The 112677-nt window shown below is 57.2% G+C and carries 118 protein-coding genes, 2 tRNA genes and 1 riboswitch (1 of these 121 only partly in view); of the genes, 54 read left to right on the forward strand and 66 right to left on the reverse strand.

The window, feature by feature from the left end; all coding sequences use genetic code 11:
* The 3 genes from dnaA (at position 1) to A6F69_RS00015 (ending at position 2867) form a co-directional block, all read left to right on the forward strand.
* Positions 1-1464 (forward strand): chromosomal replication initiator protein DnaA, encoded by a 1464-nt coding sequence (gene dnaA / locus A6F69_RS00005; RefSeq protein WP_067596376.1) that lies wholly within the window; start codon positions 1-3, stop codon positions 1462-1464.
* Positions 1465-1561: 97 nt separating this feature from the next.
* Entirely contained in the window at positions 1562-2365 is an 804-nt protein-coding gene (locus tag A6F69_RS00010; protein ID WP_067596377.1) for a HesA/MoeB/ThiF family protein, read from the forward strand.
* A gap of 49 nt (positions 2366-2414) precedes the next feature.
* A complete protein-coding gene (locus tag A6F69_RS00015) occupies positions 2415-2867 on the forward strand; it encodes a potassium channel family protein (protein WP_067596378.1) in 453 nt (150 codons plus the stop codon).
* A 5-nt stretch (positions 2868-2872) separates the two neighbouring features.
* Here A6F69_RS00015 and A6F69_RS00020 read toward each other — a convergent pair whose 3' ends face one another.
* Together A6F69_RS00020 and A6F69_RS00025 are read right to left on the reverse strand one after the other, a co-directional pair.
* Positions 2873-4684 carry a hypothetical protein gene (locus tag A6F69_RS00020; protein WP_144573562.1) on the reverse strand — a complete coding sequence of 604 codons (1812 nt, stop codon included), beginning with the start codon at positions 4682-4684 and terminating at the stop codon, positions 2873-2875.
* A 307-nt stretch (positions 4685-4991) separates the two neighbouring features.
* Positions 4992-7514: a TonB-dependent receptor gene (locus A6F69_RS00025; RefSeq protein WP_067596380.1), complete on the reverse strand. Its 2523-nt coding sequence runs from the start codon at positions 7512-7514 to the stop codon at positions 4992-4994.
* Between the two features lie 262 nt (positions 7515-7776).
* Here A6F69_RS00025 and A6F69_RS00030 point away from each other — a divergent pair, with 262 nt between their 5' ends.
* The 6 genes from A6F69_RS00030 (at position 7777) to A6F69_RS00055 (ending at position 15295) form a co-directional block, all read left to right on the forward strand.
* Positions 7777-8424 carry a GntR family transcriptional regulator gene (locus A6F69_RS00030; RefSeq protein ID WP_067596381.1) on the forward strand — a complete coding sequence of 216 codons (648 nt, stop codon included), beginning with the start codon at positions 7777-7779 and terminating at the stop codon, positions 8422-8424.
* 118 nt (positions 8425-8542) lie between these two features.
* Complete coding sequence (locus tag A6F69_RS00035; RefSeq protein ID WP_067596382.1) at positions 8543-9451, forward strand: hydroxymethylglutaryl-CoA lyase; 909 nt, start codon at positions 8543-8545, stop codon at positions 9449-9451.
* 21 nt (positions 9452-9472) lie between these two features.
* A complete protein-coding gene (locus A6F69_RS00040) occupies positions 9473-11530 on the forward strand; it encodes a hydantoinase/oxoprolinase family protein (protein WP_067596383.1) in 2058 nt (685 codons plus the stop codon).
* A 4-nt stretch (positions 11531-11534) separates the two neighbouring features.
* A complete protein-coding gene (locus tag A6F69_RS00045; protein WP_067596384.1) occupies positions 11535-13430 on the forward strand; it encodes a hydantoinase B/oxoprolinase family protein in 1896 nt (631 codons plus the stop codon).
* Positions 13430-14611 (forward strand): CaiB/BaiF CoA transferase family protein, encoded by a 1182-nt coding sequence (locus tag A6F69_RS00050; RefSeq protein ID WP_067596385.1) that lies wholly within the window; start codon positions 13430-13432, stop codon positions 14609-14611. The genes A6F69_RS00045 and A6F69_RS00050 overlap by 1 nt, the downstream gene beginning before the upstream one ends.
* 51 nt (positions 14612-14662) lie before the next feature.
* A complete protein-coding gene (locus A6F69_RS00055) occupies positions 14663-15295 on the forward strand; it encodes an isochorismatase family protein (RefSeq protein WP_067596386.1) in 633 nt (210 codons plus the stop codon).
* A gap of 105 nt (positions 15296-15400) precedes the next feature.
* On the opposite strand, the gene A6F69_RS00060 is transcribed toward A6F69_RS00055, so the two are convergent.
* Positions 15401-15490: transfer RNA gene (locus tag A6F69_RS00060), tRNA-Ser, on the reverse strand.
* Positions 15491-15661: 171 nt separating this feature from the next.
* Here A6F69_RS00060 and hspQ point away from each other — a divergent pair.
* Complete coding sequence (hspQ, locus tag A6F69_RS00065; protein ID WP_067596387.1) at positions 15662-16042, forward strand: heat shock protein HspQ; 381 nt, start codon at positions 15662-15664, stop codon at positions 16040-16042.
* A 6-nt stretch (positions 16043-16048) separates the two neighbouring features.
* On the opposite strand, the gene A6F69_RS00070 is transcribed toward hspQ, so the two are convergent.
* Positions 16049-16942: an ABC transporter permease gene (locus tag A6F69_RS00070; RefSeq protein ID WP_083984609.1), complete on the reverse strand. Its 894-nt coding sequence runs from the start codon at positions 16940-16942 to the stop codon at positions 16049-16051.
* A gap of 116 nt (positions 16943-17058) precedes the next feature.
* Here A6F69_RS00070 and A6F69_RS00075 point away from each other — a divergent pair, with 116 nt between their 5' ends.
* The 3 genes from A6F69_RS00075 (at position 17059) to A6F69_RS00085 (ending at position 19335) form a co-directional block, all read left to right on the forward strand.
* Complete coding sequence (locus A6F69_RS00075) at positions 17059-17733, forward strand: GcrA family cell cycle regulator (RefSeq protein WP_067596388.1); 675 nt, start codon at positions 17059-17061, stop codon at positions 17731-17733.
* A gap of 67 nt (positions 17734-17800) precedes the next feature.
* Entirely contained in the window at positions 17801-18325 is a 525-nt protein-coding gene (locus A6F69_RS00080; RefSeq protein ID WP_067596389.1) for a DUF1993 domain-containing protein, read from the forward strand.
* 62 nt (positions 18326-18387) lie between these two features.
* Entirely contained in the window at positions 18388-19335 is a 948-nt protein-coding gene (locus tag A6F69_RS00085) for a DUF481 domain-containing protein (protein ID WP_067602074.1), read from the forward strand.
* A gap of 3 nt (positions 19336-19338) precedes the next feature.
* On the opposite strand, the gene A6F69_RS00090 is transcribed toward A6F69_RS00085, so the two are convergent.
* From A6F69_RS00090 to A6F69_RS00120, 7 genes are all read right to left on the reverse strand, one after another.
* On the reverse strand, positions 19339-20019 hold the full coding sequence (locus A6F69_RS00090; RefSeq protein WP_067596390.1) for a spermine/spermidine synthase domain-containing protein: 681 nt from the start codon (positions 20017-20019) through the stop codon (positions 19339-19341).
* Entirely contained in the window at positions 20019-21077 is a 1059-nt protein-coding gene (locus tag A6F69_RS00095; protein WP_067596391.1) for a methyltransferase domain-containing protein, read from the reverse strand. The genes A6F69_RS00090 and A6F69_RS00095 overlap by 1 nt, the downstream gene beginning before the upstream one ends.
* Before the next feature lie 158 nt (positions 21078-21235).
* Positions 21236-23518, reverse strand: coding sequence for a polyribonucleotide nucleotidyltransferase (gene pnp, locus A6F69_RS00100; protein WP_067596392.1), 2283 nt, complete (start codon positions 23516-23518; stop codon positions 21236-21238).
* A gap of 234 nt (positions 23519-23752) precedes the next feature.
* Positions 23753-24022, reverse strand: coding sequence for a 30S ribosomal protein S15 (rpsO, locus tag A6F69_RS00105; protein ID WP_067596393.1), 270 nt, complete (start codon positions 24020-24022; stop codon positions 23753-23755).
* A gap of 12 nt (positions 24023-24034) precedes the next feature.
* Positions 24035-25036 carry a tRNA pseudouridine(55) synthase TruB gene (truB, locus tag A6F69_RS00110; RefSeq protein ID WP_083984610.1) on the reverse strand — a complete coding sequence of 334 codons (1002 nt, stop codon included), beginning with the start codon at positions 25034-25036 and terminating at the stop codon, positions 24035-24037.
* Positions 25029-25748, reverse strand: a complete 720-nt coding sequence (locus A6F69_RS00115; protein ID WP_067596394.1) for a site-2 protease family protein — start codon at positions 25746-25748, stop codon at positions 25029-25031. Before A6F69_RS00115 ends, truB begins: the two co-directional genes overlap by 8 nt.
* Before the next feature lie 24 nt (positions 25749-25772).
* Positions 25773-26351 carry a thymidine kinase gene (locus tag A6F69_RS00120; protein WP_067602080.1) on the reverse strand — a complete coding sequence of 193 codons (579 nt, stop codon included), beginning with the start codon at positions 26349-26351 and terminating at the stop codon, positions 25773-25775.
* A gap of 183 nt (positions 26352-26534) precedes the next feature.
* Here A6F69_RS00120 and A6F69_RS00125 point away from each other — a divergent pair, with 183 nt between their 5' ends.
* Positions 26535-28163 (forward strand): AbgT family transporter, encoded by a 1629-nt coding sequence (locus A6F69_RS00125; RefSeq protein WP_067596395.1) that lies wholly within the window; start codon positions 26535-26537, stop codon positions 28161-28163.
* Between the two features lie 53 nt (positions 28164-28216).
* On the forward strand, positions 28217-28792 hold the full coding sequence (locus A6F69_RS00130) for a YceI family protein (protein WP_067596396.1): 576 nt from the start codon (positions 28217-28219) through the stop codon (positions 28790-28792).
* Between the two features lie 3 nt (positions 28793-28795).
* Here A6F69_RS00130 and A6F69_RS00135 read toward each other — a convergent pair whose 3' ends face one another.
* From A6F69_RS00135 to pspF, 10 genes are all read right to left on the reverse strand, one after another.
* On the reverse strand, positions 28796-29713 hold the full coding sequence (locus A6F69_RS00135) for a bifunctional helix-turn-helix transcriptional regulator/GNAT family N-acetyltransferase (RefSeq protein WP_067596397.1): 918 nt from the start codon (positions 29711-29713) through the stop codon (positions 28796-28798).
* Positions 29714-29765: 52 nt separating this feature from the next.
* Positions 29766-30164 carry a 30S ribosome-binding factor RbfA gene (gene rbfA / locus A6F69_RS00140; protein ID WP_067596398.1) on the reverse strand — a complete coding sequence of 133 codons (399 nt, stop codon included), beginning with the start codon at positions 30162-30164 and terminating at the stop codon, positions 29766-29768.
* Positions 30164-30604, reverse strand: a complete 441-nt coding sequence (locus tag A6F69_RS00145; RefSeq protein WP_067596399.1) for a PaaI family thioesterase — start codon at positions 30602-30604, stop codon at positions 30164-30166. The genes rbfA and A6F69_RS00145 overlap by 1 nt, the downstream gene beginning before the upstream one ends.
* A gap of 71 nt (positions 30605-30675) precedes the next feature.
* A complete protein-coding gene (infB, locus tag A6F69_RS00150) occupies positions 30676-33189 on the reverse strand; it encodes a translation initiation factor IF-2 (protein ID WP_067596400.1) in 2514 nt (837 codons plus the stop codon).
* A 16-nt stretch (positions 33190-33205) separates the two neighbouring features.
* Entirely contained in the window at positions 33206-33970 is a 765-nt protein-coding gene (locus A6F69_RS00155) for a DUF448 domain-containing protein (RefSeq protein WP_067596401.1), read from the reverse strand.
* On the reverse strand, positions 33951-35609 hold the full coding sequence (gene nusA, locus A6F69_RS00160; protein ID WP_067596402.1) for a transcription termination factor NusA: 1659 nt from the start codon (positions 35607-35609) through the stop codon (positions 33951-33953). The genes A6F69_RS00155 and nusA overlap by 20 nt, the downstream gene beginning before the upstream one ends.
* The gene (gene rimP / locus A6F69_RS00165) at positions 35609-36169 is read right to left on the reverse strand and encodes a ribosome maturation protein RimP (RefSeq protein ID WP_067596403.1); all 561 of its coding nucleotides are present in this window, start codon (positions 36167-36169) and stop codon (positions 35609-35611) included. The genes nusA and rimP overlap by 1 nt, the downstream gene beginning before the upstream one ends.
* Before the next feature lie 190 nt (positions 36170-36359).
* Positions 36360-37244, reverse strand: coding sequence for a hypothetical protein (locus A6F69_RS00170; protein WP_067596404.1), 885 nt, complete (start codon positions 37242-37244; stop codon positions 36360-36362).
* A gap of 198 nt (positions 37245-37442) precedes the next feature.
* Complete coding sequence (locus A6F69_RS13155) at positions 37443-38306, reverse strand: hypothetical protein (protein ID WP_067596405.1); 864 nt, start codon at positions 38304-38306, stop codon at positions 37443-37445.
* Positions 38307-38417: 111 nt separating this feature from the next.
* Positions 38418-39482, reverse strand: coding sequence for a phage shock protein operon transcriptional activator (pspF, locus tag A6F69_RS00180; RefSeq protein WP_067596406.1), 1065 nt, complete (start codon positions 39480-39482; stop codon positions 38418-38420).
* A 151-nt stretch (positions 39483-39633) separates the two neighbouring features.
* On the opposite strand from pspF, the gene A6F69_RS13105 reads away from it, so the two are divergent.
* From A6F69_RS13105 to A6F69_RS00235, 12 genes are all read left to right on the forward strand, one after another.
* Complete coding sequence (locus tag A6F69_RS13105; protein WP_169816526.1) at positions 39634-39792, forward strand: hypothetical protein; 159 nt, start codon at positions 39634-39636, stop codon at positions 39790-39792.
* Positions 39793-39944: 152 nt separating this feature from the next.
* Positions 39945-40724, forward strand: a complete 780-nt coding sequence (gene pspA / locus A6F69_RS00185) for a phage shock protein PspA (protein ID WP_067602083.1) — start codon at positions 39945-39947, stop codon at positions 40722-40724.
* Between the two features lie 3 nt (positions 40725-40727).
* Positions 40728-41027 carry an envelope stress response membrane protein PspB gene (pspB, locus tag A6F69_RS00190; RefSeq protein ID WP_067596407.1) on the forward strand — a complete coding sequence of 100 codons (300 nt, stop codon included), beginning with the start codon at positions 40728-40730 and terminating at the stop codon, positions 41025-41027.
* Positions 41024-41401: an envelope stress response membrane protein PspC gene (pspC, locus tag A6F69_RS00195; protein WP_067596408.1), complete on the forward strand. Its 378-nt coding sequence runs from the start codon at positions 41024-41026 to the stop codon at positions 41399-41401. Before pspB ends, pspC begins: the two co-directional genes overlap by 4 nt.
* 84 nt (positions 41402-41485) lie before the next feature.
* On the forward strand, positions 41486-41746 hold the full coding sequence (locus A6F69_RS00200) for a hypothetical protein (protein WP_067596409.1): 261 nt from the start codon (positions 41486-41488) through the stop codon (positions 41744-41746).
* Positions 41746-42066 (forward strand): hypothetical protein, encoded by a 321-nt coding sequence (locus tag A6F69_RS00205; RefSeq protein ID WP_067596410.1) that lies wholly within the window; start codon positions 41746-41748, stop codon positions 42064-42066. The genes A6F69_RS00200 and A6F69_RS00205 overlap by 1 nt, the downstream gene beginning before the upstream one ends.
* The gene (locus tag A6F69_RS00210) at positions 42066-42392 is read left to right on the forward strand and encodes a hypothetical protein (protein WP_067596411.1); all 327 of its coding nucleotides are present in this window, start codon (positions 42066-42068) and stop codon (positions 42390-42392) included. The genes A6F69_RS00205 and A6F69_RS00210 overlap by 1 nt, the downstream gene beginning before the upstream one ends.
* A complete protein-coding gene (locus tag A6F69_RS00215; RefSeq protein WP_067596412.1) occupies positions 42389-42649 on the forward strand; it encodes a hypothetical protein in 261 nt (86 codons plus the stop codon). The genes A6F69_RS00210 and A6F69_RS00215 overlap by 4 nt, the downstream gene beginning before the upstream one ends.
* 30 nt (positions 42650-42679) lie before the next feature.
* A complete protein-coding gene (locus A6F69_RS00220) occupies positions 42680-42913 on the forward strand; it encodes a hypothetical protein (protein ID WP_067596413.1) in 234 nt (77 codons plus the stop codon).
* Between the two features lie 25 nt (positions 42914-42938).
* Positions 42939-43346 (forward strand): SufE family protein, encoded by a 408-nt coding sequence (locus tag A6F69_RS00225; protein ID WP_067596414.1) that lies wholly within the window; start codon positions 42939-42941, stop codon positions 43344-43346.
* Between the two features lie 14 nt (positions 43347-43360).
* On the forward strand, positions 43361-43708 hold the full coding sequence (locus A6F69_RS00230) for a YbaN family protein (RefSeq protein ID WP_067596415.1): 348 nt from the start codon (positions 43361-43363) through the stop codon (positions 43706-43708).
* Positions 43701-44603, forward strand: coding sequence for an NAD(P)H-binding protein (locus tag A6F69_RS00235; RefSeq protein WP_067596416.1), 903 nt, complete (start codon positions 43701-43703; stop codon positions 44601-44603). Before A6F69_RS00230 ends, A6F69_RS00235 begins: the two co-directional genes overlap by 8 nt.
* Positions 44604-44605: 2 nt before the next feature.
* Here the strand turns inward: A6F69_RS00235 and A6F69_RS00240 are convergent, their stop codons facing one another.
* The 3 genes from A6F69_RS00240 to A6F69_RS00250 are packed head-to-tail and all read right to left on the reverse strand — an operon-like array spanning position 44606 to position 46268.
* Complete coding sequence (locus A6F69_RS00240) at positions 44606-45106, reverse strand: sterol desaturase family protein (RefSeq protein WP_067596417.1); 501 nt, start codon at positions 45104-45106, stop codon at positions 44606-44608.
* Positions 45103-45837, reverse strand: coding sequence for a fatty acid desaturase (locus tag A6F69_RS00245; RefSeq protein WP_067596418.1), 735 nt, complete (start codon positions 45835-45837; stop codon positions 45103-45105). The genes A6F69_RS00240 and A6F69_RS00245 overlap by 4 nt, the downstream gene beginning before the upstream one ends.
* A gap of 32 nt (positions 45838-45869) precedes the next feature.
* The gene (locus tag A6F69_RS00250) at positions 45870-46268 is read right to left on the reverse strand and encodes an acyl-CoA thioesterase (RefSeq protein WP_067596419.1); all 399 of its coding nucleotides are present in this window, start codon (positions 46266-46268) and stop codon (positions 45870-45872) included.
* Positions 46269-46384: 116 nt separating this feature from the next.
* Here A6F69_RS00250 and leuC point away from each other — a divergent pair, with 116 nt between their 5' ends.
* From leuC to A6F69_RS00300, 10 genes are all read left to right on the forward strand, one after another.
* Positions 46385-47815, forward strand: coding sequence for a 3-isopropylmalate dehydratase large subunit (gene leuC, locus A6F69_RS00255; protein ID WP_067596420.1), 1431 nt, complete (start codon positions 46385-46387; stop codon positions 47813-47815).
* Positions 47816-47887: 72 nt separating this feature from the next.
* The gene (locus A6F69_RS00260; RefSeq protein WP_245638254.1) at positions 47888-48970 is read left to right on the forward strand and encodes a zinc ribbon domain-containing protein; all 1083 of its coding nucleotides are present in this window, start codon (positions 47888-47890) and stop codon (positions 48968-48970) included.
* 55 nt (positions 48971-49025) lie between these two features.
* The gene (locus A6F69_RS00265) at positions 49026-49172 is read left to right on the forward strand and encodes an isopropylmalate isomerase (RefSeq protein WP_067596421.1); all 147 of its coding nucleotides are present in this window, start codon (positions 49026-49028) and stop codon (positions 49170-49172) included.
* 29 nt (positions 49173-49201) lie between these two features.
* Positions 49202-50038, forward strand: coding sequence for an N-acyl homoserine lactonase family protein (locus tag A6F69_RS00270; protein WP_067596422.1), 837 nt, complete (start codon positions 49202-49204; stop codon positions 50036-50038).
* Positions 50038-50634, forward strand: coding sequence for a 3-isopropylmalate dehydratase small subunit (gene leuD / locus A6F69_RS00275; protein WP_067596423.1), 597 nt, complete (start codon positions 50038-50040; stop codon positions 50632-50634). Before A6F69_RS00270 ends, leuD begins: the two co-directional genes overlap by 1 nt.
* A gap of 3 nt (positions 50635-50637) precedes the next feature.
* Positions 50638-51636, forward strand: a complete 999-nt coding sequence (locus A6F69_RS00280; RefSeq protein WP_067596424.1) for an NADPH:quinone oxidoreductase family protein — start codon at positions 50638-50640, stop codon at positions 51634-51636.
* An 87-nt stretch (positions 51637-51723) separates the two neighbouring features.
* Entirely contained in the window at positions 51724-52047 is a 324-nt protein-coding gene (locus A6F69_RS00285) for a DUF1476 domain-containing protein (RefSeq protein WP_067596425.1), read from the forward strand.
* Between the two features lie 4 nt (positions 52048-52051).
* A complete protein-coding gene (locus tag A6F69_RS00290; RefSeq protein ID WP_067596426.1) occupies positions 52052-52291 on the forward strand; it encodes a BolA/IbaG family iron-sulfur metabolism protein in 240 nt (79 codons plus the stop codon).
* Positions 52292-52323: 32 nt separating this feature from the next.
* On the forward strand, positions 52324-52656 hold the full coding sequence (grxD, locus tag A6F69_RS00295) for a Grx4 family monothiol glutaredoxin (protein ID WP_067596427.1): 333 nt from the start codon (positions 52324-52326) through the stop codon (positions 52654-52656).
* Between the two features lie 286 nt (positions 52657-52942).
* On the forward strand, positions 52943-53725 hold the full coding sequence (locus tag A6F69_RS00300) for an NUDIX hydrolase (protein ID WP_067596428.1): 783 nt from the start codon (positions 52943-52945) through the stop codon (positions 53723-53725).
* A gap of 24 nt (positions 53726-53749) precedes the next feature.
* Here the strand turns inward: A6F69_RS00300 and A6F69_RS00305 are convergent.
* A tRNA-Arg gene (locus A6F69_RS00305) sits at positions 53750-53826 on the reverse strand.
* A gap of 61 nt (positions 53827-53887) precedes the next feature.
* On the opposite strand from A6F69_RS00305, the gene A6F69_RS00310 reads away from it, so the two are divergent.
* Positions 53888-54634, forward strand: coding sequence for a queuosine precursor transporter (locus A6F69_RS00310; protein ID WP_067596429.1), 747 nt, complete (start codon positions 53888-53890; stop codon positions 54632-54634).
* A 3-nt stretch (positions 54635-54637) separates the two neighbouring features.
* On the opposite strand, the gene A6F69_RS00315 is transcribed toward A6F69_RS00310, so the two are convergent.
* The 13 genes from A6F69_RS00315 to A6F69_RS00375 all read right to left on the reverse strand — a co-directional run bounded on the left by A6F69_RS00315 (position 54638) and on the right by A6F69_RS00375 (position 69237).
* Positions 54638-56200, reverse strand: a complete 1563-nt coding sequence (locus A6F69_RS00315) for a Ppx/GppA family phosphatase (RefSeq protein WP_067596430.1) — start codon at positions 56198-56200, stop codon at positions 54638-54640.
* Positions 56197-58350 carry an RNA degradosome polyphosphate kinase gene (locus A6F69_RS00320; protein WP_067596431.1) on the reverse strand — a complete coding sequence of 718 codons (2154 nt, stop codon included), beginning with the start codon at positions 58348-58350 and terminating at the stop codon, positions 56197-56199. The genes A6F69_RS00315 and A6F69_RS00320 overlap by 4 nt, the downstream gene beginning before the upstream one ends.
* Positions 58351-58393: 43 nt before the next feature.
* Positions 58394-59395 carry a P-type DNA transfer ATPase VirB11 gene (gene virB11, locus A6F69_RS00325; RefSeq protein WP_067596432.1) on the reverse strand — a complete coding sequence of 334 codons (1002 nt, stop codon included), beginning with the start codon at positions 59393-59395 and terminating at the stop codon, positions 58394-58396.
* A gap of 3 nt (positions 59396-59398) precedes the next feature.
* On the reverse strand, positions 59399-60472 hold the full coding sequence (locus A6F69_RS00330; protein WP_067596433.1) for a TrbI/VirB10 family protein: 1074 nt from the start codon (positions 60470-60472) through the stop codon (positions 59399-59401).
* Complete coding sequence (locus A6F69_RS00335; RefSeq protein WP_067596434.1) at positions 60472-61281, reverse strand: TrbG/VirB9 family P-type conjugative transfer protein; 810 nt, start codon at positions 61279-61281, stop codon at positions 60472-60474. Before A6F69_RS00335 ends, A6F69_RS00330 begins: the two co-directional genes overlap by 1 nt.
* Positions 61278-62462, reverse strand: coding sequence for a TrbL/VirB6 family protein (locus A6F69_RS00340; RefSeq protein WP_067596435.1), 1185 nt, complete (start codon positions 62460-62462; stop codon positions 61278-61280). The genes A6F69_RS00335 and A6F69_RS00340 overlap by 4 nt, the downstream gene beginning before the upstream one ends.
* Positions 62462-64885, reverse strand: a complete 2424-nt coding sequence (locus A6F69_RS00345) for a VirB4 family type IV secretion/conjugal transfer ATPase (RefSeq protein ID WP_067596436.1) — start codon at positions 64883-64885, stop codon at positions 62462-62464. Before A6F69_RS00345 ends, A6F69_RS00340 begins: the two co-directional genes overlap by 1 nt.
* Positions 64886-64903: 18 nt before the next feature.
* Positions 64904-65188: a VirB3 family type IV secretion system protein gene (locus A6F69_RS00350; RefSeq protein WP_067596437.1), complete on the reverse strand. Its 285-nt coding sequence runs from the start codon at positions 65186-65188 to the stop codon at positions 64904-64906.
* An 8-nt stretch (positions 65189-65196) separates the two neighbouring features.
* The gene (locus A6F69_RS00355) at positions 65197-65502 is read right to left on the reverse strand and encodes a TrbC/VirB2 family type IV secretion system protein (protein ID WP_067596438.1); all 306 of its coding nucleotides are present in this window, start codon (positions 65500-65502) and stop codon (positions 65197-65199) included.
* The gene (locus A6F69_RS00360) at positions 65503-66174 is read right to left on the reverse strand and encodes a lytic transglycosylase domain-containing protein (protein ID WP_083984613.1); all 672 of its coding nucleotides are present in this window, start codon (positions 66172-66174) and stop codon (positions 65503-65505) included.
* Positions 66175-66302: 128 nt separating this feature from the next.
* Positions 66303-67334 (reverse strand): aldo/keto reductase, encoded by a 1032-nt coding sequence (locus tag A6F69_RS00365; protein ID WP_067596439.1) that lies wholly within the window; start codon positions 67332-67334, stop codon positions 66303-66305.
* A gap of 10 nt (positions 67335-67344) precedes the next feature.
* Positions 67345-68082: an SDR family NAD(P)-dependent oxidoreductase gene (locus A6F69_RS00370; protein ID WP_067596440.1), complete on the reverse strand. Its 738-nt coding sequence runs from the start codon at positions 68080-68082 to the stop codon at positions 67345-67347.
* Between the two features lie 12 nt (positions 68083-68094).
* Positions 68095-69237: an acyl-CoA dehydrogenase family protein gene (locus tag A6F69_RS00375; RefSeq protein WP_067596441.1), complete on the reverse strand. Its 1143-nt coding sequence runs from the start codon at positions 69235-69237 to the stop codon at positions 68095-68097.
* A gap of 183 nt (positions 69238-69420) precedes the next feature.
* Between A6F69_RS00375 and A6F69_RS00380 the strand changes: the two genes are divergently transcribed.
* Both A6F69_RS00380 and A6F69_RS00385 read left to right on the forward strand, forming a co-directional pair.
* Entirely contained in the window at positions 69421-69657 is a 237-nt protein-coding gene (locus A6F69_RS00380) for a hypothetical protein (protein WP_067596442.1), read from the forward strand.
* A 71-nt stretch (positions 69658-69728) separates the two neighbouring features.
* Entirely contained in the window at positions 69729-70241 is a 513-nt protein-coding gene (locus A6F69_RS00385; RefSeq protein ID WP_067602096.1) for a flavin reductase family protein, read from the forward strand.
* 103 nt (positions 70242-70344) lie between these two features.
* Here the strand turns inward: A6F69_RS00385 and A6F69_RS00390 are convergent, their stop codons facing one another.
* From A6F69_RS00390 to A6F69_RS00405, 4 genes are all read right to left on the reverse strand, one after another.
* The gene (locus tag A6F69_RS00390) at positions 70345-73236 is read right to left on the reverse strand and encodes a TonB-dependent receptor (protein ID WP_067596443.1); all 2892 of its coding nucleotides are present in this window, start codon (positions 73234-73236) and stop codon (positions 70345-70347) included.
* A gap of 113 nt (positions 73237-73349) precedes the next feature.
* Entirely contained in the window at positions 73350-74375 is a 1026-nt protein-coding gene (locus A6F69_RS00395) for an ABC transporter ATP-binding protein (protein WP_067596444.1), read from the reverse strand.
* Positions 74372-75997: an ABC transporter permease gene (locus A6F69_RS00400; RefSeq protein ID WP_083984614.1), complete on the reverse strand. Its 1626-nt coding sequence runs from the start codon at positions 75995-75997 to the stop codon at positions 74372-74374. Before A6F69_RS00400 ends, A6F69_RS00395 begins: the two co-directional genes overlap by 4 nt.
* A 12-nt stretch (positions 75998-76009) precedes the next feature.
* Complete coding sequence (locus A6F69_RS00405) at positions 76010-77032, reverse strand: extracellular solute-binding protein (RefSeq protein ID WP_067596445.1); 1023 nt, start codon at positions 77030-77032, stop codon at positions 76010-76012.
* A 168-nt stretch (positions 77033-77200) separates the two neighbouring features.
* Here A6F69_RS00405 and A6F69_RS00410 point away from each other — a divergent pair, with 168 nt between their 5' ends.
* Positions 77201-78901 carry a solute:sodium symporter family transporter gene (locus A6F69_RS00410; protein WP_067596446.1) on the forward strand — a complete coding sequence of 567 codons (1701 nt, stop codon included), beginning with the start codon at positions 77201-77203 and terminating at the stop codon, positions 78899-78901.
* On the opposite strand, the gene A6F69_RS00415 is transcribed toward A6F69_RS00410, so the two are convergent.
* From A6F69_RS00415 to A6F69_RS00440, 6 genes are all read right to left on the reverse strand, one after another.
* Entirely contained in the window at positions 78894-79802 is a 909-nt protein-coding gene (locus A6F69_RS00415) for a TauD/TfdA family dioxygenase (RefSeq protein ID WP_067596447.1), read from the reverse strand. The two genes, A6F69_RS00410 and A6F69_RS00415, sit on opposite strands and share 8 nt — an antisense overlap.
* Entirely contained in the window at positions 79795-80748 is a 954-nt protein-coding gene (locus A6F69_RS00420) for an aldo/keto reductase (protein WP_067596448.1), read from the reverse strand. Before A6F69_RS00420 ends, A6F69_RS00415 begins: the two co-directional genes overlap by 8 nt.
* Positions 80741-81832, reverse strand: coding sequence for a Gfo/Idh/MocA family protein (locus A6F69_RS00425; RefSeq protein WP_067596449.1), 1092 nt, complete (start codon positions 81830-81832; stop codon positions 80741-80743). The genes A6F69_RS00420 and A6F69_RS00425 overlap by 8 nt, the downstream gene beginning before the upstream one ends.
* Positions 81833-81900: 68 nt before the next feature.
* Positions 81901-82704: an SDR family oxidoreductase gene (locus A6F69_RS00430; RefSeq protein ID WP_067596450.1), complete on the reverse strand. Its 804-nt coding sequence runs from the start codon at positions 82702-82704 to the stop codon at positions 81901-81903.
* 13 nt (positions 82705-82717) lie between these two features.
* A complete protein-coding gene (locus A6F69_RS00435; RefSeq protein WP_067596451.1) occupies positions 82718-83857 on the reverse strand; it encodes an acyl-CoA dehydrogenase family protein in 1140 nt (379 codons plus the stop codon).
* Between the two features lie 3 nt (positions 83858-83860).
* Positions 83861-85039, reverse strand: coding sequence for an acyl-CoA dehydrogenase family protein (locus A6F69_RS00440; protein WP_067596452.1), 1179 nt, complete (start codon positions 85037-85039; stop codon positions 83861-83863).
* A gap of 212 nt (positions 85040-85251) precedes the next feature.
* Here A6F69_RS00440 and A6F69_RS00445 point away from each other — a divergent pair, with 212 nt between their 5' ends.
* From A6F69_RS00445 to A6F69_RS00460, 4 genes are all read left to right on the forward strand, one after another.
* The gene (locus tag A6F69_RS00445) at positions 85252-86676 is read left to right on the forward strand and encodes an MFS transporter (protein ID WP_169816527.1); all 1425 of its coding nucleotides are present in this window, start codon (positions 85252-85254) and stop codon (positions 86674-86676) included.
* Positions 86677-86761: 85 nt separating this feature from the next.
* Positions 86762-88096: an acyl-CoA dehydrogenase family protein gene (locus A6F69_RS00450; protein ID WP_067596453.1), complete on the forward strand. Its 1335-nt coding sequence runs from the start codon at positions 86762-86764 to the stop codon at positions 88094-88096.
* A gap of 22 nt (positions 88097-88118) precedes the next feature.
* The gene (locus A6F69_RS00455; RefSeq protein ID WP_067596454.1) at positions 88119-89207 is read left to right on the forward strand and encodes a Zn-dependent alcohol dehydrogenase; all 1089 of its coding nucleotides are present in this window, start codon (positions 88119-88121) and stop codon (positions 89205-89207) included.
* On the forward strand, positions 89207-90301 hold the full coding sequence (locus tag A6F69_RS00460) for a phosphotransferase family protein (RefSeq protein ID WP_245638255.1): 1095 nt from the start codon (positions 89207-89209) through the stop codon (positions 90299-90301). The genes A6F69_RS00455 and A6F69_RS00460 overlap by 1 nt, the downstream gene beginning before the upstream one ends.
* Positions 90302-90307: 6 nt before the next feature.
* Here the strand turns inward: A6F69_RS00460 and A6F69_RS00465 are convergent, their stop codons facing one another.
* Positions 90308-92671 (reverse strand): S8 family peptidase, encoded by a 2364-nt coding sequence (locus tag A6F69_RS00465; RefSeq protein ID WP_083984617.1) that lies wholly within the window; start codon positions 92669-92671, stop codon positions 90308-90310.
* Between the two features lie 148 nt (positions 92672-92819).
* Between A6F69_RS00465 and dapD the strand changes: the two genes are divergently transcribed.
* On the forward strand, positions 92820-93659 hold the full coding sequence (gene dapD, locus A6F69_RS00470) for a 2,3,4,5-tetrahydropyridine-2,6-dicarboxylate N-succinyltransferase (RefSeq protein ID WP_067596455.1): 840 nt from the start codon (positions 92820-92822) through the stop codon (positions 93657-93659).
* Between the two features lie 87 nt (positions 93660-93746).
* Positions 93747-93899 (forward strand): hypothetical protein, encoded by a 153-nt coding sequence (locus tag A6F69_RS13020; protein ID WP_157092813.1) that lies wholly within the window; start codon positions 93747-93749, stop codon positions 93897-93899.
* An 11-nt stretch (positions 93900-93910) separates the two neighbouring features.
* Here the strand turns inward: A6F69_RS13020 and A6F69_RS00475 are convergent, their stop codons facing one another.
* From A6F69_RS00475 to A6F69_RS00485, 3 genes are all read right to left on the reverse strand, one after another.
* On the reverse strand, positions 93911-95167 hold the full coding sequence (locus A6F69_RS00475; RefSeq protein ID WP_067596456.1) for a dipeptidase: 1257 nt from the start codon (positions 95165-95167) through the stop codon (positions 93911-93913).
* A 153-nt stretch (positions 95168-95320) separates the two neighbouring features.
* Positions 95321-95566: an SWIB/MDM2 domain-containing protein gene (locus A6F69_RS00480; protein ID WP_067596457.1), complete on the reverse strand. Its 246-nt coding sequence runs from the start codon at positions 95564-95566 to the stop codon at positions 95321-95323.
* A gap of 27 nt (positions 95567-95593) precedes the next feature.
* The gene (locus A6F69_RS00485) at positions 95594-96187 is read right to left on the reverse strand and encodes a YbhB/YbcL family Raf kinase inhibitor-like protein (protein WP_067596458.1); all 594 of its coding nucleotides are present in this window, start codon (positions 96185-96187) and stop codon (positions 95594-95596) included.
* Positions 96188-96478: 291 nt separating this feature from the next.
* Here A6F69_RS00485 and A6F69_RS00490 point away from each other — a divergent pair, with 291 nt between their 5' ends.
* Positions 96479-97912: a S41 family peptidase gene (locus A6F69_RS00490; RefSeq protein WP_067596459.1), complete on the forward strand. Its 1434-nt coding sequence runs from the start codon at positions 96479-96481 to the stop codon at positions 97910-97912.
* A gap of 3 nt (positions 97913-97915) precedes the next feature.
* Positions 97916-98248 (forward strand): Mpo1-like protein, encoded by a 333-nt coding sequence (locus tag A6F69_RS00495; RefSeq protein ID WP_067596460.1) that lies wholly within the window; start codon positions 97916-97918, stop codon positions 98246-98248.
* Here A6F69_RS00495 and A6F69_RS00500 read toward each other — a convergent pair.
* From A6F69_RS00500 to A6F69_RS00510, 3 genes are read right to left on the reverse strand one after another with little or no spacing between them, the layout of a single operon-like run.
* Entirely contained in the window at positions 98245-98652 is a 408-nt protein-coding gene (locus A6F69_RS00500; RefSeq protein WP_067596461.1) for a GFA family protein, read from the reverse strand. The two genes, A6F69_RS00495 and A6F69_RS00500, sit on opposite strands and share 4 nt — an antisense overlap.
* 11 nt (positions 98653-98663) lie before the next feature.
* Positions 98664-99053: a hypothetical protein gene (locus A6F69_RS00505; RefSeq protein WP_067596462.1), complete on the reverse strand. Its 390-nt coding sequence runs from the start codon at positions 99051-99053 to the stop codon at positions 98664-98666.
* Positions 99054-99055: 2 nt separating this feature from the next.
* The gene (locus A6F69_RS00510) at positions 99056-99502 is read right to left on the reverse strand and encodes a COG3650 family protein (protein ID WP_067596463.1); all 447 of its coding nucleotides are present in this window, start codon (positions 99500-99502) and stop codon (positions 99056-99058) included.
* A gap of 130 nt (positions 99503-99632) precedes the next feature.
* Between A6F69_RS00510 and A6F69_RS00515 the strand changes: the two genes are divergently transcribed.
* The gene (locus A6F69_RS00515; RefSeq protein WP_067596464.1) at positions 99633-100871 is read left to right on the forward strand and encodes an FAD-binding domain-containing protein; all 1239 of its coding nucleotides are present in this window, start codon (positions 99633-99635) and stop codon (positions 100869-100871) included.
* Positions 100872-100913: 42 nt separating this feature from the next.
* On the forward strand, positions 100914-101354 hold the full coding sequence (locus A6F69_RS00520; protein WP_067596465.1) for a GFA family protein: 441 nt from the start codon (positions 100914-100916) through the stop codon (positions 101352-101354).
* A 3-nt stretch (positions 101355-101357) separates the two neighbouring features.
* Here A6F69_RS00520 and A6F69_RS00525 read toward each other — a convergent pair whose 3' ends face one another.
* Positions 101358-101702 carry an HPF/RaiA family ribosome-associated protein gene (locus A6F69_RS00525; protein ID WP_067596466.1) on the reverse strand — a complete coding sequence of 115 codons (345 nt, stop codon included), beginning with the start codon at positions 101700-101702 and terminating at the stop codon, positions 101358-101360.
* A gap of 165 nt (positions 101703-101867) precedes the next feature.
* On the opposite strand from A6F69_RS00525, the gene A6F69_RS00530 reads away from it, so the two are divergent.
* Complete coding sequence (locus A6F69_RS00530; protein WP_067596467.1) at positions 101868-102269, forward strand: hypothetical protein; 402 nt, start codon at positions 101868-101870, stop codon at positions 102267-102269.
* Positions 102270-102278: 9 nt separating this feature from the next.
* On the opposite strand, the gene A6F69_RS00535 is transcribed toward A6F69_RS00530, so the two are convergent.
* The 8 genes from A6F69_RS00535 to A6F69_RS00570 form a co-directional block, all read right to left on the reverse strand.
* A complete protein-coding gene (locus A6F69_RS00535) occupies positions 102279-102491 on the reverse strand; it encodes a hypothetical protein (RefSeq protein WP_067596468.1) in 213 nt (70 codons plus the stop codon).
* Positions 102492-102581: 90 nt separating this feature from the next.
* Complete coding sequence (locus tag A6F69_RS00540; RefSeq protein WP_067596469.1) at positions 102582-102794, reverse strand: cold-shock protein; 213 nt, start codon at positions 102792-102794, stop codon at positions 102582-102584.
* Between the two features lie 233 nt (positions 102795-103027).
* Positions 103028-103411, reverse strand: coding sequence for an EthD domain-containing protein (locus A6F69_RS00545; protein WP_067596470.1), 384 nt, complete (start codon positions 103409-103411; stop codon positions 103028-103030).
* A 32-nt stretch (positions 103412-103443) separates the two neighbouring features.
* Positions 103444-104073 (reverse strand): dioxygenase family protein, encoded by a 630-nt coding sequence (locus A6F69_RS00550; RefSeq protein WP_067596471.1) that lies wholly within the window; start codon positions 104071-104073, stop codon positions 103444-103446.
* A 107-nt stretch (positions 104074-104180) separates the two neighbouring features.
* Positions 104181-104651, reverse strand: coding sequence for a RidA family protein (locus A6F69_RS00555; protein ID WP_067596472.1), 471 nt, complete (start codon positions 104649-104651; stop codon positions 104181-104183).
* Positions 104651-106558, reverse strand: a complete 1908-nt coding sequence (gene thiC, locus A6F69_RS00560) for a phosphomethylpyrimidine synthase ThiC (protein ID WP_067596473.1) — start codon at positions 106556-106558, stop codon at positions 104651-104653. Before thiC ends, A6F69_RS00555 begins: the two co-directional genes overlap by 1 nt.
* Before the next feature lie 35 nt (positions 106559-106593).
* Positions 106594-106718: riboswitch (TPP riboswitch) on the reverse strand.
* Positions 106719-106751: 33 nt separating this feature from the next.
* The gene (locus tag A6F69_RS00565) at positions 106752-107153 is read right to left on the reverse strand and encodes a hypothetical protein (protein ID WP_067596474.1); all 402 of its coding nucleotides are present in this window, start codon (positions 107151-107153) and stop codon (positions 106752-106754) included.
* 28 nt (positions 107154-107181) lie between these two features.
* Positions 107182-108738 (reverse strand): flavin-containing monooxygenase, encoded by a 1557-nt coding sequence (locus A6F69_RS00570; protein ID WP_144573558.1) that lies wholly within the window; start codon positions 108736-108738, stop codon positions 107182-107184.
* Positions 108739-108871: 133 nt separating this feature from the next.
* Here A6F69_RS00570 and A6F69_RS00575 point away from each other — a divergent pair, with 133 nt between their 5' ends.
* Positions 108872-109990: an NAD(P)H-dependent flavin oxidoreductase gene (locus tag A6F69_RS00575; protein ID WP_067596475.1), complete on the forward strand. Its 1119-nt coding sequence runs from the start codon at positions 108872-108874 to the stop codon at positions 109988-109990.
* Positions 109987-111312 carry a flavin-containing monooxygenase gene (locus tag A6F69_RS00580; protein WP_067596476.1) on the forward strand — a complete coding sequence of 442 codons (1326 nt, stop codon included), beginning with the start codon at positions 109987-109989 and terminating at the stop codon, positions 111310-111312. The genes A6F69_RS00575 and A6F69_RS00580 overlap by 4 nt, the downstream gene beginning before the upstream one ends.
* 32 nt (positions 111313-111344) lie before the next feature.
* Here the strand turns inward: A6F69_RS00580 and A6F69_RS00585 are convergent, their stop codons facing one another.
* Together A6F69_RS00585 and A6F69_RS00590 are read right to left on the reverse strand one after the other, a co-directional pair.
* A complete protein-coding gene (locus A6F69_RS00585) occupies positions 111345-112289 on the reverse strand; it encodes an MBL fold metallo-hydrolase (protein ID WP_067596477.1) in 945 nt (314 codons plus the stop codon).
* Positions 112286-112677, reverse strand: the end of a protein-coding gene (locus A6F69_RS00590; protein ID WP_067596478.1) for a metal-dependent hydrolase family protein. 886 nt of this gene lie beyond the right edge of the window; the window shows 392 of its 1278 coding nt (coding positions 887-1278); its start codon lies beyond the right edge, outside the window — the gene reads right to left on this strand; it ends in the stop codon at positions 112286-112288. Before A6F69_RS00590 ends, A6F69_RS00585 begins: the two co-directional genes overlap by 4 nt.

The raw sequence follows: 112677 nt of genomic DNA on the forward strand, positions 1-112677 counted from the left end.
ATGGCGCAAGACAGCGATACTGGACGCACGGCTAAGCGGAAGATTGACGAAGATTTGATGGAAGATGCAGAAGCAGTGAACCTGGCAGCAGACTGGGCTGATATCAGCCAAGGCCTGCGAAAAGATCTGGGTCACCAATTGCATAGTCAGTGGATCAAGCCGATCCAGCTAGGCAGTGTTTGCAAAGAGACGGGTACCCTCGATCTTTTCTTGCCTACCGAGTTCAGTGCGAACTGGGTGAATGATCGCTTTCACGACAGATTGCAGCTCGCATGGAAAATCGTGCGAAGTGAAGTGCGCAAAGTGCGTATTTCGGTTCATCCTGGACGCCGCCAACTGCCTGAGTTGATGCTTGATGGCGGTCGGCGTGCTGCAAACGATGCCGATACCAGCGCTATTGCCGTAGCCGCTGGAACAATTGGCGATGCAGGCTTTACCAGCTCCGTTGGCCTCGATCCTTCCTTGACCTTTGCAGCTTTCGTTACTGGCGAAACCAATATCCTGGGCAAGAATGCGGCAGAACGTATGGCTGCAACCGAACAGCCGCAGTTCTCTCCGCTCTATCTCAAGGCTGCAACGGGTCAGGGCAAGACACACCTCTTGCACGCCATTGGTCACGCGTACCTACAGGCTCACCCGCGCGCGCGCATTTTCTATTGCAGTGCCGAGCGCTTCATGGTCGAATTTGTGCAGGCACTGAAGGCCAATCAGATGATCGAATTCAAGGCGCGCCTGCGCAGTTTCGATCTGCTGCTGGTTGACGATATTCAGTTCATAATCGGCAAGGCATCAGCTCAGGAAGAACTGCTTTATACGATTGATGCACTGCTTGCCGAAGGCAAACGTCTGGTATTCGCTGCGGATCGGGCGCCACAAGCGCTCGACGGCGTTGAGCCGCGTTTGCTTAGCCGGCTTTCCATGGGCCTTGTGGCGGATATTCAACCCGCCGACATCGAACTGCGTCGCAAGATCCTAGAATCAAAACTGACGCGCTTTGCTCCGCTCAACGTGCCTGAAGACGTTGTCGACTTCCTTGCTCGTACGATAACACGCAATGTGCGCGAACTGGTTGGCGGCCTCAACAAGCTGATCGCCTATGCCCAGCTGACAGGGCAAGAGGTCTCTCTCAATCTGGCTGAAGAGCAGCTGACTGATATCCTGTCAGCCAATCGCCGCCGAATCACGATTGACGAAATCCAGCGTACCGTCTGCCAGTTCTACCGAATTGATCGCAGTGAGATGTCATCCAAGCGCAGGGCGCGCGCTGTAGTTCGGCCGCGTCAGGTAGCGATGTATCTCTCCAAGGTGCTGACACCCCGCTCCTATCCGGAAATCGGGCGCAAATTCGGCGGGCGAGACCATTCAACGGTTATCCACGCGGTTCGGCTGATCGAGGATTTGCGCAAGCGCGATGCAGATATGGATGGCGATGTGCGTAGCCTTTTGCGCCAGCTTGAAAGTTAATTCGCACGCAATTTCAACATGAATTGCCCCAATTGATCGACAGCCCTGTGGACAGGGCTGTCGACAGGGTATGCACAGGCTGTAAACAGCTTGTCCGATGAGTGATGCACCGCTTTCCCCACAACGTCTTGATCGCTTCGCGCGGCACATTGTGCTGCCAGAGATCGGCGGCGCAGGCCAGGTGGCACTAACCACGAAGCATGTTGTCATTGTCGGCCTGGGGGGGATCGGCTCGCCTGCTCTGCAATACCTGGCAGCGGCTGGAATCGGACGCTTCACGCTGATCGATGACGACACTGTCGATTTCAGCAATCTTCAACGCCAAACAATCTTCACAAGCCGCGATGTGGGTCATGGCAAAGCAACGAGCGCGCGTCGCTGGCTGGCGAATTTCGATGACACTCTGTCAGTTGAGATCAGCGATGCGCGGATTTCTGCCGCGAACGCGGCCAGCTTGATAGAGGATGCCAGTCTGGTGCTCGATGGGACAGATAATTTTGCCACGCGGCTCGCGGTTTCCGATGCTTGCGTCCTCACCCATGTCCCTCTTCTCAGCGCTGCTGTGGGTCGGTTTCAGGGGCAAGTCGGGGCGTTCGCAGGCCACCTTCCCGATCAACCCTGTTACCGCTGCTTTGTTGGGGATGCATTCGACGCGGAAGACTGCGACACTTGCGCCGAAGATGGCATGCTGGGGGCAATGGCTGGTTGGGCTGGCACATTCGGCGCGATGCAAGCGATACGTGTACTGCTCGACGGTGTAAGTACGTTCGGCGATCCACTTTTCGGCAAGCTGCATATACTGGACGGAATAAAGCCCGGCATGCGTTCACTTACGATTGCCAAGGATGGTTCATGCGGGGGCTGCTCAAGGCAGACTGATATGCTAGGATCTTCGAAATAGAGATAAGCAGCGACCAATCCTATCGAAAGAGCAAGGACACCGCCTCCAAATGCTGACAATCCTGATTTCGCTGGTCTTGGTCGCTGCTACGATCGCCATTCACTATGAAACCTTGCGCTACACATCGGCCCGGATCACGCACATGCCAGTTGCTCCGCGGTTGCGTATCATCATCGTACTGACGGCGGCGCTGACCTCTCATCTTATTCAGGTCACGGTCTATGCCGGTGCTTTCCTGTTCCTAGAGAATATTGGCGGGTTCGGTACAATCGACGGGCAGCAAGGACATGACTTCGAGGATGCTTTCTATTTCTCGATCACAAGCTACACGACTTTGGGGATCGGTGACCTTTATCCGACCGGGCCGCTCAGGGTGATCAGCGGTATCGAAGCACTCAATGGTTTGGTTATGGTCGGATGGACCGCCTCAATGACATATATCTATATGGAAAAGTTTTGGCATCTCCACCCATCCAAACCGGTCCGCAAGAATCGCAATTGACGCAGCTATCCGGGCAGGCTGAGCGGCCGGGTTTCATAGTGAAGCCGCCACTGATGAATCTCTGCCAACATGATGTCGCTTAACCTGCGAGAGCGATCAATCAGCCGTTCATAGGTCAATGGATCTCTTTCAATTGCGGTCCGTAGCTGAGCTAACTGACGAGCGATGACTGAAGATCGCTCACTCGTGGCCGCAAAATCCCCTTGCATGCGGATGCCGTAAAGTGCAGCGGCGAGCGCCGGGAAAAGCGCTGTCGCAAAAGTCACAAGCTCTGTAACCCCAAAAGGCCCCAAGCTGCCGGGCTTGCCGACAAATATGCTCACTGTGAGATAGGCGACGCAAGCCAGGATTGTGCCGAGAAAGAACGCATCGCCGGTACGATGCAGTGCGTGATTGGCATGGTGCATCGCCTGTGCGTTACTCGCATGATATTTGGCTTGCTCGTCGATGAGGTTGAGCATCGCACTGCGCACTTCAGCTAGGTAACTCTTGTCGAATGTTGCACCGACCAGTCCCAGCTCACGCGCCGTTGCACGCGCATACCAGCTGACCCAGCCCGGGTGCGTGGTGCCATCTTCGACCGCGCGCAGTGACAGCTGGCCCAAGGTCGATGACATCGCGAGAAGTCTCAGGCGCTCGGCAAGGTGCCGCAGATTGAGCCACTGCTGGTGCAGGTTGGACCGATTCGCGCCACGCGTGTTGATGATGATCGCCAAAATAACCAGCAACTCAGCTGAAATGAGCCATTTCTTTGCATCGGGAAAAAGAAGGCCAGACAAGGCCAGCATTACCGCAAGGCCGGCAAGAGCGAAATTGGCAACGAAGCTTGAGCGAAAACGAAGCGCAAAATAGCCTGCCTCGGCGTCCGCGCGCCCGAACCGTCGCGCAACCGGCCCAGTCAATTGCTCGCCAAATCGCCCTAGCCCGACAAAACCACTTACATGGCCGCGCAATGATCTGACACTGTCACCAGGTTTAGGAGGTAGAAACGACGTTCGACGCAGTTTCTTGGCTCCTGTTAACGCCAACAACGCAGGCCAAGCAAAATGGCGTTCGCGCCTGTCAGGATGCTGTTGGACAAAGCTATCAAGATGTCCCGCATCTTCGCCCACAGGAGGTGCACACAGCGCGTAAATCAGCCGCGGCAAAGCGGAGCGAGCATCAGTCCTTTCGACCCCGTCGAGCGAGGGGTGATCAGGAACGACATCGTGCAAACCGCTCCACAACAATTCTGGAGGCGAACGGCCGGATGCGTCAATGTGGACCACCGGCTGGTGTAGCGCGACGGCCTCTGCGATCACTTGCGTGGTCCCACCTCTTCCGCGCGATGCCTCTCCGTCCCAGACAGCAATCAATATGTCTGATTGGGATAAGACAATTCTTCCGGCAAGTTCGTAAGCTGCTTCGTCTCCACCCTTGAAATCGGCGAGGGCCATAGCTGTTCGCGCTTGATCAAGCATTGCGCTGGTTCGCGCCCACTCGGGTTCGCCGAAATCGCGTGCATAGACTTCCGCAGGAAATGGCAAACAGGCGGCCAGATCCAAACCGCATGTCAGCGCGGCTTCCGCGGCAATCACATCTGCTCCCTCCGCAAGAGAAGACACCAGCGCGACTCTGGCGGTTTCGTTCGAAAAGATGTCGCTATGTTCGCCGGCGATGTCTGTCAGCGTATCGACAGCGAGCTTGAACAAATCCTCGCATTGCTCGCGCACATGCTGATGATGCTCGGGCTTCAAACGCGGGGGACGATGTCCGGTGATTCCAAATCGCAAGGCGAGACGAGGCCGGAAACGATCGATTTCCTGATCCTTGCTCACATAGCCCCCTTCCCTGCAGCCTGCTGATCTTCCGTTGGAAACCGACAAGGCGAACTTCAAATTCGCCAGCATGTTAGACCAGCAAAGCGCAAAGCCACAAGTTGGCGGATGAAGTTACTCAACTGGCTTTTTCCCGGAATGAATTACCGGGGTGGGCTCAGAGTTGCGTCGGACTTCATGGTCTAAGTCGATTTACCCGAATCAGGAGATGACCATCGTGCAATCAGGCAACCCGGCAGAGCCAAGGACGGTATCCATTGACTATGCCGGGCTACCCGATGAGGTTTGCGACCCTAATATGCTCAGATCAGAAGTTGTAACCTACCTCGACCCCGAAGCGGCGCAGGCCTCCGGGCGAATTGAACGAGCCGCCGAACTCAATCGCCGGAATCACCTCGTTCAAATACTCACGATTGAGTAGGTTGTCCGCAAAGGCTGTAATATTCCAGTTCTCTCCTTCGATACCAATGCGCAGATCCAGCACACCAAACGCTTCGCGCTCTGTGATGGAATAATCGGCATCGCCAACAAATGCTGGAAGCTGGAGAGCGGAAATCGGCAGCAGTCCGCTGAATAGCGTCGGGCTGGTATCGTCCTGCACGGTATGGAACCAGGTCGGGCCAGTGATCCGATAGTCAGCGCGCATCACCAGATCGAGGCTGTTATTAAGCGGCGTATCGATCTGCGTACCGAGGTTGATGGTATAGTCGGCTGTGTATGGAGATTTATTCCCAACGGTCACAGGACGCGACGCATTCTCCTTGATTTCGCTTTCGGTGACATTGACTGAACCGAAAAGGTCCCATCCATCAATGATCTCAAAGTTCAGGTTGGCTTCGGCACCGTAGATTTCGACTTCGTCTATGTTCGAGACCACACGCAGCAGGCCAAAACCGCCAACGAAGAATTCGAAGAACTGCATATCATCGACAGTAGTGTGATAGCCTGCCAGATCGAAAGTAACACGACCGTCAGCTACCGCCCCTTTCACACCCAGTTCGAAGGCACTGGACGTTTCCTTGCGGTAGATGTCTTCAATCAGGACGTCGGTGCCAATAAACTGGTTAAAGGCCTGATCGACAATCGCTGCAGATCCCTGATTGTTGAAGCCACCGGATTTGAAGCCGACACCCCAGTTAGCATAGGCGTTGATGTCATCGCTCAAAGCGTAGCGCAGCGAGATTTTCGGCTGAAACTGTTTGAACTTGCGCGATTGATCAGGGATCGGACCGAATGCCTGACCAGGGTTGATCGGACCTCCGGTAATCGGGTCGGCAATCGCGGGAACCAGATTGTTTACCCGTCGGTCCTCCACGTCATAGCGGCCAGCGATGCCGATTTCGAACCGGTCACTCACTTCGTAGTCGACCGACGCGAACAGAGCGTACACATCGGTTGAGAAATCATCGTTATACAGCTGTGTAGTCGGGTTGTCCGAGCCCGGGGCATTGTAAAGGTCGCGACTTATCCCGTTGCCCAAATCTGCGCCCAGGCTGACACCTGTCTCACGGCTGATGTTCAGATAATACGCACCGATCTGCCACTGCAGCGGACCGATACCATTGGATGCCAGCCGGATTTCGGCGCTGACATCGGTCTGCTCGCGTAGCTGCAACTGTGTGCCATCGCAGGTAGTCGGGCTATACGGACCAAAGGTTGATCCCGTAGCCGGATCGAAAATGAACGGCACAGGCGTTTGCCCAATGAAGCCGGGCTGATTGACCGGGAAACCTGTCAGCTGCGCTGTCGTCGCAAAACAAAGTCCGGCTACGTCTGCGGCAGTCTGTGTTGGGGCAGGGAACGGGATGAAGCGCGCAAAGTCTGCAGAAGTGCCATCCGCGCCCAGAATCTGGTCAACATCGCTATAGAGCGCCCAGGCAGTCAACGTAACGCTATCGAACTCATGCTCGATCTTCGCGGAGACTTCGAACGACTGCTGCTCGTTGAACGAAGCAATGTTCGAATAGTAGTTGAAAGGGTGATCGTTCACGTCCTCGAAGAACGCCGGATTCACCCCTGCGAAATTGGGGAGATGGAAGGCTGCATTGAAGTTGATCGCATTTCCCGTGAGATCCGCATATCGCGCTTTGACATCAAGCTCCGTCGCCGGTGACAGTTCAGCTACAATTCGCCCATCAACCGACCAGATCTCCTGAGAATCTACCGTATTCGCGTTCTGAAATTCGTCACGATAGAAACCGTCGGTAGTATAGTAGCTACCCGAAAAAACGAGGCCCACACCTTCACCCAGAGGTGTCGAGACATAGGCGCTGGCTGAATAGGTGTTATCTTCAGCGGCGCTGGCTTTTATACCACCTGCCAAGAAGTCACCGGGCTTCAAGGTCTGGATCACAACGGCACCGGCCGCGGCATTGCGACCATAAAGCGCGCCTTGTGGGCCCTTGAGGATTTCAATCTGGCGTAGCGTGCCCTGATCCTGATTAAGCTGCGCGGTGTTGGTCTTGAGGATACCGTCCACCACCAGCGCGACAGAACTTTCCGCATCGCGGGCGCCGTTGATGCCGCGAATATTGATCTGAGTGTCGCCCGCTTCGGCCGTGCCAGTAACGATTGTCACGCCTGGGGTCAGTTGAACAAACTCGTCTGCTTTCTGGATGCCTGTCTTCTCCAACGCATCAGCAGTAAAGACTGTGATTGCGGTAGGGACTTCGGCCAGAGTTTCAGACTGGCGGCGCGCAGTGACTATGATGGCGTTGCCTTCCCCTGCGGCCTCCATGCTGTTTGGAGCGTCCTGAGCAATAGCCGGGTTTGCTGCAACCATAACCCCCAGAGCAATGCCCGATGCAAGTGTGCCTTTGAAGTTCCTCATCTTCTTTACTCCCTGTGCCGCGCAAAACAGAGCGGCTGTGGTAACAAAGGCGATGGCGGCAAAGCGCCCGCCTAAAATAACAAATCCCTCTTGACGTCACCCCCTATTGTATACAATTTGATCGCGTCAAGCGAAAACAGCCACGCTATCAATTTGGCTTGTGAAAACTGTCCAAGGGGTTGGCCGTGAAAAAAGCTAGGAAGCGCGCGATGCGCCTCTCATGTCGACCAGAATTTGATCCGCTTGATCAGCGCAGCGGCCAATGACCCGCGCATCTGACATTGCCTATGACAAGATTCGCGGTCATTTGCTGAGCGGTGAAGTGTCGCCTGGAGAGCAACTGACTGAGGAAAAACTTGCGGAGATAACAGGTGTCAGCCGAACACCGGTACGCGACGCAGTCCGACGCCTGGAAAGCGAGATGCTGCTGGTACGCAACGAGTCCAAACGCATCTTTGTTGCCGACTGGAGCCGCGATGATATCGACGAGATGTTCACTCTACGCCAAATGTTGGAGGGACATGCCGCAGAGCGCGCTGCCCAACGGATAACAACAGAGCAGATCGACCGACTTGATAAAGTCAATCGTGAGCTTCGTGAAGCGGTCGAACTGACCGAGCCCGACGTGGCGAGCTTCCTCAATGCCAACCGCATTTTTCACGAGATCATCACCGACGCTGCGCAATCACCCCGCTTGAAACAGGTGCTGGGAATGCTGGTTGAAACGCCAGTTGTCCTGCGAACTGCGCGTAATTACTCAATCGAGGATCTAAAGCAGTCTGCGCGAGATCACGACGAGCTTATCTCGGCCTTTCGCGCCGGCGATGCCGGCTGGGCGCGTGCCGTGATGGGCAGCCATCTGCGCCGCGCCTTCCACACTTTTGCTGACGCCGCCGAGGCCGCAGAATAGCAGCATCCACATTGATCGATTGCCGGAGTGATCGAGTCGACCGCAAACAGTCTATTTGCTTTTGTATACAATTTGCGTATCAGGCGGTTCCCCTCAGTCTTCTCTTGAAGCGATTCTGATGACGCAAACTGCGATTGAATTGGTTGAAGTCGGCCCACGTGACGGGCTGCAGAACGAACCGGACATCGTCTCGACGCAGGTCAAGCTCGAGATGATTGACCGCATGCTGGGCTATGGTGCGCGGCGGCTTGAGGTTGCCAGCTTCGTCCATCCGAAGCGCGTGCCGCAGATGGCGGATGCTGAAGATGTGATTGCTGGTCTGCCTGATCGCGATGAGGCAACCTATATCGGCCTGACCCTCAACAAACGCGGCGTGATGCGCGGCCTTGCGACCCGTGACGGCGGAAAGCGCGGTATCGATCAGGTCGGCTGCGTGCTGGTGGCCAGCGACACCTTCGGCCAGAAAAATCAGGGGCAAACCATCGCCGAAGGGATTGCAGAGAACCGCGATATGATCCGTTTTGCCAAGGCAGAAGGAATGCGCGCGCAGATCACCATCAGCGCGGCGTTCGGCTGTCCGTTTGAAGGCGAAGTCAAACTCGACACGGTCCTTCAGATCGTTGAAGAGATGGCCGCTGAAGGCCCTGAAGAAATCGCGCTTGCCGACACAATCGGCGTAGGCACGCCAGCACAAGTGAGCGAACTGTTCGGGCGGTTGAGTGAGCTGCTGCGCGATGACATCCCGATGCGGGCGCATTTTCACAACACCCGCGGCACTGGCATCGCCAATGCATGGGCCGCGTATCAAGCGGGCGTGCGTACTTTTGATGCGGCGCTCGGCGGGCTTGGCGGGTGCCCGTTTGCTCCCAAGGCGACCGGAAATATCGCCACTGAGGACCTAATCTACATGATGGAGCGTTCAGGCATCGACAGCGGTGTCGATCTGGATGCGGCCATCGCCACAAACCACTGGTTCGCTGAAAAGCTGGGCCGCGAATTGCCATCAATGGTCGCGCGCGCGGCCTGATCAGAAAGTCACGGAGAAGGTATGACTTATAGGCTAGGCGTCGACGTAGGCGGGACATTTACCGACCTGCTGCTGTTCGACGAGGGAAGCGGAAAATTCTGGCGACACAAGACGCCGTCGACCCCGCATGACAGTTCTGAAGGCATTTTGAACGGCGTGAAGGCGATCACTGCTGAGGCGGGTGTCTCTGCAAGCGATATCGCATACTTCCTGCACGGAACCACGGTCGCAACCAACGCCGTGCTGGAAGGCAAAGGCGCGAAAGTCGGTCTGGTCACGACAGAAGGCTACCGCGATATCATGCAAATCGCGCGCAGCTTTGTACCGGGCGGCCTCGCAGCGTGGATCGTCTGGCCCAAGCCGCAGCCACTCGCACATCTGGAGGATACCGTCGAAGTGCCCGGTCGGATGGATGCCGATGGCAACGAAGTACGCCCGCTTAACGAAGACGTGGTGCGCACGGCGCTACAGAAGCTCAAAGCCAATGGCGTCGAGGCGCTAACCGTCAGCCTGATCAATGCTTACGTCAATGGCGCGCATGAAAAGCGCATTGGCGAAATCGCGGCGGAGGAGCTGCCCGGGATTCCTGTGTCGTTGAGCCATGAAGTCCTGCCGGAAATGCAAGAGTATGAGCGCACGCTGTCGACAGTCGCCAATGCGGCGGTGCGCCCGGTGGTGAGCAAGTATGTCTCGAACCTGCGCAACAAGCTCGAGGATGAAGGGCTGGAGGGCAAGCTTTCGCTGCTGCGTTCTGACGGCGGGTTGATGAGTAGCCACAAGGCCGAAGAGCATCCAGTCAACATCCTGATGTCCGGCCCCGCTGGCGGTGTGACCGGTGCCAAATGGGTGGGCAAGAACGCGGGCCTCTCCAACATTCTCACGCTGGATGTTGGCGGAACCTCGACTGACGTGGCTTTGATTGAAGGCTTGGAAGCGCGCCGCGTGCGCACCACAGAAGTCGGCCACTTGTCTGTGCGTGCCTCTGCGCTGGATGTGAAAACCGTGGGTGCTGGCGGCGGCTCGATCGCACACGTGCCTGAACTGACGAAGGCCTTGCGCGTTGGCCCTGAAAGCGCGGGCGCGGTGCCGGGGCCGGTCGCTTATGGCAAGGGCGGCGAATTGCCGACGGTGACCGATGCCAATGTCGTGCTCGGCTATCTGCCAGAAGACTTGCTTGGCGGCAGCTTCCAGCTTGACCGCGAAGGCGCGAAGAAAGCGGTGCAGACAGTTGCCGATGCGCTGGGCGTTGGACTGATGGAGGCGGCGCGCGGCATCATCGACATTGTGAATGAAAATATGTTCGGCGCACTGCGCATGATCAGCGTTCAGCAGGGCTATGACCCGCGCGAATTTGCGCTGATGGGCTTTGGCGGCGCGGGACCGTTGCATGTGAATGCCGTTGCCAAGCTGATGGGCAGCTGGCCCGCGGTTTCACCGGTTTCGCCGGGCGTGCTTTGCGCGCTAGGCGATGCGACCACACAGATGCGCACGGAAACAGCGCGTAGTTTTTCCAAGCTCGCCAAGGATACGACGATTGCCGATCTCGAAGCGGTGCTTGATGAAATGGCGGCGCAAACACGTGGTGAATTGCTCGCTGACGGGATTGCGGATGAGCAGATCACCGTCGAGTTCGAGGTCGACATCCGTTATGCGGGGCAAGCGTTTGAAGTGCCGCTGACTATCGACAAGACCGTGCTGGAAGCCGACGGGATTGAAGGCATTCTGGCGCGTTTTGATGAAGAGCATTTGCGCCTCTTCACCTTCAACATGGAAACGCCGCACGAAATCGTAAACCTGCGCGCGGTCGCGCTGGGGCAGGCGCCTGCCCTGCCCGCCGCAGAACTGCCCAAGGGGGACGGCGATCCATCGGCTGCGAAGATCCGTGACCACACGCTGTGGATGGACGGGAAAGAGCAAGCGGCGGTTATCTATGACCGCGCGAAATTGCGCCAGGGGGACATGATCCCCGGCCCCGCCATTATCACTGAGATGGACTCGACCACGCTAGTTGAAAGCGGCTGCGAAGCGACCATCGACAAGGTGGGCAATATCCTCATCAACCCTAAAGCGGAGGGCTGATCCGATGCCAGCACAGATTATCGAAACCAATGACACTCCGTTCCAGAAGGTCGACATCGACCCGGTTACGCTCGACATCATCGAGAACGCACTGCGCAACGCCCGCATCGAAATGGACGCGACGCTGGTGCGCACCGCCATGTCGCCCGGCATCCGCGAACAAGGTGATGCTTTCCCGCTGATCGCTGACCCTGCAGGCAAGATGATCGTCGGTCAGTTCGGCAGCTTCATCGACGGCTTTCTGAAGGGCTACAACGACACACTGGAAGACGGCGACATGATCTTCCTGTCAGACCCCTATTCCTGCGAAGGGGCGATTTCGCACTCGAATGACTGGCTGGTGCTGCTGCCCGTGTTCAAGGATGGGCGATTGATCGCCTACACCGCGATGTTCGGCCACCAGTCTGACATTGGCGGGTCGGTGCCGGGTTCTATGCCAATCGGTGCCAGCTCGATCTTCGAAGAGGGCGTGCGCATTCCGCCGGTCAAGATCTGGAAGAAAGGCGAATACAATGACGACCTGATGAAGCTCGTCATGCATCAGACGCGCAAGCCCGACTGGTGCCAGGCGGACTTGAACGCGCTCATCGCCAGCTGCCGTGTTGCTGCCCGCCGCGTGGTCGAGATGGCGGAGCGCTTTGGCGACGATGTCTACTATTCCGCGACGCAGGAACTGCTCGATCGCAACTATCGCGCGATGAAAGCGCTCATATCGATGGCGGTGGCGGAAAAGCCCGCCAGCTTTGAGGATTACATCTGCGACGATGGCAAGGGATATGGCCCTTACAAGATCAAATGCACGATGTGGCGCGATGGCGAGAAGGTCATTCTCGATTTCGATGGCACTGATCCGCAATCTGCCGCCTCGATCAACTTTTACCTCAATGAGAACATGTTCAAGATGTTCTTCGGCATCTACATGATCATGGTCTTCGACCCGCAAATCCTGTTCAACGACGGGTTCTACGATCTGATCGAAGTGCGCATCCCGGAAGGATCGCTGCTGAAGCCGCAATTCCCCGCAGCGCTCTCGGGTCGCACCCACGCGCTGGGTCGCATTTTTGACATTCTGGGCGGATTGCTGGGCCAAGGTACGCCGGAATTCCTGAATGCCGCCGGTTTCAGCTCATCACCCCACCTATTCTACTCAGGCTGGGATAAGCGAGGCGGCAAGGATGCCGAGTGGTTCCAGCTGTTCCAGATCGGATTTGGCGGTATTCCTGGCAGGCCATTGGGCGATGGGCCAGACGGGCATTCGCTGTGGCCGGGCTTTACCAATGTCCCGAACGAGTTTCTGGAAAAGTATTTCCCGCTGCGGATTGAGCGATACTCAACCGAACCCGACAGCGGCGGCGCTGGCCTGCACCGCGGCGGCAACGGCATTCACATGACCTACCGCTTCCTGGCCGATGGCGAGATCGCCGTGCATGATGACCGCTGGTTCGTCCCGCCTTGGGGCGTCAATGGCGGCCATCCGGGCATGCGTGCCAAGAAAGTGCTTGAGCGCGCGGACGGCACAACCGAAATCGTGGGCAACAAGGTTGAAGATGTGCCGGTAAAGGAAGGCGATCTCTTGCACTACATCACCTGGGGCGGTGGCGGCTGGGGTGACCCGCTGGAACGCGATCCGGAGATTGTGGGTCTCGAAATCCGCCAAGGCCTCGTCACGCCTGAAGGCGCCAAGCACTATGGCGTCATCGTGGACGAGAACGGGGTTGTGGACGCGGACGCAACGGACAAGCTGCGCGCAGAGATGAAGGCTTCACGCGGTGAGCTGCCGCTGTTCGACTACGGCCCCTCAATCGATGACCTGCGCGCCAATTGCGAAGCGGAGACAGGTCTGCCGGCTCCAATTCAGCCCGTCTGGAACGAAGCCTTTGAACGTGAGGCAGCCGAGTAATGGGCGCACTTGATGATATTCGCGTTGTTGAGATGGGCCAGCTGCTCGCCGGTCCATTTTGCGGCCAGTTGCTGGGCGACATGGGCGCTGACGTGATCAAGATTGAACCGCCCGGTGCGGGCGACCCCATGCGGTTGTGGGGGCAAGGCGATGAAAAGGTCCAATGGGAAGTGATTGGCCGCAACAAGCGCTCGGTCACTTGCAATCTGCGCGTCCCAGAAGGGCAAGAGTTGGCCCGCAAACTGATCGCCAAGGCCGACGTTCTTATCGAAAATTTCAAACCTGGCACATTGGAGAAGTGGGGCCTTTCGCCGGAAGAACTGCACAAGGAAAACCCGGGGCTGATCATCGCACGCATGTCTGGCTATGGACAGGACGGGCCGTATTCTGGCCGCGCAGGCTTTGGCGGGATTGGCGAAGCGATGGGGGGCTGGCGCTATATCGTCGGCGATCCTGACAGGCCACCTGCGCGCATGGGCGTCTCTATCGGTGACACGCTATGTGCGTCGTATGGCTGCATGGGCGTTCTAGCAGCGCTGCATCACCGAGAGAAAACCGGCCAGGGCCAAGTGGTCGATACTGCACTTTACGAAGCCGTGTTGCAGGTCATGGAGGGGCTGGTGCCCGAGTATGACCGCAATGGCTTCATTCGCGAGCGTTCTGGATCCATCTTGCCCGGTATTGCGCCGTCAAATGTCTACAAGTGCAAGGACGGGCACTTCATGATCGGCGCAAACAAAGATGAGATCTTTGCGCGTCTGGCACAGGCCATGGGCCAGCCCGAGCTGGCTGACGATCCGAAATACGCAACCCATATCGCTCGCGGGAAAAACCAGACCGAGCTTGACGATCTGGTCAACGCCTGGACCGGCAGTCTGACCGTAGCGGAAGTCGAACAGGCGACAATCGACTATTCGATTCCTGCCGGGAAAGTGTATCGAGCCCCTGAAATGATCGAAGACCCGCATTTTCAGGCTCGCGAAGCGATTATCGAAGTCGAGACTGAGACCCGCGGAAAGCTGAAAATGCAGAATGCCTTTCCCAAACTGTCACAAACGCCGTCGGGTGTGCGCCGCCCCGCGCCCTCGACGCCGGGGCAGCACAATGAAGAGGTTTTGTCCGAACTGCTTGGCTATGACGCAAAGATGATCGAGGCTATGCAAGAAGCAGGTGTGATCTGACGCTGAATTTTGCGAAAAAGCGAGTGTGACGCACGAACAGTAGCGAGACTAATGATGCCTGAAAATCGCGATGCGAACTACGCCAAGGCGTACAATGGCAAAGCTGGCTTTGGCTCGTATCCGGCCTTGCTGATGGTTGATTTCGTGGAGGCCTACTTCGATCCCGACTGCGAGCTATACGCAGATGTCGATAATGCGCTCCAATCCGCCTTACGTGTACGCGAGGCGGCACATGAGGCTAACATACCCGTCGTCCTGACAAATGTCGTTTATCATGACAGCGGTATCGATGGAGGCCGCTTTTTTGAAAAGGTACGCCCGTTGAGGCACTTCCTTGAGGGCAGCCCGATGGGCGATTGGCCAAAAGGCTTAGTCCCAACTGATCGCGAACTGATCATATCGAAGCAATATCCGAGCGCCTTTTTCGGCACTTCGCTCGCCTCGACCCTCACTGCCATGGGCGTCGACAATGTGATCCTAACAGGATTGACCACCAGCGGCTGTGTTCGGGCGTCATGCGTCGATTCGATGTCACATGGCTTTATCACAACTGTTGTGCGCGATGCCTGCGGTGATCGCCATTCCGATCCACACGAAGCCAATTTGTTCGATATGCAAGCCAAATATGCCGATGTCGTCTCTGAGAAAGAGATTCTCGACTACTTATCGGCATTGCCGCGATAGAGCCGCCAAGCTCAAGAGCTAAAGAGAATTGTTTACTGGCCCATCCATCTGGGCCGCCAGAATTCGCGGCATCAAAATCAGAATGTCGGAACAATCATCGATCGATGGCGGAGAGGGAGGGATTCGAACCCTCGGTACTCGTGAGAGCACAACGGTTTTCGAGACCGCCCCGTTCGACCACTCCGGCACCTCTCCGCAGTGAAAGTGCAATGCAGCTCGCAAAAAAGCGAGCTATCAGCCAAATCGGGAGCGCGGCGGTTAGCTGAAGCCCACCGCCTTGCCAAGTACAAATTCACCGCAAAACTGGGGACGGAGTTCGTACACTCCCTTGTCTAACAAGCGTGATCACCCATATCCTGCCTCACTATGGACAGAACTGTGTTCTTTTCCAGCCAGGCTGGCCGCACAATCGAAGCCCCACGGCACGTCCGCTCCCGCTTCGGAATTGGTGATGTCGTACGTCACCGCATGTTCGATTTCCGGGGCGTGATCTTCGACATCGATCCGGTCTTCGCCAATAGCGAAGAATGGTATCAATCAATTCCTGAGGAAATTCGCCCGCATCGCGACCAGCCTTTCTATCACTTGCTGGCGGAGAATGATGACAGTTCCTATGTCGCATATGTCAGCCAACAAAACCTGTTGGCTGATGCGAGTGCAGGCCCGATCGACCACCCGCAGATTGCGCAATTGTTCGAGCAGTTTGACGGTAAGCGTTACCGTATGCGCCGCGCACTGACGCACTAGGCTCGACTAATCCTTGAGTTTCCAGCCGGACCGCAAGACCATATAAACCAAGGTTGCCAGCACAAGGTTGAGCGCCCCGAGGCCGATCGCAGCTTGAACTATAGCGCTCGACCCTTCACCGATATCGCTTTCGCCAATGAAGCCATAACGGAAGCCAGAGATAACATAGAAAAACGGGTTAGCACGGCTGACAGCCTGAAAGGCTGGCGCCAAATTATCGATCACATAGAAAGTGCCGGATAGCAGTGACAGCGGCGCCACCACGAAATTGGTGATCGCAGCATTGTGATCGAACTTTTCTGACCAGATAGAGGTCATCAACCCCATCAGTGACAACATAACTGCGCCCATCAGGCCGAACCAGATTATCGCCCACCAATGCTCGACCGAAAGACTAACGCCGGGCCATAGCAGCATCGCCAGTCCAACAGCCCCGCCAACCATCATGGCGCGGGTTACCGCCGCGCCCACAATACCAATCATCAGTTCACCATAGGAAAGTGGTGGCATCAATAGATCGACGATTGTCCCTTGGATCTTGCCAGCGAGCAGAGAAAAGGACGAGTTGGCAAAGGCATTCTGCATCATGCCCATCATGATCAGGCCAGGCGCGACAAAAGTCGCGAACGGCGCGCCCAGAACCTCCCGTCCTCCTCGACCCAGGGCGACCGAAAAGATAACCAGAAACAGCAATGTGGTGACGGCAGGCCCCCAAATAGTCTGCGTGTGCACCTTGAGAAACCGCCGAACCTCCTTAATATAGAGACTCCAAAGGCCAATGCGGTTGATCCCGGAAATCACGGGTACGCCGCGTGGCGAAAAACGGGTCCCTTCGCCCGATTGATCCATATCGAGGGGTGCCTCCGAATTCGGGCTGGCAGCAGGTGCTTGATCGGCCATGCAGGCGCGCCTAGTGCGATGTCGCGGTCGTGACAAGTCACGCGAACAAGATTCGCGCTGCTGATTGCCTCTGCCGAGGGGTGACATCGGGGCAAGGACACAGAATTGGAAGATACATGAGTTGGACTGACGAGCGTATCGCTACGCTGAAGAAAATGTGGGAAGGCGGATCAACCGCTAGCCAGATCGCGGAAGAGCTTGGCGGTGTCAGCCGCAACGCCGTGATTGGAAAAGCGCATCGGTTGGGGCTCAAGTCGCGCCCTTCTCCTGTAAAAGCTAACGACAAGAAGAAGAAGGCGCCAGCGAAGAAGCCTGCCCCCAAGCCTGCGGTAAAGAAGGCAGCTCCCAGAGCAGCGCCTAAGCCAGCCACGCAGCCAGCTGCCAAGCCGACCACTGCGCAAGCTTCGGGTGCCAGTATTCCTTCGCAACCGATCCCTAACAAGACACCTGATCTGCCGAAAATTGTCTCGGTTGGGCCGGGCGGGTTCTTGCGGCAAGGACCCGGAGACCAACAAGCTCCCATCCCGCCTGCGCCACCGCGTCGCCTGGTGCCCGCGAAACCAAGCCCGGAAATCGCTGACAAGACGAGCCTGCTTGACCTGACCGAGAAAGTTTGTCGTTGGCCAATGGGGCATCCGGGTGAGCCAGACTTCCACTTCTGTGGTGAGGCCGTGAACCCGGGCTACCCCTATTGCGTCGAGCATTGCGGACGTGCGTATCAGGCACAGCTGCCGCGCGGTGCGCGCAGACCGCCTCCACCGCTACCATTTGGCGGCCCGCGAGTTCGCTAAAGCATTCAACCACAGGCCCGGTCATCCAGATGGATCGCCGGGCCTTTCTGCCTTCAGGAGATCAACCATGGCCATCACGCTTTACGATGCATTCGTGCCCAGCTGTCAGCAGATCCTTGGCGGGCTTTCCGGTCTGATCGACAAAGGCGAAGCGCATGTAAAAGAGCACGGGTTGGATGATACCGACCTGATCGAAGCCAGATTGTCAGAGACCATGTGGACCCTTCCATGGCATGTGCGGGCATGCTGGGTGCACGGCGCCTACACTTTCGATCAACTGCCTACAGGCGAATTCACCCCGGACTTTACCGATGTGCCGGATAGCTGGGATTCCATGCGGGCGATGGTCGATGACGCGCAGGCCAAATTGGCGGCGCTCGACCCGGATACTGTCGAGGCTTTGGCAGACAAGACGATCGGCTTTGTGCTAGGCGGCAAGCGGTTGATGGAGTTCAGCGGGCAGGACTTTCTCTTGAGTTTCAATCAGCCCAATTTCTATTTCCACGCGACCACTTTTTACGACATTCTACGCCATAAGGGCGTTGCTTTGGGCAAGCGCGATTTCATGGGCGCACCTCGTCTGCGAACCTAGTCCAGCAAGAATTTTCGGAACACTCCGTGTCGCCGCCGATTGGCAGAGTGAAGGATAATTCAATGCGAAATAATCTATACGCGATACCGCTTCTTGCGGCTGTAACAAGTGCGCCCGTTCAGGCTGAGCTACCAGAGCCGGTTAAAGCCATGATCGATGCGGCGATAGAGAGCGGCGACCCAGCAACGGTGCAAGCAGTGACCTCCGTCGCGCGTCAGACCAATCCTGATGATGCCGAGGAAATCGATGCTCTCCTTGCGTCCTTCAATCAGGAACAAGCTCAACTTGCAGCCGCGCAAGCGGCGAAGAAGGAAGAGGCCATTCGCACCGCCAGCCTTCTAGAGAACTGGAGCGGCAAGGGCGAGTTCGGTGCGTTTCGGGCGACAGGCAACTCGTCCAACACAGGTGTAACCGCAGGGCTTTCGCTGAAGCGCCAGGGCATCGACTGGACCCACAAGCTGCGCGGGCGCGCCGATTACCAGCGCAACAACGGGGTAACGTCCCGCGAACAGTATTTTTTCGCTTATGAGCCCAACCTGAAGGTTTCGGAACGAATGTTCGTTTATGGACTTGCCCAATACGAGCGGGACCGTTTCCAGGGCTTCTCTGCCCGCTACGCCATCTCAGGCGGGATCGGCTACAAGTTCATCGATGAGCCAGACATTCAGCTGTCGGCAAAGGTCGGACCAGCTTACCGAGTGACCGACTTTGTGAATGGCGATAGCGAAAGTCGTATCGCTGGTCTTCTCGGGGTGGATTTCGACTGGAGCATTACAGACCGGCTGAAACTTACACATGAGACCAATGCGGTTGCGGAAACTGGCGGCTCTGCGACTGTTATTGTCGATTCAAATAACACAAGCCTCAACTTTGTTACTGGCCTCAATGCCAAGGTTAGCGACAAACTGACAACACGGTTTTCCTATGCAGTCGAGTACGACAGCAATCCCCCCGCGGGTTCGGAGAATACAGACACGCTTAGCCGGGTGACGCTGATCTACGACTTCTAGGAATCAACGTTTTCTTGCAAACCAGATCGTGTGGCGCGGGCCCTTATTGTTGGGCCGTGCCCGCACCTCGCGCACTTCCACTTCAAACCCGCCATCCATCAGGCGGCGCGTGAATTTGTGATCTGGCGCGGCTGACCAGATCGCCAGAATGCCGCCCGGATTGAGCGCGTCCTTAGCCTTCGCAATACCGGTTCGCGTGTAAAGCCGGTCGTTGGGGTCACGCACGATGCCGTCCGGGCCATTGTCCACATCAAGCAGGATCGCATCGAACTTACCGCAAGTGCCGTCATTGGCGTCATCGATCAACGCGGCCACATCGCAAAGCACAACCTCGCCGCGCGGATCCTTAAGACAATCACCGGTGAGTTCAGACAGCGGCCCTTCTGCCCATTCCAGAACTTCTGACACAATTTCGGCGACGACAACTTCGCCCTTTTCGCCCACGCCGGTCAAGGCCGCGCGAAAGGTAAAGCCCATCCCATAGCCGCCGATCAGCACCCGTGGCGCGGGTTTGTCCAGCTCCTTCAGGGTCAGCAGCGCTAGCTGCTCCTCGCTATACTGCATGCGCGTGCCCATCAGCTCGTCCCGGCCGAGCATTATGATGAAATCGCGTCCGTGACTGACTAGCGTCAGCTCGCCGCCGTCAGGTATCTGCGCTGTGGCCAGTGTCTCACGCGGAAGCATTAGGCTCTAGCTTCGAGTACCATGTTGGTTGGTGTTTCTGCGGCTCGGCGCACGTTCGAGAATCCTCCTTTATTCAAGACTTCGGCAAGCCGCTTCGGTCCAGCCTGGGCACCCAACCCATAACCCACACTCTGACTGAGAGAATTTGGCGTGCAGGCAGTGGTTGAAAATCCATAGTAAATTTGGCCTAATGGATGCAGATTTTCCGTCAAAGTATCGCCAGCCATAGGTTCTACCAGCATCAGTATGCCGTCCTCTTTCAACGCGCCACGTGCGCGCTTTGCGGCACCTACTGGATCTCCCATGTCATGTAGCGCATCGAAGATACAGGCGAAATCGAAACCTTCACCTTCAAAATTTTGTGCGGTCGCAACTTGGAATTCGACATTGGTGACGCCAGCGTCAGAGGCCTGCTTCCGCGCTGCCTCGATTGATGGCTCGTGAAAGTCGATCCCGACGAAATGCGAATTGGGATAGGCTTTGGCCATCATAACAACCGATGACCCATGCCCGCAGCCGATATCGGCCACCTTGGCACCTGCTTTCAGCTTGTCTTCCACTCCGTCAAGCGCGGGGAGCCATTCGCCCAGCAGATGCGCTTGATAGCCCGGACGGAAGAATCGGTCAGTCGCGCAGAAGCAGCAGGGAGACTGATCGCTCCATGGTCGGCCTTTGCCCGACTTGAACGTGTCGATCGCTTTCTCGTGCTCTTCATATTGCGAAACGATCGCTTGGAAGAAGCCCTGCATACACGCAGGTTGCCCCTCACGGGTGAATACCAGCGCCTGCTCCTCAGAGAGGTGATAGGTTTCATCCTCGGGATTATAAGTGACGTATCCGGCTGCGGTGACTGAACCCAGCCATTCGCGCAGGTATAGCTTGTTCATTCCGGTCTTTTGAGCCAGCTGGTCCACGGTGACCGGGCCAGCTTCGTCGATGGCTTCAAACACTCCGGCCTGATCACCCAGATAGGACATGAATACGCCCATTGCCCCGGCAACGTCGCCAACGACCTTACCTGCCAGCTCTTCCAGTTTTTCCATGTTTACTTCAGCCATTGTCAGCTCTCCCTCTGCAAATGCAGGAATAAGCGACCCAATGGTTTTCTTGGCGCGACTCGGCGCTAACGCCGAGACTAGCACGGCGCCGCAAAGCCACGAAAAAGCCCGCCGGGATTGCTCCTGGCGGGCCCTTCACTGTTCGAGGCTGAAGAAGCTTAGTCCTTCAAGAAGTCCGGCACGTGAGCGGCGCCGTCGCCGCCGTTGTCGCCACCTTTGTCGCGGCCACCGCCGCGGCGACCACCACGATCACCGCCACGGCCGCGATCACGGTTTCCGCGCGGGCCACGACGATCACCTTTGTCACCACGCGGTTCGCGCGGCGGGCGGGTGTCTTCCAGCTCTTCACCGGTCTCCTGGTCAACAACACGCATCGACAGGCGGACCTTGCCACGATTGTCGATCTCAAGAACCTTGACCTTAACTTCGTCACCTTCGGAAACGACGTCCGTCACTTTCTCGACGCGCTCGTTCTTCATTTCGCTGACGTGGACGAGACCGTCCTTGCCGCCCATGAAGTTCACGAATGCGCCGAAATCGACGATGTTGACGACCTTGCCGGTGTAAATCTTGCCGACTTCGGCTTCTTCGACGATGCCTTCGATCCACTTCTTCGCGGCTTCGATTTCATCAGCGTTCGAAGAACTGATCTTGATGACACCTTCGTCATCAATGTCGACCTTGGCGCCGGTTTCAGCAACGATCTCGCGGATCACCTTGCCGCCCGTGCCGATAACGTCACGGATCTTCGACTTGTCGATCTGCATGGTTTCGATACGCGGAGCATGCTTGGAAACGCCGGTACGCGCTGAACCAAGGGCTTTCGCCATTTCGCCAAGGATGTGCGTACGGCCGGCTTTCGCCTGCTCAAGCGCCTTGGCCATGATTTCCTGCGTGATGCCGGCAACCTTGATGTCCATCTGCATGGTGGTGATGCCTGCTTCCGAACCGGCAACCTTGAAGTCCATGTCACCCAGGTGATCTTCGTCACCCAGAATGTCTGACAGAACAGCAAAGTCATCGCCCTCAAGGATCAGGCCCATCGCGATGCCCGAGACTGGACGTTCGATTGGAACGCCAGCGTCCATCATCGACAGACAGCCACCGCACACAGTCGCCATCGAGCTTGAGCCGTTGGACTCGGTGATGTCTGACAGAACACGGATGGTGTACGGGAAGTCTTCATGGTCAGGCAGCACAGGGTGCAGCGCGCGCCATGCAAGCTTGCCGTGGCCAGTTTCGCGGCGACCAGTGAAACCAAAGCGGCCCACTTCACCAACCGAGTACGGCGGGAAGTTATAGTGCAGCATGAAGTGGTTGTAGGAGAGACCCTCCAGGCCATCGATCATCTGCTCAGCGTCTTTGGTGCCCAGCGTGGTGGTGCAGATCGCCTGCGTTTCACCGCGTGTGAACAGCGCAGAGCCGTGCGTACGTGGCAGCAAGCCAACCATGGCTTCGATCGGGCGAACCTGATCCAGCTTACGGCCGTCAATGCGCGTGCCATCCTTCAGGATCGCGCCGCGAACGATTTCCGCTTCCAGTTTCTTGACCGCTTTGCTGGCGACCAGCTGAGTCTGCGCTTCTTCCTCAGCGAAAGCTTCCTTCGCCTTGGCGCGCGCTTCATTGAGTGCGTCCGAACGGGCTGACTTGTCGGTCAGCTTGTACGCCGCTGCAATGTCATCGCCCACGATGCCGCGCAGCTTTTCCTTGATCGCCGCGGTATCGTCAGATGTATCGATCTCCCAAGGTTCCTTGGCAGCCTGTTCAGCCAGATCGATGATCGCGCCGATAACCTTGCGGCTTTCCTCGTGCGCGAACATGACTGCGCCGAGCATTTCTTCCTCGGTCAGTTCTTTCGCTTCGGATTCAACCATCATCACAGCGTCTTGTGTTGCCGCGACGACGAGGTCCAAACGACCTTCTTCATCAAGGCAGGTCTGAAGCGATGGGTTGAGTTCGTATTCGCCATTGCGGAAGCCAATGCGTGCTGCACCGATCGGGCCCATGAAGGGGACACCGCTGATGGTCAGCGCAGCAGAAGCCGCGATCATTGCAACGATATCTGGCTCAGTTTCGCCATCATAGCTCAGAACCTGAGCGATAACGTTGATTTCGTTGTAGAAGCCTTCAGGGAAAAGCGGGCGAACCGGGCGGTCAATCAACCGCGAAGTCAGCGTTTCCTTTTCCGTCGCGCGGCCTTCGCGCTTGAAGAAGCCACCCGGGATACGGCCAGCTGCAGAGAATTTTTCTTGATAGTGAACGGTCAGCGGGAAGAAATCCTGGCCTTCCTTCACTGACTTTGCGGCGGTCACGGCGCACAGCACCACGGTTTCGCCATAAGTGGCCAGAACGGCGCCGTCTGCCTGACGGGCAATCTGACCGGTTTCGAGAGTGAGGGTTTTTCCGCCCCATTCAATCGATACGGTTTTCTTGTCGAACATGTATTTTCCTTCTGAACCCGCGGGGCCTTATTGCCTGGCGGGGCCTATATTGTCTGGTTGTATCGCGGCCGCAGAAACCGGAATCTACTTTCTGCTGCGATCTTCCCAAATACCGGGTAATCCGTCCCGGTCCGGTTTGGGCGTTATCCTTGCCCCTTAAAGGCTTGCTCCACCGGATTGTGAAGGAAGCCAGATAAACGAAGCGGCCCGTTCTAGGGCCGCCTCGAGAAACTCTTACTTACGAAGACCCAGCTTCTGGATCAGGGCGTTATAGCGCTCGACGTCTTTCTTCTTGAGATAGGCGAGCAGGCTGCGACGCTTGTTGACCATCTGCAGAAGACCACGGCGTGAGTGGTTGTCCTTGTGATGATCCTTAAAGTGCTCGGTCAGGTTGCGGATACGCTGCGTCAGGATCGCGACCTGTACTTCGGGGCTGCCCGTGTCATTCTTGTCGCGGGCGTTCTCTTCGATAATCTTCGTTTTCGTTGCGGCATCAACCGACATAATATTTCTCTCTTACTCAGCGACATCGGGTAGATTAAAACCCCGCACAACCTTGGCCGTGCCTGCGATGCATTCCATTAACGCAACCGGAGTTTCACCCAGTTTCGCCAGATAGAGCCCATCGCTTTGGGGCATCCCGGAAAGGACCCGGCCCTGACGGACCGCCTGCGCACTATCCGGGTCAAGTTTCAGGGCCGGGATGTCGTCCAGCCCCGCCTCGAGCGGCAGGAGTAGGTCTGATAAGGCCGCGCCATTAGCTTGTTTCTCGAGTTTGTCCAGCGAAATCGCCTGATTCTCGAGGAATGGACCGGCCTTTACCCGCCTTAGATAGGTAACGTGCCCGACAGTTCCAAGCGCGCGCGCGATATCCCGAGCCAAAGAGCGGATATATGTGCCCTTTGAGACATGCGCAGTCAGAGTGACCGTCTCAGCCAATTCCAGCGGCATGGAGGGGTCATAGGGGTCTGGCCGACCGGCGGTGGTTTGGAAAGCAGACCGAAGCTCAGGGTCCTCGCGTTCGCCTGCAAATTCCAGCGAATGGATCGTGACCTGACGCGTCCTGATTTCGACCTCTTCCCCCGCCCGCGCCCGGTCATAGGCGCGCTTGCCGTCGACCTTCACCGCTGAATAGGCGGGCGGGACTTGCTCGACCTCTCCGGTAAAGTGCTCAAGGATCGCCGCGACGGCGGCCATCGGCGGCCTTCGGCTCGATCGTTCAATCACTTTGCCTTCCGTGTCGAGCGTGTCGGTCTCCTCGCCAAACTTGATCGTGAATTCATAAATCTTGCTCGCATCCAACATGCGGCCAGCCAGCTTGGTCGCTTCGCCCAGCGCGATTGGCAAAACCCCCTCGGCCAGTGGGTCCAGCGTGCCGCCATGACCAACCTTGGTCTTGGCATAGCCCGATTGGCGCAGAATGCGTTTGACCGCGCCGACAGCCTGCGTCGAGCCAAGCCCGCGCGGCTTGTCGATGATCAGCCAGCCGGAAACAGGAATTTCGCGCAGATCAGCCACCAGCCACCGCCGAAGCAATGCTTAAATATTGCGTCAGCGCCCAGTTCACGGGTGGTCCGATGGTATTTTCCAGCACGCCTAATTCAGGCGCGAACCATGTGAGGGCAACGAGAGCGAAAAACAGTATCATCCCGTATGGGCGCAGCCTACGATAGGCCTGAGAAAGCCCATCCGGCAAAATTCCCTCAACGATATGGGAACCGTCGAATGGCGGGATTGGCAGCAGGTTGAAAACACCAAGGAACACATTGATGAGGATGAAGTAAAACATGCCGCTTTGCAGCAGCAACGTTTCACCTGCCCCGTCCGCTATCAGTGAAAAGCCCGTCTCCGACGGCACAATTTGAGCACCGGCTGGCAAAGCCAAGCCCAGCGCCAATGCACCCAAAAGAGCCAATACAAAGTTGCTACCCGGCCCCGCTGCCGCCACCGCCATCATGCCGTAGCGGGGATTATCGAGCCGGTCCTGCCGCACGGGCACTGGCTTCGCCCAACCGAACACCGGCGCCCCCGCTAACGCAAGCGCGCCGGGAACAAGCAGCGTCCCCATGGGATCGACGTGGCGGATCGGGTTAAGGCTTAATCGCTTCGCGTCTCGCGCAGTCGTATCGCCGAGCAGTAACGCTGAATAGCCGTGCGCAACCTCGTGAAACACGATCGCCACTATCAGGCATGGGATTAGCACCAAGGCCAACGTCAGGGTATCTGTCATGTCTTGAAGATAGTGGCGAGCAGGTCAGCTCGCCAGAGCCTCGCTGAAATGTTTGCGGCACAAGGCCACGTAACGATCATTCCCGCCGATTTCAGTTTGCTCACCTGCTTTTACAGCTTTACCCTGCTCATCAACGCGCAGGTTCATCGTCGCCTTTCGCCCGCAGTCGCAGATGGCTTTCAGTTCCACGAGTGAATCCGCGATGCCCAGCAAGGCGGCGGAACCCGGAAACAGTTTGCCCTGAAAGTCAGTGCGCAAGCCATAGCAAAGCACCGGTGTTCCCGTTTCATCAGCCAGCCTTGCGCATTGCCAGACCTGTTCTTCGGTCAGAAACTGCGCTTCATCGATCAGCACGCAATCGACCCTGCCTTGCGAATGCTCTTCCAGCACATGCTCCAGAATATCGGTATCCGGTGCAAACCGATTTGCATCGCTGGCAAGGCCGATCCGGCTGCTTATTGCACCGAAGCCAGGGCGATCATCAATGGCCGCGGTCCAGAGTGAAACCCGCATTCCCCGCTCGCCATAATTGAAAGCGGCCTGCAGCAAGGTTGTGCTCTTTCCCGCATTCATGCTGGCATAATAGAAATAGAGCTTGGCCATGCTCGCGCGCCTTTGCTGTTCCGACAGGAGCCGCACGTTTGCAGCCGTGCCCGTGCCGTGCAAGCGCGGAACGCAAGTTATTCGGAAACAAATGTGGGGTTTCGCGGATTAAGCTGTGAGACAGGCGCTACCAGCAATGCTAGCGCTAAAGCAATTGGCAAGTATCGAGGGGCCTTAGGCACAATGGCTGAAACAAGCGCAGCAACGCAAAGCGGCATTCTGGGATGGATCGAGCGTACAGGCAACAAATTGCCTGATCCGGTTTTCCTGTTTTTCTATCTGATCGCTGCGCTGATCATAATTTCCGTCATTAGTTCGCTGCTGGGTGTTTCCGCACTTCATCCAACGGAGATCGACACAACGACCGGAGCAGCCCTGAGCATTGAAGCCGTTAGCCTGCTAAGCGCTGAGAATATCCAGCGGCTGTGGGTAGAAATGCCCAAGACTTTCACGCACTTTCACCCGCTGGGCTATGTCCTGGTGGTCATGCTGGGCGCAGGTGTCGCTGAGCGATCCGGCTTCTTCGCTGCCGGGATGGCAAAGGCAGTAAAAAGCGCGCCGAAGGCGCTCTTGACCCCCGTCGTCGCGCTGGTGGCAATGATCGGCAACCATGCCGCAGACGCAGGATACGTCGTACTGATCCCGCTGGCAGGCATCCTGTTTGCTGCAGCCGGACGGCATCCGTTGGCTGGTATTGCGGCTGCCTTTGCTGGTGTTTCCGGCGGTTTCTCCGCCAATATTTCGCCGGGCCAGCTCGATGCGCTGCTTTTCGGTATTACCGAGGAAGCAGTTGGTGCAAGTGCACTTGATCCAACATGGACGGCGAATCTGGCTGGTAATTGGTATTTTATCAGTGCGATGACCGTGCTGTTCCTGCCAATCATCTGGTATGTCACGGACAAGATTATCGAGCCCCGCCTTGGCCCATGGACCGGCGGCGGCTCGGCAGGTGCCGATGAAGACGGTAGCCCCGATCCGACAGAACACAGCGGCGAACTCGCCAGCAAGGGGCTGCGTCACGCTGGCTTGGCCGCTTTGTTTGTGGTTGGCCTTTGGATGGCAATGGTCTTCGCGCCGGGAACACCGCTGGTCAATGAAGCTGCATGTCTGACCCCAGACGGAGCGGCTGTTCCAGACTGCTCGATCCACAGTGAACTGCGCCCTTTGTATCAGTCGCTGGTAGCGGCATTCTTCATCCTGTTCCTGCTTACTGGCTGGGCCTACGGGCGTGCTACCGGCGTTATCAAGAACCACCGCGACATGGTCGACATGATGGCCGAGAGTATGAAGGACATGGGCTACTATCTGGTTCTGGCCTTCGCGGCGGCGCATTTTGTGGCCATGTTCAATTGGTCCAACCTTGGCCTGATTTCGGCTGTGCATGGCGCAGACGCGATCCAAGCAACCGGCCTGCCTTTGCCGATTGTCCTTGGCCTAATGGTGATTTTCGCAGGTATCTTGAACCTCTTCGTTGGCTCTGCGAGCGCGAAATGGGCGCTGCTTGCGCCTATCCTTGTTCCGATGCTCATGCTCTTGGGGATCAGCCCTGAAGGCGCGACCGCCGCTTATCGCGTCGGGGACAGTGCAACTAACATCATCACACCGTTGATGGTGTATTTCCCACTGATCCTGGTATTTGCGAAGCGCTGGCAGAAAGATTTCGGACTAGGCAGTCTGACAGCAATGATGATGCCATACTCGGTGTGGTTGCTAATCTCGGGCACCGTGCTGATCGTGATCTGGTTCTATCTCGGCATCCCACTGGGACCTGATGCGCCGGTTGGATACACTCTGCCGGGCAGTAACGAATAGCCGGACTTTAATCGATTAAGGGAACAGACTGGCCGGCAAGGTATATTAATAGCATGGCCTTGCTTCGCTCACTGATGGCTTTGGCAGCCGCAGCATTTCTGGTTGCAGCCCAGCCGGCTGGGCAAACATACTTTGTCGATAGCGCAGCAAGCAGTTTGTCGGCCAAGGTCCCGTTCTTTGGACTAGGGCGCAAATCTGCGGGCTTTCCCGAGGTTGCGGGCACGATAAAGTTGGATCGGGCGCGTCCGCAGAACATTGCGTTGGATGTGACAATTGATGCGACCAAACTCACCGCAGGTGACGATCTGACGCTTAACAGATTGAAGGGCGAACGCTTTTTTTGGGTAGAAAGACATCCCACCGTTCGTTTCGTCGGGCGCGAGATGAAAATGACCAGTCCAACACGAGGCAGCGTGGACGGTGACCTGACAGCGCGCGGTGTGACAAAGCCGGTCACTCTTGACGTAACTTTTGACAGACCGCCTGCCGAAGCGGCACCGGACGACATCATTGCGTTGACCGGTACTACACGCATCAACCGCTACGACTTCGGGATGAAATCCTATCGGCTGATCGTGGGGAAATATGTCAATATTGAGCTGCGCGCTCGCATGGTGCCTAAGCCCTAGCTCTTAAAGCTCGAGCAACCAATGCTCGCTGACTTCTTCCCTTCCAAATTCAGTCTGCACCTCTGTCGAGGTAATCCTGTAACCTTCGGCCGCATAAATCCTGCGCGCACTCTCCAACACTGCATGGGTCCACAACACCATTTGCTTGTACCCCGCCTCTCTGGCGAACTGCGTGCATTTACGGACTAGTGCGGAACCGACGCCCAGCCCGCGCGCCTCAGGCTCTACATAAAGCATCCGTAGGCGAGCGGTCTCATTATCCTCATTTGCGACAAAAACAGAGCCCAGCATTCGGCCATTTCGCTCTGCAATCCAACCCTGATCCTTACCCGGCTTGAGATCACGCAAATAGGCGGCGCAGATCTCCATCATCAGCGCTTCCAGTTTGTCGCCCCACCCCCAATGTTCGCGATAGATGATCGCCTGACGCGCGCAGATATGTCCAAGATCGCCTGGCTGTAACTCTCTTAAAGACCATTGGGACTGAGTGTCGCGGAACAGCAAGTCACCTGCCTCACCCAGCGCATTCACAAGGCGAACCGCGCCGTCTTCATCGAGCTGCGCCAGCAGCTTCTCCGTCTCAGCCAAAGTCACAGCATCAAGCGCCTGATATCTATCCTCGCCATCCGAGGTCAGCGAAAGCGGGCGTTCACGCGCATCCTCGCCTCTGCCGCGCTCAATCCATCCTTGCTTCTCCAGCTTGGCAACCGTTCGGCTGAGATAGCCGGGATCGAGGCCCATTACCTGCGCGACATCGCGGGCGAGCACAGGCTGTCGCTCCCGAATTTCATAAGTCACGCGCGCTTCAACCAGCGACAATTCGCCGCCCATATAGCGCGGCTCCAACAGCCCCATCAGCTGAGAGAATTGTCGGTTGAACGCACGAATGGCGGGCACGGCTTGCTGGATCGCGACAGTCATTCAGACGGCATCGCGATATTAGTTGCCAAAGTCAACTATAATTCAGCCGGGACTATTCGCCCTCATCCAGATCACGCGCCACCTTGGGATCGCGCAGCAGTCTTTCGATACGGTCGGCTTCGTCAAAGCTCTCGTCAGAACGGAATTTGAGCTTGGGCGCGAACTTCAGGCCCAACCGCTTGGCAACTTCTCGCTGCAGGAACGCTGTATTCTGCCTTAGCGCCTTTACGACTGCATCCTCATCCGCACCCAACAACGGCTTCACATAAGCGGTTGCATTGCGCAGATCGGGGGTCATGCGCACTTCAGTCACCGCAATATTTGCTGCGCTGACGATATCGTCATGCACTTCTTGCCGGGCGAGAAGTTCGCTCAGGATATGCCGCACACGCTCTGCCACTTTGAGGACGCGAACCGAGTGCTGTTCTGGTGTAAATTGCTGCCGCGCCATTATCCCATTCCTGTTTCAGTGGGCGTCGGGCGCATGGTCGGGATTGCTGTTGAGGTCGCGCGTGCCAGCATCTGCCCCTCTTCGGTCAGCAGTTCTCCCTCCAGGAAGATCACGCGTCGCCCGCCGCGCACAACACGGCCCTTGCCGATGATCGTTGCGCCTTCAGGCAACAACCCCAGCAACTGCATCGAAATCTCTAGGTTGAGCGGGGCCTGCTCTCCGCCCGTCATCGCGACGTAGGCATAGCCCATCACATCATCGAGATAACCCGCGACAAGCCCGCCCTGCACGCCTCCTCGCCAAGTGGTCATCTGCTTCTGGACAGTGAACCGCATGGTGGCCGTCGCGGTTTCTTCATCGAATCCGACAAACTCGCTACCTAGCAGCGCGCTATGCGGCGAGTCTGCGCCATCAGATGGGTGATATTGATATTCGCTCATCTGGATATGCCCAGCAGGACAGCCGAGGGCAAGCGGTGACCTTCGTAGATCTTCGTCACCCTCTAGCCCCCTTAGCCGACCTCGAGCGTCCGCTCACGCTCCTCTACTTCGAAGACTTCCAGCTGGTCGCCCGGCTGAATGTCGTTCGTGTCTTCGAGCACGACACCGCACTCAAGGCCCGCACGCACTTCGTCGACATCGTCCTTGAAGCGGCGCAGCGATGCGATTGTCGTCGCTGAGACGATAACATCTTCGCGGGTGAGACGCGCGAACAGGCCTTTGCGGATAACGCCTTCTTCGACCAGCAGACCAGCTGCCTTGTCGCGCTTGCCCGACTTGAAGACCTGCTTGACCTCAGCGCGGCCAACCACTGTCTCGATCCGCTCCGGACCAAGCTCGCCGGCCATTTCCTTCGCGACTTCTTCGGTCAGGTGATAGATGACATCGTAATACATCATCCGCACGTTATCGCGCTTTACCATGTCGCGTGCCTTGGCATTCGGACGAACGTTGAAGCCGATGATCGGCGCGTTGGAAGCCGCAGCCAGTGTCACGTCGCTTTCGGTGATCGCGCCAACGCCTGCATGCAACACGCGTACCTTGATCTCGTCATTCGAGATGTTGTGCAGCGCGGTGACGATTGCTTCGACCGAACCTTGCACGTCCGCCTTTACCAGCACCGGCCATTCAATGACATTCGATGCCAAATTGTTGAACATCGTATCAAAGCTGGTCGGAGCAAGCGCAGTACGCTTTTCGGTCGCCTTTTCCTGACGGTACTGAGCAACTTCACGCGCGCGCTGATCGTTCTCGACCACTGTCAGAAGATCACCAGCACCCGGCACTCCGCCAAGCCCCAGAACCTCGACTGGCATCGATGGGCCAGCTTCCTTGATCTGCTTACCCTGATCATTGACAATGGCGCGAACTTTGCCGCTCTCGGTCCCCACAACGAAGGTGTCGCCACGCTTCAGCGTACCGCGTGTGATGATAACCGTTGCAACGGGGCCGCGGCCCTTATCTAACTGAGCTTCGATCACGGTCGCTTCGGCATCGCGATCTGGGCGTGCTTTCAGCTCGAGGAGCTCTGCCTGAAGTTCGATCTTCTCAATCAATTCGTCCAAGCCGGTGCCTTTAAGTGCTGAAATTTCAACATCTTGCACATCACCCGACATCGCCTCGACGATCACTTCATGCTCAAGCAAACGCGAACGGATATTGTTCGGGTCGGCTTCAGGCTTGTCGCATTTGTTGATCGCGACAATCATCGGAACGCCAGCGGCCTTCGTGTGATTGATCGCTTCAATCGTCTGCGGCATCACGCCGTCGTCTGCTGCGACAACCAGTACGACAATGTCGGTTACATTCGCACCGCGGGCACGCATTTCAGAGAACGCAGCGTGGCCCGGAGTGTCAAGGAAAGTGATCTTCCCACCAGACTTGGTATCAATCTGATAGCTGCCGATATGCTGCGTAATGCCACCAGCTTCCCCTTTGGTCACGTTGGTTCCGCGCAGCGCATCGAGCAGGCTGGTCTTGCCGTGGTCAACGTGCCCCATGATGGTCACAACCGGTGGACGCGGCTTCAGCGTTTCTTCCGGATCGACATCCTCTTCGGTTTGAATATCGACGTCGGCTTCTGAGACCTTCTGGATGTTATGGCCAAACTGCTCGACCAAAAGCTCAGCCGTATCCTGATCGATGGTCTGATTGACTGTGACCATCATGTCCAGATTGAACAGTTCCTTGACCAGATCAGCGCCTTTTTCACCCATCCGCTTGGCAAGTTCACCAACCGTAATGGCTTCCGGCACGACAACGTCGCGGATCTGCTTCTCACGGGGGCGATTATCGCCCCCGCCTTGTAACCTGCGTTCTTTCTCACGCGCACGTTTCAGCGCCGCGAGCGAACGCGCCCGGCGTCCTTCGTCTTCATTCAGCGCTTTTGTTACTGTCAGCTTGCCCGAACGGCGCTTGTCCTTGCCCCCACCACGCTTCGGCTTCTCTTCCTTCTTCTTCTCGGGTCGCTTGGGTTCAGGCCGGGCAACCGGCGTAAACTTGCGCGCAGATGGCGTGGGCGTATCGCCTGCCGCCGCAGCAGAGGCATCTGCGGCATCTTCAGCAACTTGCGCCTCAGCCTCAGCAGCCGCCTTGGCTTCCTCCGCAGCACGCTTCTCAGCCTCTTCTTCTGCCTTGCGATTTTCCTCCGCGCGCTTCTTCTCGTCAGCCTTGGCCTCCTTGGCCTTCTTGTCATCACGCTTGCGCGCCTCTTCGAGGGCTTTCAGGCGCGCCTCCTCAGCTTCGCGTGCCAGACGGGCAGCGAGTTCCTGAGGTGTTTCTTTAGGAGCAGCCGGCTTCTTTGGCGCGGCCTTCTTGGCCGCTGGCGCAGGCGCTGGCTCTGGTTCGGGCGCAGGTGCTGGCGTAGGCGCAGGTGTTTCACCCGGTTTCAACAGCTTGCGGCGGCGCTTAACCTCGACCGCAACCTTGTTGGTGCGGCCATGGCTAAAGGTCTGCTTGACCTCGCCAGGTTGCGCACCTTTCAGTGTCAGCGGTTTACGGGCCGGTTTTTTTTCTTCGTCGCTCATCTAGCAATTGCGTCCTTCACACATTCAATTCTTCGTCCAGGTGACCGGAAGAGGTCTGATCACCATCAGTTTCAGAAGGCGATTGGCCTCCGAGATATTGCAGCAGCCGTACCAAAGCACCCTCGATCCGGCGCGCCGCAGCACCATTATTCAGCGCCAGGTGGACAACATTGTCGCGGCCCAATGCCACAGACAAAGCCGCCCGGTCCAGTGGCAAGACAATTCCTCGCTCGCCGCTGCCTTCTGCATCGCGTCCCACACGCCATGCCTGATCCAATTTCTTACGCCCGTCTTCACTCGCATCAGAAGCATGCAGAAGCAGCTCTGTACGTCTGGTGCGGGCTTGTTCTTCAATCCGCGACGTACCCAACACAAGGTGCCCCGCACGCAATTCCAAACCCAGCCGGTCAAGAAGCAGTTTGGTCAAAGCTTGTTCAGCCATTGCTGGCAAATCAGCTGGAATCTCGAGCTTTGCACCTTTGAATGCGCGCCCCAAAGCACCCTTTAACTGGCCCTTAGCAAGCGCGGATTCAAGCTCAGCTCGCGTAACACCGATCCATGCGCCACGCCCAGGAGCTTTCGCATGAGGATCGGGCAACACCAATCCGTCCGGCGAAATAGCGAGGCGCAGCAGACTGTCGCGCGAGGCATGCTTGCCAGTCAGGATGCACTTGCGTTCTGGCGCACTCTTGCTGGCGCAGGCTTCGCCGGACGCCGTTTTACGGTGTCTCGGCTTGTCAACGATGTCGGAGCTTACGCGCTCATTGGGTGGAGTCCGCATCGGCGGCCTCCTGAGTTGCGGCATCTTCGGCGGCCGGAGCCACCTCTTCCTCATCTTCAAACCAATGCGCGCGAGCGGCCATGATGATCTCGTTGCCCTGCTCTTCAGTCAGGCCATATTCACCCAGCACTCCGCCCTTGTCTTGCTCGCGGATCGACGGACGACGCATCGGCGGTCCGTCCGAGTTACGGCGACGCGGAGCTTCGCGCTTCTTGGCAATAAGTTCATCCGTCGCGAGGTCGGCCAAATCGTCAAGCGTCTTGATGCCCGCTTTGCCCAGGGTCACCAACATGACTTCTGTCAGATGCGGCATGTCGGCCAGATCGTCTTCGACGCCCAGCTCACGACGCTCAGTGCGTGCAGCTTCTTCGTGGCGATCAAGCGCTTCCTTGGCACGGCTTTGAAGTTCTTCAGCGAGCTCTTCGTCAAAACCCTCGATCGATGCCAGCTCTTCCAGTTCGACGTAGGCAACTTCGTCAAGCTCGGCGAACCCTTCTGCAACAAGCAGCTGAGACAGCGTTTCATCAACGTCGAGCTCTTCTTCGAACATCTTCGAGCGCTCGGCGAATTCCTTCGAACGCTTTTCGCTCGCTTCCTCTTCAGTCATGATATCGATCTGGTGACCGGTGAGTTGGCTAGCCAGGCGCACGTTCTGACCGCGGCGACCGATTGCCAGCGATAGCTGGTCATCGGGTACAACCACTTCGATTCGGCCTTCTTCCTCGTCCAGAACCACGCGAGCCACCGTTGCCGGTTGCAGCGCATTCACGACGAAAGTTGCGGTGTCCTCGGACCATGGAATAATGTCGATCTTCTCGCCCTGCAGTTCCTGCACAACGGCCTGAACGCGAGAACCCTTCATACCGACACAGGCACCGACCGGATCAATCGAGCTGTCATGGCTGATCACGCCGATCTTCGCACGGCTGCCCGGATCTCGGGCAGCGGCCTTGATCTCGATGATGCCGTCGTAGATCTCGGGCACTTCCTGCGCGAACAGCTTGCGCATGAAATCAGGGTGCGCGCGGCTAAGGAAGATCTGCTGACCGCGATTGTTGCGCTCAACCTTTGTAATGATCGCACGGATCCGTTCGCCAACACGCGCCGCTTCACGCGGGATTTGCTGGTCACGGCGGATAACGCCTTCGGCTCGACCAAGGTTGACGATCACGTGACCGAATTCAACTGACTTGATCACACCGGTAATGACTTCGCCTGCGCGATCCTTGAATTCTTCATACTGACGCTCGCGTTCTGCATCGCGAACTTTCTGGAAGATCACCTGCTTGGCGCTCTGCGCGTCGATGCGACCCAAATCAACCGGTGGCAGGGGATCAACGATGAAATCGCCGATCTTGGCATCTTCCTGCAGTTTTTGCGCCGCCTTCAGATCAACCTGCTTGAAGTAGTCTTCGACTTCCTCGACCACTTCAACCACACGCCAAAGGCGCAGATCGCCAGTTTGCGGGTCCAGCTTGGCGCGAATGTCGTTCTCCGCGCCATAGCGGTTGCGCGCGCTTTTCTGGATCGCTTCTTCCATCGCTTCAATGACGATCGCCTTGTCGATCATCTTTTCCGAAGCGACTGCATTTGCAATCGCAAGCAGTTCAGCCTTGTTCGCAGAAATTGCCGTGGCCATCAGTCTTGAGCCTCTTCTTCTTCAAGTATGTCTTCAGCGCCGCTCGTATCGAGCGGCTGAGTGGCGGCGATCAGCGCGTCGGTCAAGACAAGCTTCGCCGAATGAACCATTTCAAGCGGGTAGGAAACCTCCCCCGCCTTGTTGTCTTCGATGGTAACTATACCACCTTCGATACCCTTCAAGATACCGCGAAGGTTACGCTGACCGTCCCAATCCTTGGCCATGGAGACTTTCGCTTCGTGGCCCAGCCAATTCGCGTAGTCTTTGGCGCGTGTCAGCGGGCGGTCGATGCCGGGCGAACTCACTTCAAGGTGATAGGCACCTTCAATCAGAGTTTCGCCCGCTTCTTCAGCGGCATCCATCGCGTCAGACACCGCACGAGAAAGCGCAGCGCATTGATCGATGATCAGCTGGCCCGTCGCTGGGTCTTCCGCCATGATCTGCAACGCCATACCGCCGTCACCGGCTTCCGAAGGCATCATCTTCACGCGCACGAGATCAAAGCCGAGAGCTTTCGCTTCGGGCTCGATAATCTCAGTCAGTCGCGCAATGTTTGCCATTCGGTCTCCGTAGTCCTCGCGTCATTGCTGACAAAAGCCGTTTGGGCCGGCCCCTTGCGGCGCCAGCATCTCAACTTTGTGTCGACAATGTCGGGATGAGGGGCAGATAGGCGCGAGTCGCACGAATGGCAAGCAGTAAAGAAAAGGGGGCCGCAACGCCGGCCCCTTAATCTTGCAAAGTGGCTAAGTCCTAGAAGTGAAGGTCACCGCTATGCTGGCGGGGGCCATTGTGACCTTCTGTATGATCGTCATGATGATCAGGGCCTTCGCCAATAGCCCAAGTGACGTGAGTGATTACATCAAAACTAGCTTCTGATCGTCTATAGATGTTCGGACGTCCCTGGGCATCGCGTCCAATTGGTGTACCCCAATCTGCCGGACCAGTGCCGCTCAAACTAAGCTTCTTGCCTCTCCCGTTGCCATTTCCGCCGCCGCCGCCGCCGCCGCCGCCGTCAGTGCCATGACTATGCGCATAAATGTCGGCTAGTTGAGCAAAGTCGTGTGGATCTGGGGTTTTATCTTTAGAATCTGGATTGCCCTGATATTCCATGCAGGAATCGGTTATACTTGTGTTGAAATCTTCATTTTGGTGGCCGAGGCCGAAATCGTGGCCGATTTCTTGGCACATCACCAGTTGACGCCAAACATCCGTGTTATAACCCTGACCGGGCGGATCTCCGTCGAAATAGGTATCATTCACCTTTGTATAGCCGGCAATAATATGTTTAGTCTTGCCGCGGGTTGTAGCTATGCCGGCAATGCCCAGCCAACCATTCGGACCATAGTCATCATTACAAACATGGATCTGGCCCGAAATGAGAGGGCAACTTGTGTTCGTGCCATCGCCGCGAGAGTACGGCGATTGGATGAAGTCTGAGACATTCCAGTCTTGGACCGCAATAAACGTACGATCGGATGCTGCCCATTCCCCGGTTGTAAAGTCGACCACCGGAACGGCAATCTCGGGCGTAGTGCGTTCCCAGTGATATGTGCTCCAAGAGTGACTCGCAAAAACCGGCGCAGCCAATGCTGCGACCGAAACTGCACCGATAGTGAGAATTTTCTTGCTGACCATGTTGATCGCCTCCCAGTAAAGGGCGCGAATTCAACCCCACGATGGCCTTGCCATCAATCCCCGCGCCAATCCCATTAATGCTCTCTGTACACCCGGCGCCCTTGGCGTGCAAATATTGGCAACCAAACCCGAGACGCTGTACAAGAAAGGGGCCAGCCATACGGCCAGCCCCTCAGGTACCGAACCTTGAAATGAATATTAGTGGTGTTCACCATCGTGATGGTGATTGCCGCCCTCCGGACCTTCACCAATGGCCCAGGTGACATGCGTGACTACCAGTGCGCCATCCATCTCGCGAACGAAAACGTTGGGACGACCATCGCCATCGTAGTCGGTCGGGCGCCCCCAGTCCTTCGGGGTATTTCCCAGACCAAACTTCTTTCCCTTGCCGCCGCCTTTGCCGCCGCCATTGCCTCCGCCCTTTCCAGGCTTTCCACCACCGCCACCATCACCGGTGTCTCCGCCTTCACTATGCGCATAGATCAGTGCCAACTGTTCATAGTCATGCGCATCTGGGCCTTCATTGCCCGCCGGCTGGCTGGTATACTCCATGCAGGACGTCGTCACATCCGTGCTGAAATTCTCGTTCTGGTGACCCAGCCCATAGTCGTGGCCGATCTCCTGACAGGTGACCAGCTGGCGCCAAGTATCGTTATTGTACCGATCCTGATTGAAATAATAATCATTCAGCAGCGTTGCCCCGCCGGTGATATGCCCGCTGGAGATAGTTATGCGGGCAAGACCAAGCCACCCAACAGAACCGTAGTCATCATTGCAGACATTGATCTCATCGCGAACGATAGCACAAGCAGGATCCGCATTGCCGCGAACCAGCGGCGCTTCAATATATGGTGAGACGTTCCAATCAGCCACCGCAATCCCGGTGTGATTGCGCAGGGCCCAAATGCCGGTGGTGTTGTCAATTACGGGAACGGTGATCTCGTTGCTGGTCCGCACCCAGTGATATGTGCTCCAGGAATGGTTCGCGAGCACCGGTGCCGCCAGAACCGCCGAAATGCTCAGCCCCACTGATGCTGCTGCCAGTTTTTTGCCCAATTTCATAATCCGTTTGCCCCTTGCTGGAATACGCCAAACCCGCGCCGGGAAAGTCTTGGCGCGCAAAGGGGTAATGACAGCCTAACCGCTGTGCTTATCAGGCAATGCTAATTGGATTTAACCATCTGCCTCTTTTTCCTGCATCAGATCATGTTTCTTGATGCAGTGGCGCAGCTGATCATAAGTCAGGCCCAGCGCCTTGGCCGTCTGGCGCTGGTTCCAGCGATGTTTACCCAGAGCATGCTCTACGATTGAGCGCTCATGCGCATCCACCGCAGCGCGCAGATCATCCACATTCTCAAGCTCGGTGGCCAAAGCTGCTTTGTGCGCAGTTTCTGTGCCCGTAGGTTTTGGTTCCGCCTTTGTTGTGTGCGCGGCTGGCTTGCGATGCGCAGGGGTAAAGGGCTTCCATGGGCTGTCGAACGGATCGAACTGGACATGCGCGATCGGCTCGTCCCAATTGTCCCAACGGTAAACCGCGCGCTCAACCACATTGCGCAGCTCGCGGACATTGCCCGGCCATGCATATTCATCAAGCTGGCGCCGCACGTGATCAGCAAATCCAGGCCAGCCTTCCCAATGCAGTTCAGCGGCCATCCGTCTTCCAAAGTAATCTGCCAAGACATCCACGTCACCGTCGCGAACCCGCAGCGGCGGTAAGGTGATAACTTCAAAGCTCAAGCGATCGAGCAAGTCAGCGCGAAACTCGCCTTGCTCGGCAAGCGCAGGCAGATCATCGTTGGTCGCTGCGACAATTCGTACATCAACGCGGATCGGACGCGAAGAACCGATGCGGGTGACTTCGCCATACTCAACTGCGCGCAGCAGCCGTTCTTGTGCACCCATCGATAGAGTGCCCAGTTCGTCGAGAAATAGCGTGCCTTTGTCGGCTTCTTCAAACCTTCCTGTGCGCGCTTTGGTAGCACCGGTAAATGCTCCAGCTTCGTGGCCAAACAATTCGGCTTCGATCAGCGTTTCAGGCAGGGCCGCACAATTCATAGTCACCAGCGGCTCTCCCCAACGCGGAGATAGGCGGTGAAGGCGCTCGGCGATTAATTCCTTGCCAGTTCCGCGCTCGCCAATGACGAGGACAGGACGATCCATGGGCGCGGCTCTAGAAGCTCGCTCAACGGCGTCCAGAAAGGCCCCGGACTGGCCAATAAATTGATTCTCACGCTCCATTACCCAACCTGTAGGAAAAAACACCAACTGTTGGCAAGAGAAACCAATCGGTCTCTTGGCCGAAAATTCCATACCATTGTTTTAGAAGCATTTTTTAAGTTTGGCACACCACTTGCAGATTCCTAAGCATACCGCAAGGGAGTTTAGAAAAATGTTCAATCGCGAATTCATCCAGAGCAAGCTTGGCAAGGCTTCAGTTGCCAGCGTCGCTGCGATGGCTTTGTTCGTCGCGCTTAGCACGCAGATGCAGATCGCGCCCGCCGTTGCCGCCACACCGATGGCGAGCGGTGTGCTGGTCGAGATGGCATGACCAAGCCTGACAAAAATAACCCCTTTGGACCGGAGAGCTCAGTCCCCCCCGCGAGCAAGTCCGAAGGCGCGCACTCCAGTCCGCGCGCCACGCCTCCGGTCCAACCCCTTTCCCCCGAGCGCCCCAAGAAGCGCTCGCGGCTCGATGCAGAAATCGAACGCCTGCGCCAGAGCCCGACTCCCACTCAATCAAATGGGCGTTCGAATGAAGAAGAGAATTTTTTCAACGGAGTAGCCTTTATGGGGATTTTCAGTCGGACCCGCGACATCATCGCCGCCAACTTCAATGACATGCTCGATAAGGCCGATGATCCGGCCAAGATGATCCGCATGATCATCCTCGAGATGGAAGAAACCCTGGTGGAAGTACGCGCCAGCGCGGCGCGTACCATCGCGGACCAAAAGGAAATGCACCGCCACGTCGTGAAGCTCGACCGGCTGCAGGCTGACTGGGGCGAGAAAGCACAGTTGGCGCTGAGCAAGGATCGCGAAGATCTTGCTCGTGCAGCTCTGGTCGAGAAGAAAAAGGCCTCTGACATGGCCGACCAGCTCAAGCAGGAGATAGGCGTACTGGACGATGCGCTTCGTGCCTACGAGGAAGACATCCAGAAACTGCAGCATCGCCTGCGTGAGGCACGTAGCCGCCAGACCGCGATCGCAGCACGCCTCGAAAGTGCCGAGAACCGCGTCAAGCTCCGCACGCTGATGAGCACTGAGCGTACGGACGAAGCGCTGTCACGCTTCGACCAACTGGAACGCCGCGTTGATTACGCCGAAGGCCGCGCGGAAGCATTGAGCATTGCCGATCAGACCGGCGGGCCGAGCCTGTCAGACGAAATCGCCGCACTCGAAGGCGCTGATGCAATCGACGATGAACTTGAGCAGATGAAGAAAGCGCTGGGCAAAGATGGCGCCGACAAGAAAGGGGACTAAGTCGTGGATCCGGAATTTGTAGTTATACCGTTACTTTTTATTGGCCTGCCGTGGTTGGTCCTCCATTACATTACCAAATGGAAGACTGCCGCGACCATCACAACCGATGATGAAGTTCTGCTGGATGAACTCTATCAGCTGGCAAAGCGGCTGGATGACCGAATGGATACGGTCGAGCGCCTAGTTGCCAGCGACAACCCTGAATTCCAGCCCAAGCGCATCCAGGCCGATCTGGAACAGGATAATCAGCAGTTGCGCGAGCTCGACCGCCTGATTGCCGACAAGAAAGGAACCGCACAGTGAATAGCCCCCGCACCACGCTTTACCGCGATAAGCACAATGCCAAATTGATGGGTGTTTGCGCTGGGATCGCTGACTACACTGGTGTCAACGCGCTGTGGGTTCGTCTGGGTTTCTTGATCCTGCTGTTCACTGTCGCGCCAATCTTGCTACCGGCTTATTTCGTCGCGGGTCTCTTGCTCAGCAAGAAGCCGCCGCATCTCTATGTCGACAAGGAAGAGCAGCAGTATTGGCAGCGCGTTCGCCAAAGCCCGAAGCGTACCGCCCGCGAAATCCGTGCGCGCTTCCGCGACGTCGATCGCCGGTTGGCAGCCGTTGAGCATCACTACGTGAGCAGCAATCCGCGGCTGACCGCAGAGATCGAGCGCCTGCGCTAAGGACGAGCACGCCAGACAGGGGAGGGAAATTTGCCCGGTGAACTAATTCCGATAATTGCGATCATTTTCGGATGTACCATCCCGATGGTCGCAATCTGGTCCAAGCACAAACAGAAGATCGCTGAAATGGAGATCAGTGCGACTGCTGAGCATACTGCAGAAAAAGCGGCGCAGTATGCGAGCCAGGTTCAGCGCCTCGAAGATCGCGTTCAGGTGCTCGAGCGCATCGTCACTGACAAGGGATATGATGTAGCCACGCAAATAGAAGCGCTTCGCGACACGCGCGCAGTAGAACACCCCGACAGAGGTGTACCTATCGACATGGCAAGCAAGGAGCGCACATAATGTTTCCATTAACCGAGACAGCTATCATCGTTGGCGTCGCAATCATAACAGGCGGCTGGATAGTGAACAGCTGGATGCGAATGAAGATGGGCTATCCGCTGGAAAACAGCTGGGGCAAAGCGATCTACCCGAAGAACGATGGCGAGGCTGTCGAACGGGTGAAATTGCTAAGCCAGGAAAATGCGCAACTGCGCGCAGAGCTCGGTTCAATGAAAGACCGGCTTGCCAACGTCGAGCGTATTGTGACCGACAGTGGATATCAGTTGACCCATGAGATTGACCGCCTGCGTCAAGAAACGACCGAAAAGGACGTAAACTGATGGATTGGGACCTGATCACCATATTTGGCTTCGTACTGATAGTTTGCATGATCGTGTTCCCCTTCGCTGCTCGTTCGCATCGCCGAGCTATCGAACATGAAGAGCGCAAGTTGGAATTGCTAGCTCGCGCTGAAGAAGCGAAAGCCGGCAAGACAAGCAGTGACCAAGCAGAATACCGCAAGCTTGAGGAGCGTGTCCGCGTGCTTGAACGTATAGCAACTGACGGCAAGCAGGATCTCGCGCTTCAAATTGAGCAGCTGCGAGACTTGCAGGAGATCGACGACCTAGCCACTGCGCGAGCCAACCAGCAGGAGGCGGCACGATGAGTTTCTGGACTGCCATTGTGCTGATTGTTCTCATTGGCTCAATTGCAAGCGTTTTGCGCTCGCGAAATCATAGGCGAGTTGAAGATCAGTCAACCAATGGCAACGCTACTCGCGACGAAGAGGCGCAGAGGGAGCTGCAAGAGCTCCGCGAGCGTGTGAAGGTGCTCGAACGGATTACAGTCGATGGCCGCGAAGCGCGCGCCATCGCGGACGAGATTGAAAGCTTGCGCGGCAAGCCGAATAAACAGGACGGCTAAGGCCGCAGGTTCACGGAGGACATGAGGGAAATGTTTGAACCAACTATGATCATCGCTGCGGCATCGCTAGTGGGCCTGTGTATAGTTGCATTTGCCCTGCTAAAGGCATGGCACAGCTGGTTGGCGCTTAAACAGCGCGAGCTCGAAAGTTCTTCTGGCGAGATTGAAGGCGGCGTAGGCAATAGTGCGGCCCGGATTGAGATTGCCGACCTGAAGGAGCGCATCAAGAAGCTGGAAGCCATCGCAAGCGGGGTGGATTTGTGAGCCAAAGCGCTTAAGTGCGCAATCTATGAGACCGCTTGACGATATCTACGAAGAATATGAATTCCTTGAAGGCGACGAACGTTACCGCCTTCTGATCGAGCTGGGCCGCGAGCTGGAACCGATGCCTGACGCGCTTAAAACCGATGCGACCTTGGTGCGCGGTTGTTCCGCCAGCGTATGGGTCTATCCCACCGACCGCGAAGGTAAACTACACTTCATGGCAGACAGCAATGCGGCGATCACCAAGGGGATCGTGGCTCTGGTCATTTCTGCAGTCCAAGACAAGCCGGCCAGCGAAGTAGCGCAATTGGATATTGCCGCAGCACTCGTGCCGTTTGACCTCAAGAACCAGCTGTCCTCCAATCGTACACAAGGTGTGCCAAACATGATCGCATTGGTGCGCGAGCACGCCGCACGGCTCGCCAATGCCTGATCGGGCGATCTGACATGCGCCCGCTTTATGCTGCGGGAGGGATAATCGCGACCGGCCTCGCTGCGATTGGCGCATTCTTGCCAATCATGCCTACAGTACCTTTCTTGCTGATCGCGGTGTTCTGCTTTGCCCGCAGCAATCCCGCCTGGGAGCAAAAGATACTGGATCATCCACATTGGGGCCCGCAGGTCCGTGATTGGCGAGAACGACGCGCGATCAACCGTCGCGCCAAGATTATGGCTGTGGGAGCATTGAGCGTGGGAGTGGGCTTCACCTGGCTCACATTGGGCACCCCTTGGGTCTTCTTGTCGCTTGCCATACTGGCAATCGGCGGCACGTGGATCTGGACTCGCAATGAGTAAACGCGTTGTTCTGTTCGGTGCCAGCGGCACGATAGGGAGAGCTGTAGGAAAAGAGCTGCGACTGGGCGGCCTCGACTTTGTTTGTGTCCTGCGAAGCTCCAGCAAAATGCCGGAGGATCTCGCTGAATACAGCGTCAAGCCTGACGCCCTTGCGGATGTATTTGAGCGCGAGGAATTCGATGTCGCGATCTCCTGCATGGCATCGCGCACCGGTACGCCAGAAGACGCCTGGAGGGTGGACTACCAAGCAAACAGCGACATACTGAAGGCTGCACAAACAAGCGGCGTAAAACATTTCATACTGTTGTCTGCAATCTGTGTGCAAAAGCCCAAACTGGCATTTCAACACGCCAAGCTCGCGTTCGAGAAGGAGCTGATCGAAAGCGGTCTCACGTACTCCATTGTACGCCCCACGGCTTTCTTCAAATCGCTGTCTGGTCAGATCGCACGCGTGAGATCAGGCAATCCCTATCTGCTGTTCGGCAATGGCGAGCTAACGCGTTGCAAGCCGATCAGTGATCGCGATCTGGCCCGCTTTGTCGTGGGCTGTATCAATGACCCGGAGCGCCGCAACCGCATCCTGCCTGTCGGTGGGCCGGGCCCTGCGATCACGCCTCTGCAGCAGGGTGAGGACTTGTTCCGGTTGACGGGACAAGAACCGCGCTATCGCCGCGTGCCCATTGCGCTGATGAATGTAATCATCGGTGCGCTCAGCCTTGCGGGCCTCGCATCAAAGCGCGCGGCCGCAAAGGCTGAATATGCCAAGATCGGTCGTTATTACGCGACGGAGAGCATGCTGGTTTGGGACGAGAAAACCGGACGGTATGACGAAGCGGCGACACCCGAATTCGGCACGGACACCTTATTCGAACACTACCGGAAAAAGCTTGGCTAGACTTAACTCAAATCTGCTTCACGCACCTTCGCAATGCCCGCCTTGCGCTGTTCTTTCAGCTCAGCCTTGAGCTTCACCGGATCACGCGCGAAAACAAAGCCGAAGCTGACCCCACCTTCCTTGCCGATTGTGGCGTGGTGTAGTTTGTGTGCCTGCACAAGCCGTTTGGCATAGCCTTTCTTAGGCACCCAGCGGAAATAACGTTGATGCACGAGCCCGTCGTGAACCAGTGTGTAGATCACGCCATAAAGCGTGATTCCCAGCGCAAACCACCATAGCGCATCCGAATAGAGCGCACCGTAAATATACATCGCGGCATTGATCGTGCCGAAGACGACAGCGAACAGGTCATTCTTTTCCAGGGTATTGTCATGCGGCTCATGATGGTCACGATGCCACTCCCAGCCCCAGCCGTGCATGATGTATTTGTGGGCATACCAGGCAAAGAATTCCATGCCGAGCAGCGCGGCCAAAACGATTGCGATGATTTCCCACCAGCTCATGCGGCTACTCCTGCACGCCGCGCGCCAGGCAATGCCCACCAGGGCACATCAGGACGGCGGTGATGTTCTAGATGATAGCCGAAATGGAAACAGCTGGCGAGGCTTGCCAGCGTGCTGAAATTGTCAGAGCGCGCATTGTGCCCGTCAGCGAACGACTCACCCAAATGACGATGCGGACGATAGGTGCCAAAGTAAAACAGCTGCAGAGATGACAGCAAAGCAGGCGCTCCATAAAGCAGGAATATCTGCATGAACGGGATGCCAAAAACGAAAAGATAAATGCCCACTACCATGTGGACGTAAAGTAAGGACTGCCAGCCGAAATACCGCTTGAAGAAGGTCCAGTACCATGCCCAGAAGTGCGTCGGATTAGCTGTGTCGAAATCAGGATCCCCATCTTTCCCGGTATGCTTGTGATGCGCGAAATGCGCGTCGCGTATCTTTCTCCACGCAAAGCCTGCATAGAGGAACAACAGGATTGCACCGAGTGCGGAATTAACTCTTTGCCAGCCGGGCGCGAGGGAACCATGCATCGCGTCATGGCATACGATGAAGACACCCACTGAGAGCCAGCATTGCAGCGTAGCCATCAGCAGGACCTGCGGCCAAGCTTGCCAGCTCAGCTCAAAAACGAACATCGCGTAGAAATGAATGCCCAGCCACGACCCTGCGATCAACGCCGCCAGCACAAGACCGAGGAGGCGTTGTGAATTTCGGGAAGGAAGTTTCATGGGATGCGACACGGTGGACGCCCTATAGGGCATTAGCCCTCAGGAAAAAAGAACTCGCGCAAATGCTCGCCAATCTTTGCCGGGCGCAAAGTCTGCGCGTCGATGCAGCACCAGCTGGATTGCACCTCAGCCAGCACTTCTTCACCGCGGCTGATGACTGTTTTGTAGAACGCGCGCGCGCCCTGAAAATGCTCAAGCACGGTTTGCGCAATTACATCATCTTCAAGGAATGCAGGCTTGCGATAGGTAATCTCATGCTTCAGCGCGACCCATGCCTTGCTCGCCACATCTTCTGCCGGGGCAAGCTTTTGCCAGTGCGCCAGAACCGCGTCCTGTACCCAATTCAAGTATCGCGCATTGTTCACGTGCCCCATGAAATCGATATCTTCAGGAAGGACTTTGATCGGAAAGGCAAAAGGCGTTGCTGACATGAGTGTCAGTTAATCACTTAAATCTTTCCTTTCCATGACTAATCATTTCGTGGAGTTCATCTGGCTTGCCAGTGTTGCCGATAGGCCGCTAATCGCATTGATAAGAGGACATCCCAATGGCTAGCAAACCCCGCACATTCTACGAAAAGATCTGGGACGCACACGTCGTCGAAACACGCGATGACGGGACGTCGCTGATCTACATTGATCGGCATCTGGTCCACGAAGTGACAAGCCCGCAGGCGTTTGAAGCACTGCGACTGCAGGGACGCAAAGTGCGCCGACCCGACCTGACGTTGGCTGTGCCGGACCACAATCTGCCAACGACCGCGCGTTTGGACAAAGACGGCAACAGGATCCCCATCGCAGACCCGATGAGCGCGCAGCAGCTAGCTGCCTTGGAGGCCAATGCGCCTGCTTTCGGTATCCGCTACATCGACGCGACAGCGGCTGCACAAGGCATCGTGCATGTGGTGGGGCCGGAGCAAGGCTTTTCACTACCTGGTACAACTATCGTGTGCGGGGATTCGCATACTGCCAGCCACGGTGGGATCGGCGCCCTTGCTTTCGGTATCGGCACCAGCGAAGTCGAGCATGTGCTGGCAACGCAGACACTGCAGCTTAAACGCTCGAAATCGATGGAAGTGCGGGTGGAGGGAGAGCTTGGTGCAGGGGTAACTGCCAAGGACTTGATCCTGCACATCATCGGTACAATTGGTGCGGCCGGTGGCACCGGATACGTCATCGAGTATCGCGGTCCCGTGTTCGAACAGATGAGCGTCGAAGAACGCCTCACTGTCTGCAACATGAGCATTGAGGCGGGCGCCCGCGCGGGCCTGATCGCGCCCGATGAAACTGTTTTCCGTTATCTCAAAGGGCGTCCGCTGGCGCCCAAGGGGGCGGAATGGGACGAAGCCGTTTCTTATTGGAAAACGCTGCACAGCGATGAAGGCGCTCAATTCGACAAGTCGGTCACAATCGACGCGAGCGAAGTGGAGCCAACCGTCACTTGGGGCACCAGCCCGGAAGATACCGTCGCAATTGGCGGCATTGTGCCCGATCCTGCCAGTTTCGCCGATCCGTCTAAACAGCAAGCAGCCGCCAAGAGCCTGGAGTATATGGGGCTGACGCCGGGGCAGCGGATCGAGGATATTCCGGTCGAAAACATCTTCATTGGGAGCTGCACGAATAGCCGGATCGAGGACTTGCGCGCCGCCGCCAAAATACTGGAAGGCCGCACAAAGGCAGACAATGTCAAGTGGGCCATTGTCGTGCCCGGGTCCGGTCTGGTGAAAGCGATGGCCGAAGACGAGGGATTGGATCGGATTTTCAGGGACGCTGGCTTTGAATGGCGCGAGCCGGGTTGCTCGGCCTGCCTGGGAATGAATCCTGACAAGGTTCCACCGGGTGAGCGCTGTGCCTCAACCAGCAACCGTAACTTTGTCGGCCGCCAAGGTCCCGGCGCGCGCACGCACCTTGTTTCACCAGCAATGGCAGCTGCGGCAGCCGTTGCCGGACATCTCACCGATGTGCGAAAATTCGATTAAGTGAATGGCCCCGTCATTGAAGGGATGCGATTCCACTTGCAGTAGGGCTGGCCATTAGGAAGGATCAGTGAGATGGATGTGATGAAAGGAATTCGGGTTCCGGAAAGGCTCTACAAGGGCGTATTGTGGCTCATTTCCATTGTTTTCGCTGCCTTCCTCGTTGGTTTTGGCAACCTGGTCATTGGCGATCTTCCTCAAGTCGAAACCCGCATCGAGCGCAGCGATTTCGTTGAAACGCCAGAAGTCACGCAACTTCGCAGTGAATTGTCCAGCGTCAACGGAGAGCGAGCAGCGATCAACGACCGGCTTGATCTTATCCGGATTCAGCAGCGGCAAGCTGCATCAGAGACCCAATCGGCCAAACAGACATTCGAAGCATGGATAAAGACGCGCACGGCTACAACGGATCCCACGCAAGACCCCGAGGTCATTCGCAGAACCAGAGAACTCGAACAGCTTCAACAGAACGAACGCTCGATTAACAATTCAGTCAGCGAACTTGAGTCGGGGCTGACCGAACTCGAGCAAAAGTCCAACGCAATCTACGACGAACTCTCCGAAGCCGAACTAACCGGCATCCCCGCGTTCGAACGAGCGCAGTTTTGGCAAGAGTTGCGCATCTTTGCGCTGCGCCTTTTGATTACCCTGCCGATGTTAGGCTTTGCCGCCTGGCTTGTGGCGAAACGGCGCAAGGGAGACTACTGGCCGATCTCGCGCGGATTTGTTCTGGCAGCTGTTTTCGTCTTCTTCGTCGAGCTTGTTCCCTATCTGCCAAGCTACGGCGGTTATGTCCGTTACGGGGTGGGTATAATCCTGACCTTTGCGGCAGGACATTTTCTTATCAAGAACATGCGGCAATATCTCGCCAAGCGGCAAGAGGTTGAACAAAAGGCCGAGGAAGAGCGCCGCAAGCTCGTCTCACACGATGAAGCATTCAAGAAAATGTCATCCAATGTATGTCCTGGCTGTGATCGCCCCATCGCAAAGATGGAAGGAACAGAGACGAACTTCTGCGTCCATTGCGGTATGACATTGTTCGATACATGCAAATCTTGCGATACGCGCAAGATGGCTTTCTTTCGTTTTTGTATGAAATGTGGAACAGTCGCACAGGATGAGCCGAGCGCCGCGCCCTCCGCGCAGCCAGCTTCATAGCTCTGCGTTCGTTTCCAGTCTTGTTAAGTTCACGCCCCAGCCCCAAGAAGAAACTATGACTAAGAAAACCAAAGCCGCCATCGGCGCAGCAGCCATCGGTTCCGCCGCAATTGCCGCAGCTCTTCTTTATGCCAACAAACGCAAGAAGAAGGACGAACCGAAACCTACAATCCCTTCTGGCGAGAAGCCCGAAACAGACTGAAGACACCGGTGCAGAGAGGAGAATGACGCATGAAGAAATTACTACCGATACTCGCTGCTCTGTCTCTTTCGTCGCCGATTGCCGCTGAAGACGATGCAGTCGTTGAAATGTGGCGGCTCGATTGCGGCACGCTCCAAGTCAGCGATGTCGCGCCTTTCTCCGATGCCCACCTCTATGACGGTGATGAAAGAACGCTTGTCGTCAGCTGCTATCTCATTCGCAACGGTGACACTTACCTGTTGTGGGACGCCGGTTTATCAAAGGAACTGGTCGGGACGAGCTATACCGAAGGCGTCTTTACCGCTTCGGTAGAGCGTTCGATTGTTGACCAGTTGAGTGACCTCGGACTGGAACCTTCCCAGATCGATTACGCAGCTGTCAGTCATTATCATTTCGACCATACGAGCCAGCTCGCAGATTTCCCGGAAGCGACCCTTTTGATCGGAGCTGCGGATTGGGAAGCGGTCAAAGCTGCCGAAGGTCCCAATCCACTGATTGATCCGCGCCCCTTTGCTCCATGGCTTGACAACGACGCCGCTGTGGTAACCGCGATTGCACAGGATCATGACGTGTTTGGAGACGGCTTAGTCCAGATGAAGGCGATGCCGGGACATACGCCGGGTCACACCAGCCTTCTGGTAAGATTGCCTGAAACAGGGGACGTCTTGCTCACCGGAGACCTCTACCATTTCGAGGAGCAAGTGACCAATCGCGGAGTTCCGCAATTCAACACTGATCGAGCTGACACATTGGCCTCGATGGATCGCTTTGACGCTATTGCCAAGTCACTTGATGCAACGGTGATCATCCAGCACGACTCGCGTCATCTTGATCGATTGCCGTCATTTCCGGAGTCAGCCAAATAATGGAGAAAGTCCGCGAAATCGAAGGGCGCGCATACCCCTATGGCGCGAAGAACGTTGATACGGACGTCATCATTCCCGCGGAATGGCTTAAAACCATCACGCGTGAAGGATTGGGCAAGGGCGCATTTGAAAGCGTGCGTGCGCAGCCTAACAACGTCTTCGATGACGAGCGTTATGCCGGTTCTCCGATCCTGATCGCAGGCGACAATTTCGGCTGCGGTTCCAGCCGCGAACACGCCGCATGGGCGCTGGGCGACCTAGGCATCAAAGCGGTGATTGCGCCGAGTTTCTCCGACATCTTCTCAGGAAATGCGTTCAAGAACGGAATCCTGACTGTGGTTCTGCCGCAGGAAGCCGTCGACCGCCTGCTGGAAGTTGCAGAGACAGACGAAATCACCATCGATCTGGAAAGCCAGACCGTGACCACTCCATTTCAGGATCGATTTACATTCGAGATCGATCCGTTTCGCAAGCAATGCTTGATGGAAGGGCTGGATGAGATTGGGCTGACACTGGCCCGCGATGCAGCCATCGCAAATTACGAACAACGCCGGGGTGCGCAGATGCCCTGGATCGAGAGAGGAACAGAGGTTTAAGACATGAAGGCACTCAGAACGCATGACGTAGGCGGCCCCGAAACACTCACGCTGGACGAAGTCGAGGTTCCGACGCCGGGCAAGGGCGAAGTGCTGGTCGATGTGAAGGCCTGCGCGATCAACTATCCCGACACGCTGATGATCCGTGACCTTTACCAGTTCAGGCCTGAACGCCCTTACTCCCCGGGAGGCGAAATCGCCGGAGTGATCGAGGCCGTGGGCGAAGGCGTGGAAGGCTATTCCGTAGGCGACAATGTCATGGCCGGGATCGGCAATGGCGGACTGGCCGAAAAGGTCGTGGTGCCTGCTGGCCGCATGTTCCCCATCCCCGATGGCGTCGCGTTCGATAAGGCCGCGAGCCTGTTGATGACGTACGGCACGACAATTCATGGCCTGAAAGATCGGGGACACATCAAGGAAGGTGACACTGTTCTGGTTCTGGGCGCGGCAGGCGGCGTTGGCCTATCTGCGGTCGAGTTGGCCAAGGCATTTGGTGCGCGCGTCGTAGCGGCGGTATCCTCTGAAGAAAAAGGCGAGGTTGCCAAGAACGCTGGTGCCGATGAGGTCGTAATCTATCCTAAGACCGAGATGGACAAGGCCGCATCGAAGGAGCTCGCCAATGCGTTCAAGGCGGCTTGTGGTCCGGAAGGCGCCAACATCGTCTATGACATTGTTGGCGGACAATATTCGGAGCCTGCGCTGCGCTCTATCGCATGGGAAGGCAAATTCCTGGTGGTTGGCTTCCCCGCCGGCATCGCCAAGATGCCGCTCAACCTGACGCTGCTGAAAAGCTGCGACATTGCTGGTGTCTTCTGGGGCGCATTCACTGCGCGTGAACCGGTGAAATTCCGCCAGCAAGTGGAAGAGCTGTTCCAGATGATGAAGGACGGCAAGATCGATCCATTGGTTTCAGAGACATTCCCGCTTGAGCGCGGCGGTGATGCAATCGCCAAGCTTGAAAACCGGCAAGCCGTGGGCAAGCTTGTTGTGACGATGGATTAGTGAGGTTTGGGGATCGAACGCGCTTGTAGCAACGACCAGCGCGCCCTATTCTATCACTAGACAAGATTTCCCAAGGGGACTGATCAGATGACCGATTTTAAAGACCGCGAACGCGCTGAAGAAGCCAAGTTCGCAATGGATGAAGACACCGCTTTCCGTGTCGCAGCGCGCCGCAACCGCTTGCTGGGTGAATGGGCCGCTGGCCTGATGGGTCTGACCGAAGAAGAAACAGATGCTTACAAGAAAGCAGTCGTACAGGCTGACTTCGAAGAAGCAGGCGATGAAGATGTTATCCGCAAGCTTCTGGGCGATCTGACAGCGGCGGAAACTGATATCAGCGAAGCAGACATTCGTGCGAAGCTGGAAGAATGCTCGGTTGAAGCACGTCGTCAATTGATGGGCGAGAGCTGATCACATGCCGATGTCGGCGACCGAAATCGAAGACATGATCACCGCCGCGCTTCCTGGCGCAATGGTCGAGATGACTGACCTTGCTGGAGATAATGATCACTGGGCAGCGAAGGTCACCGCGCCGCAATTCGCAGGCAAGAACCGCGTTCAGCAGCACAAAATGGTCTACGAAGCCTTAGGCGGTCGCATGGGCGGAGTGCTGCATGCCTTGCAACTAACGACTGCAGTTCCCACCTCTGACTGAGCAAGAAATTCAACTTCCAGGTTTGAACCACCATGTCTGACACTGACGCACGCATTTCGACTCTCGTTAATGACAACGACGTTGTCCTGTTCATGAAAGGGACCCCGCTGTTCCCACAATGCGGCTTTTCCAGCCGTGCTGTTGCCATCCTTGATCACTGCGGCATCGCGTATGAAAGCGTCGATGTGCTGCAGGACATGGAAATCCGCCAAGGTATCAAGAGCTTCTCTGACTGGCCCACCATCCCGCAACTTTACGTCAAGGGCGAGTTCCTGGGCGGAAGCGACATCATGATGGAAATGTTTGAAGCGGGCGAGCTACAACAGCTGCTCGATGAAAAGCAGGTTGCAAAAGCCGAAGGCTGACTTCGCCAAATATTTCGGCAAAAGAAAAAGCCGCCCCGGGGTACCAGTGGGGCGGCTATTCTTTGTCGGGGAGGTTAGCCGGGGAGACGGCGGCGTCACCTCATTGCGAAGACTGACTTCTTCACGAAAACCGATGCAGCAAGCGTGCCAGTTTCTAGGAACAGCGCACTTCTGCGCCTCTCGATGGTTGCCAATTCCTTACTTGAAACGCGAGTGTCAGATTTTCCGACAGCTTGGCGATTTTGCTGGGTGGCAATTGCGCTCCGCAATGCGCATAAGACCGCCGATGAGCACACCAGACACCCAAGCGCCTGAGGGCATACCGGCTGCCACCGTCGTCATTTTCCGCAATGGGCCCGATGACGGTCCACCCGAAATATTGATGACGATCCGGTCGCGCGAAATGGTGTTCGCAGGCGGCATGGCAGTATTTCCCGGCGGTCGGGTTGATCCGGCTGATTTTGAGCTTGGTGCAATGATGGGTGGGCCGCTGGAGCCTGATGAAGCTGCGCATCAGATCGCTGTTGTTCGTGAAACTCTGGAAGAGACTGGCCTTGTCATCGGGTTATCCGGTGAAATCGACGCCAGCAAAGCGCAGGCTGCGCGCCACTTCCTCCAGGAAACAGGTGAGCTTGCGCCAGTGCTCGAGCATTTTGGGTGGGAATTGGACCTAGCACAGCTTACGCCGTTTGCGCGCTGGTATCCCAAGAACGAGCGTATCCCACGGGTTTATGACACGCGGTTCTACCTCGCCAATCTGGGCACGGGAGCGGTCGATATTGCAGCAGACTTGTCGGAGAACACGCATTTGTTCTGGACCAGCGCGCAAGGCGCATTGGACGCAGCAGAGAAGGGTGACATCAAGGTCATTTTTCCGACCCGCCGTAATCTGGAACGGCTCGCACTGTTCAGCACCTTCGAAGAGGCCAAGGCCCAGGCTGAGGCGATCCCCGTACGCACAATCACGCCGTTCATGGAAGATATGGAAGGCAAGACATGGCTCCAGATCGGCGAAGATCTCGGTTACCCCGTGACCGGAGAGCCGCTGGACAGCGTAATGCGGGGCTAATCGACCATTGAACCATTAAATTTCTGGCGCGCCCGGCAGGACTCGAACCTGCTGCCTCAAGATTAGAAGTCTCGCGCTCTATCCAGATGAGCTACGGGCGCGCGCCGAATTCGCCAATAGCGTGCTTTCGCATTGGTTCAAATGGCGTTAGGCCCTCAAAGCATGGAAAAACCGTCTACGCCTGTCGCTACATCCGACGCGCCACAAAGCTTTCGCTATTACGATCTGGTGATGGCCGCCTTTGTTGCGATCTTGCTGCTATCCAACCTTATAGGCGCCAGCAAGCCGAGCTACATCCCGCTACCGGGCGGAGAGACGTGGATCTTTGGTGCAGGCGTCCTGTTCTTCCCGATCAGCTACATCATCGGCGACGTATTGACCGAGGTCTACGGCTATGCGCGCGCGCGCCGGGTAATCTGGACGGGCTTTGCCGCACTGTTGTTCATGGCCTTCATGGCGTGGGTTGTGGTTTCGCTGCCTCCAGCAGACGGATGGCCATTCCAAAGCGATTATGAGAACGTCTTTGGCAATAGCTGGCGGATCGTACTTGCTTCGATGACCGCGTTCTGGGTCGGCGAGTTCGCCAATTCCTATGTGCTCGCAAAAATGAAGGTTTGGACTCAAGGCCGCTTCTTGTGGATGCGCACGATCGGGTCGACCGTGGTGGGTCAGGGTCTCGACAGCCTGATATTCTATCCGCTCGCGTTCTGGGGCATCGCTGGCTGGCCACCCGAAACACTGGTTCAAGTCGTCGTTTCGCAATGGCTGATCAAGACCGCGTGGGAGGCGCTGCTGACGCCGTTCACCTATCTTGTGATCAATGCGCTGAAACGCCGTGAAGGGATCGATCTTTACGATACAGAGACGGATTTCTCACCATTTGCGACTACTGAGAAAGGCGACGCCTAGCGTCTATTGCGCCGCGTCGAGCAAATCATCCGGTTCACTCTCCCACACTGCGTCCTCCGGCACGATTTCGACAACCGGCTCCAGATTGAACCGGTCTGACAACAGTTTGAGATCTTTCTCGACCGGCACGCCGTAAAGATCTTGATGACTTTCCTGCAGACGAAGGATCAAGCGATCTTCGTCGCGTAGCAGACGGCTGATCTGAAATGATTTGGGCGCACGCGCACCTATCCGGCGAGCCAAGCGAATGCCGAGGCCCCAATTGATCGCTTCGTCGAGCGCTTCAGGTGGTGCAAGCTTCTTTAGCTCTCTGGGTAGATCCAGCACATTGCCATTCGCTGAAAGCGTCGCGGCCATCATCGCTCGTCCTTCAGCGTCAAGCGCCAGCCAACGTTTGTGAAGTGCCCAGTCCATCCCAATATTGAGCCGCAGATTGGGTTCAATCTGCATTCCAGCCAGCGCCAGCATGGTCGCTGCCAAGCGTACCCGTTCGCTTCCTGTATCTCCGGTAGGCACGGCTGCAGAAGTCCATCCCGCGATACGAGTTGCCAACTGTGGTGGTGCGCCGCGCGAAGCCGCGAAATGCGAAACGCCGGCCAACAGCGGGTCTTGCGCGCGCTTGTGATCCTCTAGGCGAGAATAGAGCAGCCCTTCCCGAAGCCCCCAGGATGAGAAGACAACTGTTTCTGGTTCGAGCGTGCGCAAGAGCGATTGAAGCAAAACAGCTGCATCGGGAAGGATCGCTGCGCGCATCGAGGTAAGCCGCGGGATTTGCTTAAGCTTGTCAACATCTTCCTGTGCAAGCTTACGGGCCAGCGACAGCACTTCCTTTCGCGTAAGTTCCAAGGCATGCGGGTCAGTAAGCGGGAATTTCTGAATATGCATGGCGTAAACTGCCATTGCACGCCATGTTCCGCCCACCAAATAAAGCGGTCCAGTCATCGCGTTGCTCCAACCACTGGCTTTGAGCTTTTTGGAGAGACGCTGACGCATTGGGAGCACCCCCTCATCGCCCTCCTCGCGGTATTCGCGCAATCGCAATGTGCCGAGCGGGAAGGTAGTTGCGCCTTCGCTCTCGCCATCAAGAATACGGACCAGTTCGAGACTTCCCCCGCCAAGGTCAGCAACGCAGCCTGCTGCCCCGGGAAAGGCGCCGATCACACCCTGAGCGCTGACTTTTGCCTCTTCTTCGCCAGCAAGCAGTCGCGGTTCAAACCCCAGTTCTCGCACCATTCCAAGGAACTCGGGTCCGTTTTCCGCATCGCGGGAGGCCGCGGTAGCGACCGTTTCAACGTCCTCAACGCCGAGCTCGCGCAAAAGCAGAGCGAACCTCTTGAGCCCGCGCATGGCAAGATCGATCGAGTCCTGCGGCAATCTGCCCGTTGAGTTGATCTCGCGGCCCAACTGCGCGACCACTTTTTCATTAAGCAAGGTTGTAGGCGCACGCATTGTGCCGCCATAGACAACCATACGCACGGTGTTTGAACCGATGTCGATAATCGCACGCTCAGCGGTACTGCCAGAGAAACTGCCGGCACGGTCCCGCCGTTTGCGTGGCAAGTTCACGCCTCACGCCCTTTGCGCAAGGAAAGCTTCGGCACAGCGTCAGGGTCAAGCGCGTCACCACGCCCGGAAAGAGATGGGTTGGTCATGAAATAGTGATGACAATTAAATAGCTTATCACTTAATCCAGCCCGCTGGTAGTGACCATCTTCGCCAAGCAGCCAGCTCTGTTCGTTGTCCAACATATTCGCGAGCAAGACCTGTTGAAGTACCTGATCATGCACTGTCCGATTACGTATCGGAATCAGCGTCTCCACCCGACGATCCAGGTTGCGTTCCATAAGATCTGCCGAAGAAATATATAGCTTTGCTTCTCCGCTGGGCATTGGATGCCCATTGGCGAAGGCATAAATCCGGCCGTGTTCAAGGAAACGCCCGATGATCGATTTGACTCGGATGTTCTCACTTACGCCACGGATGCCGGGGCGCAGACAGCAAATGCCACGCACGACCAAATCAATCTCGACACCAGCTTGGCTTGCTTCATAAAGCTTGTCGATCATCTGCTGGTCGGTGATCTGATTGCACTTACCCCAAATCGCCGCAGGCTTGCCTTCGCGCGCATTCGCGATTTCGGCATCAATCTCCGCGTAAAGGTGATCTCGCAACTGGATCGGTGAAATGATCAGCGCTTCCGTGCTACGCGGCTCGACATAACCACTGACGAAGTTGAACAGCTTGGCGGCATCACGGCCAAATTCGGGCGCGGCTGTAAAGAAGCTCAGATCAGTGTAAGTGCGTGTTGTGACAGGGTGATAATTCCCAGTGCCAAAGTGGCAATAGGTGCGGAACCCCTCTTCCTCGCGCCGCACCACCATCGCCACCTTTGCGTGCGTTTTCCAGTCAACAAAGCCATAGATGACCTGCACACCGGCGCGCTCAAGCTTGCTGGCCCACATCAGGTTCTGCTCTTCGTCGAACCGGGCCTTGATCTCGACAACGGCGGTGACAGACTTGCCTTCCTCAGCAGCAGCAATCAGCGCGCTGATAATCGCGGATTGATTACCCGCACGATAAAGCGTCTGCTTGATCGCCACCACGTCAGGGTCCGCCGCGGCCTGACGGATGAAATCGACCACCACTTCAAAACTTTCGTAAGGGTGATGAATGATGATGTCTTTCTCACGGATCGCAGCGAAGCAGTCGCCATCATGCTCACGTATCCGTTCCGGGTAGCGGGGATTATAGCTTTCAAATTTCAGCTCTGGCCGGTCAGCAGCGACGATTTCGCTCAATGCGCTCATCCCGATAATGCCATCGGTCTTCATAACCATCGCGTCGGAAACGCCCAGCTGCTCCAGCAGCACTTGCTCTGCAATCGGGTCGAAGTCCTCTTCCAATTCAAGCTGGATAACGCGGCCCCTGCGGCGGCGTTGGATCGCGCTGCGGAACGTGCGGACCAGATCCTCGGCCTCCTCTTCGATCTCGATATCGCTGTCACGAAGCACCCGGAAAAGCCCGTCACCTTCAATCTTGAAGCCGGGAAAAACATGATCTGCGAAGCGGCAGATCAAACTGGCGACAGAGATATACAGCGCTTCGTCACCCGGGACGCGGACAAAACGCGGCATGGCTGGCGGGATCAGGATCATCTCGATGACCTGTTCCTGATCGGCCTCTCGCGTCAGCGTGAACAGCAAGCCAAGCCCGCCGTTGTTCACAAAAGGAAATGGATGCGCCGGATCAAGAGCTTGCGGTGTTATGACCGGCAAGATCTCCTCAAGGAAATGCTCCTCCAGCCAGCCGATTGCTTCGGGCTTGATGCGGTGTTCATCCGCGACATGGATACCGGAATAAGAAAGTTGATCGTGAAGTTCGCGCCAGATCTCTTCTTGCGTCAGCGATAACCGTGCAACACGTTCGCGCACAGCGGCAAGCTGCTGTGCTGGTGTGCTACCATCGATTGAAAGCCGCTCAATCCCGCGCTGGACCTGTCCCGCAAGGCCAGCGACGCGGATCATGACGAACTCATCCAGATTGCTGCCTGAAATCGCCAGAAACCTTAGTCGCTCCAGCAGGGGATAGTTTGCGTTCCTTGCCTCTGCCAGAACGCGCTCATTGAACGCAAGCCAGCTTAGCTCGCGGTTGAAATAGGGTATTTCGCTCGGGCTCGCCGCAAGATTGTCGTTAAAGCTGATCGGATTGCTGGCCATGATAGAGTTATCCTAACTCGCGGCATCGATAATGTCGAAAAATTCAGAGTAGCGTCGCGCTTTCTGCAATTTCGGTTATCCCACGCTTGCCGCTGCCATCGCGCCCAAGTTGAACGATCACGTCGATCACAGAGGCCGCATAAGCAATCGTATCGCTGCGCGTCAGGCCAATCCCAGTTTGCATGACCATCAAAGCCAGTTGCTCAAGCGCGCCGCGTAGACTGTTGGCATGAATCGTCGAGAAGCTACCCGGGTGACCGGTGTTTATCGCGCGAAGGAAGCTGACACTCTCCGCCCCACGCAACTCACCCAGAACGATGCGGTCAGGGCGCAACCGTAACGCTGCTTGCAGCAGTTCGTTGGCGCTTACTTTGGCTTCGCCCAGTTCGCCCTTGACCGCCACCAAGCCTACGCCATTTTCGCCAGGTAGTTTCAACTCTGGCGTATCTTCGACCAAAACCACGCGCTCCTGGCGCGGAATTTCCTGAAGCATGGCATTCAAAAAGGTGGTTTTGCCGGTGCTCGTACCGCCTGAGATCAGGATGGTGCGGCGCTGGCGGATGGCTTCACGCAGATAGGCAATCGGCTCAGCCTGCGGGTCAGGCATTTGCGGTGGCACAGGCTTTGAGAGCGGCCCTGCATCATAGGCATCCAGCGGCAAGTCCAAGCGGCGGTGACGGCGGATCGCCATCGTCCAATGCTTGCGCGCTGCAGGCGGCCCGCAAAACTGGATCCGCGCGCCATCTGGCAGCGTGGCACCCAGCAATGGATGTTCACGGTTGATGCCCTGATGACTAACGCGGGCGACCTGTTCAGCCAGCCGCTGGACCAGCGAATCGTCGATGTCTGGTGTTTCGATGCGCTGCATACCCGGATTGGCAGCATCCTCGATCCATACTTCGCCCGGCTTGTTGACCATAATTTCTGTGACTGTGTCGCGGTCAAGCCATTGGCGCAACGGTGCCAAGTAGGCCTCTAAATAGACGCTGCGCTCGCTTGCTGGAACTGGCGGTTCACTGGTCAAAGGGTGGACTTCAGCGCTCATGTCTCAGTTTCGGACCTGAGAAAAATCAAGATCGCGCGAAGTGAAAACACGAATGGGTTCCCCTTGCCGCACGCGCACTGTGGGGCCGATCTGTCCGTCTTGCTCGATTGCGGCCGCTGCGGCTGAACTTCCTCCGCCAAGCACCACCGACGCGCCGCCTGAGGCAATCGCTGTCAGTCCGTCGACAACCGAAAGCAGCAGCGCGGAGCCGAACCGGCGGAAGAAATTCGAATTAACATCGCCTTCTAACCCGGTCGTACCGTCAAACCCAACGGCGGGCGAAGCGAGATTGACTGATGCGCCGTCCGGGCGGATCAAGCGTGTCCAAATGACAAAGGCGCGCTTCTGGCCGCCTTGCAGCCCTGATTGATATTGCCCGACGAGCCGCGAAGAGCGAGGCACCAGGATACGTGTGCCGTCAAAACTGCGTACATCCTCGCTTACAACCGCCCGGACAAATCCCGGAACATCTGTGTCGATCGCGGTCTCAAGAATCGCAGGGATCAAGGTGCCTTGCGTGACGGTTGTTGAAGGGTTGGTCATTGGCGTTGCTTGCGCAGGTGCGCCGCCCACGCCGCCAATCCGGCTTGCGAATTCCTCCGCCGATGTCCGCGCCGTGGCCGAAGCGGAAGCAGGAGTAGTAACTGCTTCAGCAGCTGCGGCCTCCAGCGGCTGGCCTTGCGCGCTGGCGTCAAAGACCATGGTCGGACTGGAATAGGGATTGGTTGTTGGCGCGGTGACCGCCGCTCCGCTTTCGTCAATTGGTTCCGGCACTATGAACGGTGGCGGGGCTGCTTGCACAGGTTCAGGTTCGGGCACCTCTGCTGGAGCGACCGGCACTTGCGCGGGTTCAGACGACAATACTGGCAGTTCTTCAACTTGAGCCGCAGTCATCGCCCAATAGGCAACCAGCCCCAGTCCGGCCACAATCGCGAAGCCAGCCGTTAGCCCAAGTACATCTGACTTGCCTTGTTGGTGCGCAACAGCCGGATAGGCCGTACGGCTTGCCAGATCGATGATTTCTGCCGATTCCTGATCACGCGGATCATTGTCTGAAGTCTTGCCAGCCAACCGCATCAATTATTCTCCTGCGCTTCAGCTTCAACTCGCGCCAGCGCGGCGTCGTCACGCAATGGCGGCGATGGCCGAACCGGCCCGTTGTTGATCAAAAGAGCGGATTCGTCACCATGCCTTAGCACGATCTGGCGTGGTACCGCCTGAACTACGATTGTCTCACCGCGCACGGTGAAATTCACCGGCCCTTCGGTCCCCTCTGAATCCGTGATCAGAATGGCAGGAACTGCGCGGTCAGATGGCCAGCTAAGGAACGTTGCACGGCCATCATCATAGGCGCGCACCGGGTGCAGGCTGGCATCGCCCCGCTTTTCCCAGGCGAAATTCAAGCTAGCGGGATCCAGTACAGCAAAGGGGTCATTCGCAGCGGCCATCTCACTGGCATTCGCTTCGCGACGCGCCTCCAGTTCAGCAGCGGCAGCTTTGGCCGCCTCCAACTCTGGATAGCGAAAGCTCATGACGTAGACGGGTTGGTTGCGCGGGTTGGCAACCAGATCGAACAGGTACGTCCGCTGGCTTGTAACAACGGTAAGATTGGTCACTGCATTGTCGGCAAGCGGCTTCACGAACAGCAGGTTCGCCCGCTTGTTCGGGGTGACCTGCCAGCTTTGCGAATCCCCGATCGCGACATTCTCGATCACTTCGTCTTCAGCGAACATGATCGTTGCCTGGACGCGTGCCTTGCCATTGATGCGCACGACTTGTGACGGGTTATATTCCAATTCAATCAAGCGCGGGTCGCCAGCAACAGCCGGGGTCGATACCAACGATGCAGTTGCAAGGGCGAGCGCAAATGCGGCTGCGCGGATCATGACAGAGTCTCCGATTTGCGCGCTAAAGCACGCGCTTGCACAGGACGGAACCGGCTTCCGATCCCGTGTGTACGTGATGTGGATTGACCATTGTTCTTTGATGCGGATGCATCACCGCCAGACGTCGCGTAGACGCGGGTTTCACGAACGCGCGATGCACCGCCAGAACTGTTGCCGCCTTCCTTCGAGGCGTTAGTCAAAGTGGCAGCGGCCACATCGACACGGCGCGCGCCAGCGGCTGTTGCTGCGATAGTGGCATTGCGTGCCTCTGCAACGCGAGCGGAAGTCTGTTGAGCAGCACTAAATGCACCAGCGTCTACCGTATCGCTCTGTTGAACCAGACCGAATACCCGCCAGCCAGCCACCATGGTCGCGGCCACTTTGAGCACCATCAGCATCAAAGCCACATGGACTGCACCGATCAGGAAGAATGCCATCGCGGCTTGTGGATCGACTTGCCCCGGTATGGCCACCAGCGCGGACAGCACAGGCACAGCCAGCTCCAGCATGATGGACCCCCCCAGAACAGCAAAGAGAGGGACCAGCGCCAGCATGACGAGACCCTTCAGCCATCCAGTGAAGAGACCGCGCGTGCCATTGAACAAAGCCATCACAACGAACGCGGGCCCGATTGCCACAAGCAACGCCAATGCAATCTTTGATGTCGCCAAAACACCCACTGTGCCCAGCAGCAGCAGAACCGCTCCCAACCACATCAAACCCGGCGGCGAGAATGCTTCAAAGTTCTCCTGACCCTGGCTCGCTTGCTGCACAGCTTCGAATACCACGTCCAGCTTTTGCCCGAATACCAGAGTAGCCGGGCCATCGCTGCCAGTGAGTACTCTGCCTAGCCATTCCGGCCCCCATACAATGATGTTCCAGACGACACCTTGGTAAGCGACCCAGCTTGTCGCAAAGGTAAGAACAAGGCCCAAGGTCATCATGCGCGGAACAAGCGCCCGAACACTCAAGCTTGAGCGGCCAAGCATCAAGCTGATCCCGAAGAAGGCCACGTAGAACGTCAGCAGAATGATAAGGGTTGTTTGCAAAGCGCCACCGGGCGCGAACAAACTGCTGAACATGCCGGCTGCGCCTTGCTGAGCCATGCACTCAACGGCTTGCAAGGCCGCGGCAATGCCGCCACCCATGCCTTCAAGTGCAGTGTCGCAAACACCCGCCATTATTCAGCCGCCTGCCACAGCGGCAATTCGCCGCCTGCATCATTGTCCGCGTGCTCGGGCCAGACACGCCCGGTAAGCGGCGGAAACCAATCTGCCGGACTTTCACCCACGGTTGCGCGCAGCTGATCCAGTTTACGCACGGAGGCTTCGCGGCCAGATAGGATGGTCAGAACTTCCGGAGCGCCAGAGAGATCAAGCCGCACCACAACGCTCGCGTCTGGCTGGCGAACCAGGAAGCAACGGCTGTGTGCCGGAAGCGAGCGGATCAGCGCCAGTTCGTGATCGGTCAGGCCAAAGCCATCGCAATAATCCTCTGCCCGGGCGCGGCTGTTGGGCATGAAGATCATGGTTGCGGTCTGTTCAACCAATGCGGCCGAGATCCGGCTTTCGAGCGCATCGCTTGCGCTCTGAGTGGCAAAACCAACCAGCGCATTTCGCTTCCGCAGTGTCTTCAGCCAATCCCGGATACGCGCGGCGAAGACTTCATCGTCCAGCGCTTTCCAACCTTCATCGATCAGGATCATGGTCGGATCGCCGTCCAGCCGCTCATCGATGCGGTGGAACAGATACATCATCGTGGGTGTGCGCAAGCGCGGGTTCTCAAGGAGCGCGGTCATGTCGAAACCAAGCACGCGGTTCGCAAGATCCAGTTTGTCGCTTGCGTTATCGAACAACCAGGCATGCTCGCCTTCACCGATCCATGCAGATAGCCGGTCTGCGAGGTCGCCGGGCTGCGGCCTGCGCGATCCGGCCAGCAGTTCCTTGAAATGGCGCAAGCGGCGCAGCGAAGGATCATTCTGGTAGGCGGCATCCACTGCAGACGCGATTGTTGCCAGTTCTTCCGGGCCGTTCGCCTCCAGAGTCACGCCTAACCAATCGCGCAAGAAAGCCTTGTTCTCCGCCGTGTCCGGCAGCGCGAGCGGATTGAAGCCGGTTGGTTCACCTGCGCTGATCCGGTCATAGCGCCCGCCAATCCCGCGAATGAACAGCTCTGCACCGCGATCCTTGTCAAACAGGACCGTGCGCGGATTGAATTTCTGCGCCTGTGCAGCGAGGAAGTTCATCACCACGGTCTTTCCAGAGCCGGACGGACCGACGACAGAGAAATTGCCCAGATCACCATTGTGAAAGTTGAAGAAAAACGGCGTAGCGCTGGTAGTTTGTAGCAGCGTGACCGCCTCGCCCCAGTGGTTGCCGCTTGCCTTCCCCAGCGCAAAGCCGTGCATGGAGCCGAAACTCGCCATATTCGCGCTGCTGATCAGCGCGCGGCGCACCACATATTGCTCATTGCCCGGGAATTGAGCCCAGAAACCCGGCTCAAGATTGATATCCTCGCGCACGGCGATTGCGCCAGCATCGGCCAATGCCGCTGCACATGATGCGGTTGCCTCATCAAGCCGGGCCAAATCGCTTTCGCGTACCAGCACGGTCAGGTGATGATCACCGAAGCCAACCGAGCCATTGCCCAACTCGTCACGCGCCGTGAGCATATCAGCGCGCTCCGCAGCTGCCTCTTCATCCACGGCGCGCAGCCGCCGCAGCGCCAAATCAATCCGCTCACGTGCTGTTGTTCGCTCTGCCGGCGCATAGCTCTCAGTCACAATCATCTCGTACGGCTGCCGTAGCAATCCGTCGAGAATTCCCGGCGAAGTCGCATCGGGGTATTCTTTGAGCCCCAGCAGCGCCGCGAAATCCGCTCCTCCAGAGCCGCGTAATTCCATCGCATCCAGACCAAAGCTGACGCGCCGATAGGGCAGCAGCTGGCCTACGTCTGTGTCGTAGTCCGGCTCGCGTACAGGACGCATTTCGCCATTGAAGATGGCCGACAGAAGTTCGAGCATCTCCGAATTGCTGCCCGTTAGCCCTTCATATTCACCGAGTACTTGCGCGCCATAACTTTGCAGCGAAGCAACGAGCCCGGTCACCGCTGCTTTCAAAGTGCGCACATCCTTAAGATCGGCTTCGACTTCGCTGCTGGCCGCGCGGTTGAAGAAACGCGCGGCGCGCTCCGCCAGTCCCGCCTTTCCACGCGCCGGCCGGCGGATCAGCGTAATAAACTGGTCATTGATAAACAGTGAACCACCGGCGAGCCGTTCTTTCCAGCGCGCATCGATATGGCGGCATAGCGGATCATCGAATTCCGCATCCAGCTCCACTTCAACGCGACGCCTGATAATGTGATGATACAGCACGAAGCGCGAATCCAAGGTAGAGCGCAGCACCACCTCACGCGTCGCCGCATGGGCATTCAGGCTGTCTGTGTCCTCCGTCTCGAACAACAGGCCGGGCACCTGGATCGATGACATGACCGATCCATCGCGAAGCAACAGCGTGCTTTCATCGACCATCCGCAGGTACGGCAAACGGTCGCCAGCCTTGGCTTCCTTTGGGCCCCAACCCGCTGTTCCGATCCACTTGCTCATATCAGCTCAAATCCTGCGTCAAGGCGTGTAGCTGTTACAGCCCCAACGCTTGTAATTCTTAACCCGCGGGCATTGTGACACCTTGGTGATCCAAAGGTCGAAAATGCGCGGCTCTCGCAAACACGCAAAGTACCCCACGATGTGCACGACAAAAGGCACGATGACGATCCACAGGCTGCTCAGGATCAGGAAGGCAATCGTCGTAACCATCAGATTGATGATGAAGAAATTCATCGTCACCCCGGCAAACATCTGTGGCCGGGTCAGTGCTCGGTGCACACTATGGCGAACGAGATTGCTCATCGCTTGACCTAAAAGCCTCCGATCGAGGCAACCAGCCGCGGCGCGCCAAAAATGATGAAAACGCCTATGATGACTGTACCGCCATAGCGCCAGTTCATCCTGCCGGTCAGCATCATGAACCCGACACCAGCCACTGCCATCACGGCCAGACTGGTCGCAATCGGGCCAAGCAATATGCCCTGCATCCAAGTCAGTGCTGCCGTGATCGGGTCATCGCTTTGCTGGACATTCTGCGCAAACGCAGCACTGGGCGAAGCGAGCAGAAGCAGCGCTGCAAAGATACGCGCCGAATAGTGGCGGATTGTCGAAATCATTTATGTCGTCCCGTCTTGTCTGTTGCGATGATGCGCCGCCAGACGGCCCATGATCGATTTCACATAGTCCTGTGTTTCACGAATGCGCGGAATGCCGTTCGCGCGCTCGACCCGGCCAGGGCCCGCGTTATAAGCGGCGAGCGCTTTTACCAAATCGCCGTCAAACCGGTTCAGCTGCATACGCAAGTAGCGTGCGCCGCCTTCCAGATTCGCGAGCGGATCGTCCGGATCGACGCCCAGATAGCGCGCCGTTGCAGGCATCAGTTGCGCCAGCCCCCGCGCGCCTTTTGGTGAAATGGACTGATGCCGCCACCGGCTCTCTTGCCAAACCAGCGCCTCCATCAGCGCCGGGCTGAGGTCATAACGCGTGCATACTTCCGCGATGGTCGCGGCATATGACGTTGGCACACCAACTGCGTGCACTTCGGCAAGCATTACCGGTGTTACCGCGATCGCGACTCTGTCAGGAATGACAATCGCCTGTGACGTCTCGTTGGCAACCGGCGCAGAGAGTTTAGGCTGCGTGATCGGTCCGCCGGCTATCCATTGCGCGCCGTCTGATCCGACCTCCATCACATCGGCATGTAAAGGCGAACCTATCGCAAGAGCGCCAAATAGCCCTGCAATAACCGGCCCGCGCGCGGGAAAGAGAATCAGGTTTCGACCTTTCATTGATCCCGAATGCTTAGCTCAAATGACAGTGACGTGACAGAACAGGGTTACCAAGCAAGATAGATTTCTTGCGAAAAAGCGCAAAACATGGGCAAATCAGGCAGGCTAGGCCTCAGAAATAGCTGATTTTAATGATTTACCGGCTTCACCGAAACTTGGTTCATAGGTGGCAACGGCATCCCCATCCCCGTGGGTACTTTTGGCCGGTAGGGAGTTTCCAAAGCCGCAACTTCTTCTTCCGTTAGCTCGATTTCGAGCGCCGCCAACGCAGCATCGATGTGATGTTCCTTGGACGCACCAATTATTGGCGCGGCGGCGACAGGCTTGGTGAAATGCCAAGCTAGCGCGACACTGGCGCGAGAAACCTCGCGTGCATCAGCGATTGTGCCGACCGCATTGATTATGTCTCTGTCAGCCGTATCGTCATCCTTGTAGAGGGCCTTGCCGACACCGTCCGTCTTGCTGCGAACGGTCTCTTCACCATTGGCTCGCGCCAGCCTGCCGCGCGCGAGCGGGCTCCACGGGATCACGCTGACACCCTGATCTTCGCACAGCGGAAGCATTTCACGCTCTTCTTCGCGATAGAGCAGATTGAGCTGGTTCTGCATCGAGATGAACCGGGTCCAGCCATTGGCCCGGGCCACTTCCTGCGCCTTGGCAAACTGCCACGCATACATAGAGGACGCGCCGATATGCAGCACCTTGCCTGACTTCACGATGTCATGCAGCGCTTCCATTGTTTCTTCGATTGGCGTTTCGTCATCCCAACGGTGGATCTGGAACAGATCAACATAATCCATGCCAAGTCGCGTCAAACTATCGTCGATTGCCTGCATGAGGGCCTTACGCGAATTGCCGCCGGCATTAGGCGCCTGTCGCCACGGGAAATAGGCCTTCGTCGCAAGCACGATCTCATCACGTTGGGCCATTTCCTTAAGGAGTTTTCCAGTGATCTCCTCCGACGTTCCGCCTGCGTAAACATTGGCCGTGTCGAAGAAATTTATACCGCATTCCAGAGCCTTGCGGAAGAATGGCCGGCTTTCCTCTTCGTCCAGAAGCCAGTCACCATGCCAACCCTTTGTCGTGTCGCCATAGGTCATACAACCAAGGCAAAGGCGCGAGATTGTCAGTCCCGACGTTCCCAATTTCGTGAACTTCATTATGCTTCCTTTATAGGGACAGGCCGCCATCAACGATCAGCGATTGCCCGGTGATATAGCCAGCCAATGGCGACGCCAGGAACAACGCAGCCCCTGCCATATCGTCAGGCGTGCCCATCCGGCCCAGCGGAATTCGCGCGATCGCGCCAACGCGGCGTTGTTCGTTTTCGGTCGTAATCTTGGTCATCTTTGTGGGTACAAAGCCGGGCGCGATGCCGTTCACACGAATACCGTCTCGCGCCCATGCTTGCGCCAGCGAACCCACCAGACTGGCAGCGCCTGCTTTGCTGGCGCCATAGGCTGGATTGCCGATCATCGCGTGGAATGCCCCGGTCGAGCTGACAATGATGATCGAGCCATCGCGCTTCGCGAGCCCCAAATGAAAGGCTCGCGCACAATCCATGACTGAGTTCAGGTTTACGTCGATAACTGCGTCCCAGCCTTCACGCTCAAACTCGCCGCGTCCGTATCGCACCGCGCCCTGACAAAGGACCAGCACGTCAATGGGGCCCAACTTCGCCGCAAGTACATCTGGCGCGTCACGATCTGTCACATCCAGCTGGTGATAGGTCAGCCCGGTGAAATCACTGTCTTCAGCTTCCAGATAGTCGCCTTCATCAGGCCGCGTGCCCGTAACATGCGCTTCTGCACCCCGCGTCGCAAAACCCCGAGCGATACCGTTGCCGATCCCGCTCGACCCACCAATCACGAGCACGCGTCTGCCAGAAAAGTCGAGCGGATCAGTCATGGTCTAGGCTCCTCAGATCGAACGCGAAATCACTTCCTTCATGATTTCATTGGTTCCGCCAAAAATGCGCGTCACACGCGCATCGCGCCACAGCCGTGCGATGGTATACTCATTCATATAGCCCGCACCACCGTGCAGTTGCAGCGCTGTGTCGCACGCCTCCCATTGCAGATCGGTGTGCCACAGCTTCGCCGCACTTGCTTCGTCAGTCGTCAACTCGCCCGCTAGATGCTTCTTGATCGCCCAATCCAGATGCGCCCAGCCCACTTGCAGCTTCGCCTTGAGATCCGCCAATGTGAACCTGGTATTCTGAAAGTCGAACACGGTTTTGCCAAAGGCCTTGCGGTCCTTGGTGAATTTCACCGCTTCATCGAATGCTCGTTGCGCGGCCGCCTGTGCACCAACGGCGATGCCCAAGCGCTCCTGAGGCAGTTCTTCCATCAAATGAATGAACCCGCGCCCTTCACCGCCTAGGATATTGGTCTTGGGAACGCGGCAGTCGTTGAAGAAAAGCTCCGAGGTATCGGCAGAATGCTGCCCGATCTTGTCGAGGTTGCGCCCGCGCTCGAAGCCCGGAGTGCCTGCGTCGACCAATACCAGCGTGGTACCTTTCGCGCCTTGGCTGGGATCAGTCTTGGCAACTACGATGACACAGTCCGCATTCTGGCCATTGGTGATGTAGGTTTTTGAACCATTGATCACGAGATGATTGCCATCTTCAACCGCGGTCGTGCGAATGCCCTGCAAATCAGAGCCTGCGCCCGGCTCAGTCATGGCGATCGCTGTGATGATATCGCCCGAAACCATGCCCGGAAGATATTTTTGGCGCTGCTCTTCTGTGCCGAGGCGTTCGAAGTAATTCGCGGTGATGTCACTCTGCAATGTGAAGCCGGCGGACGAGCCAAGGTAAGACAGCTCTTCGCACAGCACGCAGTTGAACCCGAAATCGAGCCCCAACCCGCCGTTTTCCTCTTTCACAGTCGGGCATAACAGACCAGCTTCGCCCACCGCTTTCCAAACCTCACGCGGGACGATGCCATCCTCTTCATGCTTGTCGAGATCAGGCTCAAGATGCTGCGCAAAGACCTTGCGGACAGTGTCTCGAAAGGCTTCGTGATCTTCATTATAGGCGGTGCGATAGCTGGTATCGAGCATTCTGCTTCTCTTCCCTTGGTTCAGCGGTCGTTTCGTGGTCCTTGGCGGGGCTTTTCCGAGTTAGTGCCATGCCAGCACAAACCTGACAACGGACTTGGCGATTGTGACAGCCGGCTCGCTACTGGACTCGCCACTGTCATCGGCTAAAAATGGCTTTGGGCGCGCAAATTGGGGGATGAAGAGATGGACCCGCTCGATACCGGCGCATTGGTCGGCTGGAAAATGGACGATCTTGGAAAACGGATGGTGCTGCACTTGCAAACGGCCCACCGCACCGAAGACGAAGATCGGGCAGTGCGCGAGCGTGCAATACTGATTGATCGCAATCAGGCCGTATTACTTGCAAACTACCTTTACGAAATTACCGGTCAGTCCAAGCCGCAAAGGCGCGGCTTCCTGCAATCGCTGTTCGGAAACTAGGGTCACGCCGGCACCGCAAATCAATTCATAGCGGGCTTGCAAAAAGGCGTATGGCTGCGCACATGGTCCGCATGGAAGCGCCCGCATCACCAATTTATCACTCTGGATCGGACAAGCTCACTCTGCGCAGCGCATTGGGATGCTTTGCGACAGGAGTGACAGTGGTAACCGCTCGCACGCCAGATGGGGAACCCGTAGGTCTGACCGCAAACAGCTTTACTTCAGTTAGCCTGGACCCACCCCTGCTGCTCGTTTGCCCGGCTTTGTCCGCTGCAACGACCAAGGTGCTGCTGGATGCCGAACATTTTGCTGTAAATGTTCTGACCCGTGATCAGGTAGAGCTTTCGCACCGGTTTGCGACCAAGGGCACCGATAGATTTGCAAAAACGCAATGCGAGACCTGGCATCACGATGTCCCGATCATCCGCGATGCTCTCGCAAACTTTGAGTGCAAGAGATACTCGGTGGCCGATGGCGGCGACCATGCCATTCTGGTCGGCCAGGTGGAACACGTCCGCTTTGCCGATGAAGGTGATCCGTTACTCTATTTCCGGAGCGAGTATCGCAGTTTGTCCGAAGAATAGAGCCGTCTCAAGTTTTGCCGGACAAACAAAAAAGGGCCGGCACGAAGCCGGCCCTTCCCCCCATTCTGATCCTCAGGGAGAGAGGAATCCCCCCAATAACGGATCAGAAATTCACACCCACGGCCACACCGTAACGGCGCGGATCGAGGGTGAAGATATTGCTGAACAGACCAGAACTGGCGTCCGTCACATAAAGGCCAGTGACTGAGTCACTGTCGAAGATGTTCTGGACGAAGCCGCGCACGAACCAGCGATCTTCAGCCGAATTGAGCTGAATCTGTGCGTTCGCTTGCACGAAGGGTTCAAGCCGGTTGACACTGCCGTTGAAGACATTGCCGTATTGCTCACCAGTCATCGCGATATCGAAACGAGGTACCAGTGTCATGCCGCTATCGAACTCATGGGTATACTGAATACCTGCCGATGCTTTGATCGTGGGTGCCTGAGGCAGCTTGTTGCCTTTGAGGTTCACTTGCACGCCTGGGCTTAGAACCTGAAGACCTGCCGGAGCATTCGCGTCAAGCACACTGCAGATACTGAACGCACCGGTTGAAGCAATGTTACCATCGGCTGGGAACGAGGTTGGGCCTTGCAGTCCAAGACTTCCATTTACAGCCGTTACGAAACCGGCGGTTACTGCCTGCGACGGACCGGTAACGGCACACAGGGCACCATTGGTGATATCCTTGATGATCACCGCATTGGGATCGCCACCACCAGGATCACGCGGATTGGAGAAGAATTGATCACCAGCGACCTCTGCATTGAGGTAGCTGAAGTTCATATTGATCAACCAAGCCGGGTCAGGTCGGATAACGGATTCAAGCTCGACCCCCCAAATATCTGCGTCAATGGTGTCGTTCACCGATGTACGCGCGATAATCCGGCTTAGCTGAAGATCCTTGTACTTGTAAAAGAATGCAGTTGCGTTGAGCTGGAACATCCCATTTGCGAAGGTATTCTTCGAACCGATTTCGAAAGCATCGATCGTCTCGGCTCCAAAGGATTCCGGCACCGCAAAAATCGGTTGCAGAGGCGGATTGATACCCCCCGACTTGTACCCGCGTGAATAGGATGCATAGAGATGGTTGTCCGGCGTGATGGCGTAATCAACAACGAAACGCCCTGTGATTTCATCAAAGCCCACTTCACGGTCAGCAGTCAGCTGGTTGCCTGCGATGCCTGGGTCGGCATCGAAGGTGCCGATAAATGGAGAATCAAATGGGTCACCGTCGTTCGAATACGGGTTGAGGAAACTCGCAAGAGTCGAACGCGCCGATATGGTTTTCTTGTCGTCATTGTAGCGAATACCCGCTGTCACCTTAAGGCGATCCGTCACGTCGAAGTAGCCTTCAGCGAACACGCCGAAGCTCTCAAGTTGGAAGCTACGTGTGTTGTTACGGAAATAGGAGGTACCCAGATATGACGGAGGAAGGCCAGCACCCAGTGCCGTAAACGAACCGAGCACACCAGTGATATAATCGATCGCGAAGGCGTTCACGTAATAGCTGTTTTCCAGAACCTTGGAGTCAGCGTAGATACCACCAAGCAGGAAGTTGAACGGGCCGTCAAAATCGGACGAGACGATAGCCTCAATTGAGTAGCTTTCGTTTTCCTGATTGGACCGGTCAAACTGCGTACCATCTGGCGTACAAACCCGCTGTCCTTCAAACGCACCGCGTCCGTCTAGCAAGGTGTCTGACACGCATAGATTGCCTGACCCATCGAACAAAGCATCGACGATGGGTTGGAAGTAGGCTCCACTACCAGGACCAAAAACACCATCAGCCGCTCCGGCAGCAAAAGCATCGAGCGAGAAGAACGCCGAGAGGGCGTTCGGAATTTCGCCTACACCCAAGTTGTAGTCTTGGCGCGAATCTACACTGGTTTCCTGATAAGTACCGGTCACCCCAAGCTGAATGTTGCCGAAATTATGCTCGAAATGCGCCTGAAGCTGCAATTCATCCGCATAATATTCAGGCGTGAACTGCGTGTTGACCACGCGCACATCATCCGGCTCATCGAAGTTGGCATATGCATCTGGGCCGTAAAGACTGTTCAGACCAAAGTTGGTAGGAATACCATTTACAGCCAGAAACTCAGAAGAACCCAGCGTACCCGTGAACGTCGAGTTCGAGTTGGTCTTGTCGAAATCACGACGCGCATTCAAGCAGCCAAGCACGCCAGTGGGGTCGCGTTGGCATTGCTGCTTCTGGATACGCATGCGATTGTCATCTTCCTCAAAGTAATAAGCCATGAGGTCAATGGTCGTGTCCGGTCCCGGTTCGAAGCGCAAAGAGCCGCGAACTGCATACATCTCGCGGTCATCGATATCGTTGCCATCGAAAAGATTTTCTGTGTAGCCATCGCGCTTCAGATAGAAGCCAGCCACACGCGCACCGATAGCTTCGCCAATCGGCAAATTGACCATGCCCTTGGCTTTCATGCTGTTGAAGTTGCCGTATTCAAATTCTGCGCGTCCAGAGAAGCCGGATAGGTCCGGCTTGGCGCTGACCACGTTGACCACGCCCGAAGTCGCATTGCGGCCAAACAGAGTGCCCTGCGGACCACGCAGAACCTCGATCCGCTCAAGATCGAAATATTCGGTTTCAAACAGGCGCGTTCCGAACAGCGGCGCAGAGTTCAAGTGAATCGCGGTCGCACTGTCACAACTCACACCCACGCACAGGTCGCCGATGCCGCGGATTGTGAAGCTTGATGCAGTAAAGTTGCTTTTGGTGAACGAAACGTTGGGCAGTGTCAGCTGCAAGTCGCTGGCATTTTCGATCTGTTGCGATTCCAGTGCCTCAGCGTCGAACGCACTAACGGCGATTGGAACCTCTTGAAGGCTTTGTGCCTGACGCTGCGCGGTCACAACAATGACCGGACCAGCGCTTTCAAAACCATCGTCTTCTGATTGCGAATCCTGCGCAAACGCAGGCGTGCATATTGTGCCCGCGCAGATGCCAGACAGCAGCAATGCTTTCAATTTCATTGAACCCTCTCCCAAATTCCCCAGTCCGCTTTTGCGGATCTGATTTGGAAGCTAACTCAATTTGTGGTCATTCGACAAACTGATTTTTCAACAAGGAGTCGCAAAATCTCGATTCAGGCCCAACCCACCCGGCTGTAATCGAACAGTATCTCGACCCTGTCTGCAACCTTCAGGGCAGCGTCAAACTGACCGGAAACCCGCACAGTTTGGCCGTTTCTTGCCGCTATGATCAATGTGGAACGTCCAGCTGAAAGCTCATGATCGATGACCTCACACTCGCCATCTTTGGACGCTCGCGCTGACAATGCTGCCGGGCGTATGAGCGCCAGTTTCGCGCTGTCTGACGCCATTTGAGAATTTTCAATTGTCCCGAACGCGGTACTGAACTGGCCGTTCTCCCATTCACCGGAAAGTTCGTTCACTTCACCCAGAAGCCTTGCGGCGACAACGCTTCGCGGCCGCCAGAACAGATCTTCGGGCGTTCCTGTTTGGACGACCCGGCCGGCATCAAGCACAACAATTGTATCCGCGAACTCCAGCGCCTCGTCAGGATCATGGGTGACCGCAAGCACAGCAGCGCCGGCCTCTCGCAGCAGCCCCTTAGCCTCACGCCTCACTGACTTGCGTAGTTGCTGATCCAGACTGGAGAACGCCTCATCCAACAGAACGACATCTGGCCCTCTCGCCAGCGCACGTGCAAGCGCAACGCGTTGCTGTTCACCGCCCGAAAGCTCGTGGGGATAGGCGTCTGCACGATCAGCCAGCTTCACCCGCTCCAGCCATCTGAGGGCAACATCTTTCGCAGAAGACTTGTCGAGACCGAAGCGCACATTCTTTAGCGCGGTTAGATGTGGAAACAGGGCAAAACTCTGCACCACAAAGCCGATCCTGCGATGCTCTGGCGGGGCGGTGTAAGATGTCGATGAAAGCATGCCCGAAGGCGCAGTTATACTCCCTGCGCTCACCGGTTCAAATCCTGCAATCGCTCGCAGCAAAGTGGATTTGCCCGCGCCAGACGGGCCGAGCACCACTGTGATCTCACCGCGGCGCAGATCCAGATCAACCTCGTCCAGAATCCGCTGACCACCAAGATCGCATGAGACGCCCACCAAGCTGATCATTGTCTTGTCGGCACTCATTGATCTGGCCTTACAAGATTGAGGAGCGCCGTTAAGGGAACGCAGATCGCGATCAGGATCAATGCCGGCAGCGCGGCCTGCGCCAGCCGTTCATCGCTGGCATAGTTGTGCGCAGTCACCGCCAAGGTATCCAGACTGAAGGGACGCAATATCATGGTTGCCGGCAATTCTTTCATGACTTCTATGGCAACAAGCAGTCCCGCTGTTACAAGTCCCGTCAGAACCAATGGCATGTGCACTTTGGTCAACACTTGTGTCGGTCTTGCCCCCAGGCTCCGAGCGGCTTCGTCAAGCTCGCGGCGAACTTTCGTCAGCGCAGCTTCGCAGGGCAGGATAGCCACAGCAGCAAAGCGTGATTGATAGGCCAGAAGCAGCGCCAAGATACTGCCGCCTGTCAGTATTGCTGCATTGGTTCCCGTCACATTGTTGATCATAGATTGGGTGATCGCCAACGCAGAAAGGATCGCAATCGCTGCAACCGCGCCCGGCACGGCATAACCGGCTTGTACCATCCGGACTGATATCTTTGCCATCCCATCGCCGCTGCGCAGCGCGTAAGCTGCAGTGAGTCCGAGGACCACGGCGAGCGCTCCCGATGCAGTTGCTAGCAGCAATGTTCCCTGAAGCGCTGGCAGAACGGATGGCGATACGCGTGTTTCTATCGCCAACCAGACAAGGTTGCCTGCAGGAACAAGCAGCCCGAGAACAAGCGGAAGAGCCGCCACCGCTGCCGCACCGATAGCGCGCCAGCCGCTGAGACGGAGACGTGGACCGTTTCGGTTGTCACTTGCATTGGTCGATGAGAACTGCCGCCGCCCGCGTGCTGCACGCTCTCCCCCAAGAGCAAGCAACGCACCAAACAACAGCAGTACCGCTAATTGTGCAGCAGCAGCAGGATCGCTGAATGATGACCATGCACGCACAATCCCGACGGTCAGTGTCGATACACCCAGAAAATCAGCGACTCCGTAATCTGCAAGTACCTCCATCACCACCAGTGCAGTTCCGGCAGCTGCGGCCGGCCACGTCAGCGGCATGGTTACCTTACGAAAAGCGCCCCATGGACCCACGCCCAAGCTTCGCGCCACGTCCCAGGTCAAACGTCCGTGAGCTTCCATCGCGTTTCGGCTGAGTAGATAGACGTAAGGATATAGCGTCAGCGCAAAAACAAACGCTGCACCCGAAACACCTGATACAGTTGGCAGGTCCCAGCCACTCGCGGCCTCGAACTTGCTGCCGGGCGCTGTGATTGCGTACCAGCTGTAAGCCGCGACATAGCCTGGCATCGCTAAGGGAAGGATCAGCAGCCAGCCTAGCGCTCGGCGGCCGGCAAACTCATAACGCGTGACCAGCCAGGAACAGCAAACACCGATCAGCGCAGCGATCGAGCCTGAGAGAATCGCAAGCTGGGCGGACTTGAACGAAAACTCAATGAGCCGCGTAGAGGCGATGTGAACGAGATATTCCCTGTCACCGGACAACGCGAGCGCGAACAGCGCCAGAATAGGCAGCGCGAACAGCGCCGCCAGCACGGTACCGATAACCGCCGGGTTCAGTCGATGAAGCACGCGCTGTGGCAGCGCATCACGGTCGTCAGTGTGTTGATCCGTTGCTACCGCCAATGCCTTTTCCGCTTAGGGCCAGCCTGCCCGGTCAAACAGACGCTGCGCATCGTCCTGACGCGAACCAATCGTTGTTCCGTCAAGCGGATCAGCCTTGAACGTACCAAGTTCCTCAAGCACCGCATTGCTGTAGGTTACCGTCGAGACAATCGGATACTCGCTGGTCAGCTCCGGGAACAATCGCTGTGCTTCGTCGGACACTGCGAACTCAATGAACTGTTTGGCCAGCTCTGGATGACGGGCGTTTGCAGCCACACCGGCACCTGAGATGTTCACATGCACACCCGGTTCGGCTTCCGGCCAGAATACAGCAACGCCACTGACATCATCCTCCGTACCAAGCGCCATACGTGCATAGTAATAATTGTTGACCAACGCGATGTCGCATTCGCCCGCAGCTACAGCGCGTATCTGATCGCTATCGCCGCCTTGCGGATCACGCGCGAAGTTTCCGGCTGTCTTGGTCGCCCAATCCTGCGCGCGCTCCTCGCCCCAACGGTCAATCAATGCCGAAAGAAGCGAGATATTGTAAATGTTGCCAGAGCTACGCGCACAAACACGCCCGGCAAATTCCGGATCAACCAAGCTTTCGTATCCGGTCAATTCGCTCTCGCTCACGCGATCCTTTGCGTAGACTAGCACACGTGCGCGGCTGGAGATGCCGTACCAATGCCCATTGCTGTGCCGCATTGATTGAGGGACGCGTTCATTCAGAATGTCAGAAGTGATTGGTGCGAATAAGCCTTCCTGATCGGCCTTCCAAAGCCGGCCTGAGTCAACTGTAATGATGACATCGGGCGGATTGCTCGCCCCATCTGCCTTGATCCGTTCGATCAACAGATCACCATCGGCCTCGACCACTTGCACGTCGACGCCTGTTGCCTTCTCGAATGCTTCGTAGAGCGCGTAATCGGAATCGTAGTGGCGTGACGAGTAAACCACCAAGGTGTTGTTGCTGTCGCTCGGTTCTTCAGAACACGCTACCAGCAAAGCAAGCGGAGCAAGTAAGATGCCCGCAGCAAAACGATTGGCCATTAGTGATCCCTTCGACTCAGTAGAATTACGATCTCGGACGGCAATAAGCGCCTGTCACTTGGAATGTCGAGAACTTTATTGCGAATAGTTCGCAATTAGATATCAAGCAAGGGAATTGGGGCAGCTAAAGGTGTTCAGCGCAAGATTTTTGCCATAGTTGTGCGATCTATGAGTGGGGAGCTCAACTTCACATTAGTCACCTGCATCGCAGTAATGGCTCTGATCGCATGGATCAGCTGGCGTAAAACGCGCGGTTCGGTTGACACCCGCGAAGGGTATTTCCTTGCCGGGCGCGGGCTGACCGCAGGCTTTATCGCTGGGTCACTATTGCTGACAAACCTGTCCGCAGAACAGCTTATCGGGCTCAATGGATCTGCCTACGGCCACAATCTTTCGAGCATGGCGTGGGAAGTAACCGCGGCAATCGCGACGGTTGCGATGGCGTTTCTGTTCTTGCCCAAATACCTTGCCGGCGCGTTCATGACCTTGCCAGAATTCTTGGCTGAACGGTTTGATCCGACAGTACGGCGCATGTCCGTGCTGCTGTTCATGCTTGGATACGGGCTCGTGACGATCCCCTCTGTGCTCTACTCGGGCTCGCTCGCCGTGATGCAGTTCTTCGACGTGCCAGGACTTTCAGGGCTGGAGCTGTTTCCCGCGCTTGTGCTGACAGTGATCGTGATCGGCCTGACGGGAGCCGGCTATGCCGTGTTCGGCGGTTTGCGCGCGGTGGCCGTGTCAGACACGCTCAACGGTATCGGGCTACTGTTTATCGGCCTGCTGGTGCCGATCCTGGGCCTTGTCGCATTGGGAGATGGTAATCTTAGTGACGGGCTTTCACGCTTAACCAGCGATCACCCGGAAAAGCTGAATGCGATCGGATCGAGCACTGACCCGACACCCTTCGGCACGATCTTCACCGGGATGATCTTCGCTAATCTGTTTTACTGGTGCACGAACCAATATGTGATCCAGCGCACATTGGGCGCACAGTCCCTAGCAGAGGGTCAGAAGGGCGTGCTGGTATCCGGCTTCTTTAAGATCATGGTGCCGTTAATGATGATGATCCCGGGTGTGATCGCGTTCCATCTCTATGGCCCTGGATTTGGATCGATCGACGAGGCGTATCCGCGGCTCGTTTCAGACTTACTGCCAGCCTATCTCGGTGGGCTTTTCCTGGCGGTGCTGTTGGGCGCGGTTTTCAGTTCGTTCAATTCGCTACTGAACAGTGCGGCAACGCTGTTCACACTCGACATCTATGCACCTTCACGCAAGCAGGCGAGCGACGCCCATCTGGTGCGAGTGGCGAAGATCGCCAGTGTTGTGATCGCACTGTTTTCTTTCACCGTTGCACCACTGCTCTACTTCGCTGAGGAAGGCCTATGGCAAGTGGTGCGTGTATTCACCGGCTTCTACAATATCCCCACGGTGGTGATCGTGATCATGGGGCTGTTCACAGCGCGCGTTCCGGCGCTGGGCGCAAAACTCGTGATCATCTTCCATGTTACGGCGTACGGCCTGCTGCGGTTCGTGTTCGACGATGTCGTGACGCTACATTTCATCCACCAATACGCCGTCCTGTTCGTGATTGAAGTCGGCATCATGTTGGCGGTAGGATATTGGCAGCCGCGCGAGAGGCCCTATCAGCCTGTCAACCGCCATGAAGTCGACATGACGCCATGGCGCTTTGCCCGGCCGACCGCTTTCACGCTTTTGTCAGGCGTAGTGGCGCTGTATCTGATTTTCTCACCCCTTGGGCTGGCCAGTGGCGGTGGCGTCTCCGCGCTATTCAGCCTGTTGATGGGACTGCTGGTCGCGGCGAACCTGGCTGCATGGGTGATGGCGGTTAGGAAGCCAGCCGTTAGCTGATCAGCGAGGCCAGCACGCGGCGCTTGCCCGCAAACGGCCTGCGCCCATGCATCACCGTACAGTTGTCGATCAAAGCCACGTCGCCCGCTTGCCAAGCAATATCGGCAGTCAACTCGTCAGCGATCGCAATCACATCCGCCATGGCGTCCGCTGAAATCGGTTCCCCATTGCCTAGCGTGATCGCGCGGTTCGGGTCATTGCGGCTATCCGACCAACCGCGATAGGCGGCAATCAGTTGATTGAAGAAAGTCTCCCGACCATCCTGAAGCTGTCGGATGGCAGGCAGCACTGGCGTGGTCGCGCGCAGCAGATCACTGTCCAGCCATTCCCAATCATAGCCTAGTTCTGCGAGCCGCGATTCCGCTTGCTCGCGGTTCGCGACGCTCAGCGTGCTACGCCAACTGCGCCCTTGGCCTGAGCCAGCATCATCGCTGCCCGGCATGACATTGGTATAACGCACGCCATGCTCGCGGCAATCGGCGTAAAAACTCGGCGTCTGAGCCTTCAAACGATCGAGCACCCAGTCCGAGCGGCACACTGGCGTTGCCCCGCCCTCACCCGGTGCAATCTCGCAGTAGAAAAGCAGCTTGCTTGGAAAGAGCGGCGTTTGCGCCATCTCATGATGCAGGAATATCTCAGTCGTTGGCGGTGCCTCGTTCGCAGTGAATACGCGCGGCGTCACATTGGTGCGCACTGCATTTGAGAGCGAGTCCTCATAGGTGAAGCCCGCCTCCCCATAGCCATTGATCGCCGTATCGAAAGCCAAGGGGTCGGGCACATCGAATCCGCGGAACAGCAGCGCGCCCGCATCGGCAAGCGCCGCATCAACCGCGCTCTTGTTGCCAGACAAAAATTCGGAGAGGTCGCCCCCTCCATCGATGATGGCGGGAAAGTCAGTCATAGATCGGATGGAATGTGTTGAAGGCCGCTTCTGTGAACGTGCCCGGATCATTGAAGCGGTGGTTCTGGTTGAGCTCTGAAATTGCGTCCATTTCGTCGTTGCTAAGCGCGAAGTCCATGATGTTCAGGTTCTCGCGCATCCGCTCAGGCTTGGACGTCTTGGGAATGATCGCAGTGCCTCTTTGCACACCCCAGCGCAGCACAATCTGTGCCGGCGTTTTGCCATGCGCCTGCGCCGCGGACAGCACAGCAGGTTCAGTCAATACGCTGTCCCCTTGCCCGGCCATATCCAGCTCGACATAAGACAGCGCGCCCAGCGGCGAAAACGCTGTCACTTCGATTCCATAGTCCTTGGCCAGCCGGATCAAGCGCTCCTGCGTCAGATAGGGATGCGCTTCGATCTGAAGCGTGTGAGGCTGAACATTTGCATAGCTCATCAGATCATGGATCAGACCGCTGTTGTAGTTGGACACGCCGATCCACTTGGTGAGGCCGTTCTCCACCAGCGTCTCCATTGCCCCCCATGTCGCCTGTAGAGGCACCTTTGCGCGCTTCATCCCGCTTTCGGCATCGGGATCATGCACCCATTCAGGCGGATAACGCGTCTCGATCGGCACATATTCCAGCGCGATCGGGAAATGGATCAGGTAAAGATCGAAATAGTCTAGCCCCAGGTCCGAAAGCGACTTGCGGCACCCCTCTTCGACATGTTCCGGCGCATGGAAAGTGTTCCAGAGCTTGGACGTGATCCACAGTTCGTCGCGGGTCACCAGGCCATCCGCGATAGCTCGCGCGATCCCCTGCCCCACTTCGATTTCATTGCCATAGTCAGCCGCGCAATCGAGGTGGCGATAGCCCGCCGCAATCGCCTCATAGGCGACATTGGCCGCATCTTCGCGTGCGACCTTCCAAAAGCCGAAGCCGATCGGGGGCAAAGTGTCAGCCAATGCTCTCTCCTGAAGATAGAAAATCAAGTTCCACCGGTAATCCGGTTGCAATTGATTGCTGTGCCGCTGCGCCCATTTGAACCGAGCGCAAACCGTCAACGGCGCTCAATTTGGGAGAACCGCCAGACACCAGAGCGCTGTGGAAGTCGAGCAGTTGGAAATAGGTCGCGCCGTGGTGATCGCCTGCGGCCAACGCATCCGGGGGCGTGGCGACATGCTCCACAACCGGCCCGCTCTTGTCCCGCGGTGACCAAGTGACGTTCGCAGCAGGGATTTGCACCTCCAGCCGCCCCTTCGCGCCCAAAGCATAAATCTCTTCCTGCTGCTCTGCCCCTTCGGCAAACATGCACAGGTCCAGCACGGCCCGCGCTCCGCGCGCAAAATCCACCGTCACAAATGCATTGTCGAGAATGTCCGGGACTTCGCCACCATAGCGCTCTTCCAGATGGTTTTCATCCTGTCCGCCGCTTGCGAAAATCCGAACCGGCTCGTCGCGCAAAGTGTGCCGCATCAGGTCGAAGAAATGACAGCACTTCTCAACCAAAGTGCCACCTGTGTTGCGGTTGAACCGGTTCCAGTCACCCACTTTGGGCAAGAAGGGAAAGCGGTGTTCGCGAATATACATCATCCGCACATCGTCCGTTTCGCCGCCGTGCACACGCTCAATAAACCGCGCGACCGGCGGCATGTAGCGATACTCCAGACCGACCCAAAATAGCGCGGGAAAGTCAGCCGCCAGTGCCGCAATCTCTTCAGCATGTTCGACCGTCGTGCACAGCGGCTTTTCAACCAGGATCGCTAGCCCACGTGGCATGACCTCTTTCAAAACCGCATGATGCGTGAAATTGGGCGATGCGATGATAACGGCGTCGGGGGAAGATGCATCCAGCATCTCGGCGGTATCCGCGAAAGCTTCGATGCGCTGGCCCAATCTGCTTGCCAGCTCTTGGGCAGCATCGCGCGAGCCGACATCAGGGTCTGCAATCGCGACTAACTCGGCGCCAGGCACCAAGGCCAGATTGCGCATATGCTCGCGGCCCATCATGCCGCATCCGACAATCGCATATCGCCGAGTGGTACTCATCCGCGCGCCATGCGATCAGTCAGCCTCGCTTTCAAGCGCAATTCCCTGCTATTGGGACCAAAGCGAAATTAACCAGCGGGATCGTTGAAATAGGAAGGCAGCCAAGCGTTCACTACGCCGCCGTCCACAATCACGGTTTCGCCTACAACATAGTCGCCCGCGCGGCTGCATAGGTAAATCGCCGCAGCAGCCATGTCCTCTGCCGTGCCGATCCGCTTGGCCGGAATGCCTGCAGCCGATGCATCGGGCGCGTTCTTCGCAGCCTTGTTCATCTCGCTTGGGAAAGCGCCCGGTGCGATTGAGCTGACCACGATGTTGTCCTTGATCAGGCGCGCTGCAACACGGCGAGTCAGCTGAACCACGCCAGCCTTTGAAGCCTGATAGGCATAGGTCTCCCATGGATTGATGCGGAAACCGTCAATCGATGAGACATTGATCACCTTGGCAGGGCGGCCTTCACTCGCCGCAGTAACCAGCAAATTGTGCAGTTTCTGTGTCAGGAAGAACGGCGTCTTCACGTTCAGATCCATCGTCCGATGCCAGCCCGCCTCGCTGAATTCGAGATAGTCCTGACCCCATGCCGCACCGGCGTTATTGATCAGAATATCAAGCTTGTCTTCCTTTGCCGAAATCGCATCGGCAAGCTGCTGCATGCCGTCCATTTGGGACAGGTCAGCTGGAATGCCGATGACCTTGTCAGCACCGAACTCGTCGATCGTTTCCTGCATCTGCTCGACCTTGCGGGCGGAGATGTAGACACGCGAGCAGCCCGCAGCGAGCAAGCCTTCGACGAACATTTTGCCGATCCCGCGCGAGCCGCCTGTGACCAGAGCAATCCGCCCATCAAGGCCAAAAAGTGATTGAATATCCATTGTTTAGCCCTTCCTAGTAACCGCTTAGCTCAGCCACACGATTGGTGTGGTAGTACGCATCGCCCAGGAATTCCTGCAGCGCGCGATCACGCTTCATGTAAAGCCCGATATCATACTCGTCGGTCATCCCGATCCCGCCATGCATCTGCACGCCTTCGCGCACGGCAAGGCCGGCAGTCTTTGCGACCTTAGCCTTTGCGACAGATACCATCAGGTCCGCCTTTTCACTGCCGCCGTCGAGCAGTTGCTGGGCCTTGATCACTGCCGCACGTGCAATCTCGACTTCTGAGTACAGATGCGCCGCGCGGTGCTGCAGTGCCTGGAATTCACCGATCAGCTTGCCGAACTGCTTGCGTTGCTTGAGGTAATCGACAGTCATGTCCATCGCCCCGCGTGCAACACCAACTCCTTCGGCTGCTGAGCCAACGCGGCCCGCATTCAGGATCTTGTTCAACACCTCACGCCCGCCGTCGACTTCGCCAATCACGGCATCGCCGTCCAGCTCGACATTGTCGAACGTGGTGTGCGTTGCCATCGAGCTGTCGACCAGCCGGACCGCGTCATGGCTCATGCCTGCCGCATCCTTAGGCACGGCAAACAGCGTTATGCCGTCATCATCGGCATCGCTGCCTGACGTGCGCGCCGCGACAATGATCATGTCAGAGCTGGCGCCCTGAACAACAAAGTCCTTTTTACCCGACAGCTTGAAGCCATTGCCTGACTTTTCCGCCTTGCACGCAATCCGCTCTGGCCGGTGCTTGGCGCCTTCATCGATCGCAACCGCGAAAACGCTGTCACCTGCGACCAGACCCGGCAGATAGCGTCCGCGCAGATCGTCACTGGCTTCGCCAAGCGCGGTTGCCGCCAGTACAGAGCTGGTCAGGAAAGGGGACGGTGTGAGATTGCGGCCAATTTCCTCGAGCACAATGCCCGCCTCGACATGGCCCATGCCAAGCCCGCCGTCCTCCTCGGAAACGAGGATACCGGTAAAGCCCAGCTCTGCCATTTCCTTCCACAAAGCGTGGCCAAAACCGTCCTTGCAATCGCGGTCACGCCAATGGCGCAGCTGTTTCGTGATTGAGCCTTCTTCAGCCATAAACTGGCTCGCGGTTTCCGCGAGCATGGCCTGATCTTCATTATGATACAGTGGCATCGATCAAGCTCCCGGCAGATCAAGAATACGTTTGGAAATGACGTTCAGCATCACTTCGGATGTGCCGCCTTCGATCGAGTTCGCCTTGGTGCGAAGCCAGTTGCGCGCAGGCTTCCCGCCGCGCGTCTCGTCGCTTTCCCATTCAAGGCTGCGCGAGCCGCCAGCGCTCATCATCAATTCGTGGCGACGCTTGTTCAGCTCGGTCCCGGCGTATTTCATCATGTTGGGCTGCGCCGGATGCGCCTTGCCCACCTTGATTTCGTCCAGGAACTTCTCACCCATGCAGCCATAGGCAAGCGCATCGACGTCAAAGTCTGCAAGGTCGGCACGCAGGATCGGATCAAGTTCGCCCGCATGGCGTGACATCGCAACACCAAGAGTGCCCGTGTTGCCGCCGTCTGCGCCAGAAATCATCTCGCGCTCATGGCCCAGCAGATACTTCGCCACATCCCAGCCGCGATTGATTTCACCCACATAGCCGGGGCAATCTTCGCCATAGCTCTTAGGCACTTTGACGTCGTCGAAGAAGGTTTCGCAGAACGGGCTGCTGCCGCTGATCAGCTTGATCGGCTTGGTCGAAACGCCTTCGCCCGCCATGTCGAACAGCATGAAGGTGATACCTTGGTATTTATTCTCCTTGTCCGTGCGGACGAGGCAGAAAATCCAATCCGCGTGATCGGCATAGGATGTCCAGATTTTCTGGCCATTGACGACCCAGTGATCGCCCTTGTCTTCTCCGAAAGTCTGCATCGAAACGAGGTCGGAGCCGCTGCCCGGCTCTGAATAACCCTGACACCAGCGGATCTCGCCGCGCGCTATTTCATTCAAGAACCGCTGCTTCTGGCCTTCGGTGCCAAAGTGCAGCAATGCCGGGCCAAGCATCCAGATGCCGAACGAGCTCAAAGGCGGACGTGCGCCGATAGCCGCCATCTCCTGACGCAGCACCTTTGCTTGTGCAGGGCTTAGGCCGGCACCGCCATACTCCTTGGGCCACGCGGGCACGGTATATCCCTTCGCCACACAAGCCTCGAACCAGGCTTTCTGTGCGTCATTCTTGAAGGTGGCATTGCGGCCACCCCAATAGACATCGTCTTCATCGCGCACAGGCTGGCGCATTTCAGGGGGGCAGTTTGCTTCAAGCCAAGCGCGGGTTTCTTCGCGGAAGGTCTCCAGATCGGACATGTCCGACTCTCCTCTTATTGGTCTCTCACTTGACGCTTACGTTAGGGTGATTTGCCCCCTTCCCGCAAGCATAGTTGTGACAGGCCCGCATGCCGTAGCGTCAGGACAGATTGCGTTGACGTAAGCGCGGGTTCGCTTACGCTAACGGCAATGCATGGGGAGAGCTGCATGTCCGGATTCGCGCTGATTCGCTGCACCATGAGGGCGTGCGCGTGACGACCGTTGCAAGCACATTGCCGCTGCGCACCAAGCTTACCTACGGCTTCGGATCGGTCGCCTACGGCATCAAGGACAATGGCTTCGCGACCTTCCTGCTGTTCTATTACAATCAGGTCGTCGGCATGCGCGCAGACCTGGTCAGCCTTGCCATCGCACTTGCGCTGATAGCAGACGCTTTCATCGATCCGCTTGTGGGCCATATGAGCGACCGCACCCGCACCAAGATCGGGCGCCGACACCCCTGGCTTTATGCGGCAGTAATCCCGATTGCCGTTGCATGGATCGCGCTGTGGCACCCGCCCGGCATGAGCGAGATGCAGATGTTCGTGTATCTATTCGTCGTCGCGATGCTCGTGCGAATGACCTTCTCTGCCTATGAAGTCCCATCATTGGCGCTGCTCCCGGAGCTTAGCCGCGATTATCATGACCGCACCGCTATCATGCGTTTCCGCTTCCTTTTCGGATGGGGAGGCGGCCTTGCGATCATGTTCCTCGCCTATGCGATCTTCCTCGTCCCGACACCGGAATATCCGAATGGTCAATTGAACCCCGCCGGCTATTCGCAATATGCCATTCTGGGCGCTGGAGTGATGGTGATTGCGGCGCTGACGGCAGCAATCGCGACGCAAAGGCGTATTGTAGAGCGGTACAACAGTAGCTCGTCGCTTCACGAGACGGCACACGGCTTGTCCGAGTTTGTCGGCGCCTTCCGATATCGTCCGTTCCTTTTGCTGATGTTTGCCGGGGTCTTTGCGTTCACCAACCAGTGGCTGATCTTCGCGCTGGTCCTCTATCTGTTCACCCATGTGTGGGAGTTCACGCAGGGCCAGTTCACGATTTACTCGGCAACGCTGTTCATCGCTGCGTTCGTGGCGTTTCTGGCGGTGACGCCGGTTTCCATAAAGCTTGGCAAGGCGAAGGCCGCGGCGCTGCTAACAATAATATCGCTCGCGCTTGGCACACTGCCCTATTGGTTGCGCTTTGCTGGGGTCTTCCCCGAACCGGGCACTGCTTTGATGTTCCCTCTGCTGCTCGCGTTTCTTGTAACATCAACGGCGGCCGGCATTTCCGCGATGATCCTGACGCTATCGATGATTGCCGACGTATCCGACCACTATGAATTTGAGACGGGCCGAAAGACAGAGGGCCTTTTCTCAGCTGGCATGTTCTTCATGCAGAAAATCGTGAATGGCATCGGCATTTTATTGTCGGGCCTGATCATCGCAGCGGTCGGCCTGCCAGCTGGTGCAGCGGCCGGGACAGTGGATGTGGGCATCGTGGATAACCTCGCGCTGTCCTATCTCGTCATAGCAACCATTATCAGTCTGATCGGCGCATGGGCTTACACCTTGTTCCCATTGGGCGAAGAAGAGCATGCGATGCGGGAAGCGCAAGCGGGCAGCGAAGCTGTGAAGTAAAAACTATGCAAATGAACGCTTGGCGCGCGCCACTGGCTCTGCCACGGTCGCGTCAAATTTGAGACAAGAGGACAGGAGAACCCCCATGGATTTTGAACCAACAGAACGCCAACAATATTGGGCTGGCCGCGTTAAGGACTTCATCGAAGCGCACGTTCGCCCGGCTGTTGCGACTTATAAAGCGCAGGACGAAGAAGGTCAGCGCTGGAAAGTGATCCAGGTGGTCGAGGACCTGAAGGCCAAAGCCAAAGCTGAAGGCATCTGGAACCTGTTCATGCCGCCGCGCAATGACAGCCATCATCATGTTGATGAGACCTTCGAATTCGAAGGCCCGGGCCTCACGAACCTGGAATACGCTCTCTGTGCAGAGGAAATGGGCCGCATCGGCTTTGCCTCTGAAGTGTTCAACTGCTCCGCGCCTGACACCGGCAATATGGAAGTGTTCCACCGTTACGGGACCGCTGAGCAGAAAGAACAGTGGCTGAAGCCACTGATGAACGGCGAGATCCGCTCTGCCTTCCTTATGACGGAGCCTTTCACCGCATCGTCGGACGCGACCAATATCGAAACCCGCATCGAACGCGATGGCGACGAATATGTCATCAATGGCCGCAAGTGGTGGTCATCGGGCGTTGGCGACCCGCGCTGCAAAGTCGCGATTGTCATGGGCAAGACCGATTTCGAAGCAAAGCGCCACGCGCAACAATCAATGGTACTGATGCCGATGGATGCGCCCGGCGTAAAGGTGCTGCGCCACTTGCCCGTGTTCGGTTATGACGATGCGCCGCACGGTCATATGGAAGTCGAACTGAAGGACGTGCGCGTTCCTGTAACTAACATGCTGCTAGGCGAAGGACGCGGTTTCGAGATCGCTCAAGGGCGCTTGGGCCCGGGCCGTATTCACCACTGCATGCGCACCATCGGAGTCGCGGAAGAAGCGCTGCACAAGATGTGCAAGCGTCTGCAAGAGCGTGAGGCATTCGGCAAGCCGATCTACAAGCATTCGGTCTGGGAAGAGCGCGTCGCGCGTGCCCGTATCGATATCGACATGACCCGCCTGCTCTGCCTGAAGGCGGCAGATATGATGGACAAGGTCGGGAACAAGGCCGCCAAGCAGGAAATCGCCATGATCAAGGTTCAGGCGCCGAACATGGCACTGAAGATCATCGACGATGCAATCCAGGCGCATGGCGGCGGCGGCGTATCGAACGACTATGGCCTCGCCAATGCCTATGCGCATCAGCGCACTCTGCGACTGGCTGACGGTCCGGATGAAGTCCACGCGCGCTCTATCGCACGCATGGAATTCGCCAAGCATATGCCGGAGGCTGGCCCCACCGCTAACGCGCTGCGCGAAGGCAATGCGCCGACGATGGGCGATGACAGCTTCAGCTCAGGCGACATGGGCGTCGCACGCTAAGCGAGGGGCATAGGAGAGAGACATGGCGAAAGCTGCAATCCTGGAAACACCGGGTGAAGGACTGGTGATCGGCGACGTTGAACTCGCCGATCCGGCGCCGCACGAAGTGCTGATCGACACCAAGGCCTGCGGGCTTTGCCACTCGGACTTGCACTTCATCGACGGAGCTTACCCGCACCCGCTTCCGGCCATTCCGGGCCACGAGGCTGCTGGCGTCGTCCGCGCTGTGGGCAGTGAAGTGCGCAGTGTGAAGCCGGGAGACCACGTCGTCTCCTGCCTCAGTGCATTCTGCGGTCAGTGCGAATTCTGCGTGACGGGACGGATGGCGCTATGCCTTGGTGCCAACACTCGGCGTGGGCCCGATGGCGCTCCGCGTATCAGCCGCGCAGACGGTTCGCCGGTGAACCAGATGCTCAATCTCTCAGCCTTCAGCGAACAAATGCTGATCCACGAGAACGCCTGCGTGTCCATCGACAAGGATATGCCATTGGACCGGGCCGCTGTGATCGGCTGCGCTGTCACAACCGGCGCGGGCACAATCTTCAACGCGGCCAATGTCACCCCGGGTGAGACTGTGCTGGTGGTTGGTTGCGGCGGGGTTGGTCTTGCCGCCATCAACGCTGCCAAGATTGCTGGCGCAGGCAAAGTGATCGCAGCTGATCCGTTGCCTGAAAAGCGCGAGCTGGCGAAAGTCCTGGGCGCGACGCACACGGTCGATGCATTGGCTGACGATGTCGTGAAGCAGATCATGGATATCTCTGGCGGCGGCGTGCACTACGGCATCGAAGCGGTTGGCCGTCAGGCTTCAGCTGACTTGGCGGTCGCTTCGCTGCGGCGCGGCGGCACGGCGATCATACTCGGCATGATGCCGTTGGATTGCAAAGTGGGCCTGGGCGCAATGGATTTGCTCAGCGGCAAGAAGCTGCAAGGCGCGATCATGGGCGAGAACCACTTCCCCGTGGACCTGCCCCGTCTGGTGGATTTCTACATGCGCGGGCTGCTCGATCTCGACACAATCATTGCCGAACGCATTCCGCTTGAAGACATCAACAAGGGCTTCGACAAGATGCGCGAGGGGCATTCGGCACGCAGCGTGGTGGTGTTTGACTGATGGCTGACAACAAGGGCGGTATGCCGGATATCGATTTCGACAAGGAAATGGTCGGCACGATTGAAGTGCCTGAAGCTGATCAGCTCGATCTTGAGAAGCTGTCTCAATGGTTCGAAGCCAATGTGGAAGGCTATGCCGGCCCGATCAGCTATACCAAGTTCAAAGGCGGGCAATCCAATCCGACTTACCGGATCGATACGCCGGGTGCGTCCTATGTGCTGCGCAGGCAACCTTTCGGCAAGCTACTTCCCAGTGCGCATGCGGTAGATCGCGAGTACAAGGCGATGACGGGGCTTTATCCCACTGGATTCCCTGTGCCGCGTACCTTTGGTTTGTGCGAAGACACAGATGTAATCGGCTCAAAATTCTTCGTCATGAGCATGGCGGATGGGCGCAGCCTATGGAACGGAGCGTTGCCGAACTGCTCAAAAGAAGAACGGCGCGAGATTTATCATTCGCTGATCGACACCATGGCGGATCTGCACACCAAGGTGCCGGACGAAATCGGCTTGGGTGACTACGGCAAGCCGACCGATTATTGCGCGCGCCAGATCAGCCGCTGGACCAAGCAATACAAGCTGTCCGAAACCGAACATCAGCCGAAAATGGAGCGGCTGATCGCATGGCTGCCAGAGACCATCCCACCGCAGCATAACTCCAGCGTGGTCCACGGCGATTACCGATTGGACAATGTGATATTTCACAAGACAGAAAACCGCGTGATCGCAGTTCTGGATTGGGAGCTGTCGACGCTGGGCGATCCGATCGCAGATTTCAGCTATCTGATGCTCAACTGGTATAATCCCGCCGATGGACGCGCAGGATTGGAAGGGCTTGATCTGGAAGAGCTTGGCATACCTTCGGTGCAGGAAGCGGTTGATCGCTATGTCGCGCGCACCGGCTATCCGGTTCCGCCGATGGACTGGTATTTCGGATACAACCTGTTCCGGCTGGCCGGCATTATGCAAGGCATCAAGAAGCGCGTGATCGATGGAACGGCTTCGTCAGCGCATGCCAAGTCCATGAGCGAACGGGTTACTCCGCTGATTGAACGCGCATATGACTTTGCGCGCGCCGCCGGAATGCCTGAATAGCGCGGCTTAGAAGTCGGCAGAGAAGCTGATCATCGCGCCGATATCGCTTTGGCTGTTGGCGTAGTGACCCGGCTCGTGGCGATAGAACACGCTGGCTCCGCCCACGCCCAACAGCAGAGGTAATTGCCAGGACATCTCGCCAACCAGTTCGCGCCCATCGGGAGCCAGCGATAAAGGCTGAATCGAATATCCTGCCGTCTCAGTCGTATAGTCGAAACTCGACGGCAGATTGAGCCGCAATCCGCCAACTTCCACACGCAATGGCTGGCTGATACGCAGCCCCAAAGTATCGCCATGCATCAGCGCCGACGCACGCGACACATCCAGGGCCCAGGCATTGCTGATAAACTGTGATCCACCCGCAATCACATCACCGCGTGCAGCACGAGTCAAACCGACGCGGGCTTCACCACCAAATTCCCAACCGCTACCAGGGTGCCACCGCAAACTGCCATCAGTAAACAACGTATCCGCACCATTGCGGCCAATCGCAGGGTGAAGCTGCGCGCCCAGAATACTGCGCTCCTCATGCATCCAGCGCATTCCGAGTGTGCCGACAAGAGCGCCGAAGCGGCGATCTGCAGAGATGCCAATCGTCCGCACCCGAAAACGATTCTTTTCGCCATAGAAAAGCTCATCGAAGCGTTGTGTATAGCTAAGCCGTGCATCGCTCTCTTCGGCATGGAATGTCAGGCCCCAGCTGCCCAGATCCTGGCGCAATGCAAGCGAGCTACCGACAACGGCAAAAAATCCGGAGTCACCGCTCGTGCCCGGCGCAATCCGAAACGCTGGCTTCGAATGCCCCTGCAGTTGTGCAACCAAACCCTCAGCGCTCTGCGCAAACGCGAGGCCCAGTTGCAGGTCAGGCGAAATCCTTGTCGCGACGCGCGCAGCCAGAACGCGCGCGCGTTCGGCATCATCCGAGCTCAATCGCAGCGAGCCGCTCCAACCAAGAGTTCCTGCACGCGCACCGTCGCCGACATGGAATGCCAGACTTGTGTCGGTCAGGCTGAGGGAGAGTCGCCGCCCGTTCTGCTCAACCGCACCGCGCAAACGCGGCATCACACTTGACCCGTCAAAGCCAGAGCTGAGCTCATATCCATAAGCTCTGTTGTATTTGTCCGTGACAATTGTTTGCAGACCTTGCGAGCCCAAGGCGTCACCCATCGCAGGCGACGCCACTGCGATCCGGTCCGACAGCGGCAATCGCGTTGTGCCGCCCGCCAGAGTCGTCGTGCCCGCCGGCTGAAATGCGGCTGCAATATCAAGGATGCCGCGTCCAAAGATTGCGTCAGTCCCGCTGGCGCCTGCATCTGCGGCGCTCTCGAGCAAGATTTCGACAATCTCCTGCCCGGTCAGATTGGGAAAAGCTTGAGCGAGCAGCGCGGCAGCGCCGGCCACTTGAGGGGCTGAGAAGCTGGTGCCGGAAAAGACCGTGACGAATTCCTGCCCGTTGATTGTCTCGACGAACAGTTCACCCTGATCATAGACACAGCAGACCTGCTCTCCCCGTGCGGTCAGGTAGAACTGGCTTTCATTGCCTGCCTGATTGCTGAACCCAGAGAAATTGCCATCTGCATCGACAGATCCGACAATGATGACATTGTCTCCGCCTGCCTGCCTGATGCTGCTGGCGAACGGATCAGGCTGTTCAGCCGGGATGTTCGGATCGCTGCCATCGCCGGAATTGCCGGCCGCCACTACCACGACCACACCAGCTGCGGACGCACGGGCCACGGCATCCAGAAGTACCTGAGATGCGCCACCGCCTCCCAAACTCAGGTTTACTACCTTCGCGCCAGAGCTGACCGCGAGATCAACGCCCGCCGCGATATCGGTATCTGCAAAGAGACAGCTAAGCGAAGCGTCCTGAGGTGTATCATTACCGCACGAGCCAGGCTGATCGGCACGTATGGCCAACACTTGCGCATCAAACGCAATGCCCAGCACACCGGTATCGTTGCGCGCAGCCGCCGCAACCAAGGCGACATTCGTGCCGTGATCATCTTCGCCGTCGATCCCGCGATTCCCGACGACATCGGCTGAATCGGGATGAATCCGTCCGGCAAATTCGGGACTGTCGCTATCGATACCGGTGTCGACAATCGCGATGATCGAACCATCGCCTGTGAAACCGTCCTCCCATGCGGCAATCGCGCCGTGTTGTTCCGGCCCGTCCGAAAAACGGAACTCTTCAGTATCGAAATTGGTTGGTGGCGGGGTGGGCGTGGGTGTTAGAGTGGGTGTCGGGCGCGGTGTGCTAACCGGGGCCGCACCACTGCCCCCACCGCACCCCGCAAGCAAAGTCAGCGCTGATGCCGCGCCAAGCAAGCGGGCGGTGAATCGGGGAAGCGGGGGTAGTCTTTCCATAGCGCGACCAGTCCTAAATGCCCCCGGCTAAAGACTATGCGCAAGAGCAGGGTTAGCGCGCAAGCAAGAAATTCTCGGCACACCTACCCTTGCCGCTGGCAGCCCACGAGGCTAGCAGCGCTTCAATCGATTTAGCCGGAGCCTCGCCATGAGTAATGATCTCGTCACAGCAATCGAAGCAGCTTGGGAACGCCGCGCGGACATCACCCCCGCCGATCAGGACGTTCGCGGTGTAGTAGATGAAGCAATTGCCTTGCTTGATAGCGGTGAAGCACGTGTTGCGGAGCCCGACGAAAATGGCGGCTGGAAGGTCAATCAATGGCTAAAGAAGGCGGTTCTGCTGTCTTTTCGCGTCCACAACAACCGCATCATCGAACACGGTTCGGCTGGCGCGGCAGCTTATGACAAGGTTCCCAGCAAGTTCTCCGGATGGGGCGACAATCGCTTCAGCGAAGCCGGGTTCCGTGTTGTTCCGGGCGCGATTGTCCGCCGCGGCAGCCATATTGGCAAAGGCGTGGTGCTGATGCCCAGTTTCGTGAATATCGGTGCCTTCGTCGATGAAGGTGCCATGATCGACACATGGGCAACTGTCGGCTCTTGCGCACAGATCGGCAAGAATGTGCACATCTCGGGCGGCGCGGGAATTGGCGGCGTGCTGGAGCCGCTTCAGGCTGAACCCGTCATTATCGGCGATGGCGCCTTCATTGGCGCGCGGGCCGAAGTGGCCGAGGGGGTTCGTGTAGGCGAAGGCGCGGTGCTGTCGATGGGGGTCTATCTTGGCGCCTCGACCAAAATTGTCGACCGAGCCACAGGCGAGATCCATATGGGCGAAGTGCCGCCCTATGCCGTGGTGGTTCCAGGCTCGCTACCTGGCAAACCGCTACCAGACGGCACTCCTGGCCCATCGCTGTATTGCGCAGTCATTGTGAAGACCGTTGATGCAAAGACCCGCGCAAAGACCGGGATCAACGATCTGTTGCGCGATTGATCTTTTGAACGCGAAGACGCAGAACGGAACAAAGCTTCGATCTGACCATTGATCGAATGCAGCGCCAAAACGCGGGAAGGAAATCACATGGAAGAGAAAGACGAAGCGATCCACATCGAAGACGATGATGCGCGCGCAGCGGTATCCAACACAAATCTTCGCTGGGTGTTGGCCATAGGTCTTTTACTCGCCGTTATCCTGATGAGTGCTGTCTGGATTGTTCCCGCGATCTGGGGCTAAGCACGCGCGCTTCAATCAATTAGCGTTTCTATCGGTAGTTCATCCACTTGGCTGGCGGCAAAGCTCTCGGCCGCTCTTAGCGCGCGCATAGCGTTGCGCATGGAGATCTTCTCAAGATCTGCCTGGCTATAGCCGCGCCGCGCCAACTCGGTGAACAGCGCTGGATACCCGGTTACATCTTCCAGTCCGGGAGGGGCAAACGGAATTCCGTCGTAGTCACCGCCAATTCCGATATGATCGATCCCTGCAACCACCCTCACGTGGTCGATGTGATCGGCCACTTCACGGATCGACGATTGCGGGAGCGGATTGGCATCATCCCAGAGCCGCATGCCCTGAGCGACCTTTTCAGGTTGTCCTTGCCACAGCGCTTTCAGCCTCGCCTCTTCAGCATCGCGATTGGCGTTCCATTGGCGCGCCGGCTCACTCAGGAATCCAGGCACGAATGTGATCATCACTACGCCGCCATTCGATCGCAGCCTCTGAAGCACGCTGTCAGGCACATTGCGCGCATGACCGTTCAGCGCTCTGGCGCTTGAATGGCTGAAAATTACCGGTGCCTGCGCGACATCCAGAACATCATGCATGACCTTCTCGCTGACATGGCTCAGGTCCACCTGCATGCCGATGCGGTTCATTTCGCGAATGATATCGCGCCCGAAGTCAGTGAGACCATTGTGCTCTGGTGCATCTGTCGCGCTGTCCGCCCATGGCACGTTACGCGAATGGGTGAGAGTCATATAACGCGCGCCCAAATCATACATTTGCCGCAGCACTGCCAGACTAGATCCGATCGAATGGCCGCCTTCCATGCCCATCAAAGAGGCGATCTTGCCATCGGCGAGCGCTGCCTCGATTTCATCCGCGGTAAGCGCGAGTTGGAGATCGTCAGAATTGGCGGCAATCAAGCGCTTGGCCACATCGATCTGCTCAATCGTCATCTGTACCGCCTCAGGCTCCTCGAGAGAGGCGGGAACATAGACGGACCAATATTGCGTGCCGACCTTGCCAGCGCGCAGGCGAGCGATATCAGTGTGCATAGCGCTGCGCGGCGGCTGCTCCTGCGCGGTGTCGGTCGTGTCGTGAAAGTCGAAATCATTGATCTGGTTCGCGAAACGGCTGCGAAGCTGGATCGGGACATCGTTATGGCCATCCATGATCGGCGCAGCTTCTAGCGCCGCGGCCGCAGTCTCTTCCGCTGATTGCGCAAATGCTACGCCGGGCAAGCTCAACAGAGCCACAGCAGCGATCATGGATAAGGATCTCATCGAATTCTCTCCGGAAACGGGTGGATTGTCTGCCCGCGGTATTAGGGCACACATACATGCCATTGCCAGCACTTATGCATCAGATTTTGGTCAGGCACGAAAAAGGCGGCGCCACCCAATCCGGGCCGCGCCGCCTTATCCGTTTCCAGTTTCTTAGCTGAGGTGCTTCGAAACCGCTGCTGTCATCTTGAACATAGAGATCTGGGCATTGCCGATCACAGCGCCAAGCTTCGCATCAGGATTGATCTGACGCTTGTCCTTGCTGTCCTGAAGGCCATTTGCCTTGATATACTCCCACACTTTCGAAGTTACTTGAGCGCGGGTCATCGGACCTTTGCCAATGACGCTCTCAAGATCAGCCGACAATGTGACGGGCTTTTGAAGCGCGTTTCCAGCCATAATTAATTCCTTTCCATAAGATGGCCGTTACAATTCGAATTCGTCATCATCCCAGTCCTCCTCGTCCTCCTGCGACCGGGTATATTGGGCAACCAGCGCAGAGCTGGCGACGACTTGCCCATCCATTGCTGCGAGCAGGTCCTCCCGCGAAGCCCCTGGCATCAGGGTCAGCGGCAGTTCGAGCGCAAACAACTGGAATACGAAATGATGGGTTTCGCCGTCTGGAAGATCGGGCAAAAGCCATTCTGAATTGCCAAGCGAGTTCTTGCCGGTGCGTGGGGGCACTTCACCTTCAAGCAGCATGCCTTTTTGTGCAGCAAGGCCCCAAACCAGCCAGTGGCAACGCGGTTCAGCACCATCGGTTGACGCGTCTTCGACAATCGCAACCATCTCCATCGCCCCCGGCGGCGGTGCGGACCATTCAAGCGGAGGTGCGACCGCATCCTCTTCGTCGGCAGTGAAGCACGGGTCGAGTTCCGCGCCTGCCTCAAAAGCCGGGCTCGTCAACTTGAACCCGCCGCGCCCGAAATTGCGTTCGCTGCCAAGCTTCGCAATCGCGAGCCCCGCATGGCGGGCGGCAGGAGGCAACGCAGAATTCAACCAGGCAGGCACTTCAGACACGAAATCGAACTTCCCTCTTTAGAATGTTGTCAGCAAAACTAGGCCCTTCACGAGGGCATGACGAGGCGGGAGGCGCGAAAATGGGCCTATTTTGCCCCGTAATCTGTGGGTAATTCGGGTTTGACACGGGATTTTCCATCCCGAGACGAGAATTTCATTACGCCGCGCTTTGCAGAACTTAGGGATTGCCCTTGGTGAACACAGCCGTCATTCTGTTTGTTCACCCCCTCAACAGGCGCGGCTTTCTATGATCGGTCGCCTGTTTGCAGCAAGATATCGAGAGGACTGGATATGGGTATTGGTCGCGTAACCCTGACTACAGCACTGGCATTGGCCTTGGCCGCTTGTGGTGGAGGCGGCGGTGATAGTGGCCCGGGCCCAATTGCGGGCGGGGGTGGAGGCGGTGGAACGCCAACTCCTGCGCAATGCTCGGTGCGTGATCGTCAGGATTGGTCGTTGGCGGTGCTGAACGAATGGTACCTTTTCCCTGACCTTATCGACACGTCAGTCAATCCAAACAGCTTCGCCACCGTTCAGGACTATCTCGATGCACTGGTCGCCCCCGCCCGTGCCGAGGACAAGGACCGCGGTTTCACATTCATTACTTCGATTGAAGAAGAAAATGCACTGATCAATTCCGGCTCCAGCGCGGGCTTTGGCGTCCGCTTGGGCTATGACACAGTCAACAACCGCGTGTTTGTGATCGAAGCCTATGAAGGAGCGCCAGGCCTGGCTGCAGGGCTCGATCGCGGGACCGAATTGCTTGAAATCGGGACCAGCAGCACAAATACGCAAAGCGTGTCTTCATTGATGGCATCTGGCGGCCCCGGCGCTGTTATTGATGCGCTTGGTCCGTCGGATCCCGGCGTCACTCGCTACATTGGTTTCCGGACTGCGACCGGCGTGAGCGGCGCTGAAAGTATCGTAAAGGCCGACTATGCGCTGGACCCGGTATCAGATCGTTATGGCGTTCGTATCATCAATGATGGGGGCAAGTTAGTCGGCTATCTCAATCTGCGCACATTCATTGTTGGCGCAGCCGATCAGGATCTGCGTGATGCCTTCCAGACATTCAAAGATCAGGGGGTGACCGAGCTTATCATTGACTTTCGCTACAATGGCGGCGGTCTGGTGCGTATCGCGGACCTGATGGGTGACTTGATGGGCGGCGGTAACGTTGGCCAGATATGGTCAAAGACCATCCTGCGCGATTCCAAATCAAGCGAGAATGAAACCACCAATATCGCCAGCGCCGCTCAATCCATCGCTCCAACCAAGATTGCTTTCATTGGTCGTGGCGGCACAGCTTCGGCCAGCGAGTTGGTGATCAACTCTATGTTACCCTATCTGGGCAACAATGTAGCGCTTATCGGAACCAACACTTTCGGCAAGCCTGTGGGTCAGTTCGGCTTCGATCGCGATGTTTGCGATGACCGGCTTCGTGCAGTCACTTTCAAGACTGTTAATGCCAATGACGAAGGCGAGTATTTCAGCGGACTGGCTGGTGTTGTCCCCAATACCTGTCGCGCCAATGATGACATTTTCACTCAGCTGGGTGACCCGTCTGAAGCATCGATCGCGACTGCGCTGGATTTCCTGGCCGGGCGCAGTTGTACTGCGATTTCAGGCGGTGAATTGCGGACAGCGCAAAGCGCGGGTGGGCAGCAGCTGCTGCAGCCCGATCGACCAAACGCCGCACAATATCAAATTCCGGGACTGTTTTAGAATATGAACCTAGCTTACACCACGTTCGCAGAATTCTGGCCATTCTATCTTCGGGAGCACAGCAAACCTGCGACCCGGGCCCTGCACTATATCGGTACATCGCTGGTCGTCGCGATCGCAGGATATGCCGTGCTGATGGGGCATTGGGCGCTGCTTTTCGCCTTACCGGTCGCAGGCTATTTCTTCGCCTGGCTTGCGCATTTCACGATTGAGAAAAATCGCCCTGCCACATTCACCTATCCGCTTTGGTCGCTGATCGCGGATTTCCGCATGTGTTGGTTGTGGCTATCTGGTGGCCTCAAAGCAGAATTGGATCGGGCCGGCGTCGACAACTAAAGCGCGTCTGGGACTGTTTCGAAGCCCGGAATATCTCCCAGTTCGACCCAATCCTGTTTGCTTTTGGTATAACAATGGAAAGCCGGCTTCAGGCTGCTTGTATCATCCAGCGTGCCCGCCTTGATGAACATCACGCCCGGCGGGTGTTCTACAAGTGTGAAGACTGGTGATCCGCAATCGCCACAAAACTGACGCCGCACCGTTGCGCCGCTGTCACCTTTGTCATTGTATGTCTTGACCTCGCCTTCGACGGTTACGGAGCCTTCCGGAACACCCACAATAATCGATAAGGCGCTGCCAGCCTGACGCTGGCAATTCTTGCAATGACAGGTCACGCACATCAGTGGATCTGTTGTCAATTCATAGCGTATATTTCCGCACAGACACCCACCGGTCAGACCCATGGCGATTCTCCCTATTCCTGTGTGATCGAGGCGCTGGCTGCATCCTCGACTTCGCTGCGGGTCAGCAGAAATATCAAGAAGCCGAAGGCGAACAGTAGATCCAGCGCGAGCACAATGGCGGTTGTGCCGTAACTCTCATCATCTAGCCCGGCCGCGACCATCAGTGCGACAACAGCAACCTTGCCGAATACACCGGCCCATAAAACACTGGCATAGCGGTTGGGATCGCGCGCTGTGACCGCGTAGATAATCCCGAAGGCGAAGACCAAGACTGCAACAAGGCGCGTGTCCACAGTCGGGGTAGGCCCAAGCATCGCCGCGGCGCCAATCGCAAAGTTAAAGATGGCGGCCAACCAGAAGAACCAAACCCAACCGCGCCCTGCATCATTATTACCTGACATGTTTATCCTTCCGTTTCCTCACCCGAGTATGGCTGGCTTTCGGTGTAGGCACAGCCGTTGAGCTGAGTTTCTCCCAACGTCAGCGTCACAGTGAACGGATAGCTGCGGTCGCTCATTGTGTCTGAACATTCACCAGGCGTGACAGCCATGTGAAGTGGCGCTCCTGCCAACTCGCCGGAGATTCCAAGCCCGCCATTGCCTGCGAAGCGCTTCACCGCGACTACATCTCCCGCCATATTCTCAGGCGTTGTATAGGTCAGTTTTTCAGTTTCAATCTTTGCGCTCCAGAACGGCTCATTACCCAAAGCATTGATGGTTTCACCATCTGCAATGCCATCAAATGTTTCTACATCGCCGGGCGCGTCTTCTGCACCCCCAAAGCAGGCATACAAACCGAGTGATACTGCGGCAGACAATGCCAATCGCTTGGCAAACTCTTTGCCTATCATTGATCAATTCCCCCTTCCGACCAATCTACTTGATAACCGCGGGGTTGCCCCCTGTCACCTCCTGCATTCAGTTTGAAAACAGCCAATCGGTAATTTGGAACTCGCCCGCGGCACACCCGTTGAACCCGCAATGGAATGGCCCGCTGATCGAAACGCTGCGCTCGCTCGTCTGGCGCAATTCGCGCCGCAAATGGGGCGCCGCTACTCCAATAGACGCAATCATGACGAAGGTCTGACGCGAAACAACGTATCGCAGCTCTCACCATGCCTACATGCAGGTGTCGTGAGCGAAGCCGAAGTCCTCGAATCTGCACTGGGCCATCACGGCCCAGAGGCGGCAGACAAATTCATCGCTGAGGTATTCTGGCGCATCTACTTCAAGGGCTATCTGGAACAGCGGCTCAGCATCTGGAAGGCATATTGCAAACAGCGCGATCTTTCTTTCGCCGAGTTGGAAACCAACAAAGGTCTTCGCGCCGCATACGATAAGGCAGTCACCGGAAGCACCGGCATTGCCGCTTTCGATCACTGGGCGCGGGAACTGGCGACGACCGGATATTTGCACAATCACGCGCGGATGTGGTTCGCGAGTATCTGGATCTTCACCTTGAAGCTGGATTGGGCGCTGGGCGCGGACTTTTTTCTGCAGCACCTGCTGGATGGTGACGCGGCATCCAACACGCTGAGCTGGCGTTGGGTTGGCGGGCTACATACCAAAGGCAAGATCTATCTCGCCCGACCTGACAATATCGAGCGCTACACGCAGGATCATCCCGATGGCCCACTTCAAACAGAGAGGCTGGCAACCGAGGCATCGCCTTTGGAAGAACTGGAGGACCACCCCCGCCAACTGCTAAATCTGCCTGCCCCCGCTGAATCGCTCGAGCGCCCCTTCGCGCTGCTGCTGCATGACCATGGGGCCAGCCACGTGCCGCTCCATTTGCCAGAAGCGCCATCGGTTGTGATTTCTGCCGCACGGCCAGAGGCTCGGACGCCGGTGGCTTGCGGAGGGTTGACCGCAACTTTCGCACGCGATGTGGCGCGCAAAGGCGGGAAGGATGCAGCCAAGGCGTTTGGCTGTAATCACAAAGAATGGAACGAAGGCAATTCGCTGTCTGGCATCCTTAAGGAAACGGGCCTTCAACATGTCGTTACGCCATATCTGACCGCCGGTTGGACCCGCGACGCACTTTGGCCTGAGCTTATGCAACTGGACGAGCAAGGCCACTTGACTCAGCTTGTTTCTGAACTTGATCGCGTCACATGGCCCCACGCCAAAGCCGGGTTCTTCGGGGTGAAAAAGATCATGCATAAGGCGATGCGGGAGGCTGGCGTCGCGCCGCGGCAGATGGAACTTTTCGACGCTTGATCAATAGGCTACGCTTCCTTCCAACAGGAAGGAACGCACACCATGTCCGACACCCCCGAACAGATCACAGGCCACTGCCTGTGTGGCGCAGTCACCGTCACCGCTACTCCTGCAAAGCCGCATCTTGAGGCGTGTCATTGCGAGATGTGCCGCCGTTGGTGCGGCAGCGCCTATCTGGCTGTGCAGAGCGATACCGCTCCGCAATTCACGGGCGAGGAGCATATCACCCGCTTCAAATCGTCAAACTGGGCGGAGCGCGGCTTCTGCAGTAAATGCGGCAGCAATCTGTTTTACTGTTTCACACCCACGGGCAGCTATTCCTTCCTTGCGGGCTTGTTTGACGATCTGGGCGACAGAGTCCTGGCGGAAGAGATATTTGTCGATGAGCAGCCCGATTATTATGCCTTCGTGCAAGAGACTACCCGCAAGACAGGGCCGGAGCTGATTGCAGAAGCGAAGGAAGCGGGCTTTACCTTCGACTGATCCTTACATCACTTTGTCAGGGCGTGGATCGTGCTTGTGGCGCGATTCCTTGCCAAAGTGACGGTCCAGCCGCTCAAACAGGATATTTCCCGCTTTGCGCGCCGCATCGTCTACTTTGGCCGCATGCGCGGTGACGCCCAGCGGTTTGCCGCCGCGCGGACGCGCTTCGATCGTGCATGTCTTGTCATCAGCTCCATGCTTATGCGCATTCTCGTCTGACACGTGCACTTCTATTCGAGTGAGGCGTTCCTCATAGCGCGCAAGACGATGACGAAGCTGCGCCTCAATCCGTTCGGCGACGTTTTCCGTGCCCATAACACTGCTGTCGGAATTGAACTGGAACTGCATGGATCTATGCTCCTCTCGTTTTCTCTTTTCTCCCTCTCAAGATGGGGATTTCCGCGAGAGTTTCCAGCAGAATCGGACTCGAATCCATGGTGATAGAGACGTCACTCGATTGCGCGTTTACGCCCCGCTGGCTAATGCGCTCAGATGCAGAGAGGAATAAGTGCAATGATCAATAATTTGCCGGACACATTGCTGCGTTACCGCGTGATCGTGGGGCTATTAGCGCTGCTGGTCTGCGCCGCAACCTGGACGCTAGACCTAACGCAAATGGTCTATGAATGCCCGTTCTGCCGCGCGCAGCGCACCGTGATCGGACTGCTGGGCCTGATCATCCTGCTGCCATGGTACCGCCATTGGCTAAGCCGCTATCTCGCCGCGATCTTCGGCGTGTTCGGCCTGGTCGTGGGATCGATGCAGCATTTCAGAGGATGGGCGCGGATCAGCGCGGGCGAGTTTGAATGGGGCGAGCAGTGGTATATCAATCCATGGCTGCTTTCCGGTTGCGCGATCTTCATCATCATGGCACTGCTGCTGCTGATTTGGCGGGACAGCCCGGCGGCTGATTAGAAAAGTCGATTAATTTTCCAGCGCCTCGGCAGCGCGCCGCTCTTCGCGTTCTTTTTCAGCCTTGGCGCGATCAGTCGCGACCTTCTGGGCTTGCGCGGCCAAGCCGCGCCATGTTTTCTCTGCGCGTAGTTCACGCTCGCGCACATTCTCAAGATCGGCTGCCCTAGCTCTTTCCGCAGCTTCCTCAGCACGTGCGTGATAGAATTCAAATGTCTGGGCCATGGATGCCTCCTTTGGCAATCTGGAAAGTGTGTTGGGGGGGCGATTGCGCGGAGGTGAGCGTTGCCCGCCCCCGCACCGGATCGCAAATAATCAGTCGGCAGCCGACAGGTTTACGGCGCTTTCCTTGCCATTGCGGCCCATTTCCACGTCGTAGTTAAGGCGCTGGTCCTTATCGAGCGTGGTCATTCCGCCTGCCTGTACAGCAGAGATATGAACGAAGCTGTCATTTGAACCATCGTCAGGCTGGATAAAGCCATAGCCCTTGTCGGTGTTGAAGAATTTTACGGTGCCAGTCTTTGACATGTGTGCGTTCCTTTCAAGAACGTAAGTGTTGCCCGCGAGGCAGGATGCCACGCAGGTCGTGCGTCAATCGTTCAGATGAAAGGAAGTCGTCGTCCGGTTAACGCCGGGGCCCGAAGGGGCAAGCGGCGGATCGCAAATTTCAAGTTCCGTCGCAAATTCCGACGTAAGCGAGTGCGTATTAGCAGGGAAATACCTAAATACCTAATTATTACCGCAGCGCGCAACTTTTGGAGCTAGCTCGCAATCACCTCGTTCGCCTGAGTGATGAAGGATCGGCTGCGCGCAAAGTCGATGAAATTGGCTTCGTCTTCGAACAGGATGCGCGCATGTTTCTGCCCCTCTTCCGTGGCGACGGCGGCGGCGACGGCTTCTTCGCTATCGAACCATAGCTCTGCCACACCGTCAAAATCCTCGCCATCTCCGTAAGGGATGCCACGCCCTTCATTGTTGGCCGCGCCGATGGGGCTGTCGATTGTATGCTGCTGGATATAGCGGCGGATGCCCAGCGCCTCTCGCGCGGCGGCAACCAGCGGGGCATGCATGCCGCGCCAGTATTCCTGAAACTCCGCGCGGCTAAGCGAGGGCAAACGGTGCAGACAATATGTGAGTTTGATCATGGTGTTTCACCTCAGGTTGAGAGCTGACCCGATCAGGGGTCAGCCAGCACGATGTCCCAGTGATAGGCGGCCTGATCGGTCTTGTGCGCGATCAGCTTTGCCGCGCCATCGCCCAGCCGCGTGATGCCGCGATCGTTTTCCTTTCGCCCCTCTTCCTCAGGGAAATACATCTGCGTGATCAGCCGGGTGTGCAGACCCTGAACATCGAAGTGGATGTGCCGGGGCCGCCCGCCATATAGGCCTGGGCGGACCGTGGTGATGCGCCATTCGCCGTCGCGGTCCGTGCGCAGATCGGCGAACCCCTGAAAATGCGGATCAAGCGGCGCTTCGTTATTGCCATCATTGGCGTGGGCATAGCGGCCGTGCGTATTTGACTGCCACAGCTCGACCTTTGCATTGGAAATCGGGTTGCCCATCCGGTCAAGCACGCGGCCGAACACTTCGATCACTTCACCCGCCGCGCGCGCATCATGCCCGTCCAGCCGGGTCAGGTCAGCATCCGCCTCGCCCATGCGAGAGACGGGATAGAATGGGCCGAGCTGTTGCGGCGGAGTCAGCCGGCTGAGCCATTCAGGCCGTGCCTGCGCGGCCAGTTTCGTTGCGCCTGCTGCTGTCAGCAAAGCGCCAGCCGCAAAGGCGCGGCGTGTCATCGGGTTGGTCATTGTCCCCACTCTCCCGTTTCATGCGCGCCCCGCGGGTGATGATAGAGGGTTAGGAGATCATGGCAAGGTGGGTTGAGTGGAGAAGCTGGTTCCGGAGGGCTAACTCCTCACCCCTTAGCGGCCCAGCATTCCAGTTCGACCTTAGCGCCCAGCGCTAGGCCATTCGTGCCGAAGGCCGAGCGTGCAGGGTAGCGGCCTTCCTTGAAATACTCGGCGTAGATCGCGTTGAAGGCGGGCCATTCGCTCATGTCCTCCAGCATCACAGTGCATTTAAACACATCGTCAAACACCAGGTCATGCTTGGCGAGCCGCGCTTCCATCCGCTGGAAAATGCGTCGCGTCTCGGCCTCGATACCGCCCGGCACCACGCCGGTACCCGCATCATTCGCGCCGATATCGCTCGAGAGATAAAGCACGCCATCCACTTCAACCGCATCGGAAAAAGGATAGGGCAATTCAGACGCGTGATAGACCGCGCCCTTGCTGCTTTGCGCGTTCACTTCCTCCCCTTCCTGCTTGATCGAGCAGCCGCTGACCGCAAAGCCGACTGCCAGAGCCGCCAGCCCCAGCCGGCGCATCAGGCTTCGCCTTCCGGCAAATACAGTTTCTGGCCCATATCCTTATATTTCTCTGCCATCTCGGCCATGCCTTTCAGCGCAGCCTGCTTGCTCGCCTCTGCAGCCTCTGCGCCCGACTGACCGCTTTCCAAGAAGCTATCCGCGCCCTGATTCTGCTTGCCAGCAAAATCGCGCACTTCCTGGCTGATCTTCATGCTGCAGAATTTCGGCCCGCACATCGAACAGAAATGCGCGGTCTTCGCGCCCTCTGCGGGCAGCGTCTGGTCGTGGTAATCCTCCGCCGTATCGGGATCGAGCGACAGGTTGAACTGGTCGCGCCAGCGGAATTCAAACCGCGCTTTTGACAGGGCATCGTCGCGAACCTTTGCCGCCGGATGCCCCTTTGCCAGGTCCGCAGCGTGCGCGGCGAGCTTATACGTCACAACGCCAACCTTCACATCGTCCCGGTCAGGCAGGCCAAGGTGTTCCTTCGGCGTGACGTAGCAAAGCATCGCGGTACCGTACCAGCCGATCTGCGCAGCGCCGATGCCGCTGGTGATGTGGTCATACCCGGGCGCGATGTCGGTCACCAATGGCCCAAGCGTGTAGAAGGGCGCTTCGCCGCACACCTCCAGCTGCTTGTCCATATTCTCCTTGATCTTGTGCATGGGCACGTGGCCCGGCCCTTCGATCATGACCTGCACGTCTTCCTTCCACGCGCGGTGGGTCAGCTCGCCCAGTGTGTAGAGCTCTGCAAATTGCGCCTCGTCATTGGCGTCCGCGATTGAGCCGGGGCGCAAGCCGTCGCCCAGCGAATAGGCGATGTCATAGGCCTTCATGATCTCCGTGATTTCGTCGAAGTGCTCGTAGAGGAAGCTCTCTTTGTGGTGCGCGAGGCACCATTTCGCCATGATCGAGCCGCCGCGGCTGACGATGCCGGTCACGCGGTTGGCGGCGAGCGGCACGTAGGGCAGGCGCACCCCGGCGTGGATGGTGAAATAGTCGACGCCTTGCTCTGCCTGCTCGATCAGCGTGTCCCGGAAGATTTCCCACGTCAGTTCCTCGGCGATGCCGCCGACTTTCTCCAGCGCCTGATAGATCGGGACGGTGCCGATGGGGACGGGGCTGTTGCGCAGGATCCATTCGCGCGTGTCGTGGATGTTACGGCCTGTCGAAAGGTCCATCACCGTGTCCGCGCCCCAGCGGATTGACCAGACCATCTTGTCGACTTCGCTCGCAACGTCTGAAGCGACGGCGGAATTGCCGATATTCGCGTTGATCTTGACCAGGAAGTTGCGCCCGATCGCCATCGGTTCGGTTTCAGGGTGGTTGATGTTGTTGGGGATGATCGCACGCCCGCGAGCGACTTCATCGCGGACAAATTCCGGCGTGATGAGGTCCGGGATCGAAGCGCCCCAGCTTTGCGCGCCTTCACGGTTGCTCGCGATCAGCTCCCTCGCCATTTCGCGGCCCAGATTCTCACGCTCCGCGACATATTCCATCTCAGGCGTGATGATGCCTTGTCGGGCATAGTGCATCTGGCTGACGTTCGCGCCTGCCTTTGCGCGAAGTGGCCGCTTCACCACATTGGGGAAGGCTGGCACACCGCCGGAGCGGTCCGGCCCCAGTTGGCCATTGTCTTCCGGCTTCACTTCGCGTGCGTCATATTCTTCGACATCGCCGCGCGCCATGATCCATTCGCGGCGCAGCGCAGGCAGGCCCGCATTGATGTCAATATTGGCTTCAGGATCTGTGTAGGGGCCGGAGGTGTCATAGACCCGAACCGGCGCCTCATCGCCCTCAAGGTCGATCTCCCGCATCGCCACGCGAATGCCGGAACCGGTGCGCGCGCCAACGTGGATCTTGCGGCTGCCGCGAATGGGCCCTGTGGTAACGCCAATTTCGATGGGGCTGTTGATGTCGGCCATGCGAAGTCTCTCCTAACAGCGGGAGAGCGGATTTCTGGCAAGCACCGCTCCACTCCCTCCGCTGATGTTAATCAGTTCAGGTTCAACGGGTCGGGCGCTGCGACACGCCCCTCTCAGCCATTGTCCGAATGCAGACTCGCTGGCTCCCCGGGGATGGATTTCGTTCTAGTCTGATTTCCCTGGCAGGTCTAGCTCACGTGAAGCGCAAAATGCCGGCAGCGGCAACGGCAATTCCGATAAGCAATGTGATGATCGGCCACCCGCGCCGCATTGCAGCAAGGTTTTTCAGCCAAGTCTGGAAGTAAAGGTCGGATATCGCCATCACTACCAGCGCTTCAGCCATCATCAGCCCGCCGATGGACTTCATCACCATCGACAGCAGATCGGTCGAGTCCCATGGACTCAACAAGTAGATCACCGCACCGATGAAAAGCTCCACAAAACCGCACAGCAATTGCAACGCTGGCGATGCTTCGATCTCATCGACCATCTTGCCCCAGATGCCCGGCTGGCGCAGCGCGCCGATCGCTACAGCAATCGCGAATGCCCCGAGCAAAGTCGCACTCCAGGCCACCAAGTCCAGCGTTGTATCCATTACCAGCTACCTCCCTCTCAGCTCCGTGTCATTCGGCTAGTTCCAGGTCCGCATCCTGCGCCGTTTCCTTGTGCAGGCCGGTGTAAACAAACTCCGTACTGTCGAGATCGATATTGGGTATCTCGTCTTTCTCGCGCCAGTAATCCTGATTGTGCCTCCACTCGGGTTTGTCGCCACGCTTGGGGAGTTTATCGAGCCCGCGCATAAGGTAACCGGGATTGAAATTATCAGACTCGATCCACGGATGGAGCTCCATCCCTTCATCCTCCGGCCGCAAAGCAACTTCCACCCGTGCAGCATGTTTCTCATCCATGTGATTGAGCAGGCCGCACACGAAATCGCCCAGCATGTCGACCCGCAAGGTCCAGCTGGCCCGGAAATAGCCGAATACCCACGCCATATTGGGTACGCCGGTGAACATCATCCCGCGATAGGTCACAGTGTCGTTCCAGTTCACTTGCTCACCGTCGATGAAGAAGGGAATGTTGCCCATGACGGAGAGATGGAATCCCGTGGCCGCGACGATCAAATCGGCTTCAATCTCTTCGCCTGAGGCAGTTCGCACGCCGTTGTGTGTGAAGCAGTCGATCGTATCGGTCACGACGGTGAGCTTGCCGTCTACAGAAGCGCGGAACACATCGCCGTCAGGGCAGAACGCCAAGCGTTGCTGCCAGGGGCGGTACTTCGGCGTGAAATGCGGTTCGAATTCGAAATCGGGCTTGCCAGTAAAGGCGCGGATCAACTCGCGCAATTCTTCCACCACGACGTCCGGCTCTTCGATACAGCGCTTTGTCAGTACATCCTGATCATGCATGATCTGCGCACGAACCACGCGGTGAATGGTTGGCTCGTCAATCCCCACTTCGCGCAGCCGGTCCGCCAGCTCGTTCTTGTTCTCACTACAAAAGAAGTAAGTGGGAGAGCGCTGTAACATTGTGACATGCGCCGCCTTCTCAGCAAATTCTGGCACCACTGTCGCAGCCGTTGCGCCAGAACCGATCACCATTACCCGTTTGCCCGTATAATCATAATCCGGGTTCCACAGCTGGGCATGAACGAAATCGCCCTTGAAATCTGACAGGCCTCTCTCGTTCCATTCAGCCGGGATGTAAGGCGTTTCGTGATCGTAATAGCCCTGACACATCCAGAGGAAATGGCAGGTGAATGCGCGTGAAGCGCCGTCGGCCAAACGCTCAGCTTCGACGGTCCACAAGTTGTTCTCACGCGAAAACGAACAGCGAGTGATCCGGTGGCCATAGAGGATGTGATCGCCGATCCCGTGCTCCTCGATCACTTCGCCCATGTATTTCAGAATCTCGTCCGCGCTGGCGATAGGCGGGCCGATCCACGGCTTGAAGCGATAACCGAATGTGTAAAGGTCGCTGTCAGAGCGAACGCCGGGATATTTGTGCGTTTCCCACGTGCCGCCAAACGTGTCCTTCATCTCAAGGATCGCATAGGTCTTCCCCGGACATTGCTCTTGCAGATGATAGGCAGAACCTATGCCTGAAATCCCCGCCCCCGCAATCAGCACATCCACATGCTGCGGGATGGCATCCGGCCCGATACGTTCCATCGCATTCATCGCATACACTCCTCTCATGCTGCAATCTGGTGCCAATGCAGCAATCCTTCATTGATCGAGATCAATTCTATCAGGTCACGCTTGCGACACGTGGCGCTAGAGCTAAAAATGATCGCAAAGGGGAGAGATACGAATGCCGTTCCGGATGACAGATATGGTGGGATGCGAATTCCCGCTGTTTGCCTTTTCGCATTGCCGTGATGTGGTTGCCGCCGTCAGCCGCGCAGGTGGCTTTGGCGTGCTTGGTGCGGTCAGCTTTACCCCTGAACAGCTGGAAACCGAACTCAAGTGGATCGACGACAATATCGACGGCAAGCCGTATGGCGTAGATGTCCTGATCCCTGAAGTGCAGGCCGTCGATCACTCGGTCACAGCTGACGAGGTGGTCGCAGCAATCCCACAGCAGTATCGCGACTTCACGCGCCAGATCCTGCGTGAGGCCGGGCTGGATGAAAGCGGAGCAAACCCGCTTGGCGGTTCGCAACAGCCCAATACCTCGCTTGGGCAGGAATTGCTTGAAGTCAGCTTCAACCACCCCGTGCGGCTTATCGCCAATGCGTTGGGAACGGCGCCGCCGCAAATGATCGAGGCAGGCAAGAGGCACGGCATTCCTGTCGCGGCATTGGTCGGCGCAAAGGAACACGCAATGAAGCAGATTGAGGCAGGCGTTGACATTATCGTCGCTCAAGGAGGCGAAGGCGGCGGGCATTGCGGCGAAGTCAGCACGATCGTGCTGATCCCAGAAGTGTTGCAAGCGATCGAAGAGGCGGGCGCAGATATCCCCGTGCTCGCCGCTGGCGGCATCATGAACGGCAAACAGATGGCGGGCATGATGGCGATGGGCGCAGCGGGTGCATGGTGCGGCAGTGTTTGGCTGGCGACGTCAGAAGCAGAAACGCACGAAGTGTTCCGCGAGAAGATGGTTCAGGCGACCAGCCGCGACACGATCCGTTCAAAGCATCGCACCGGCAAATACTCGCGGCAATTGCGCAGCGGTTGGCACGCCATGTGGGAAGAGGCCGGCCTGCCCGCACTGCCGATGCCGCTGATGATGCTGCTATCGGAGCCTGCGCTCCGCACCATCGACAAGGCAGCCGTGAGCGGCAATACCAAGGCGCAAGAGCTGTGTTCCTACTTTGTCGGGCAAGGCGTGGGGTTGGTTCGCGAAGTCACCTCCGCTGGCCAAGTGGTGCAGGACTTCAAACAGGATTTCGCCGCTGGGTATGAGACCTTGGCCGGAGCGCTCGAATGAACGGATTGCCCAAGGTTTGCATAATCGGCGCAGGCTGTAGCGGTTTCACCACTGCCAAGCGGCTCAAGGATTACGGCATACCCTTCGACGTGTTCGAGGCGTCCGACGACATCGGCGGCACCTGGTATTACGACAATCCCAACGGCATGTCGGCTTGCTACAAAAGCTTGCACATCGACACGTCGAAATGGCGGCTGGCCTTCGAAGATTTTCCGGTGCCCGATGACTGGCCGGACTATCCGCATCACGCGCAGCTGCTGAAGTACTTCCACGATTACGTCGATCATTTCGGCTTGCGCGATCACATTGCATTCAACACGCGCTTAGAGAAGGCGCAGCGGCGCGAAGGTGGCGGCTGGGACGTTACTCTCTCAACCGGTGAAACACGGCAGTATGATGCCTTGGCGGTTGCAAACGGCCACCATTGGGCTGCACGAATTCCGGACTATCCAGGTGAATTTAACGGCGAGCAGTTTCATTCGCATAGCTATCGCAGCCCGTTCGAACCCGCTGATTGTGTTGGTAAGCGTGTGCTGGTGGTCGGCATGGGCAATTCCGCGATGGACATAGCCAGCGAGCTGTCGCAGCGCCCAATTTCCGAGCGGCTGTTTGTCTCGGCGCGGCGCGGTGTGTGGGTACTGCCCAAATATTACAACGGTCAGCCGCTCGACAAGAATCCGGCTCCTGCGTGGATGCCGAAGTCGGTGCGCCAATGGCTAGGCACACGGTTCATCAAGAAGCTGGTCGGCAAGATGAGCGACTACGGCTTGCCCGACCCCGAAATCGGTCCGTTTGAGAGCCACGCGACAGTTTCAGGAGAGTTCCTGCTGCGCGCGGGCTCTGGCGACATTGCGATGAAACCGGGGATCGAGCGGCTCGACGGCGATGGGGTAATCTTTACCGACGGCTCGCGCGAACAGGTGGATGTGATCATCTGGGCCACAGGCTATGACATCAAATTCCCGTTTTTTGACGATCCTCAGTTCACGGCTGACAGCGACAATCGTCCGCCTCCTCTGTTCAAGCGGATCATGAAGCCTGATGTGCCAGACCTGTTTTACATGGGGCTTGCTCAGCCGCTGCCAACGCTGGTCAACTTTGCCGAACAGCAGTCAAAGCTGGTCGCAGCCTATCTTGCCGGAGAATATGCCCCGCCTTCAGCAACTGATATGCAGGACATCATCAACGCTGATGAAGCCTATCACACCGGCCATTACTATGCGTCGCGCAGGCACACGATCCAGCTCGACTTTGATCATTACGTGCGCGACCTGCTCAAGGAAATCGAGCGCGGGAAGCGCAAGCGTCAAGCTGCGGCCTAGCTGAGCGACTCCGGCCGGAGACTCCGGCCACCCTAGTCAAGACAAATGCGGTCACCGCGCCGCGCGATGTTAAAACCGCGCGCTAGCACCTGCTCGCTCTCAACACTGTCAGGATCACGGATCGGATTGGTGTGATTGTAATGGATGAAGTGCACCTTAGCGCGCTCGGATTCGGCGAGGTGTTCCAGAATATCCATCGTCTGGGCTACTCGCGGATGCGGAATTTCGGACATGTCACGTCCGGTAAGTTCGTTGTTGTCCCAGAAAGTTGCGTCCACAAAAAGATGATCGAAGATTGCCACTTGCTCAACCAACGACTTCCCGATCAAGGTCTCCCACTCCTCCCAGCTATCGAGGTCTGGCAGATACAAGACCCGGCGTGTTGGCGTCATCGCGATCCAGCCCACCGTTTCGGAGAACTCGTCCCGGTGCGGAACGGGCAATGCAATTGCGACCAGATCGGGCGACACTGTTACCGCATGAAGAGTATCTCCGCCTCCAAGCTCGACTAGCTCGATATTCTTTAGCTCTACCAGCTGGCTCCACGGGCCATTCGTCCGAAGAAATTCGGCCATGCGCGGCATAGCATAAACGGAAACCTTGCTCGCATTGGCAGCCTCGCGGCCCAGATAAGCGAGCCCTAGATAGTGCCCGATATGCGCGTGAGTTAGGAAAATACCATCGACACCAAGACCGCTATTGGGAGGCTCGATCTGGTCGAGCAGGGCCAACTGCTCGGTGATCGCGGGGCTCGCATCGAACAGGTATCGCCTCCCCTCCCTACGATCAATCAGCGCCAGCGAGCTTGGGAGCAGGCGTGGCCCGTCATCATCCGCATTGCCAATCTGCGGAGCGCCGGCATCCTGCCCCGCGCCCAGCACCACCAGCTCTCGCTGACAGATGCTGGCGTCTCCTTGCGCGGTGGCTGAGCTTGCGAGCGCCACCCAGGCAGTGCTCGCTAATACACTGCGGATCATTCGACTACGCGCCCGCGAACCATCACCCAATCGACGTCTTCCAGCACGGTCACATCATCTAGCGGATTGCCTTTCACTGCAATGATATCAGCAGAGAAGCCCGGGGCGATGCGACCGATTTCGTTCTCCAGGCCAAGCACTTCGGCAGCAACCGTAGTCGCACTGGCGAACGCCTCTTTGTCGCTCATACCACCTTTGCGCATCAAGCCGAACTCGCGCGCGTTCTGTCCGTGGGGAAACACGCCAGCGTCCGTTCCGAAGGCCATTTTCACGTCGTACATGATCGCACGTTCGACAATGCTCTCCGCATAGGCAGAAACCGCCCGCACCTTTTCCTCTACAACAGGGGTATAAATGCCCTTGCCAAGCCGCTCCTTGATGCCCTGGA

Origin of the sequence: Altererythrobacter ishigakiensis (assembly GCF_001663155.1) — a bacterium.
Classification (GTDB): domain Bacteria; phylum Pseudomonadota; class Alphaproteobacteria; order Sphingomonadales; family Sphingomonadaceae; genus Erythrobacter; species Erythrobacter ishigakiensis.

Excerpts from the sequence above, each read along its gene's own strand:
- dnaA (WP_067596376.1), top strand. The coding sequence starts at position 1 with ATGGCGCAAGACAGCGATACTGGACGCACGGCTAAGCGGAAGATTGAC.
- A6F69_RS00010 (WP_067596377.1), top strand. The coding sequence starts at position 1,562 with ATGAGTGATGCACCGCTTTCCCCACAACGTCTTGATCGCTTCGCGCGG.
- A6F69_RS00015 (WP_067596378.1), top strand. The coding sequence starts at position 2,415 with ATGCTGACAATCCTGATTTCGCTGGTCTTGGTCGCTGCTACGATCGCC.
- A6F69_RS00025 (WP_067596380.1), bottom strand. The coding sequence starts at position 7,514 with ATGAGGAACTTCAAAGGCACACTTGCATCGGGCATTGCTCTGGGGGTT.
- A6F69_RS00030 (WP_067596381.1), top strand. The coding sequence starts at position 7,777 with ATGACCCGCGCATCTGACATTGCCTATGACAAGATTCGCGGTCATTTG.
- A6F69_RS00035 (WP_067596382.1), top strand. The coding sequence starts at position 8,543 with ATGACGCAAACTGCGATTGAATTGGTTGAAGTCGGCCCACGTGACGGG.
- A6F69_RS00040 (WP_067596383.1), top strand. The coding sequence starts at position 9,473 with ATGACTTATAGGCTAGGCGTCGACGTAGGCGGGACATTTACCGACCTG.
- A6F69_RS00045 (WP_067596384.1), top strand. The coding sequence starts at position 11,535 with ATGCCAGCACAGATTATCGAAACCAATGACACTCCGTTCCAGAAGGTC.
- A6F69_RS00050 (WP_067596385.1), top strand. The coding sequence starts at position 13,430 with ATGGGCGCACTTGATGATATTCGCGTTGTTGAGATGGGCCAGCTGCTC.
- A6F69_RS00055 (WP_067596386.1), top strand. The coding sequence starts at position 14,663 with ATGATGCCTGAAAATCGCGATGCGAACTACGCCAAGGCGTACAATGGC.
- hspQ (WP_067596387.1), top strand. The coding sequence starts at position 15,662 with ATGGACAGAACTGTGTTCTTTTCCAGCCAGGCTGGCCGCACAATCGAA.
- A6F69_RS00070 (WP_083984609.1), bottom strand. The coding sequence starts at position 16,942 with ATGGCCGATCAAGCACCTGCTGCCAGCCCGAATTCGGAGGCACCCCTC.
- A6F69_RS00075 (WP_067596388.1), top strand. The coding sequence starts at position 17,059 with ATGAGTTGGACTGACGAGCGTATCGCTACGCTGAAGAAAATGTGGGAA.
- A6F69_RS00080 (WP_067596389.1), top strand. The coding sequence starts at position 17,801 with ATGGCCATCACGCTTTACGATGCATTCGTGCCCAGCTGTCAGCAGATC.
- A6F69_RS00085 (WP_067602074.1), top strand. The coding sequence starts at position 18,388 with ATGCGAAATAATCTATACGCGATACCGCTTCTTGCGGCTGTAACAAGT.
- A6F69_RS00090 (WP_067596390.1), bottom strand. The coding sequence starts at position 20,019 with ATGCTTCCGCGTGAGACACTGGCCACAGCGCAGATACCTGACGGCGGC.
- A6F69_RS00095 (WP_067596391.1), bottom strand. The coding sequence starts at position 21,077 with ATGGCTGAAGTAAACATGGAAAAACTGGAAGAGCTGGCAGGTAAGGTC.
- pnp (WP_067596392.1), bottom strand. The coding sequence starts at position 23,518 with ATGTTCGACAAGAAAACCGTATCGATTGAATGGGGCGGAAAAACCCTC.
- rpsO (WP_067596393.1), bottom strand. The coding sequence starts at position 24,022 with ATGTCGGTTGATGCCGCAACGAAAACGAAGATTATCGAAGAGAACGCC.
- A6F69_RS00115 (WP_067596394.1), bottom strand. The coding sequence starts at position 25,748 with ATGACAGATACCCTGACGTTGGCCTTGGTGCTAATCCCATGCCTGATA.
- A6F69_RS00120 (WP_067602080.1), bottom strand. The coding sequence starts at position 26,351 with ATGGCCAAGCTCTATTTCTATTATGCCAGCATGAATGCGGGAAAGAGC.
- A6F69_RS00125 (WP_067596395.1), top strand. The coding sequence starts at position 26,535 with ATGGCTGAAACAAGCGCAGCAACGCAAAGCGGCATTCTGGGATGGATC.
- A6F69_RS00130 (WP_067596396.1), top strand. The coding sequence starts at position 28,217 with ATGGCCTTGCTTCGCTCACTGATGGCTTTGGCAGCCGCAGCATTTCTG.
- A6F69_RS00135 (WP_067596397.1), bottom strand. The coding sequence starts at position 29,713 with ATGACTGTCGCGATCCAGCAAGCCGTGCCCGCCATTCGTGCGTTCAAC.
- rbfA (WP_067596398.1), bottom strand. The coding sequence starts at position 30,164 with ATGGCGCGGCAGCAATTTACACCAGAACAGCACTCGGTTCGCGTCCTC.
- A6F69_RS00145 (WP_067596399.1), bottom strand. The coding sequence starts at position 30,604 with ATGAGCGAATATCAATATCACCCATCTGATGGCGCAGACTCGCCGCAT.
- infB (WP_067596400.1), bottom strand. The coding sequence starts at position 33,189 with ATGAGCGACGAAGAAAAAAAACCGGCCCGTAAACCGCTGACACTGAAA.
- A6F69_RS00155 (WP_067596401.1), bottom strand. The coding sequence starts at position 33,970 with ATGCGGACTCCACCCAATGAGCGCGTAAGCTCCGACATCGTTGACAAG.
- nusA (WP_067596402.1), bottom strand. The coding sequence starts at position 35,609 with ATGGCCACGGCAATTTCTGCGAACAAGGCTGAACTGCTTGCGATTGCA.
- rimP (WP_067596403.1), bottom strand. The coding sequence starts at position 36,169 with ATGGCAAACATTGCGCGACTGACTGAGATTATCGAGCCCGAAGCGAAA.
- A6F69_RS00170 (WP_067596404.1), bottom strand. The coding sequence starts at position 37,244 with ATGGTCAGCAAGAAAATTCTCACTATCGGTGCAGTTTCGGTCGCAGCA.
- A6F69_RS13155 (WP_067596405.1), bottom strand. The coding sequence starts at position 38,306 with ATGAAATTGGGCAAAAAACTGGCAGCAGCATCAGTGGGGCTGAGCATT.
- pspF (WP_067596406.1), bottom strand. The coding sequence starts at position 39,482 with ATGGAGCGTGAGAATCAATTTATTGGCCAGTCCGGGGCCTTTCTGGAC.
- A6F69_RS13105 (WP_169816526.1), top strand. The coding sequence starts at position 39,634 with ATGTTCAATCGCGAATTCATCCAGAGCAAGCTTGGCAAGGCTTCAGTT.
- A6F69_RS00200 (WP_067596409.1), top strand. The coding sequence starts at position 41,486 with ATGGTCGCAATCTGGTCCAAGCACAAACAGAAGATCGCTGAAATGGAG.
- A6F69_RS00205 (WP_067596410.1), top strand. The coding sequence starts at position 41,746 with ATGTTTCCATTAACCGAGACAGCTATCATCGTTGGCGTCGCAATCATA.
- A6F69_RS00210 (WP_067596411.1), top strand. The coding sequence starts at position 42,066 with ATGGATTGGGACCTGATCACCATATTTGGCTTCGTACTGATAGTTTGC.
- A6F69_RS00215 (WP_067596412.1), top strand. The coding sequence starts at position 42,389 with ATGAGTTTCTGGACTGCCATTGTGCTGATTGTTCTCATTGGCTCAATT.
- A6F69_RS00220 (WP_067596413.1), top strand. The coding sequence starts at position 42,680 with ATGTTTGAACCAACTATGATCATCGCTGCGGCATCGCTAGTGGGCCTG.
- A6F69_RS00225 (WP_067596414.1), top strand. The coding sequence starts at position 42,939 with ATGAGACCGCTTGACGATATCTACGAAGAATATGAATTCCTTGAAGGC.
- A6F69_RS00230 (WP_067596415.1), top strand. The coding sequence starts at position 43,361 with ATGCGCCCGCTTTATGCTGCGGGAGGGATAATCGCGACCGGCCTCGCT.
- A6F69_RS00235 (WP_067596416.1), top strand. The coding sequence starts at position 43,701 with ATGAGTAAACGCGTTGTTCTGTTCGGTGCCAGCGGCACGATAGGGAGA.
- A6F69_RS00240 (WP_067596417.1), bottom strand. The coding sequence starts at position 45,106 with ATGAGCTGGTGGGAAATCATCGCAATCGTTTTGGCCGCGCTGCTCGGC.
- A6F69_RS00245 (WP_067596418.1), bottom strand. The coding sequence starts at position 45,837 with ATGAAACTTCCTTCCCGAAATTCACAACGCCTCCTCGGTCTTGTGCTG.
- A6F69_RS00250 (WP_067596419.1), bottom strand. The coding sequence starts at position 46,268 with ATGTCAGCAACGCCTTTTGCCTTTCCGATCAAAGTCCTTCCTGAAGAT.
- leuC (WP_067596420.1), top strand. The coding sequence starts at position 46,385 with ATGGCTAGCAAACCCCGCACATTCTACGAAAAGATCTGGGACGCACAC.
- A6F69_RS00260 (WP_245638254.1), top strand. The coding sequence starts at position 47,888 with ATGGATGTGATGAAAGGAATTCGGGTTCCGGAAAGGCTCTACAAGGGC.
- A6F69_RS00265 (WP_067596421.1), top strand. The coding sequence starts at position 49,026 with ATGACTAAGAAAACCAAAGCCGCCATCGGCGCAGCAGCCATCGGTTCC.
- A6F69_RS00270 (WP_067596422.1), top strand. The coding sequence starts at position 49,202 with ATGAAGAAATTACTACCGATACTCGCTGCTCTGTCTCTTTCGTCGCCG.
- leuD (WP_067596423.1), top strand. The coding sequence starts at position 50,038 with ATGGAGAAAGTCCGCGAAATCGAAGGGCGCGCATACCCCTATGGCGCG.
- A6F69_RS00280 (WP_067596424.1), top strand. The coding sequence starts at position 50,638 with ATGAAGGCACTCAGAACGCATGACGTAGGCGGCCCCGAAACACTCACG.
- A6F69_RS00285 (WP_067596425.1), top strand. The coding sequence starts at position 51,724 with ATGACCGATTTTAAAGACCGCGAACGCGCTGAAGAAGCCAAGTTCGCA.
- A6F69_RS00290 (WP_067596426.1), top strand. The coding sequence starts at position 52,052 with ATGCCGATGTCGGCGACCGAAATCGAAGACATGATCACCGCCGCGCTT.
- grxD (WP_067596427.1), top strand. The coding sequence starts at position 52,324 with ATGTCTGACACTGACGCACGCATTTCGACTCTCGTTAATGACAACGAC.
- A6F69_RS00300 (WP_067596428.1), top strand. The coding sequence starts at position 52,943 with ATGAGCACACCAGACACCCAAGCGCCTGAGGGCATACCGGCTGCCACC.
- A6F69_RS00310 (WP_067596429.1), top strand. The coding sequence starts at position 53,888 with ATGGAAAAACCGTCTACGCCTGTCGCTACATCCGACGCGCCACAAAGC.
- A6F69_RS00320 (WP_067596431.1), bottom strand. The coding sequence starts at position 58,350 with ATGGCCAGCAATCCGATCAGCTTTAACGACAATCTTGCGGCGAGCCCG.
- virB11 (WP_067596432.1), bottom strand. The coding sequence starts at position 59,395 with ATGAGCGCTGAAGTCCACCCTTTGACCAGTGAACCGCCAGTTCCAGCA.
- A6F69_RS00330 (WP_067596433.1), bottom strand. The coding sequence starts at position 60,472 with ATGCGGTTGGCTGGCAAGACTTCAGACAATGATCCGCGTGATCAGGAA.
- A6F69_RS00335 (WP_067596434.1), bottom strand. The coding sequence starts at position 61,281 with ATGATCCGCGCAGCCGCATTTGCGCTCGCCCTTGCAACTGCATCGTTG.
- A6F69_RS00340 (WP_067596435.1), bottom strand. The coding sequence starts at position 62,462 with ATGGCGGGTGTTTGCGACACTGCACTTGAAGGCATGGGTGGCGGCATT.
- A6F69_RS00345 (WP_067596436.1), bottom strand. The coding sequence starts at position 64,885 with ATGAGCAAGTGGATCGGAACAGCGGGTTGGGGCCCAAAGGAAGCCAAG.
- A6F69_RS00350 (WP_067596437.1), bottom strand. The coding sequence starts at position 65,188 with ATGAGCAATCTCGTTCGCCATAGTGTGCACCGAGCACTGACCCGGCCA.
- A6F69_RS00355 (WP_067596438.1), bottom strand. The coding sequence starts at position 65,502 with ATGATTTCGACAATCCGCCACTATTCGGCGCGTATCTTTGCAGCGCTG.
- A6F69_RS00360 (WP_083984613.1), bottom strand. The coding sequence starts at position 66,174 with ATGAAAGGTCGAAACCTGATTCTCTTTCCCGCGCGCGGGCCGGTTATT.
- A6F69_RS00365 (WP_067596439.1), bottom strand. The coding sequence starts at position 67,334 with ATGAAGTTCACGAAATTGGGAACGTCGGGACTGACAATCTCGCGCCTT.
- A6F69_RS00370 (WP_067596440.1), bottom strand. The coding sequence starts at position 68,082 with ATGACTGATCCGCTCGACTTTTCTGGCAGACGCGTGCTCGTGATTGGT.
- A6F69_RS00375 (WP_067596441.1), bottom strand. The coding sequence starts at position 69,237 with ATGCTCGATACCAGCTATCGCACCGCCTATAATGAAGATCACGAAGCC.
- A6F69_RS00380 (WP_067596442.1), top strand. The coding sequence starts at position 69,421 with ATGGACCCGCTCGATACCGGCGCATTGGTCGGCTGGAAAATGGACGAT.
- A6F69_RS00385 (WP_067602096.1), top strand. The coding sequence starts at position 69,729 with ATGGAAGCGCCCGCATCACCAATTTATCACTCTGGATCGGACAAGCTC.
- A6F69_RS00390 (WP_067596443.1), bottom strand. The coding sequence starts at position 73,236 with ATGAAATTGAAAGCATTGCTGCTGTCTGGCATCTGCGCGGGCACAATA.
- A6F69_RS00395 (WP_067596444.1), bottom strand. The coding sequence starts at position 74,375 with ATGAGTGCCGACAAGACAATGATCAGCTTGGTGGGCGTCTCATGCGAT.
- A6F69_RS00405 (WP_067596445.1), bottom strand. The coding sequence starts at position 77,032 with ATGGCCAATCGTTTTGCTGCGGGCATCTTACTTGCTCCGCTTGCTTTG.
- A6F69_RS00410 (WP_067596446.1), top strand. The coding sequence starts at position 77,201 with ATGAGTGGGGAGCTCAACTTCACATTAGTCACCTGCATCGCAGTAATG.
- A6F69_RS00415 (WP_067596447.1), bottom strand. The coding sequence starts at position 79,802 with ATGACTGACTTTCCCGCCATCATCGATGGAGGGGGCGACCTCTCCGAA.
- A6F69_RS00425 (WP_067596449.1), bottom strand. The coding sequence starts at position 81,832 with ATGAGTACCACTCGGCGATATGCGATTGTCGGATGCGGCATGATGGGC.
- A6F69_RS00430 (WP_067596450.1), bottom strand. The coding sequence starts at position 82,704 with ATGGATATTCAATCACTTTTTGGCCTTGATGGGCGGATTGCTCTGGTC.
- A6F69_RS00435 (WP_067596451.1), bottom strand. The coding sequence starts at position 83,857 with ATGCCACTGTATCATAATGAAGATCAGGCCATGCTCGCGGAAACCGCG.
- A6F69_RS00440 (WP_067596452.1), bottom strand. The coding sequence starts at position 85,039 with ATGTCCGATCTGGAGACCTTCCGCGAAGAAACCCGCGCTTGGCTTGAA.
- A6F69_RS00450 (WP_067596453.1), top strand. The coding sequence starts at position 86,762 with ATGGATTTTGAACCAACAGAACGCCAACAATATTGGGCTGGCCGCGTT.
- A6F69_RS00455 (WP_067596454.1), top strand. The coding sequence starts at position 88,119 with ATGGCGAAAGCTGCAATCCTGGAAACACCGGGTGAAGGACTGGTGATC.
- A6F69_RS00460 (WP_245638255.1), top strand. The coding sequence starts at position 89,207 with ATGGCTGACAACAAGGGCGGTATGCCGGATATCGATTTCGACAAGGAA.
- A6F69_RS00465 (WP_083984617.1), bottom strand. The coding sequence starts at position 92,671 with ATGGAAAGACTACCCCCGCTTCCCCGATTCACCGCCCGCTTGCTTGGC.
- dapD (WP_067596455.1), top strand. The coding sequence starts at position 92,820 with ATGAGTAATGATCTCGTCACAGCAATCGAAGCAGCTTGGGAACGCCGC.
- A6F69_RS13020 (WP_157092813.1), top strand. The coding sequence starts at position 93,747 with ATGGAAGAGAAAGACGAAGCGATCCACATCGAAGACGATGATGCGCGC.
- A6F69_RS00475 (WP_067596456.1), bottom strand. The coding sequence starts at position 95,167 with ATGAGATCCTTATCCATGATCGCTGCTGTGGCTCTGTTGAGCTTGCCC.
- A6F69_RS00480 (WP_067596457.1), bottom strand. The coding sequence starts at position 95,566 with ATGGCTGGAAACGCGCTTCAAAAGCCCGTCACATTGTCGGCTGATCTT.
- A6F69_RS00490 (WP_067596459.1), top strand. The coding sequence starts at position 96,479 with ATGGGTATTGGTCGCGTAACCCTGACTACAGCACTGGCATTGGCCTTG.
- A6F69_RS00495 (WP_067596460.1), top strand. The coding sequence starts at position 97,916 with ATGAACCTAGCTTACACCACGTTCGCAGAATTCTGGCCATTCTATCTT.
- A6F69_RS00500 (WP_067596461.1), bottom strand. The coding sequence starts at position 98,652 with ATGGGTCTGACCGGTGGGTGTCTGTGCGGAAATATACGCTATGAATTG.
- A6F69_RS00505 (WP_067596462.1), bottom strand. The coding sequence starts at position 99,053 with ATGTCAGGTAATAATGATGCAGGGCGCGGTTGGGTTTGGTTCTTCTGG.
- A6F69_RS00510 (WP_067596463.1), bottom strand. The coding sequence starts at position 99,502 with ATGATAGGCAAAGAGTTTGCCAAGCGATTGGCATTGTCTGCCGCAGTA.
- A6F69_RS00515 (WP_067596464.1), top strand. The coding sequence starts at position 99,633 with ATGGAATGGCCCGCTGATCGAAACGCTGCGCTCGCTCGTCTGGCGCAA.
- A6F69_RS00520 (WP_067596465.1), top strand. The coding sequence starts at position 100,914 with ATGTCCGACACCCCCGAACAGATCACAGGCCACTGCCTGTGTGGCGCA.
- A6F69_RS00525 (WP_067596466.1), bottom strand. The coding sequence starts at position 101,702 with ATGCAGTTCCAGTTCAATTCCGACAGCAGTGTTATGGGCACGGAAAAC.
- A6F69_RS00530 (WP_067596467.1), top strand. The coding sequence starts at position 101,868 with ATGATCAATAATTTGCCGGACACATTGCTGCGTTACCGCGTGATCGTG.
- A6F69_RS00535 (WP_067596468.1), bottom strand. The coding sequence starts at position 102,491 with ATGGCCCAGACATTTGAATTCTATCACGCACGTGCTGAGGAAGCTGCG.
- A6F69_RS00540 (WP_067596469.1), bottom strand. The coding sequence starts at position 102,794 with ATGTCAAAGACTGGCACCGTAAAATTCTTCAACACCGACAAGGGCTAT.
- A6F69_RS00545 (WP_067596470.1), bottom strand. The coding sequence starts at position 103,411 with ATGATCAAACTCACATATTGTCTGCACCGTTTGCCCTCGCTTAGCCGC.
- A6F69_RS00550 (WP_067596471.1), bottom strand. The coding sequence starts at position 104,073 with ATGACCAACCCGATGACACGCCGCGCCTTTGCGGCTGGCGCTTTGCTG.
- A6F69_RS00555 (WP_067596472.1), bottom strand. The coding sequence starts at position 104,651 with ATGCGCCGGCTGGGGCTGGCGGCTCTGGCAGTCGGCTTTGCGGTCAGC.
- thiC (WP_067596473.1), bottom strand. The coding sequence starts at position 106,558 with ATGGCCGACATCAACAGCCCCATCGAAATTGGCGTTACCACAGGGCCC.
- A6F69_RS00565 (WP_067596474.1), bottom strand. The coding sequence starts at position 107,153 with ATGGATACAACGCTGGACTTGGTGGCCTGGAGTGCGACTTTGCTCGGG.
- A6F69_RS00570 (WP_144573558.1), bottom strand. The coding sequence starts at position 108,738 with ATGAATGCGATGGAACGTATCGGGCCGGATGCCATCCCGCAGCATGTG.
- A6F69_RS00575 (WP_067596475.1), top strand. The coding sequence starts at position 108,872 with ATGCCGTTCCGGATGACAGATATGGTGGGATGCGAATTCCCGCTGTTT.
- A6F69_RS00580 (WP_067596476.1), top strand. The coding sequence starts at position 109,987 with ATGAACGGATTGCCCAAGGTTTGCATAATCGGCGCAGGCTGTAGCGGT.
- A6F69_RS00585 (WP_067596477.1), bottom strand. The coding sequence starts at position 112,289 with ATGATCCGCAGTGTATTAGCGAGCACTGCCTGGGTGGCGCTCGCAAGC.